The sequence below is a fragment of the Candidatus Planktophila sp. genome (assembly GCF_040402275.1).
Classification (GTDB): domain Bacteria; phylum Actinomycetota; class Actinomycetes; order Nanopelagicales; family Nanopelagicaceae; genus Planktophila.
The window spans coordinates 1-104554 of sequence record NZ_JBBAMW010000002.1; the positions used below are offsets into that span (position 1 = coordinate 1).

Genomic DNA, 104554 nt, shown 5'->3' on the forward strand with positions numbered 1-104554 from the left:
GGAATTATCCGTGGTAGAGAATTTGTTATGAAGGACTCTTACTCATTTGATAGTGATGATGCTGGACTTGAAGTCTCATACCAAGAACATCGCGAAGCATATGTAAAAACATTTGATCGCCTTGGGATGAAGTACAACATCGTTAAGGCTGTATCAGGGGCCATGGGTGGATCCAAATCAGAGGAGTTCTTAGCTCCTTGCTCAACAGGTGAAGACACATATGTTTTGTGTCCTAAATGCGGATTTGCAGCAAATGTTGAAGCGATGGTTACAAAGGTTGATGCCGAGGATTCTTCAAAAACTCCTGCTCTAGAAGATTTTGATTCACCAAATACGCCAACTATTGATTCACTTGTTGAGCTACTTAATGCAAAGTTTGGTGGAGGTTTTACCGGTTCAAACACACTGAAAAATGTAATGCTGATGGCAGATAACAAGGCAGTTTCTGTTTTAGTTCCTGGAGATCGCGAAGTTGATTTAAAGCGTTTCCAGGAAAACCTTGGGGGAGTACATGAGCTTCGTGTATTTGAAGATGCAGATTTTGCGAAGTTCCCTGGCCTAGTCAAAGGTTACATCGGACCACAGGCTGCAAAGAAATCTGGAATTACTGTTTATGCAGATCCACGTGTAGCACCCGGAACTTCATGGGTGACTGGTGCGAATAAAAAGGATCGCCATGCTAGAAATGTAGTGAATGGCCGCGACTTCACTCCCGATGCATATGTCGAAGCTGCTGAAGTGCGCGCAGGAGATGCATGCCCAGAGTGCGCAACACCTATTGTTATTGATCGCGCAATTGAAATCGGCCACATCTTCCAACTTGGTCGCAAGTATGCAGAAGCGCTTAATCTCACAGTTCTTGATCAGAATGGAAAGTCGCAAATTGTGACTATGGGTTCATATGGAATCGGAGTAACTCGCGCAGTTGCTGCAATTGCCGAACAAACTTATGATGAGATGGGGCTTAACTGGCCAGCTGAGTTAGCCCCTGCCAAGGTCCATATTGTTGCTGCAGGTAAAGATGATCTGTTATTTGATACAGCGTTAAAACTAGGCACTGATCTAGAAGCACAGGGTATTTCAGTCATGCTAGATGATCGTCGTGATGCAAGCCCTGGCGTGAAGTTTAAAGATGCAGAGTTGATCGGTAATCCAATTATCGTGGTTGTGGGCAAGGCATTGGCCGAGGGCAATGTCGAAGTTCGAGTACGTAAGAGTGGTGACAAAAAAGAGGTTGCACTTGCTAGTGCGGTAACTTCGATCGCAGAGCTTCTTAAGTAATTGTGTTTGCGGATTTAACGGTTGCAACAGCGCTCTTTCTTTTAGCAGCATCCTTTTTTGCAGGATTTATTGATTCCATTGCAGGTGGAGGTGGGTTAATTCAACTCCCTGCATTACTGATTGGTTTACCAAAGTCTGAAACGGCTGAGGTGCTTGGAACTAATAAATTGTCGGCAGTATTTGGAACAACAACGGCGGCTGCGCTCTATAGGAAGCAGATTAAGCCTGATCCAAAAATATTAATTGCGATGGGTGTTCCAGCTTTTCTGGGCTCTGCTGGGGGAGCAGTTCTAGCTTCCCAAATTCCCACTAGCAGTATGCGGCCAATGGTTTTGGTGCTGTTGATTATTGTTGCGGTTTATACATGGTTTAAACCTGATTTAGGAAAGTTCGAAAACCTACGTCATCTACCAAAGCGCAGAGTGCAAATTGCCGCATTTGCCGGGGTAGTAATTGGTTTTTATGATGGAATCTTTGGGCCAGGAACTGGATCCTTCTTGATGCTCATTCTTGTTGCATCACTTGGGTACGCCTTCATAACCGCATCTGCAATTGCGAAGGTGGTCAATGTTGCAACCAATGTTGGAGCAATTATGGTCTTTGGAATAAATGGCGCGGTTCTTTGGCAGATCGGCATCATTCTCGGAGTTGCAAATATTTCTGGCGCAGTAATTGGGGCACGTCTAGCCATCAAAGGTGGCTCTACTTTGGTGCGTAAAGTCTTTTTGCTGGTTACCGTGGCATTGATCGTGAAGGTAGGAATTGCAACCTTCTAATTATTCGAGTTACAATTAGGGCACAACTTAATAGAAAGAAGAGATTTATGGCCCTTAAGGATTTAATCGCCGATGCAATTCGACCTGCTGTAGAAAACGCGGGTTTCTTTCTAGAAGATGTCTTTACAAGCAATCCAGGTAATCACCGCATCGTTACATGCATGATCGATGGACTACAACCACTTAGCCTTGATGAGGTAACAGTTGTTAGTCGTGAAATATCAGCAATTCTTGATGAATCGCCACTGCTAACTGAAGCTTTCACTCTTGAAGTTACATCCCCTGGAATTGAGCGACCTTTCACCTTGCCTCGCCACTGGACCAAGAATCTAACCAGAATAGTTAAGGCAACACTTAACGATGACACTGAAGTATCAGGACGATTAACAGAATTTGATGAAGTTAGAGCAATTTTGATTGAGAATATCAAGGGTCGTATGAAGACTCATGAAGTTGCTTTTGCAGATATTAAGCGCGCGCATGTTGAGATCGAATTCAATCGTAAGGATGAGATCTAATGCATGTGGAGATGTCGGCCTTAGTTGCCCTAACAACAGAAAAGGATATTCATCTTGAAGATCTTATCTATGCAATCGAAGTTGCAGTTCTTGGTGCATACAATCAAACAGACATAGCCAAAAGACATGCTAGAGCGCATTTAGATCGCGAGACTGGTGAAATATCTATCCTTGTTCCAATCTTTGGCGAAGACGGTACTCGTATTAGCGAAGAGGTTGATTCACCTGATGGATTCTCACGTATGGCAACATCGACTGCGCGCCAGATAATTAAATTGAAAATGCGTGAAACAAATGATGCAGAGATAGTTGGAGAGTTCACGGCTTCAGTGGGAGATGTTATTTCTGGCGTTGTGCAACAAGGCCGTGATCCCAAGATGATTAACGTCAACCTTGGCCGCGTTGAAGGACGTATCCCGCCGCAGGAGCAAGTTCCGGGTGAGCTCTATAACCACGGAGATCGTATTAAGTGTTTTGTAGTTGAAGTTAAGCAGGGGTTAAAAGGCCCTGAGATTATGTTATCTCGATCGCATCCAGCACTTGTTAAACAACTATTTGCCTTTGAAGTTCCAGAAATCAATGATCGCATCGTTGAAATCATGGCTGTTGCACGCGAAGCAGGACATCGCACAAAGCTTGCGGTGAAAACACATCGTGCAGGAGTTAGCGCAAAGGGTTCATTGATTGGTCCTATGGGTTCTCGTGCGCGCGCAGTCATGGATGAGCTCCATGGAGAAAAGATTGACATTGTTGATTGGTCTGAAGATCCAGCCGAGTTTGTTGCTGCAGCACTTGCACCTGCAAAGGTCAGTTCAGTTCAAATCACCGATCTTGCAACGCGCAGTGCAAAGGTGATCGTTCCCGATTACCAGCTGTCGTTGGCCATCGGAAAGGATGGACAGAACGCTCGCCTGGCTGCGCGATTGACTGGCTGGCGTATTGATATTCACCCCGACACAGTTGTGCCGGCTGCCACAGACGCAGCATTATGAGAAGAGGGCTCTAGTTGGATACGATGGGCCAGTTGGATTTACACTTTCCGGTACGTAGCTGCATTGGCTGCCGAAAGAGAGCGAACCCAGCAGCATTAATTCGAGTGGTTTTGATTGATGGAAAATTGATTCCAGATGTCAAAGGCGGTGCTCCAGGTCGGGGCGCTTGGCTTCACAAGAAGTGTGCAGAAGGTGCGATAAGTCGAGGCGCTTTTCGTTTTGCTTTTAAGCAAGACGCGGCGATCGATGTATCGGAACTTCTGAAGTTTCTTGAAAGCTAGTTCGGATCAATCACTTACAACGAATGGATATGAAAGATATGAAACTCAAATGAGCTCGTTAGAACTATGAGGTCGTTCAACTAAGGCTTGCATTTGAGAAAATGTGGGCCAAGACAGGAGAAATGTGTCAAAGGTCCGCGTACATGAGTTGGCAAAACAACTCGGTATGGAGAGCAAGGTTGTACTTGCAAAACTCCAAGAAATGGGTGAGTTTGTTCGCTCAGCATCATCAACAGTAGAAGCGCCAGTTGTGCGCAAGTTGATCGAAATGTATCCCGATGCACAACCGGTCGAGGAAAAGAAACCTGTCAAAAAGGCTGCTGCAAAGAAAGCTGCAGCAAAGCCAAAGGGTGAAGTCAGCGCTGAGCAAGCCGCTGAACTTGCCGCCGAACTTGGCGTAGACATTGAAGCGCTCAAGCTTGAGCAAGCAAAGGCAATTGCTAATAAAGAGGAAGCTGCAAAGCATGAAGCAGCAGATCGTGCGGCAGACCGTGCAACTGAAGGTGCCGGACCTGCAGCTCCATCAACTCCTGCGCCTCGTCCAGGTAATAATCCATTTTCAACAGGTAGCGCAGTTCCGCGTCCACCGCGTCCACCACGTCCTGGTAACAATCCATTTTCAACAGGTAGCGCAGTTCCACGTCCACCGCAGCGACCTGCAGGAACTGGAGCTCCACGTCCAGGAATGGCGGGATCACGTCCAGGTTCTGTTCGCCCAGGATTTGCAGCACGACCAGGTGCAGCACGACCTGCATCGGGTGGACCATCAACTGGCGCAGGTTTTCCACCACGCACAGGTGGCGCTCCATCAACATCACCGTATAAATCAAATGCACCGGGCACTGGAGGTGCACCTGCTGGTGGTCCGCAACGTCCAGGTGGCGGTCGTCCACCACAACGCGGTGGCGCAGGTGGAGCATTCGGAAAGAATGCAAGTAAGAAATCAGGTCGTAAACAAAAGTCACGTAAGGCATTACGCGATGAGTTCGACAATATGCAGGCACCACAACTTGGTGGCGCAGTTGTTCCTCACGGTGATGGCAAGACGCCTATTCGTATGCGTCGCGGAGCTTCATTGGCAGATTTCGCAGACAAGATTGGCGCAGATCCAGCAGCGTTAGTTGCAGCACTATTCCACCTTGGTGAAATGGTTACAGCAACACAATCAGTCGATGCAGATACATTTGAAATTCTTGGTGTTCAACTCGGCTATAACATTGAAATTGTTAGCCCTGAAGATGAAGATCGTGAGTTACTACAAGACTTCGACATCGATTTAGCTGGCGAACTTGATGATCTTGATCCAGAGTCATTGGTGGCACGTCCACCAGTTGTGACAGTTATGGGTCACGTTGATCACGGTAAGACATCTCTACTAGATGCGATTCGTAAATCTGAAGTTATGAAGGGTGAAGCAGGCGGTATTACCCAGCACATTGGCGCATACCAAATTCACCATGATCATGATGGCACTAACCGTGCGATTACATTTATCGATACACCAGGTCACGAAGCGTTTACCGCTATGCGTGCTCGTGGTGCCAAGGTAACTGACATCGCTGTATTAGTTGTTGCCGCAGATGATGGAATCATGCCTCAGACAATTGAAGCGTTAAATCACGCACAAGCAGCCGATGTTCCTATTGTGGTTGCTGTTAACAAGGTTGATAAAGAGGGTGCAAACCCAGACAAGGTTCGCCAACAGCTAACCGAGTACAACTTGATTGCAGAGGAGTACGGCGGAGACACAATCTTCGTAGACGTTTCTGCAAAGGCTGGTATCGGTATTGATCAGTTGATCGAATCAATTTTACTTACAGCAGATGCTGCAATTGATTTGCGCGCTGTTGCCGAAGACGATGCTCGTGGTGTTGCTATTGAAGCTCACCTTGATCGTGGTCGTGGTCCAGTTGCAACTGTTCTAGTTCAACGCGGAACATTAAAGGTCGGCGATGCAATCGTTGCCGGTAGTGCATTTGGTCGCGTTCGTGCGATGTTGGATGAAAACGGCGACAATGTTGCAACCGCTGGTCCTTCTCGTCCAGTGCAGGTACTTGGATTCACATCTGTTCCAAGTGCTGGCGATACATTCCTTGTTGCTGATGAAGACCGTACTGCGCGTCAGATTGCTGAAAAGCGTCAAGCAGCAGAACGTAACGCACAGCTTGCTAAGGCTCGTAAGAAGGTTTCACTGGAAGACTTCATGGAGCAGTCCAAGATTTCTACACTTAACCTCATTCTTAAGGGCGACGTTTCTGGTTCTGTTGAAGCGTTAGAAGATGCATTGATGCAGTTGGATGTTGGCGCAGAGGTTGATCTTCGCGTTATTCACCGCGGTGTTGGTGCAATCACCAAGAGCGATATCACCTTGGCGTCTGCCTCAACTGCAGTTGTGATCGGCTTTAACGTTAAGCCAGAGCCACAAACTGCAATTTATGCTGATCAAGAAGGTGTTGAAGTTCGTTTCTACTCAGTTATTTACAATGCAATTGAAGAGATTGAGCTTTCCCTTAAGGGCATGCTCAAGCCTGAGTTTGAAGAATCAATCATCGGTAACGCCGAAGTTCGTGAAATCTTCAAATCTTCAAAGGCTGGAAATATTGCTGGTTCTGTCGTTAAGGATGGAACCATCCGTCGTAATGCAAAGGCACGAATTGTTCGTAATGGAGCGGTCTTGGTTGATAACCTCACAATTGATTCGCTCAAGCGATTCAAGGATGATGCCACTGAAGTCCGTGAAGGATTTGAGTGTGGTATTGGCCTTGGCAATATGAAGGAGATCGCACAAGGCGACATCATTCAGTGCTTTGAGATGGTCGAGAAAAAGCGAGCATAAGAAATGGGTCAATCACATCGCACACTGAAGGTCGCCGACCGCATCAAGGTAGTAGTTGCAAACCTGCTTGAGACAAAGATCAAAGATCCGCGTCTCGGTTTTGTAACTGTTACCGATGCGCGTGTTACTGGCGATCTTCAGCAAGCCTCAGTGTTTTATACCGTCCTTGGTGGTCTTGACGAGCGTGCTGCAACCGCTGCAGCACTAGATAGCGCTAAAGGTGCAATTCGTTCTGCACTTGGCCGCGAACTTGGCCTTCGTATTACACCAAGTATTGAATTCTTTGAAGATGGTTTGCCGGAGAGTGCTCTTGCTCTTGATTCTTTGCTTGCAAAGGTTCACGAGCAGGACGCGCAAGTTGCAGAGCTTCGCAAGAATGCCAGTTATGCCGGGGGAGAAGATCCTTACAAAGCTCCACGTGTAATCGAAGAAGAGTAGCGGCGCACATAGTGCACGAGCACGGATTTCTGGTTGTAGATAAAGAAGCAGGTATGACAAGCCATGATGTTGTTGCAATTGCACGCAAGGCGCTAGACACACGCAAAGTTGGTCATGCAGGCACTCTTGATCCAATGGCTACCGGAATCCTGGTTTTAGGATTTAACAACGGAACTCGCCTCTTGCAATACATAACAGATGGCGACAAGTGCTATCAAGCAACAGTTGTTTTAGGTGCTGCAACAGTTACCGATGATGTTGAAGGCGAAGTAATTAGTACTGCAGATACTTCTGCAATTACAGATACTCAGATTCATGAAGAGTTATCAAAGATACGCGGCACAATCATGCAACGGCCAAGTTCTGTTTCTGCTGTAAAAATTGATGGTGAACGTGCTTATGATCGAGTCAGATCAGGTGAAGAAGTTGTATTGCCTTCCCGCGAGGTCACAATCTCGCAATTAGATGTTCTAGCAATTCGCAGGCTTGATAAGGGTATTGAAATCGATATTGAAGTTACATGCTCCTCTGGCACATTTATTCGCGCCATCGCCCGAGATTGTGGTGATGCATTAGGCGTTGGAGGACACCTCAACTCACTTCGCCGTTCACGTGTTGCAGGCTTTGGTTTAGATAGAGCGGTTTCGTTGGCGCAGTTAAAGAAGGGTGAGTTTTCAACCTTGGATTTAGCAGATGTTGCTCGTGCGACTTTTCCTGTTCGCGAGATTGGCCTGGATGAGAAGATCGAACTCTCATTTGGGCGCACACTGACTGCCAATGCAGACCAACATATTTATGCAGGAATATCTGCAACGAATGAGTTAATCGCCCTGCTTCAGAACGTCGATGACAAGGCTAAGCCAATTGCTGTATTCGCGGCGGCGCAATAACTCTGAGACAATGGATATATGAGCATCGTCGTTATTGGTAACTTTGATGGAGTCCACAAGGGACACCAACAAGTGCTGAACCGTGCCAAAGAGATAGCCGGCGATGAAAAGATTGTTGCGCTGACCTTTGATCCACACCCGGTATCTATTTTTGCACCGGAGCGGGCTCCAACGTTACTGACCATCTTGAGCGACAAGATTGAGCTCTTAAAGATTCATAACGCCGACCAGGTGGCGGTCATCAAGTTCACCAAAGAGTTTGCTGCCATGGCACCTGAAGAGTTTGTTAATAAGGTGTTAGTAGAACAACTAAAAGCGACCACAGTTATTGTTGGTCAGAACTTTACCTATGGTTTTAAGGCTGCAGGCAATGTTCAATCTCTTGCCGAGCACTCTGAGTTTAAAACCATTGTTTTGGATTTACAGTCAGATTCTGAAGAAGCAATCTCTTCAACACGTATTCGCTCTGCAATAGTTAATGGCGATGTTGAAGGTGCTAGAGAAATGTTGACTCGTCCGCACCGCCTAGATGGCATTGTTGTTCATGGCGAAAAACGCGGACGTGAAATTGGATATCCAACAGCAAACCTTGGAAATATAGATGGCCAAACGATTCCAGCAGATGGTGTGTATGCAGGATGGTTAACCGTTGGAATTGATCGTTGGCCAGCTGCAATTTCAATTGGCACAAATCCAACATTTGAAGGTGTTCGTGGTCGCCAGGTCGAGGCATATGCACTTGATCAAGTGGGTCTTGATTTGTATACAAAGCCTGCAACCATCGAATTTGGATGGAGACTTCGAGAGACATTGAAATTTGATGGGCTGGAGCCATTGCTTGAACAAATGGCAAAGGATTGCGCCGAGGCCCGTAGATTGACTGAGCTCTAAGCGGGCAAATCCACTCGATTTCACCTATTCATATGCTCGCTGGTAGCCTAGCCCTTCAGTCGAGATAGCGAATCTTTCGTGAATCAAACCGAAAGAGCCTCGTGCTCAGTAAACAAGGAGAACAAGAAATGGCACTAACACCAGAAGTAACGAAAGAAATCATTGCTCAGTACGGTTCTTCTCCTACTGACACAGGATCACCTGAAGCTCAGGTCGCTCTTCTTTCTAAGCGTATTGAACAAATCACAGATCACTTGAAGACTAACCCACATGATCACCACAACCGTCGTGGTCTTTTGTTGCTAGTTGGACGTCGTCGCCGCATTCTTCAGTACCTAGCTAAGACAGACATCAATCGTTACCGCGCAATTATCGAGAAGCTCGGTATTCGCCGCTAATTAAGAAATAATCTGCCGCAGAGCAATGGTCCTCGGTAGTGGTTTCCGCGCTATTTATCTTTAAAAGATTGAGTGCGCGTGAACTTCGATCGAAGATTCATTCTCTGAGCAGACAACAAGGTTCGATAATTTTGTCGCGCCTTTCAATCTACAAAGAGGAGGACCCATGGAGGGTCAAGAGGTTCAGTCAGCCGTTGCAATTATTGATAACGGAAAATTCGGAAAACGAGAAATTCGTTTTGAAACAGGACGCCTAGCGCGCCAAGCAGCAGGAGCTGCAGCAGTTTATCTAGATGATCAAACAATGATCTTCTCAGCAACAACTGCATCAAAAACGCCAAAGGATCAATTTGATTTCTTTCCTTTAACAGTTGATGTTGAAGAGAAGATGTATGCAGTTGGTCGTATTCCAGGATCATTCTTCCGTCGTGAAGGTCGTCCATCAGAGGATGCGATTCTTACTTGCCGTTTGATCGACCGTCCATTACGTCCATCATTTGTTAAGGGACTTCGTAACGAAGTTCAGATCGTTGTGACAGTAATGGCACTAGATCCAGATCATATGTATGACGTCATTGCGATTAATGCTGCATCAATTTCTACACAACTTGCAGGTCTTCCATTCTCTGGTCCAATCGGTGGCGTTCGCGTTGCTTTGATTGATGGTCAGTGGGTTGCATTCCCTAACCACTCACAGGTTGCTAACGCAGTCTTTGACATGGTTGTTGCTGGTCGCATTAGCGATGATGGCGATGTTGCAATCATGATGGTTGAAGCAGAAGCGACTTCTCGCACAATTGAATTAATCAAGGGTGGCGCACCAACTCCTAATGAAGAAGTTGTTGCACAAGGCCTAGATGCTGCAAAGCCATTCATCAAGATTCTCTGTGAGGCACAAGCAAAGCTTGCAAAGGTTGCCGCAAAGCCGACTGCAGATTTCCCAGTCTTCTTGGATTACCAGGATGATGTATTTGCAGCTGTTGAAAAGGCAGCTAGTGCAGATCTTGCCAAGGCGCTAACTATTGTTGGCAAGCAAGAGCGCGAAACAAAGCTCGATGAGATCAGTGCAGCAACAAAGGAATCCGTAAGCGCCAAGTTCGAAGGTCGCGAGAAGGAAGTTCCTGCAGCATTCCGTTCATTGACAAAGAAGCTAGTACGTCAGCGCGTGTTGCGCGACAAGATTCGTATTGATGGTCGCGGACTCCGCGATATCCGTGCGCTATCTGCTGAGGTAGAAGTTATTCCTCGCGTGCACGGTTCAGCAATCTTCGAGCGTGGAGAGACACAGATTCTTGGAATCACAACTCTTAACATGCTAAAGATGGAACAACAGCTAGATACGTTGAACCCTGAAAATCACAAGCGTTATATGCACAACTACAACTTCCCACCATATTCAACTGGTGAAACAGGTCGTGTTGGTACACCAAAGCGTCGCGAAATCGGCCACGGTGCATTAGCTGAGCGTGCATTGATTCCAGTACTTCCATCACGTGAAGAGTTCCCTTACGCAATCCGTCAGGTTTCTGAAGCACTTGGTTCAAATGGTTCAACATCTATGGGTTCAGTATGTGCATCAACACTTGCACTATTTAACGCAGGTGTTCCACTACGCGCACCAGTTGCAGGTATTGCAATGGGTCTAATCTCAGATTCTGTTGATGGCAAGGTTGAATACGTTGCTTTGACTGACATCTTGGGTGCAGAAGATGCATTCGGAGATATGGACTTTAAGGTTGCAGGAACAAAGGACTTTGTTACAGCGTTGCAGCTAGATACAAAGCTCGATGGAATTCCAGCATCTGTTCTAGCTGGTGCGCTATTGCAGGCTAAGGAAGCGCGTCTTGCGATTCTAGATGTCATGAATGAAGCAATTGACGCACCTGATGAGATGAGCCCATTTGCTCCTCGCATCATTTCTGTGAAGATTCCAGTTGATCAGATCGGTGCAGTAATCGGGCCTAAGGGCAAGATTATTAACCAGATTCAAGATGAAACTGGCGCAGATATTTCAATTGAAGATGATGGAACTATCTACATCGGTGCAACCGATGGACCTTCAGCTGAAGCTGCTCGCGCACAGATCAATGCAATTGCAAACCCACAGATGCCAGAGGTTGGCGAGCGTTACTTAGGTACCGTTGTGAAGCTTGCTGCATTCGGTGCATTCATTTCATTGATGCCAGGTAAAGATGGCTTGCTCCACGTATCTCAGATCCGCAAGATGCATGGTGGAAAGCGCATTGAAAACCTTGAAGAGGTTATGAAGGTTGGCGACAAGATCCAGGTTGAAATCGGCGAGATCGATCCAAAGGGCAAGTTGTCTTTGGTTCCAGTCCTTGAAGATGGAACTACTGGTTCAGCTGAATAAATGAGCGTTCGTCGTTCAGTTTTACCTAGCGGTCTGCGTATCGTTACTGAAGAAGTTCCTTCGGTACGCAGCGCCGCAATTGGTATTTGGGTAAATGTTGGTTCTCGTGATGAAACCCCGGCTGTTGCTGGGGCTTCTCACTTTCTAGAGCATTTACTATTCAAAGGAACAAAACGACGCAATGCTCTAGAAATTTCATCATCAATTGAATCTGTTGGTGGCGAGATGAACGCTTTCACCAGCAAGGAGTACACCTGCTTTTATGCACGTGTCATTGACACCGATTTGCCGATGGCAATTGATGTGATCTCAGATTTAATTACTTCATCGATTGTTACAGCCCTTGATGTAGATGCTGAACGCAAGGTAGTTCTTGAAGAAATCGCAATGCGAGATGATGACCCAAGCGATTTGGTGCATGACTTATATGCCGAGACCTATTACGGGGATACCCCGCTAGGTCGTCCAATCTTGGGAACAATAGATTCAATCAAATCTATGTCTAGAAATGCTGTCTTTAATTACTACAAGAAGCGCTACTTGCCACAGGACCTAGTTGTTGCTGTTGCTGGAAACATTAAGCATAAAAAGGTTGTGGCGATGGTTGAAGCTGCACTTTCTAAGGATGGCTTCTTAGATGTGACTGGCGCGCCAGTTATTCGCACAAGTACTCCTGTTAAGAAAAGTGCGCAGCAATCAGTTGGCTTGATTACCCGTCCAACTGAGCAGGCTCATATGTTCTATGGCATGGAAGGCGTTGCACGTCACGATGATCGACGCTTTGCAATGGGAATCCTTGCATCTGCCCTTGGTGGTGGAATGTCATCACGTTTATTCCAGGAAATTCGCGAAAAGCGGGGACTTGCATACTCTGTTTATGCATACGCCCAGCAGTTTGCAGGTACTGGTCAAATAGGATTTTATGCAGGATGTAATCCAGCAAAGGCGATTGAAGTTGTTGAAATCATTCGTGAAGTGTTGGCAGATGTTGCTACCAATGGAATGTCTCACGAAGAAATCGAGCGAGCTAAGGGCGCTGTCCGAGGATCGCTCGTATTGAGCCAAGAGGATTCAGGCTCACGCATGAGCCGCATCGGTAAAAATGAGATTACCTATGGCCACATCATGGACTTTGATGAAATTTTGAAGGCGATTTCAGCGGTCAATTCGACAGACATCAAGGAAATTGCCAGCGACTTCTTAACAAAAACGCCTACGCTTGCACTCGTAGGCCCGTTCAAGTCTGAGTCCAAATTTGAGAAGGTGTTAAGCGCATGATCAATGTTGCAGTGTTAGGTGCTCGCGGACGTATGGGCTCTGAGGTCGTTAAGGCTGTTGAAGCAGCTGATGGTTTAGCGTTGGTTGCAGCACTTGATTTAGGAGATTCACTGGATCAACTCAAGGATTCTGGTGCACAAGTAGTTGTTGATTTCACAACTCCAGATAGCGTGATGAAGAACCTAGAATTTTTGATCAATAATGGAATTAATGTAGTTGTTGGCACTACTGGTTTTGATGATGCAAAGCTTGCAACCGTTAAAGGATGGCTAGCTGCAAATCCAACAGTTGGTGTGTTAATCGCCCCTAACTTTGCAATCGGCGCAGTATTGATGATGGAGTTTGCTGCAAAGGCAGCTAAATACTTTGAATCTGCTGAAATTATTGAACTTCATCACCCTGCAAAGGTTGATGCACCATCTGGAACTGCTGCTCGCACCGCAGAATTAATGACCGCAGCACGCAAAGAAGCAGGGCTTGGGCCCATGCCAGATGCCACCACAACATCTCTAGAGGGTGCTCGTGGCTCATTAGTAGGAGATATTCCAGTGCACTCAGTTCGTGCTCGTGGGTTAGTTGCACATCAAGAGGTTCTGTTTGGCGGATTAGGGGAGACCTTAACTATCCGTCACGATTCAATTGACCGTGCAGGATTTATGCCAGGAGTTATTCTTGGAGTACGAAAGATTATTAATCATCCAGGCCTAATTCATGGCCTAGACAAGTTCATGTAAGGGGCAACTCATGTCAAAAGATCAAATCACAATGTATGGCGCTGATTGGTGCGGCGATTGCCGACGTTCAAAGCGCTTATTTGAAGAGCTCAATGTTCAATACACATTGATTGATACAGATTCAGATTTAACTGCTGCAGATAAGGTCATCGAAATTAATGGTGGAGCTAAATCAATTCCAGTAATTGTTTTCTCTGATGGAACACACCTAACTGAGCCATCAGATAATGACCTGAAGGCAAAGCTTGTATCGCTAGGAATTATCTAAAGCCAGCGGTATACAGCGGCAGATGAAACTGCAGCTGAGAGTACAACAACTGGAAATGGCGCTTTGAGAAATAGCGCGATCATTGCAACGGAGACGCCGACTAGACGCTGGTCAATCATCAACTGTGATTTTTCAGAAAAAGATTGAACAGCAACCAAAGCGCTCAGCAATGCAATTGGAATAAGTGCGTTGATACGTTGAATCTTTGGGTGTGAAAGCCAGCGCTCTGGAACAGAATGGCCTGAGTACTTGAGGCCAAATGCAATGACGCTAGTTCCAATCGTTGCGATCCAGAATGCATTCATCGCTTAAGTCCGATCACGATTGCGATAAAAGCAGTTGCAATGATGGGAAGACCTGCAGGCAATATGGGCGTCATGGCGATTGCAAAGAGTGCGCAACTAACGGCCAGAATGCGCTCGAACTTTCCTGTTAATCGCGGCCACACTAATCCCAAGAAAGCCGCAGGAACGGCGGAATCAAGTCCAAATGCGCGGATATCGCCCATTGCCTGAGCACCTAGCGCACCTGCAAGTGTAAAGAGGTTCCAAAATACAAAGACCCCAATACCTGTGTACCAAAAACCTTTTCGCATAGCGTCGATGCCGCGAGATTCTTGGCCAAGTGCAACGGCTGTTGATTCATCAATAGTTATTTGCGCCGCAACTACTCGGGTCAATCCAGAAACTTTAAGTCTGGGAGCCATGATGACTCCATACAGTGCGTTTCGAACACCGAGTAAAGATGCAGTTGCAATTCCACTTATTGCTGATCCACCGGCCCCTAGTACGCCAATAACGGCAAATTGAGATGCACCAGAAAAAGTCAACAATGAAAGCAAGCAGCTTTGTAAAACGGTAAAGCCATTGGCCACTGCTGCCGCGCCAAATGCCACCCCATATGCACCGACTGTGAGTGAAACACTGAGCGAATCGCGCAATGTGGTGGAAGCAACCTTGGACACGCGGACATTGTGCCGTATAAATCCAAGGGCCGATAGGGGCAAGTAGATAGGGTGCCTCCATGATTGAAGAGATTATTTACCGTGATGATGTGACCGTTGAATTGGTCAAGGCCAGTGCTAGCGATGCAGATGTTATTTGGGCTGCTCGTGTATCAACAGCTGGCGAGCAATCAATGGAAGAAATTGGCGAGGATCCATCACGTTCTGCAGGTTTAATCAACTACCTAGCACGTGAACGTCATGGTTCTCCATTCGAGCACACATCTATGACTTTTTTTGTCTCGGCTCCAATCTTTGTTTTCCGTGAATTTATGCGCCACCGCATCGCTTCATACAATGAAGAAAGCGGTCGCTACCGCGAACTAAGACCTGTCTTTTATATTCCATCTGTCGAGCGCAAACTTATTCAAGTTGGCAAAACTGGTGCATACACATTTGTTGATGGCACTAAAGAACAATTTGATGTGACGGTTGCGGCGATGAAGGATGCCTACGTCATTGCATACGATAGTTACCAGAAGATGTTGGAAGCTGGCGTTGCACGTGAAGTTGCACGTGTAGTTTTGCCGGTTGCAACATATTCATCGATGTATGTATCAATGAATGCCCGCGCATTAATGAACTTCTTGTCCTTGCGTACCGCCCGCGAAGGTTCACATTTTCCTAGCTATCCTCAACGTGAAATAGAGATGGTTGCCGAGAAAATGGAAGCAGAATTTGCGAAATTGATGCCACTTACATACGCAGCCTTCGAAAAGTCTGGACGAGTCGCCCCTTAATTCGGGTAGAGTTCACCGCATGACAATCGCACCTCCATTTGGACGGCTTCTGACCGCAATGGTCACGCCATTTAAAAAAGATGGCGCAATCGATTGGGCTGGCGTTGAAACCCTTGCAGCTCACCTTGTTGCAAACGGCCATGATGGAATTGTGTTGAACGGAACTACAGGTGAAGCCCCAACGACTAAGTCCTCTGAAAAAGAGGAGATCATCCGTGTTGTGAGAAATGCAGTTGGATCAACAATTAAAGTTTTATCTGGTGCTGGAGATAATGAAACTGAGTACTCCATCAATCAAGCAAAGCGCACTGAAAAAGCAGGAGCAGATGGCTTGCTGGTAGTTACTCCTTATTACAACAAACCACCACAGGCTGGAATTGAAGCCCACTTCCGCGCAGTTGCAGATGCAACTGACCTTCCAATGATGATGTATGACATTCCTGGCCGCACAGGTGTTCCAATCGAGCCAGACACAATTGTTCGACTCGCAGAGCATCCTCGGATCGTTGCCCTTAAGGATGCAAAGGGAGATGTCGCATCGACTTCATGGGTGATTAAGCGTTGTGGAATCCCTGTTTATTCAGGTGATGACATTTTAAACTTGCCACTTCTTTCAGTTGGCGCAGTTGGATTTGTATCTGTATGCGGACACACGGTCGGAAAAGATCTTCGTGAATTATTAGATTCTTGGTTTGCCGGAAATACAGCGCGTGCTTTAGAGATTCATCAGAAGCTATTGCCGGTGTACACAGGAACCTTCCGAACACAAGGTGCGATCCTGACAAAGGCCGCGCTCACATTAATGGGCCTACCTGGTGGCCACACTCGTCTTCCTCTAGTCGATGCTACTGATGCACAGATCGCACAACTGCGTGAAGATCTACGTGCCGGTGGTGTTGCAATTAACTAATGAATCATCCACATCCAAATCTAAGTACTCCACCAAAGTTAGCCGATGGTGGTTTGCGCATAGTTGCACTCGGTGGCCTAACTGAAATTGGCCGCAATATGACTGTCTTTGAATACAAATCAAAGCTATTGATTGTGGACTGTGGTGTCTTATTTCCTGAAGATAATCAGCCAGGTATTGATTTAATCCTTCCGGATTTTTCATACATTAGAGATCGTTTAGATGATGTTATAGGTATCTTTTTAACGCACGGTCATGAAGACCATATTGGCGCAGTTCCATATCTATTGCGCGAACGTGGCGATATTGCCATTTATGGTTCAGCATTAACCCTTGCACTTATTACCGCGAAGTTAAAAGAACATCGGATTACTCCACTCACACGCGAGGTGAAAGAGGGTGGCACCGAAGACATAGGCCCATTTACCTTGGAGTTTGTTGCAGTGAACCACTCGATCCCAGATGCACTTGCCGTTGTTATCAATACAGGTGCTGGTCGAGTTTTGGCCACTGGTGATTTCAAGATGGATCAACTTCCATTAGATGGTCGCATTACGGATTTGCGAACATTTGCACGGTTAGGTGAACAGGGCGTGGATCTATTCATGGTTGATTCAACTAATGCCGATGTTCCAGGATTCACTCCTTCAGAGCGCGAAATCATGCCAGCGCTTAATCGAGTGATTTCTTCAACTAAACGACGTGTCATCGTTGCATCATTTTCTTCACATGTTCACCGTGTCCAGCAAATTATTGACGTTGCTGCGCAGCACGGTCGCAAAGTCGTATTCATTGGTCGTTCCATGGTTCGCAATATGAAGATTGCAGAGGACATGGGATATCTCAACGTTCCTGCTGATTTAGTGATCGATTCGAAAGATCTAGATCAATATGATGACAATGTCGTTTTGATTTGCACTGGTTCGCAGGGTGAGCCAATGGCTGCTCTATCTCGTATGGCTAACGGAGATCACCAGATTCGAGTCGGCGAAGGCGACACAGTTATTTTGGCTTCTTCACTCATTCCTGGAAATGAAAACTCTGTATTTCGCATCATCAACGAATTAACCCGCTTTGGTGCAAAGGTAGTCCATAAAGCAAATGCCATGGTTCACGTCTCTGGGCATGCGGCAGCAGGTGAGTTACTTTACTGCTACAACATTGTGAAGCCGAAGTATGTGTTGCCAATTCATGGAGAATGGCGTCACCTGAAAGCAAACGCAGAACTTGCGATTCAATCAGGCGTTTCAAGGGAAAATACATTCATTATTGATAACGGAGTCGTGATCGACTTAATCAATCATGAAGCTGAAGTTGTCGGTGCAATCCCTGTGGGCTTTGTTTTTGTAGATGGACAGAGCATCGGCGATATCACTGAAAGCTCATTGAAGGATCGACGGATTTTGGGTGAAGAAGGTTTTATTTCCTGTGTTGTCGTAATCGATTCTCAAAGTGGCAAAATTGTTGCTGGACCAGATATTCATGCAAGAGGATTTAATGAAGATGCAGCAATGTTTGATGAGGTTAAGCTGCGTATTGAAAAAGCCCTAGCAGCAGCAGTTGTTGATGGAATCAATGGAACCCATCAACTATCTCAAATTGTGCGAAAGACAATAGGTGGATGGGTTGGGGGAGAGCATCGCCGAAAGCCGATGATTGTCCCTGTCGTTATTGAAGTGTAGAGCGCGGCGCGCCTAGTAGGTTCCAATTTGTTCACCCTTTACGATCGGTCGTGTGGCAAAAAGAAAAAAAGCACAATCTAAGACAGGTGCTGTAGGCGGAGCACTTGGTCGTGGAGTTGGTGCCACATGGCGGTTTATCGCCAAGTCACTTGGTAAGAGTGTTCGTTTTATTGCTCGAGGTGCCAGAGATTTAGATCCAGCACATCAGCGAGATGGAATTGCATTTCTCATTTTAATTTTCGCTCTGATTGCAACGGCTGGAACTTGGTTTCACTCCGACAACCTTGTAGGTCGAGCGGTTTACTCATTTATATATGGTGGCTTTGGTCGCGTTGGTTTCATCGCCCCACTAGTGCTTATTTACTTTGCATTTAGATTATTTCGCGTTCCTGAAGATTCAAAAGCAACGGGGCGAATCATTATTGGCACACTGGCACTTGCTGTGTCATCAACTGGGCTAGCACATTTATTTAATGGCTCAGTTGGGACAGGTGCAACTGCAATGCGTACTGGTGGTGGATGGTTGGGATACGGAGTCACTGAACCTTTAGTCGGATTAATGACATCGGTACTTGCATATCCTGTTCTATTTATTATTTTCCTATTTGGGTTATTAGTAATTACCGCAACTCCCGTCGCTGAAATTCTGATTCGCATCACAACTTCGAGTAAATGGCTCTGGTCTAAACGCCCTGAACGAGCAGAGCGAGTTGAGAAAGATTTTGAAATTACAGATACTCCAGCCTTTGATACACCGGTCGTGTCGGCTTGGAATGAGCCAGAAGAGGATGAAGAAGAACTAGACGAGGAAAGCTTTGATGAAGAGTTCACCGTCCCAGTCCCTGTTTCTCCAGTTGTACATGCCAATGAAAACACCGTTGCCGCAAAGCGTCCAGAACAATTATTACTGTCAGCAGATGCTATTTACGAACTTCCAGCTGCAGATATTTTGCGAGCAGGTCCAGCCGCCAAGGCCAAGAGCAAGGCTAATGAGGTAGTCGTTGCTGCTTTAACTGAAGTCTTCTTACAGTTTGAAATTGACGCCCAAGTTACTGGCTTCATGCGCGGTCCAACGGTTACCAGATATGAAGTTGAGCTCGGAAACGCTGTAAAGGTGGAGCGAATCACAGCTCTAGCTAAGAATATTTCATATGCCGTTGCTAGTAGCGATGTTCGTATCCTTTCGCCGATACCTGGAAAGTCTGCAGTTGGAATTGAAATCCCAAATGCAGATCGGGAAATAGTGGCATTAGGTGATGTTTTGCGCTCATCTGTTGCAGGTCAAGATTTACATCCCATGCTTGTTGCTTTGGGTAAGGATGTTGAAGGTAACTATGTGTGTGCAAATCTTGCCAAGATGCCTCACCTTTTGGTGGCTGGTGCAACTGGTGCTGGTAAATCATCAATGATTAACGCCATGATTACCTCGATTTTAATGCGTGCAACTCCAGATGATGTTCGCCTAGTTCTTATTGATCCAAAGCGCGTAGAGCTAAATGCCTATGAAGGTATTCCTCACCTCATCACACCAATTATTACTAATCCTAAAAAAGCAGCAGATGCCCTTACATGGGTTGTGCGCGAAATGGATCTTCGTTATGAAGATTTATCAACCTTTGGTTTCAGACACATTGATGATTTCAATAAGGCGGTACGTGCCGGAAAGGTTGTTCCACCGCCTGGTAGTGATCGCATAATTGAGCCGTATCCATACCTACTTGTCATAATCGATGAGCTTGCAGATTTGATGATGATTGCAGCAAGAGAGGTTGAAGAATCAGTTGTGCGTATTACACAGTTGGCTAGATCTGCGGGCATCCACCTAGTCCTTGCTACACAACGCCCATCTGTTGATGTTGTGACTGGTTTAATCAAAGCTAACGTTCCATCACGCCTTTCTTTTGCCACAAGCTCACTTGCAGATAGTCGAGTTATTTTGGATACACCTGGTGCCGAAAAGCTAGTAGGACAGGGTGATGCGCTGTTTATTCCCATGGGTTCAAGCCGAGCAATAAGAATTCAAGGGGCATACGTATCAGAGCGTGAAATCGAAGCGGTAACAACACACGTTAAGAAGCAGTTAAAACCGAGATATCGTGAGGATGTGACAGCACCTGTTAACCAGATGAAAATGGTTGATAAGGAAATTGGTGATGATCTAGATATTTTGTGTCAGGCTGTTGAACTTGTTGTTGGCACACAATTTGGTTCCACATCTATGTTGCAAAGAAAGCTGCGAATTGGTTTTGCAAAAGCTGGACGTTTAATGGATTTGATGGAGTCTCGCGGAATCGTTGGGCCATCAGAAGGTTCAAAGGCACGAACCGTTATGGTTAAGCCGGATGAACTTGATTCTGTGCTTGCAACCCTTCGAAATTATTAACAGAGGGTAAACAAAAAGTGTCGTGACCGGTCTTTCACCCCTAATCCTCACTCTTGCCCCCTTCTCACCCTGACAAGTTCTGCTTTAGACTTACACAACACCCCACAGCCAGTTTGAGGATTTGTTCATGTCTCTTGGATCAATGATTACTCAGGCACGAAAAAGTGCTGGGCTGAGCATTGACGATCTCTCATCTTCCACAAATATTCGTGCTTCACTATTGCGCGAGATGGAATCGGATTCCTTTCATAATTGCGGTGGTGAAACTTATGCGCGTGGACATATTCGTAACATTGCAACAAATCTAGGTGTTGACCCACTGATTTTTACTGCAGCATTTGAAGAAGAACAAATGCACACAGATCGTTCGATGAGAGATTTACTTGTTGAAAATCGTGTAATGCGATTACCAGAAAGCGCCCGCAAGGTGTCCTGGAAAGTATTAGCAACAATTTCAGTTGGATCGTTATTTGTGGTGGGACTAGCGCAGATCATTATTTCAAATACAGCTTCTGTGGATATTCCTGCGCCGATCGCTTCAACAGCAGAGAGTGCGACTCCTTCACCCGAAGCAACTGAGGCAACTCCGACGGAGGAGGCCACTATTTCAACAGGTACAGGTGTCCAACTTATTGTTTCGGCAACACGTGCTAAGAGCTGGCTCTTTGTCTCTGATTCGACGGGACGAACTCTATTTAGTGGGCAGATTGCACGTGGCACTGCTAAGACCTTTACTACCGATGTTTCTCTCAATATAAAAGTCGGCAATGCAGGGGGAGTTGATTTAACTGTTAATGGTAAGAAAGTCGATTCAATCGGCGGGGATGGTGAAGTAGTTAGCGTGTCGTACGGAGTAGATTCTTAACAGCCCTAAACAGGGTAAGATTGCGCAAATGAAGCGCACCGTTGCAGTGGTCACACTTGGATGCGCACGCAACGAAGTAGATTCTGAAGAATTAGCTGGGCGATTAGCAGCCGATGGCTGGACCCTTGTCGATGATGTGGAATCAGCCGAGGTCGCACTTGTAAACACATGTGGTTTTATCGAGTCGGCAAAGAAGGATTCTGTAGATGCCCTGCTTGAGGCTAATTCGCTCAAAGGTCATGGGGTTACTCGCGCAGTAGTTGCAGTGGGTTGCATGGCAGAGCGCTACGGAAAGGAATTAGCAGAGGCGCTACCCGAGGCTGATGCAATTCTAGGATTTGATGATTACAAGGATATTTCTGCGCGTCTGCAATCAATTATTGCGGGCGAATCCCATAAGTCACACGTTCCACGTGATCGTCGCGCACTTTTACCTATTGCTCCAGTTGATCGCGCAGATGCGCGTGAGAGCGAGGAGTTTTCAAGAAAGCGCCTAGGCACAGCGCCTTGGGCGCCGCTAAAAATTGCATCAGGCTGTGATCGTCGCTGTTCTTTCTGTGCGATTCCTTATTTCCGCGGTTCATTCATTTCCAGGCGCCCAACTGACATCATTAAAGAGGCACGCTGGCTTGCTGAAAATGGTATTACTGAATTGTTTTTGGTCAGCGAAAACACAACCTCATACGGAAAAGATCTAGGCGATCTCCAGTTGATGGAAAAAATCTTGCCAGATATTGCAGCCCTGCCAGGTGTTGAGCGAGTTCGTCTGTCGTACTTACAACCAGCTGAGATGCGTCCTACATTGATTCAGGCGATGATTGCTACAGATAAAACTGCTCCGTACTTTGATTTATCCTTCCAGCACACAAGCCCAACTGTCCTTCGCAGGATGCGCCGCTTTGGCGATAGCGAGAAGTTTTTACATCTAATTAGCCAAGTTCGCGCGGTCTCACCAGAGGCTGGAATTCGTTCAAACTTTATTGTCGGCTTCCCAGGTGAAACTCAAGCGGATTTTGATGATCTTGCTGACTTCATTACCAAGGCAAAGCTAGATGCAGTAGGAGTCTTTGGATATTCAGATGAGGACAACACTGAAGCATTAAATCTTTCAGACAAGGTTGATGCAGATGTCATTGCCCAGAGAGTTGAGACATTATCTTCTTTGGCCGATGAGATGGTTTCATTGCGAGCACAAGCGCGAATTGGGGAAAATGTGCGGGTTCTGATTGAAGATGAGGAGCTGCAAGAAGGTCGCGCCGCCCACCAGGGACCTGAAGTAGATGGAACAACCTCCTTTATCGGAACAAATTACACAGTCGGGCAGTATGTTGACGCCGTCGTTATAGATTCAATGGGTGCGGATTTGGTAGCTAAGCCCCTATGAAGCTACCAGCTTTTATAACTCCTAACTTCATTACTGTTATGCGTTTGTTGTTTGTTCCAGTCGGTGCCTATACGCTTTTTAAAAATGGTGGCGATGACCCAACTTGGCAATATATTTCTTGGTGTGTTTTCTTTATTCTTGGATTATCAGACATTCTGGATGGAAAGTTAGCTAGAAGTCGAGGGGCAATTACTAAGTTTGGTGAGTTTTTAGATCCAGTTGCCGACAAGATCATGATTGGTACGGCGATGGTCTCATTGTCGATCTTAGGACGTATGCCATGGTGGATCACAAGCGTGATTTTGTTCCGTGAAATTGGAATCACACTATTTAGACTCTCTGTTATTAAGCGGGGAGTTATTCCAGCTAACAAGGGTGGCAAGATCAAGGCAACGATGCAGAACTTTGGTGTTGGCTTCTATGTTCTGCCTCTTGGCGCCAATCTTTACTGGTTCCGCGATGGGTTTATGTTTGTTGCTGTGGTACTCACTATCGTTACTGGTGTGTATTATGTGAAATCAACCTTCACGCACAAAGCGCGAATTAAGAAAGGTTAGGCAGATGACGTTAGCGACCGAGATCCATGGCTTTTCTGCCGAGATCGTTGAACATCTGCGTCAACGCGGAGAAACAATTAGCACAGCTGAGTCTTTAACTGCAGGCTCTGTGAGTGCCGCAATTGTCACTGTTGCAGGAGCATCTGATGTGTTTGTCGGTGGGTTAACTGCCTACCGTGATGAAATTAAAGTTTCCCATTTAAGTGTTGACCCAGCGCTCATTAAAAAACACACCGTGATTAGTGAAGAGGTCGCAGTTGCGATGGCCAAGGGTGCCATTAAATCCTTTGGAACAACCTGGGCAATTGGAACAACAGGTGTTGCTGGCCCGAACACGTTGGATGGAAATCCAGTGGGCGTGGTGTGGGTAGCCATTGAAGGCCCAATCAGCCACACCATCGAATTAGCGCTATCGGGGGATCGTGATTCTGTGCGAAACGCAGCTACATCAAGCGCGATCGCCACCTTTGCGCGTATCCTTAGACATCGCGTTTAAATCTCGACAATTGAAGGGAGTATGACAATGGTTCTAGTTCGTGACGCTATTGGCCAAACCCTTCGTGCTGCGCGCACCGCCCAAGGTCGCACATTGCGCGATGTTGCTCGCGATGCACGAGTCTCACTTGGATATCTCTCCGAGGTTGAGCGCGGACAAAAAGAAGCCTCCTCTGAATTACTTAATGCAATCTGCGTTGCATTGGGACTTTCTCTTTCCGGTGTTTTCAGTGATGTATCTGCAGAGCTCAAGAGCCGTGAGGGCGTAACTCTCACTGTTGTCGATGCCGCTTAATAAGTACGCGCCACAAGTAGCAACTCACCGCCGTACGCAAAACGCAATCCTTGAAGCAACAAAGCAATTAATCGCAACTACTGGCTTGCGAAAGATGTCCATGATTGAAATTGCCGATGTTTCAGAAGTGTCTCGTGCAACTTTGTATAACCATTACCGAGACAAAGAGAGTGTTATTCGAAGTCTGTGTGAATCAGAGATGCAACGGTTAGTTGTCATCGCACAAGCAGCGCCAACTGCAACCTCAGCTTTAGAACAGATTTCAATTGAAATTTCTGCCGATAAAGCATTAGCGGTGATGCGCACACAGGATCCTGACTCATTGGCCATTGCTCTATCGGCTCAAACAGATATGTTGTGGAAAGCATTCTCCATCGCAATGGGACACTTATTGGGGAGAGAAAAAAGTGAGCTCGCAGTACGATGGTTAATTGGACAAGCCTTACATCCAATTACACCTGCACAATCTCGTGCACAAGCAGAAGCAATAACTGCAATTGCGAATCTCTGATCTGCGCGAACGCATCATCTTGTCATTTGGTGATTCATGGGCGCCTTCGTTTTCTTCCGATATCGCACTGTCTGAATTAGGAAGCAAGAGCGTCAACGAAGCTTTGGCTGCCGGGCTTGAGCCGGATGTCATTTGGAAAGCGGTGTGCAAGGCACATCCTGCTGAGACAGAAAAGCATAAGTATTAAAATGACTGTCAGCGCCCATCGCTTTACAAATAACATGAACAACCCTGCACTTGTCCTTGTGCATGGATTGGGTTCGGCTGGCAACATCTGGAAAACCCTGGTCCCGCAGTTAATTGAGGATTTTACGGTGTATGCCATTGACCTACCTGGGCATGGCGAAGCACCACTTACAGAAGGTGAAGAAATGGATCCACGTTCTCTTGCCCAGGCGATAGTTGATTACATGGTTTCAGAGATGGGCGTTCAGACAATGCATGTTGCCGGAAACTCTCTTGGCGGATGGATCGCATTAGAAATGGCAGCAGTAGCCCCAGATAATGTCTTAAGTGTTACCGCCTTAGCCCCAGCTGGTTTATGGCATGAACAACCACCGCGAAAGTTCCCACCAAGTCTTGATGCAAGAATCCTTGCGAAAATTTCGCAGCACTTCATGAAGACGGCGTATCGAATTCCAGTACTAAAAGCAATTGGATATAAGAAGATCACGCACTTGTGGCGTGAATTGAGCTTCGAGTCATGCCGTGATTCTGTTATTGCGATGGCTAGGTCAAAGGGCTATATGCCGATGTGGCATGGTGCAAATGGACGCAGGTTTGAATCTGTCGTACCCGTAAGAGTAAAACTGTCGGTAGTTTTTGGAGATGAAGATCTAACGTTGCCAGAAGAGATTGCCCAAGAGAAAAGCGTTGCACCTGCTCATTCACGGTGGATCGTTGTCGATAACTGCGCACATGTGATCATGTGGAACTATCCTGATTTGACGGTTGACTTGATTAAGAAGACAGCCCTGGTGGCGTCATAGAGACGCCTTAGCAATACACCTCTAGTACCCAAGGGCCTTTCTTATTTCCTGCAATTAATTCGCATTCAAATTTCTGTGAAATGATTGCTTCTAATTCATTTGGATTAACTGGAACTTTCGTGCTCTTTAGGATGTGATGGGTAACTTCACCACGAGTTTTTTTGGACATGTGGGTAATCACCTTTTTCACACCATCTACTTTGGTAAAAACCTTGATCTCAACGGTTATCGCAACAGGGGATTGCCACACAGTTTGGTAGGTTGATGAGCGACAATCGATAATTAACTCTGATTCGGCGCCATCTAATGCTTGCGCAACCTGGGTAGCCATCTTTTTATTCTTGATTTTTTCTTTGTAAGGCTCGATTGGATCTAGGGGGCGCACCACCCCGTATTTGGCCGAGATGATGGCTATTGAGGATGCGCCTAGCTTTCGTTGAGCTTCGGTCAATCGATCCCAGCCCAGGGAAGCGTAGAGAACGCCTGTATAGACCTGGATGGCCGGCCCAGGGGTGGCTGATTTCTTCTCAGAGGGCGGCAGCAGGATTAACACCGGCTCAGTATGGCGGGGCGACACGCCTAAATCTGTCAGTGCCACCTGTTACTGTTCGAACAGATGTTCGGATAAACTATCCGAGTACAACCAGAGCGGTTCCAACCTCCGCCTGCAGGCACTTCTCCACACCAGCTGTGGAGCTTCTGCAGACCGTCGTTGGGTCTCCGTACCTTCTGGGCCAGACCAAACGAACTGCACAACGCAGGACGTTCTATCGAAAGGAATGTACGTGGCTACTGAAAAAAGTAATAAAGCAAACGATGCAGCACAAGACAAAGCCAACATTGAACGCCACAAGGCGTTAGATACAGCCCTAGCCCAGATCGAACGTCAATTTGGTAAAGGCGCAGTGATGAAGATGTCAGAGCGACAGAACACAGTCATTGAAGTTATTCCAACTGGTTCAATCGCACTAGATATCGCACTTGGCATTGGTGGACTTCCACGAGGTCGCGTTGTTGAAATTTACGGACCAGAATCTTCAGGTAAGACAACTCTTACATTGCATGCAATCGCTAATGCTCAAAAGGCTGGCGGCATCTGTGCATTCATCGATGCTGAGCACGCATTTGATTCTGAGTATGCAAAGAAGCTTGGCGTTGACATTGATGCACTGTTGGTTTCACAACCAGATACCGGTGAGCAAGCTCTAGAAATCATGGACATGCTTATTCGCTCAGGTGCACTTGATCTAGTTGTAGTTGACTCAGTTGCAGCACTTGTTCCTCGCGCAGAAATCGAAGGTGAGATGGGTGATTCACATATGGGTCTACAAGCTCGTTTGATGTCACAAGCACTTCGTAAGATCACAGGAGCGCTGCATCAATCAAAGACAACTGCAATCTTTATTAACCAGTTGCGTGACAAGATCGGTGTCTTCTTTGGTTCACCAGAGACAACAACAGGTGGAAAGGCACTTAAGTTCTACGCCTCAGTCCGTCTAGATATCCGTCGTATTGAAACGCTTAAGGATGGCCAAGAATCAGTTGGTAACCGTACCCGCGTAAAGGTAGTCAAGAACAAGATGGCTCCACCTTTCAAGCAGGCAGAGTTCGACATTATTTACGGCACAGGAATTTCACGCGAAGGCTCACTCATTGATATGGGTGTTGACATCGGTGTGGTTAAGAAGTCTGGTGCTTGGTACACATACGAGGCAGATCAGCTGGGTCAGGGTAAGGAAAATGCACGTGCATTCCTCATTGATAACCCAGATCTAGCTAATGAGATTGAAAACAAGATCCGCGAACACTTCGTTCCAGTTGAGGTCGATCCAGCACTAGTTGCTGCAATTGATGAGGCTGCCGCAGAGGTGGATTTCTAAGCTCCAATGCTTGAATATGTAAAGGTTGACCAGGAGGCTGACCCTTACTCAATCGCAAACACCATTGCACTCAATGCTTTGGTTGCGCGCGCTAAGAGTAAGGGTGAGCTTCTGGCTCACTTAAAAAAGCGTGGCGTAGAAGATGACGTTGCTCAGGCAACGATTTTTCGCCTTCAAGAAAATGGCTTGATTAACGACTCAGAGTTTGCAAAAGCGTGGACTCAATCTCGTCACACCTCTAAGAAGTTATCGAAGCGAATCATTGCTGGAGAACTTCGCACTAGGGGAGTAGATCAATCTAGTATCGATGAAGCATTAGATGAGATTGATGATGAGTCTGAGTATCGAACCGCTTTTTCTTTGGGAATGAAAAAATACAACACTATGAGTCGACTTGAGCCAGAGGTTCAGATTCGCAGAATTCAATCCCTGCTCCAACGAAAAGGTTTTTCTTTTCCTACAATTGCCCGCGTTATTCGCGAGCTAGATGTTCAGTCAGACGAGCTGCAGTAGCAACTACAGCAGCGGCATGAATGCGGCCAGGTTGACGTCCTAGACGTTCGATCGGGCCGCTTATGCTTACAGCGGCAATTACTTTGCCGTTAGGTGCGCGCACAGGTGCTGAGACAGATGCAACTCCAGCTTCGCGTTCTCCCACAGATTGTGCCCAACCGCGACGACGATCAGCAGATAGTTGCGCTGCGGTAAACCTGGCATTTGTTAATCCGCGGTGAATCTTTTCTGACTCTTCCCAAGCAAGAAGTATTTGCGCAGCAGATCCGGCATGCATGGTTAGGGCTGCGCCAACAGGAACTGAGTCACGCAATCCTGATAACCGTTCTGCCACGGCAACACAGATGCGCAAATCTCCTTGGCGGCGATATAACTGCGCACTTTCTCCCGTTGCATCGCGCAGAGCGGCCAGAGCGGGGGCTGCAGCGGCTAATAAACGATCTTCACCAGCGGCAGCACCTAACTCACCTGAACGTGGTCCTAAAACAAAGCGGCCTGTTAAATCACGCGCAACTAAACGGTGGAACTCAAGTGCTACAGCTAAGCGGTGAGCGGTGGGGCGGGCGATGCCTGTGGCTGCGACAAGTTCGGCAAGTGAATGCGGGCCAGCTTCTAGCGTGCTTAAAATTGCCACGGCTTTATCTAATACGCCAACTCCGCTATTCTTTCTGTTCATAGAGTGATATTAACATCTCAAGATGTGATACGCAAACTAGTAGAGCAAGGAGCACATGATCGTGGGTAAAACGCTAGCCGAGAAAATTTGGGCAGAACATGTTGTTCGCGCGGCACAAGGCGAACCAGATCTGATTTACATCGATCTGCATTTAATCCATGAAGTTACAAGCCCACAAGCATTTGATGGTCTGCGTCTTGCAGGACGTCCAGTTCGCCGTCCTGATCTCACGATTGCTACAGAAGATCACAACGTGCCGACCCTCAATATTGATAAGCCAATTGCAGATCCAGTGTCGAAGTTGCAGGTCGATACATTGCGCGCAAACTGCAAAGAGTTTGGGCTTCGCATTCACCCACTAGGAGATAAGGAGCAGGGGATTGTCCACGTTGTTGGACCTCAACTGGGTGTTACTCAACCTGGAATGACGATTGTGTGCGGAGATTCGCACACTTCTACCCATGGCGCCTTTGGCGCACTTGCTTTTGGTATTGGCACCTCTGAAGTCGAGCATGTTCTAGCAACACAGACATTGCCCCTGCAGCGTCCAAAGACAATGGCGATCAATGTTGAAGGATCACTGCGGCCAGGTGTGACATCAAAAGACATCATCCTTGCGATCATTGCAAAGATTGGTACCGGCGGCGGTCAGGGCTATGTCATCGAATACCGAGGCGGCGCAATCCGTGCCCTATCAATGGAATCGCGCATGACCGTTTGTAACATGTCTATTGAAGCTGGGGCTAGAGCGGGATTAATTGCTCCCGATCAAACAACTTTTGATTACATCAAGGGCAAGCCACATGCACCAGAGGATTTTGATGCTGCAGTTTCTTATTGGAAAACTCTATTTACAGATGCAGATGCCACGTTTGATGTTGAGGTAAATCTGAATGCAGATGAGCTAGAGCCATTTGTTACATGGGGAACTAATCCAGGCCAAGGTTTGCCTCTTAATTCAGTTGTTCCAAACCCAGCAGATATTGCAGATTCAGAAGCCCGCGAAGCAGTAGAGCGCGCACTTGTTTACATGGGTCTTGAGGCTGGCACACCCCTTAAAAAGATAGCCATTGACACTGTTTTCTTGGGCTCATGTACTAATGGGCGAATTGAAGATTTACGTGCAGCTGCAGATATATTAAAGGGCAAGAAAATTGCCTCATCTTTGCGCATGCTTGTTGTTCCAGGCTCTGCTCGAGTTCGCTTAGAAGCAGAGGCTGAAGGTCTAGATAAGGTGTTTCTTGATGCAGGGGCAGAATGGCGTAATGCAGGATGCTCGATGTGTCTTGGAATGAACCCAGATCAGTTAGCAGTAGGAGAGCGCGCGGCATCTACCTCTAACCGTAACTTTGAAGGTCGCCAAGGTAAGGGTGGTCGCACACACCTTGTAAGTCCACTTGTTGCAGCTGCTACAGCGCTGCGTGGAACACTGTCGTCACCTGCGGATCTGTAAGGAGCCAGGTCAATGGAAAAATTCATCAAGCACATAGGCACCGGAGTTCCTCTACGTCGCAGCAATGTTGATACAGATCAGATAATCCCTGCCGTTTATTTAAAGCGAGTAACCCGCAGTGGTTTTGAAGATGGTTTATTTGCTGCCTGGCGCAATGATCCCGAGTTTGTGTTAAACAAGGATGCCTTCAAGAAGGGAACAGTTCTAATCGCTGGGGCAGATTTTGGAACTGGTTCTTCACGAGAGCACGCAGTGTGGGCGTTGCAGAACTATGGCTTCAAAGTAGTTATTTCTAGCCGCTTTGCAGATATCTTCCGTGGAAATTCACTCAAGGGTGGACTACTAACAATCATTCTGGATCAAGCAGAGGTTGAAGCGGTGTGGGCTGCGGTTGAGGCAGATCCATCAACGTCGATCACAGTTGATTTAGAAACCCGCACTGTTGGCTATGGTTCAAAGAGTTTGCCCTTTGACATCGATGATTACACCCGCTGGCGCTTGATGGAGGGATTGGATGACATTGGTTTGACCCTAAAACAGACTGATTCCATTGACTCTTTCGAGAAAAATCGCCCACCATATAAGCCAACAACACTTCCAATTCGTTCGTAAGGGTTTAAAACAAGCGTAAAACGCAGGTTTTACGAACGGGTGAGTGGTCGAGTGCCCAACCCTCAATCTCGTATCTAGAGTTTTCTACGCATAAAAACCGCGCTTTTTGAGTGTTTGCACGAAAAATAAAAATGCGACACGCGCATTCCAATAACCTCATCACCCCTTACATGCGCGTAAGTTTATGAACACGTTAAGCGGTTGCTTAACATTTACGCGTAAATAAGGGGAATTCAATGAATAAGGCCCAATTCATTGCTGCGTTAGCACCACACTTCAACGACAGCAAGAAAGAAGCAGCTCACGCTGTAGATATCGTTTTTGACACAATCATCCGTAACCTTTCAAAGGGCGAAGATGTAATGATCAACGATTTCGGTAAGTTCAAGAAGGTTGATCGCAAAGCACGTATGGGACGTAACCCATTTACTGGCGAGACAATCAAGATCAAGGCTTCAAAGAAGGCACGCTTCCTACCTGCAAAGGCACTGAAGGAAGTTATTGCTGGAGATCGCAAGCTTGCACCAGCACCAAAGCCAGAGCCAAAGGTAGTTGCTAAGAAGGCAGCACCAAAGAAGGCGGCTAAGAAGGTTGTCAAGAAGACAGCTAAGAAGGTTGCCAAGAAGTCTCCTGCGAAGAAGAAGCCAGCAGCGAAGAGAGTTGTAAAGAAGGCCAAGAAGAAGTAATTCTTGTGCTTAAAAAACGGGGTTGGCTAACGCTAGCCCCGTTTTTGCATATACCGCACTATTATTAATGCCATGACGGAGTACAAGATTTCATATGCTCCGCCTCAAGGAACCCCCCTCGGGACCAATCTCGCTTTTAAAGTTGGAACTAAGGTAGTTATTCCCCTGCTTAATCTGGTCGGAAAAAAAGTCTGGCGTGGGGGCGAGAATCTCCCCAAGAGCGGCAAGGCAATTGTTGCCAGTAACCATGTTTCATACTTAGATGTTTTGTTTCTTACACACTTTCTCTATCGCAATGGGCGAGCTCCTCGTTACATCGGTAAAGAGGGGGTTTTTAAAGTCCCTGTGATTGGAAAAGTTGTTCTAGCAGCTGGGATGGTTCCAGTAGCCCGTGAAAGTAAGGATGCTTCTAAAGCCTTAGATCATGCACTACGGCTTTTAGAGATGGGTCATTGCGTTGGTGTTTATCCAGAAGGAACATTAACTAGGGATGCAAACGGGTGGCCGATGGTTGCAAAAACTGGTCTTGCTCGACTAGCTATAGCTACACGCACGCCGATCGTTCCTATTGCTCAATGGGGTTCCCAGATTGTTATGCCAACGTATGGGAAGAAGATAAAACTCTTCCCTCGCACTCCTATCAATGTGCTGGCTGGCAAGCCTCTGGATTTATCTCCCTGGTATGGAAAAGAGAATGATCCAGAAGCATTACGCGAGGCCACAGCATTTGTAATGCGGGAGCTAACTAATCTTTTGGAAGAACTTCGCGGTGAAAAACGCCCCATAGAAATATTTGATCCACACACTTCCAATCTTCCGCGTACTGGCAATTTTAAGAAAGAAAAGAAGAAGTGAGCAAGGTAGTAGTCCTGGGCGCTGGGCAATGGGGAAGTACCATGGCTCAAGTTTTATGCGATGCGGGCAATCATGTGTTGCTGTGGGGCCGTAATCAAGATGTAGTAGATGAGATCAACAACAAACATACCAATACACACTACTTGGATGAGAACACACTTCCAGTTGGACTAAAAGCAACTAGTAATCTTCAAGAAGCTTTTGATTATTCAAATATTTATGTATTGGCCGTACCAGCACAGACTTTGCGGGAGAATTTGAGGAGCTGGAAGCCACTAGTGCAACCAGGTGCTATCTATGTCAGTACCTTAAAGGGCATTGAAGTCAGCACGATGTCTCGAATGACAGAGATTATCCATGAGGTGATGGAGACTGAAAACATCGCCATTATTACCGGTCCGAACCTTGCTAATGAGCTTATTCTGCGTCAACCAGCAGGGGCGGTTGCTGCAGCACCCACTATGGCATTAGCTGAAAAGGTTCAGCAACTCTTTGCAACTCCTTACTACCGTGTTTATACATCTGTCGATATTTTGGGATGTGAGTTAGCTGGTGCTATTAAAAGCGTGATCGCACTTGCTGTTGGAATTTCTATTGGCCTTGGTTTTGGTGAAAATACACAGGCAATGCTTATTACACGTGGGCTCAATGAAGTGGCACGGTTGTGCGCTGCTAATAATGCAGATCCACTCAGCGCGGCTGGTTTGGCCGGCATGGGAGATCTTGTTGCTAGTTGTGGCTCTCCATTGTCTAGAAATCGAACCTTCGGCGAGGTTCTAGGCCGAAGTGGATCAATGGATGTTGCACGAACAGAAGTAGCAAAGACTGTTGAAGGCGTTGCTTCATCTAGTGCGATTCTTGAGATTGCTCACCGAGTTGGCGTGGAAGTGCCGGTTATTGAGGCTGTTGCAGATGTGGTGTCAGGGTTGATCACACCCAATGAGGCGCTAGATCGTTTGATGGAGATAACCACAAAAGCTGAAAACTTCATTCGATGAGCAAACAAATAATTGCCATTATTTGTGGTGGCCCCAGCAGTGAACACGAGGTTTCTTGCGTATCGGCAGGCGGGGTTCTCAAGGGTTTAGATAGACAACTATTTGAGCCATTGTTAATTGGAATTACCAAGTCAGGCACGTGGGTCGAGCTCCCAATTGATTACCAGCTAGAGATCGTTAACAAGCACATGCCAGTGATTGAAGATAACGGGCGACATATTGAATTGACTCAGTCAGGGTTTTCAATTGACGGGGAGCTACTAGATATTGATTGTGTATTCCCTGTATTGCACGGTGAATTTGGTGAGGATGGAAAAATCCAGCACCTATTAGATGAAGCAGAGATGGCTTACGTGGGTAGTGGTGTTAGTGCATCGGCACAGGCGATGGATAAGGCGGTAGCAAAGCTTCTTTTTGCCGCTAGTGGCATGAAGGTTGCAGAGGGGGTTGCCGTAAATGCGCAGGATTGGCAAAGCAAGATCAGTTCATTGAGCTATCCAGTATTTGTAAAGCCTTCAAGTGGTGGCTCAAGTCGTGGTACTCATAAAGTTAAGTGTTCTGCCGATTTAAAGGTAGCTATTGAGGATGCACTGTCTTATGACACTAAAGTTTTAATTGAAACTGCAATTAAGGGTCGTGAGATTGAATGCGCTGTCCTTGAACGAGATGGCAAGGTTGAAGCTTCGATAGTTGGTGAAATAATTGTTGATCCCAAATTTGAGTTCTATGATTTTGAGGCTAAGTACTTAGATGATGCCACTACGGTAAGAATTCCTGCAGATATTCCAGAGGCGGATGCGGACGAGATTCGACGATTGGCTGTTGCAGCATTTCATGTGTTGGGATGTTCTGGACTAGCCCGATGTGACTTTTTCTATACAAGTGATGGCGAAATAATTATTAATGAAGTTAACACAATGCCCGGTTTTACAGGCACTTCGGTCTACCCAAAATTGTGGCAGGCCTCAGGGGTTACCTATACAGAATTGATTTCAGCGCTTATAGATACTGCGCTGTCTTCTTAGCTCAGGTGTGTTACAGGACAGGTCAATGTGCGAGTAATGCCTGGCACGCCCTGAACCTTTGAGAGTACAAGTCGACCAAAATCCTCCATGCTTGATGCTTCTGCGCGCATGATTACATCGTAAGGACCAGTGACACCTTCTGACAGTGTGACTCCAGGGATCTTTGCAACTGCATCTGCAACTCCTGATGCCTTGCCAACTTCAGTTTGAATCAGAATGAAAGCTTGTACTGACATGTGAGGTCCTTTCTGGTCGAGGCTCAAACGCTACCGCAGAACCTGCCTTACTCTCTAGTCGATTAGGCTAAGCAGTATGAACTTCGACGAGGCGGGCGTGATTGCCGCATTAACGCGCATATTTGGCGCTACTCATCGCGGGGTCGAGATTGGAATCGGTGATGACGCGGCAGTTGTTACAACAACTGATCGCACCGTCATCACCACTGATATGGCAGTTGAAGGCACACACTTTTCAACTAAGTGGAGCAGCGCCTTTGATATTGGTCGCAAGATAACAGCTGCAAATTTGGCAGATGTCTATGCGATGGGTGGCACCCCGAGATACCTGGTGGCGGCTGTAACTCTTACCGGTCAAGAGAGTATGGAGTGGATTGAAGAACTGGCAGAAGGCATTGCACACGAAGCAAGAAGTTGTGGAGCATATGTTGTGGGTGGGGATTTGGCTAAAGGCCCGTGCATAGTAATTTCTATTACAGCAATTGGAGAAGTTGATAATCCTATTACTCGCTCTGGTGCCCAGGTTGGAGATTCAATCTATATCTCCTCTTTGCCAGGATGGTCTGCTGCCGGTCTTTCAATAATTGAAAAAGATCTAGACGATGACTTAGCTGTTCATGCAGTTTCTGAACACAACGCACCCACTGTGGATTATGTCTCGGCAATTCAGTTTTTAAATAACCGAGCACATTCGATGTGTGATGTCAGTGACGCACTGATTACTCAAGCTAATCAGTTAGCTCAAGCCTCTGGGGTTGCTTTAAAATTTGACCAAGTGTTATTTGCCCAGCACCCAGAGTTTCTTACATTAAAAGAGCTGGCTGATAGCCAGGATGTAGATGTGTGGCAATGGATATTTGCAGGCGGCGAAGACCATGTATTTCTTGCAACAGGAATTGACTTAGATGGTTTTTGCGTGGGGACAGTTATTGAAGGCAGCGGAGTTCTCGGGGTAGAAATGAAAAAAGCGCCAGATACCTGGCGCCATTTCAATTAACTGTTAGGTAAAATTAACGAGTTACTTTTCCAGCCTTGAGGCATGAGGTACATACGTTTTGACGCTTTGGTGTTCCACCAACAAGGGTGCGAACGCGCTGAATGTTTGGATTCCAACGACGACGGGTCTTCACCTGTGAGTGAGAGACATTGTTTCCGAAGCTGGGCCCTTTGGCACAGATATCGCATGTTGCTGCCACAGCGGTACTCCTTTTAACTTTTCTATTGATCTCGTTCCAATGGGAACAGAGTGTAAGGGTACCCCGTAGGCGGGGTTCAATGCCAATTCACGCTTGTTGAGGGAAATTCAGAGGATTTAGCGAGAGAATGCCCGTGTGGCACAACTAGAGAACAAGGTTTCAGCGGTCGTTGGCGACCGCACCGCCAAAGTTCTTGACACCACATTTGGGATTAAAAGCATCGGCGATCTCATGCGCCATTACCCACGCCGCTACATGGTCCGCGGGGAGCTTTCAGATATCTCCGCCCTGCATGAAGGCGATGAGACAACAATTCTGGCGCAGGTGTATTCAGCCTCAACTAGGCCCATGCGTGGGCGCAAAGGCAGCATGCTCGAAGTTGTTGTCACAGATGGCACAGACAAATTGTCCTTAACTTTTTTTAATCAAGCCTGGCGTGAAAAAGATTTGAAGGTAGGACGACAAGGCTTGTTTGCAGGAAAGGTTGGAGTCTTTAATAATAAGAAACAGCTGGCCCATCCAGATTACGAAATGATCCCCGATGGTTCAGATGTTGATAGCGCTGTTGAAGGCTTTGCCGGAAAGTATCTTCCTGTCTATCCCGCTTCGGCGAAAATGCCATCGTGGAAGATTTCACAATGTGCTCAACTTGCCATTGGAGCACTTGAAGAAATTGAAGATTTCTTACCCACTTCAATTCGTGAAAAACACAAGTACCCATCTCTGCATCAGGCATTGGTGCAACTACATCAGCCAGCAGATTTAGATCATGCCGAACTTTCTCGGGAACGTTTGACCTTTGATGAAGCATTCCTTCTTCAATCTCTGTTAGTTATGCGCAGAATTGAGTTAAAGAAGTTGAACTCAACATCTAGAAAACGAATCAGTGGCGGTTTACTTGATGCATTCGATGCGAACTTGCCTTTTGAGTTGACTGCTGGCCAAGTTGCCGTGTGCAAAGAGATTGAATCAGATCTATCTCAGCCACATCCAATGCACCGCTTATTACAAGGTGAAGTTGGTTCTGGTAAAACAATTGTTGCTGTGCGAGCGATGTTGGCAGTTGTTGATAGCGGGGGACAGGCTGCTCTGCTTGCACCTACTGAAGTTTTAGCTGCCCAGCATCTTCGAACAATCCAAAAGCTTTTAGGCGAACTAGGTCAGGGCGGCATGCTTGGTGGTTCTGAAAAGGCCACACAAGTCACTTTGATTACAGGTACACAAAGCGCAGCAGCACGTAAAGAGGCGCTGGCTATGGCTGCGCAGGGCAGCGCAGGCATCGTGATTGGTACGCATGCTCTCTTAGGTGAAAAAGTTGAATTTAAGGATTTGGGATTAATTGTTGTAGACGAGCAGCATCGTTTCGGTGTTGAACAACGTGATGCTTTGAAAGAGAAAGCAATTCTGCCTCCACATCTACTTGTTATGACAGCAACACCAATTCCACGAACAGTTGCCATGACCGTCTTTGGTGATTTAGATGTGTCAACGTTGCGAGAGCTGCCGTTAGGGCGACAACCGATTACAACCCATGTTGTGCCGGTGAAAGAAAAGCCAAGTTTTTTGGAGAGAGCATGGCAAAGAATTAACGAAGAGGTGGCCCAAGGTCATCAGGCATACATCGTTGCCCCGCGTATTAGCGCCGATTCTGATGCAAATGCTGACATTGACTTCCTATTTGGAGAGGAGTCATCTGAGATCACATCAGTTGAGGAGCTAGCGCCAACCTTGCATGCGGGGCCATTGAAAGGGTCAAAAATCGCCATTTTGCATGGTCGCCTATCTGCTGATGAAAAAGATTCAACGATGCTAGCTTTTACTAAGGGCGAAATCGATGTCTTGGTTTCAACAACTGTTATTGAAGTGGGTGTGGATGTGCCCAATGCAACGATTATGGTGATTATGGATGCGGATCGTTTTGGCGTTTCACAGCTACATCAACTTCGCGGTCGTGTTGGTCGCGGAACATCACCTGGGCTCTGCCTTTTAGTGACTGGATGCGAAGAAGAGAGCCCGGCTCGTGAAAGATTAAATGCGGTTGCTGGCACAGTAGATGGCTTTGAGTTATCCCGCATAGATCTTGAGCAACGCCGAGAAGGAGATGTACTTGGTGCAAGTCAATCTGGCACACAGTCGCATTTGCGGCTGCTCCGTGTTTTGCGCGATGAAGCGTTGATCGAACAGGCCCGTGATGATGCAGAATCACTGATTGCGACAGATAATGATTTGTCAGACTATCCTGCGCTGAGGGCTGAGCTTGCCCAGTTACAGCGCGATCAAGCCGTTGACTATTTAGATAAGGGTTAATCAATTGAGAATTATTGCCGGTGTTGCAAAGGGCCGAATTCTTGGCGCCGTTGCAGGCGCAACTCGACCAACCTCTGATCGAGCTCGTGAAGGCTTGTTCTCTTCATTGGCCTCTGAATTTGGAAGCTTCGAAGGATTACATGTTTTAGATCTATTTGGTGGATCTGGTGCAATTGGATTGGAATCATTGTCTCGAGGCGCGACATCAGTCCACATAGTTGAAAAAGATGATGAAGCACAAAAAACGATTGAAACTAACTTTGAAATAGTAAAGAAGTCCAATCCAACGGGAAGTTTTCATTTGTATGGAATGAGCGCTGAGCGGTTCTTGAAAGATGCACCAAAAGATAAATATCATCTTGTTTATATTGATCCACCATATGATTTTTCTAATCAAGCAGTGGAAGATGTTTTGAGCGCATTACATGATTACGAATTTCTCAGCAGCGACGCATTTATTGCAGTAGAGCGCACTACGCGTGGGGCGCAATTTATATGGCCAGATGCTTATGTGCCTGCACGTGAGCGAAAATATGGGCAGGCGACCATTTATTACGCTAATTACCAGCCTTAAGAATGGATAACTGGGCTCAGTATTGCTAGCGTTTGGCACATGAAGCGCGCGGTATGCCCTGGATCCTTTGATCCCATCACATATGGGCACCTAGACATCATTGAGCGTGCAGCCCAGCAGTTTGATCACGTAGTCGTAGCTGTCCTGGAAAATCGCACCAAATCAAGTCTCTTTACCGTTACAGAGCGTATTGCGATGATTACTGAAGTAACAACTAAGTTTTCTAACGTTTCCGTTGATTCATGGAGCGGACTTTTAGTTGATTATTGCAAGAGCAATTCAATTCAAGCGATCGTTAAGGGATTAAGAGCGGTTACTGACTTTGATTACGAATTGCAGATGGCTCAGGTTAATCTGCAGGGATCTGGTGTTGAAACAATGTTCATGGCAACATCGCCTGCTCATTCATTTTTATCATCATCTCTTGTGAAAGAGCTTGCTCATTACAACGGTGATGTCTCAACCATGGTTCCACCATCAATTAATGAAGCACTTAAAGCACGAGTAGCGGGGAAGTAGATCATGGATTCAGTAGAGAAGTTAACTTCAGCGATCACATTAATTGAAGAAGCTCGTGGCGTCCCATTATCTGCAAGTTGTGTTGTGCACCGAGCTGAAATGCTTGAAATCCTTGATGATGCCCGCGAAGCACTTCCAACGGATTTTGAATCTGCGCGAAAGATTATTGAAACCCGAGATGCCATCATTGAAGAGGCACGAGTGAGCGCAGAACAATTAATCACTATCGCCCGTGAAGATGTCTCACAAATGGTTGAGCAGACTTCTATTGTGCAGATCGCCCGTGATGAAGCCCGAAAGATTTTAGATGATGCCCGCGAGACTGCTGATCTTGAAAAGCAAGAGGTTGAGGAGTACATCGATGGACGCCTTGCAACTCTTGAAGTAATCCTTAACAAGACAATGGATGCAGTCTCTCGCGGCCGTGATCGACTAGGCGGCGCAAATGACAAGGATGTCTTGTCGCAACTTGCTGATGAGTAAAGCTCCGGATTCTTTCAAGCTCAATACCTACGAGCTACCTCGTCGCGCGGGCGAGATGAAGGAATACGAATTAGATATTGTTGTTAAGGAAAAGTTCGGTGTTGATTTAATCTCAGTCCCATCCGGTGAAGTGATTGAAGTGGATGCCCGCCTGGAATCTGTCACTGAGGGTGTTTTGCTCAGCGCAGATGTCTACGCCGTGGCGCAGGGAGAATGCATTCGTTGCCTAGATCCCGTTGAAATTGTGATTGAGCGCAAGATTCAAGAGCTCTATAACTACGAGCCAACAAATGAACGTGGAAAGAAAAAGAGAAAGAGTTCGACAGAGGATTTAACGAGTGAAGATTTAGATGTGGCAGATGAGTTCATGATGGATGGGGACATCCTTGATCTTGAGACCCCCATTCGAGATGCGATTGTCCTGTCATTGCCCAGTAACCCGTTGTGCAGCCAGGATTGTCTGGGCCTGTGCCCAGAATGCGGTGGTAAGTGGGCTGAACTGCCTGAAGATCACGCCCATGAAGTAATTGATGCACGCTGGGCCCGCCTCGGGGGATTAACCCTCGAGGATCCCGATTTCAAGATTTAGCCCTTTTAAGGGATACTTACGCTCTGCAGTCCAGTGGCTGCTCAAGGATTGAGAAGAGGTTCGAACAGTGCCAGTACCAAAGCGAAAAATGTCGCGTTCAAAGACGCGCTCACGTCGTAGCCAGTGGAAAACTACTGCAGCCTCTCTATCAACATGCGGTCAGTGCCAGCAGCCTAAGTTGCAGCACACAGCATGCCCAACGTGCGGTACATACAACCGTCGCCAGGTATTAGAGGTCTGATCTGAGTTCAATGCTCAGTGAGCAGCTGGGAGTAACACTCGATCCAGCTTTGCTCGAGTTAGCTTTTACCCATCGTTCATATGCCTATGAATCTGGAAGTAAAGAAACTAATGAGCGCCTTGAATTTCTTGGTGATTCAGTTCTTGGTTTAATTGTTACCGAAGAACTCTACAAACGTTATCCAGATTTTGATGAAAGTCGTCTTTCACCGTTGCGTTCTGGTGTTGTCAATATGCGTGCGCTCGCAGATATTGCGCGCGGATTACAACTTGGCCAATACATCCGTCTTGGAAAAGGCGAAGAGGTAACTAACGGACGCGATAAAAACTCATTGCTTGCAGATGCTCTCGAAGCATTGATTGGCGCTATTTATATGCAATTTGGTTTTGCCCAATGCACTGAGATAGTTCGAAAGTTGATTACACCCACTATGGACTCAGCTGTTGCACGAGGTGCTGGCCTTGATGGAAAAACAGCGCTACAAGAATTAGCGGCATCTCTCGGTAAGGGTGCACCGGAATACATTGTTAGCGAAGAAGGCCCAGATCACGATAAGAACTTCACCGCAGTTGCAATGTTGAGCGGTGAAGTAATGAGCGAAGGAACTGGGAAGAGTAAGCGAGAGGCTGAACAGGTAGCCGCACGCATAGCCTATGAAGCGTTAAAAACCGCCTTTCCGCAAGCCTAAATTCACTAAAAACACGCTCCTGAAGCGATAGGTTTACCGCGTGTATTTGAAGAGTATGACGCTCAAGGGCTTTAAGTCCTTTGCTTCCGCGACCACTCTTCGCCTGGAACCCGGAATCACCTGCGTGGTTGGCCCTAATGGCTCAGGCAAATCAAATGTTGTAGACGCCCTTACGTGGGTAATGGGTGAGCAAGGGGCAAAATCACTGCGCGGCGGAAAGATGGAAGATGTCATCTTTGCTGGAACAAGTGGACGAGCACCTCTTGGTCGTGCTGAAGTTTCACTGACAATTGATAACTCTGATGGCGCACTACCGATTGATTACACCGAAGTAACTATTTCAAGAATTCTTTTCCGTAATGGACAAAGTGAATATCAAATTAATGGTGAAGCATCTCGCTTATTAGATATTCAAGAATTATTAAGCGATTCAGGAATTGGTCGCGAAATGCACGTGATCGTTGGACAAGGTCAACTTGATGCAATCTTGATGGCAACTCCAGAGGAGCGCCGCGGATTTATTGAAGAAGCAGCTGGAGTACTCAAGCACCGTAAGCGCAAAGAGAAAGCGCTTCGTAAATTGGATTCGATGCAAGCAAACCTTGCCCGTATTCAAGATCTAACTGTTGAGCTTCGACGTCAATTGCGTCCACTTGGCAAGCAAGCAGAAGTCGCCAAGAAAGCAGCAACAATTCAAGCGGATCTGCGCGATGCAAAGCTTCGATTGTTAGCTGATGATTTTATTTCTATGTCCAAAACTCTCGAACTTGAAGTTGCCGATGAGACTGCGTTGCGCGAGAAACGTTCAGGAGTTGAGGCCGAGGTTGATTCTGTTCGACGTCGCGAAGTAGCACTCGATGCACAAGCTGCATACGAAGGTCCACTTTTGGTTGCTGCGCAAGAGACTTATTACAATCTCAACTCTCTGCGTGAAAAATTCCGCGGAACCCAAAGCCTTGCTCAAGAGCGCTCACGTTTCCTCAATGAAGAAGCGGAAGAAGCTCGCACATCAGGTCGGGATCCAGAGAGTTTGGACAAAGAGGCTGCATCATTACGCCTTGAAGAGAGCGAACTTCGTGCAAATGTAATTTCAGCCCAGCAAGCATTACTCCAAGCCTCATCACAACTAGGTGCCGCAGAGGCTGCGCTCAAAAGTGATGAGGACACAATCGCTGCAGCTATGCGAGCAATTGCAGATGCACGCGAAGGAACAGCTCGCCAAGAAGGCCATATCAGGTCATTGCAGGCACGACTTGAAGCAATTGCAGAGGAAATTGCTCGTCTCACGAGATCTCGCGATGATGCTCAGTCACGCGTAGATAAAGCAGAGCGCGAGTATTCATCATATGAGTTAGAAATTGCTAGTGCAGATTCAGGCGAACTAGGCCTTGATTCACAGTTCGAAGGCGCAAAGTCCCAGTTGGAAAGTGCGAAATCAAAGGTTAATGAACTAGTAGACGCTGAGCGCGCGGCAGACCGTGAACGAAATGCAATCGAGGCAAAGCTTGAAGCGATGAAGTTAACCTCGCAGAATCGTGATGGAGCTTCGGCTCTGCTTCGTGATTCACGCGGAGTTTCAATTCTGGGCAGTATTGCAGGCTTGATTGAAATTGATAATGGGTGGGAATCTGCTGCCGCAGCTGCACTTGGAACCTTGGCTGATGCAGTTGTCGTGCAGGATCTTTCATCTGCAGTAACTGCACTGACAACTTTGCGTAGCGAAAACCTAGGACAAGCAGATGTCTTGGTCTATGAGCCAGGACAAACTGGCAATGGAAATATTCCAGCAGGCTTAACTCCACTTTCAGCGCACATTCGATCAAGTGCTATTGGTGACCTACTCTCTTCATTGCTTGCCTCTACTGTTGTTGCAGAAAATGCCAATGCCGCAGAGGCGATCTTGCGATCTCATCCGAGCGTAACAGTTGTTACACGAGACGGAGATGTTATTTCTCGTGGTCGTGCGCGTGGTGGATCAAAATCTTCGTCATCATTAATTGAAATTAATGCGCTGATTGAAGGGCTTGAAAGCAAGTTGCAGGAAATTACGCATATTTGTGATCGTCTAAAGTTTGAAATCGCTACTGCAACGACTGAACTTACTTCGCGTCAAAGTGATTTTGAAGTTGCTCTGTCAAAGCTCAATGAATCAGATGCACGTATTGCAGCCCTGACTGAGCAGTTGGCAGTTTCTGGTCAAAACATGAAGTCTGCAATGGCAGAAGTTGAGCGCCTAAACATCTCGATAGGTGAAGCAAGTGCTGCTAGGTCTCGTGATGAAGGAGAAATCCTCATCGCTCAAAATCAATTACAACAGCGTGGTGAAGTAGCAGAGCCTGATCACTCGCATGCAGAAGATTTACGTAACCAGGTATCAGTTGCTCGAACCTCTGAGGTTGAAGCGCGGTTAGCTGTTCGTACAATTGAAGAGCGTGTCAACTCAGTTGGTGCTAGAGCTTTGGCATTGGAGCAATCAGCACAGGCAGAACGTGATGCATCAGAGCGCGCAATTATTCGTAGAAGTGCTCGTGCACGTGCTGCAGTTATTTCCCAAGCGGTTGCAGAGGCTGCCTATGAAGCGTTGATTCACATCGAACGTTCGATTGCAAAAGCTGCAGTTGAACGCGGACGTCTTGAAGAATCTCGCTCAGCCCGTGAAGGCGAAACATTGACCGTTCGTACACGAGGACGCGAATTAACATCAGAGCTTGAACAGTTGACAACCAGTGTTCATAAAGATGAAATTGCTCGTGCAGAACAACGCCTTCGTATTGAAGCTCTTGAAACTAAAACTGTTGAAGAGTTTGGAATCGATACATCAACTTTGGTCAACGAATACGGTCCAGATAATGATGTGCCAACATTCCATGAGACCGATGAAGGTGAAATAATTGCAACTGAGCTCGTTCCATATCGCCGTGATCAACAAGAAAAGCGTTTGGCATCTGCCGAACGATCACTGAATTTGTTAGGCAAGATCAATCCACTTGCACTTGAAGAGTTCACATCACTAGAAGAGCGCTTGAAGTTCTTAGCTGAGCAGCTTGAGGATCTTAAGAACACCAAAAAGGATTTGCTGGACATTATTAGAGAGGTTGATGATCGCGTTCAATCAATCTTTATGGAGGCATTCACAGAAACGGCAAAGCACTTCGAGGATATTTTTGCTCGCTTGTTCCCAGGCGGGGATGGGCGTTTGATCCTTACAGATCCAGATAACCCATTAACAACTGGTGTTGATGTTGAAGCGCGCCCACCAGGAAAGCGCATTAAGCGCCTTTCACTGTTATCAGGTGGAGAAAAGGCTCTTACAGCTGTTGCCATGTTAATTGCAATCTTTAAGGCGCGACCAAGCCCCTTCTATGTTCTAGATGAGGTCGAAGCAGCCCTGGATGATGTCAACCTCGGACGCTTACTTGTTATTTTAGAGGAGCTTCGAGAAAGTTCACAGTTGATCGTCATTACTCACCAAAAGCGCACAATGGAAATTGCAGATGCTCTCTATGGCGTGACCATGCGCGGTGATGGTGTTACCGAAGTTATCTCACAGCGCCTGCGCGAATCTGACGCTAGCTAAGGTTTAGTTCGATGGGTCTTTTTAGTAAGTTCATCGCCACAATAAAGGGCACAAATGATTTTTCACCTGCTGATTGGGCTGAATTGGAGCAAGAACTTATAGCCTCTGACCTTGGACCAACTCTGACTAAGAAATTCCTAGAGGCGGCCAGGAAGGTTAAGAGCGATAACGCTGAACTAGCGTTAATTGAAATTTTGACATCAAATCTTTCAAAGAGTTCTCATGAACCAGTACTGGTGAGTGGAACGACAACGATTATGGTCGTTGGCGTAAATGGCACAGGGAAAACCACATCTGTCGCAAAGCTGGCTTTTTATTACAAAAAGAGTGGCAAGAGTGTCGTACTAGCAGCAGGTGACACCTTTCGTGCCGCAGCAGTTGATCAATTAAAGACCTGGGGTAGCCGTATTGGAGTACTTGTTATTTCCGGGAAAGATAATAGTGATCCCGCTTCCGTTGCTTTTGATGGCGCAAAAAGTGCGCATGATTCTGCTAGTGATATTTTTATCATTGACACCGCAGGGCGCTTACACAACAAAAGCGATTTAATGGCAGAGCTGAGCAAAGTAAAGCGCGTGGTTGAAAAAGTCTCACCCATTAACGAGGTACTGCTAGTAATTGATGCAACAACTGGTCAAAACGGTTTACAACAGGCGAAGATATTTACTGAATGTGTTGAAGTTACGGGAATTGTTCTTACAAAGTTAGATGGCAGTGCAAAAGGTGGGGTAGCCCTTGCCATCGAGGCAGAATTGGGAATCCCGGTTAAATGGGTGGGCACTGGAGAATCTGAGTCTGATCTTGCCCTCTTTGACGCTCAGAGCTACATCAAGGGGCTGCTCTCGTAACCCAGATGTAACAAAAAAGGGGTTTTTGTCACGCTCCTGAAACCCTATGAGCGATATTTCGTAACTGCGCTGATAGAAGGTTTGGCCATCTCAAAGGCGAGAACACTTTTACCTTTATGAAAGCAGAAATAACTATGGAAGAGATTGTTGTGAATTCTGGCGATACAGCCTGGATGTTAATGAGTACCGGCTTGGTTGTTCTAATGATCCCAGGGATTGCACTGTTCTATGGTGGAATGGTTCGCGTTAAGAGTGCCCTCAACATGATGATGATGTCATTTGGTGCACTCGCAGTAGTGTTTGTTTTGTGGATCGCATTTGGATTCTCAATGGTGTTTGGTGACTCTGTTGATGGAAAAGGCTTAATTGGTGATATTGGTCAGTTCGCATTCCTAAGTGGTTTAGATAATTCAACCGCACTTATTGGAACAATCCCAGCAGCAGTCTTTATTGCATTCCAAGGAATTTTTGCCGCGATTACTGTTGCACTAATTTCTGGATCAATTGCAGATCGTGCAAAGTTTGGTGCATGGATGGTCTTTGCAGGTATCTGGGCAACGATTGTTTACTTCCCAGTTGCACACTGGGTTTTCGCTTTCGACGATTTCGTTGCTAAGACAGGTGGATGGATTGCGAATGATCTTGGTGCACTCGACTTTGCAGGGGGAACAGCGGTTCACATTAATGCTGGCGCAGCAGGTCTGGCGCTCTCGCTCATTCTTGGTAAGCGCGTCGGCTTTGGAAGAACTCCAATGCGTCCTCACAGTTTGCCCTTGGTGATGCTAGGTGCGGCCTTATTGTGGTTTGGATGGTTTGGATTTAATGCTGGTTCTGCCGTTGCATCAAATGGAACTGCTGGTCTTGCATTGCTCAACACAATTGGCGCAACAACAGCTGCCGTTCTCTCATGGCTTCTTGTTGAAAAGATTCGCGATGGTCATGCGACAAGCCTTGGCGCAGCATCAGGTGTTGTTGCAGGGCTCGTGGCAATTACACCTGCCTGTGCTGCTGTAAACGCTAGCGGTGCCTTGATTATTGGTTTCGTGGCAGGCGCCATATGCGCATTGTCCGTTGGACTCAAGTTCAAGTTTGGATTCGATGATTCACTCGATGTTGTTGCGGTTCACCTTGTTGGTGGAATCGTTGGGACAGTCATGATTGGCTTTGTCGGAGTAGATGTTGGCCTCTTCAATGGTGGCGGTACTGAGCAACTAGTCAAGCAAGTAATTGGCGTAGGAGCAGTGTTTGCATATTCATTCATCGCAACCATGATCATCGGAAAAATTGTTGATCTAACAATTGGGTTCAGAATTTCTCAGGATCAAGAAGTTGCTGGAATTGACCTAGCTATACACGCAGAGCGTGCATATGAGATATCAGATAACGGCCAGGGCAGCGTCCTTGGTAATTCGAAGGGGGTATAAGAATGAAACTAATTACAGCAATCTTGAAGCCATTTAAGTTAGAAGATGTGAAGAATGCACTTCAAGCCGCGGGTGTTGCAGGTATGACCGTTTCTGAGGCTAGTGGATTTGGCCGACAACGTGGTCACACTGAGGTTTATCGCGGTGCTGAATACACGGTTGATCTCGTTCCAAAGGTTCGACTAGAAGTTCTAGTCGATGACAAAGACTCAGATGCTGTTGTCGATGCCATCGTCAAAGCTGCTTCAACGGGGTCAATTGGTGACGGAAAGGTTTGGACGACACCAGTTGATCAGGTGATTCGCGTACGTACGGGCGAACGCGGGAGCGAAGCAATCTAGACTCACTCCTATGAGTACCCGTGAGAGGAGAGAGCGATCGAACGAGAGCGATCGATTTCTCTCACAACTGTTTCATGATGCAGTGCACACCCATTGTGATTCAGATTCGGGCAAAGAGATAGCACTCGCCGCGGTCGGAGGTTATGGCCGCGGTGAGTTATCTCCCGGATCAGACTTAGATATCTTAATTTTGCACAATGGCAAAATCGGACAAGAAAAGTTGAAAGCGATAGTCAATGATTTGTTATATCCAGTATGGGATAAAAACAGTGTTGATCACTCGGTGAGAACAAGAAGTGAAACCAGAGAAACAGCGTCAACTGATTTACGTGTTGCGACGGGATTGCTAGATATTCGCTGGATCGCAGGTAATGCAGACTTAGTTGCTGCTGTGCAAGGAGACTCCATTGAGTACTGGCGTAAAGATGCCAAGCGCAACCTTCCAGAATTAGAAAAAACACTGTCCGAGCGACATGAACGTGCCGGTGAATTGGCATATTTACTTGAACCAGATTTAAAAGAGGCGCGTGGAGGTCTTCGCGATATCCAAGCATTACGCGCTATTTCATTATCAGGTGCAGTTCAAGTTCCGCTTGAAAAGATCAGTTGGGCTGAATCAACTCTTAATAATGTTCGTGAAGCTCTACATACCGCAAGTGGTAGAGGTAAAGATCGTCTGCTTTTTCAGGAACAAGATAAAGTTGCAAAAATACTTGATTACAAAGATGCAGACGCGATGATGGGCGATGTTGCAAGGGCAGCACGCTCTGTAGATTACTTGCTGGATTACACCTGGCATGCTTTAGAGCACAAAGGCAAAGACGGTTTAGGTCGAATCATTCGCAGACCACGTGTTGTTACGGTTGCAAAGAATGTCAGCGCTGCAAATCGCGAAATAGTAATTGACCCATTTACTTCCTTTGACGAGGATCCAGTTGTGGGCCTAAGAGCTGCTGCAACTGCAGCCCAACTTGGTTTGCCGTTGTCCTTAGATTCTTGTACCGAAATGTCTCTTGCACTAAATAATGGACACGGTGTTTTGCCCAATCCTTGGCCCCGTGAGGCACGCGAATTGTTGATAAGCCTGATTGGCGCGGGCGAAACGATGGTCGGAATATTTGAGACTTTGGATCAAGAAGAGATTATTTTTCATTGGATTCCTGAATGGAGAAGCGTGAGATCGCTCCCTCAACGAAATGCCCTGCATAGACATACTGTTGATCGCCACATGGTCCAAACCGCTGTCCATGCCGGAGATTTAACTCGAAAAGTACACAGACCAGACTTACTTCTTTTCGCAGCGTTATTTCATGACATTGGTAAAGGCACAGAGGAGGATCACTCTGAGCGTGGCGTACGTTTGATCGAACCCATTGCTCGTCGTGTGGGTTTTGAAGAGAAAGACATCGAAACTTTAAAAGTTCTAGTCCAACACCACTTGCTGTTGTCATCGACTGCAACTCGTCGAGATTTAGATGATCCTGCAACAATCCAGTCTGTGGTGTCATTAATCCCTGATGCCAACACATTAGAGCTATTGCATGCTTTGAGTATCGCTGATGGGGAAGCAACGGGAAGTGCTGGCTGGAGTGATTGGAAAGCAACATTGGTTGCAGAGTTAGTAAGCAGAGTTAGAAGAGCAATGGCTGGCTTTGAATTTGCGCAACAACCAATGCTAAGTGACGAGCAAATTGCACTAGCTGCACAAGGCGAGCTAAGAATTAGCCTTGAAGAGCATTCAAGTGGATATGCAGTTGAAGTTATTTCACCTGATAAACCAGGTTTACTTTCTATCGTAGCTGGGGTGTTTAATATCTCTCGTCTAGATGTTAAATCTGCCCGCACAAAGACGCTTGGAAGTTCAGCGGTTATGTATTGGATAGTTACCCCCGAACCACATGCACCAGAAATTACAGCAGATGCCCTGCACCAACTGATTTCTGAAGGATTAAAGGACTCAACAGATGTTGAAGAAAAGCTGACAGCCAGAGCCAAGGCATATGCATCTATTCCTACAATCCCGGTACCAGACCCTGAGGTTGAAATCTTCACTGATGCAGCAACTGATGCAACTATTATTGAAGTGCGAAGCCATGACAGGCCTGGACTACTTTTCAGAATCGGTGCTGCAATTACCCAATCAAAAATCGATATTCGATCAGCAATCGTTACTACCCTCGGGGCAGAAGCGATTGATACCTTGTATGTAACTGAGTTAACAGGTGGACCACTTACACCTGAGCGGGCTAGTGAGGTCGCTTCGCATCTGAAGCAGGCGTTGAAGTAGTCTTACCGTCTTATGTTTGAATCCCTAACATCCCGCTTTAGCGGAGCGTTCTCTTCGCTTCGCTCACGAGGAAAGATTTCATCCTCGGATATCGAAACTACCTGTGAGGAAATCCGCCAAGCGCTGCTGGAATCTGATGTTGCATTATCTGTTGTTGATGATTTTATTGCAGATATCCGCCAGAAGTCATTAGATGCCCTGCCAACATTGCAATCAGGCAGTAATCAAGCAAATGCCATCTTTGAAATTGTTAACTCAAGTCTGATTGAAATACTTGGGGGACAGGCTCGAAGAGTTCGCTTTGCTAAAAATCCACCAACAGTGATCATGCTTGCTGGTTTGCAAGGTGCTGGTAAAACTACTGTGGCTGGAAAGCTTGCAAAATTTTATGCAGATCAGGGAAACACACCCCTATTAGTCGCATCAGATTTACAACGCCCCAACGCTGTTACGCAGTTGCAGGTAGTCGGTGAATCAGTCAATGTTCCCGTATTTGCTCCAGAGGCAGGTAACGGCCAAGGCGATCCCGTAAAGGTTGCAAAGGCTGGTATCGAGTTTGCAAAATCTAAGCAATACAACATGGTCATCGTCGACACCGCAGGTCGCTTAGGTGTTGATGAAGATTTAATGAAACAGGCATCTGATATTCGTGATGCTGTTAATCCAGATGAAATCTTGTTTGTTGTCGATGCGATGATGGGTCAAGACGCTGTCAGAACTTCCCAAGCGTTCTTAGATGGTGTTGGTTTTGATGGCGTAGTGCTAACAAAGCTCGATGGTGATGCCAGAGGCGGTGCGGCCCTTTCTATCGCTTCAATGACCAAGCGTCCGATCATGTTTGCATCAACAGGTGAGAAACTGCACGAGTTCGATATTTTCTATCCAGAGCGCATGGCCTCTCGAATATTGGGTCTAGGCGATGTTGCAACATTGGCAGAGCAGGCCAAGAAAGCTTTCGATACCGACACATCAGCAAAGTTAGAAGCAAAGTTTGTAAGTGGCGAAGATTTCACGTTAGAGGATTTTCTAGAGCAATTACAGGCGATGTCTAAGATGGGGAATATGTCCAAGATCCTTGGAATGTTGCCGGGTGCTGGTGCGATGAAAAAGCAGATTGAAAACTTTGATGAGGGCGAGATAGTTCGCACAAAGGCAATTGTTCAATCAATGACACCTGCAGAGCGCCGAGAACCAAAACTTCTCAATGGCTCGCGCCGTGCACGTATCGCACTTGGTTCTGGCCGAAAGGTTTCAGATGTCAACAATCTGGTGGACCGATTCTCTGCGGCGCAAAAGATGATGAAGCAGGTTCGAAATGGTGGGATGCCAGCTGGAATGCCCCCTGGCATGGGTATGCCTGCAATGCCGAAGATGAACCAGCCAATTAACAAGAAGAAGTCCAAATCAGGAAATCCAGCTAAGCGAGCGCTAGAACAGGGTCAATAACCCCCGATTTCGCATCTGGCGCCTTGAATGGCAGAATTGGGAACCTGTTGAAGGGGCCCTCTACCCCCAGCAACATCCACAATTCGATAGTCATATGAATTGATCGCGCACCCCGCTGCGATTGATACGCATGGCACACAAATACAGGAGTACAAATTTCTTGGCTACAAAAATTCGTTTAATGCGCATGGGCAAAATCCGTACACCGTTTTTCCGTGTTGTTGTTACAGACGCACGTAAGGCACGTAACGGTCTTTCAATTGAAGAAATTGGTCGCTACGTTCCAGGACAAGAGCCATCACTTATCGAGATCAACTCAGAGCGTGCTCTGTACTGGCTCGGCGTTGGTGCACAACCATCTGAAGCTGTAGAGGCTTTGCTGAAGGTGACTGGCGATTGGCAGAAGTTCAAGGGTCTTCCAGGAACTGAAGGAACTCTTCGAGTTGCAGCTCCTAAGCCATCAAAGGTTGTTGCTTATGAAGCAGCGATGAAGGCTGCTGCTAACGAGCCTGCAGAAGGTGCAACAACATTGAAGAAGAAGGCACAGGAGAAGCTTGCAGCTAAGTCAAACCCTGTTGTTGAAGAAGCTGTTGTTGAAACTCCAGTAGTTGAAGAAGTTCCAGCGGCTGAGGCTGTTGTTGCAGAGAGTGTTGAAGCAGTTGTTGAAACTCCAGCTGAAGCTGTTGTTGAAACTCCTACTGAAGAAGCGGCTGCAGAGTAACAATGATGGATGAAGCCCTAGAGCATTTGGTCAAGGGAATCGTTGATAATCCCGATGATGTTGTTGTCTCTGAAAAGAGCGGACGTCGCGGAACAACTTTAGAGGTTCGTGTTAACCCTGAAGATATCGGCAAGGTCATTGGTCGTAATGGTCGTACAGCAAAAGCACTTCGTACCGTTGTAAGTGCGCTCGCAGGACGCACAGTGCGCGTCGATCTCATCGAGACCGACGAAGCTCGATAACAATGCGCTTACTCGTGGGGCGAATTGGTCGCGCTCACGGAATTCTTGGAGAAGCGACGATAGAGGTTCGTACAGATGAACCTGATCGTCGCTTTGCCATTGGTGCCACAGTTCAGACAGATTCCAATGGTGAATTAAAGGTCATCTCTGGTCGAGTCCATAACGGCATTTTATTGTTGGGCTTTGAAGGAATTACTGATCGCAATAGCATCGAGAAGTTTCGCAATACATTGCTCTATGCAGATGTTGATATCAATGAATCAAATGGTGACGATGAGTATCACGTAATGCAGCTAATTGGCTGTGCGGCAGTACTTGAATCTGGTGAAGCATTTGGTGAAATCACCGATGTGATTAATCTGCCAGGCCAGGATTTACTAGCGATTAAGACAGCACAAGGCGAACAATTAATTCCCTTTGTGCATCAACTCGTTCCTACGGTAGATATTGCAAACAAGAAAGTGGTGGTTATTCCGCCAACAATTACGGGGGAGATGGCATGAAAATTGATGCGGTAACAATTTTCCCTGACTACTTTGCACCACTGCAGCTTTCTTTACTGGGCAAGGCGCAGGAGCAAGGATTAGTTGAAGTCGGAATTCATGACCTGCGTTCTTTTTCAACGGACAATCACAACACCGTAGATGACACCCCTTATGGCGGCGGCGCAGGAATGGTTATGTTGCCAGAAATCTGGGGTAGTGCGTTAGATCAATTAATGACCCCAGAAACAGATTTAATTATTTTGACACCAGCGGGTAAGCGTTTTGATCAACCAATGGCAGCAAAATTTTCACATTCACAGCATTTGGTCTTTGCATGTGGTCGATATGAAGGTATTGATGATCGAGTTCGCCAACACTATGAATCAAAGAACTATCGCGTACATGAAGTATCTATCGGTGATTATGTCTTAGGTGGCGGTGAAGTCGCATCGCTAGTGATGATCGAAGCAATCACCCGATTGATTCCTGGCGTGCTTGGAAATCCAGAATCATTGGCTGAAGAATCACACAATGAAGAGGGGTACTTGGAGTATCCAAACTTCACTAAGCCTTCAACGTGGCGAGATATTGAAGTCCCAGCAATTCTGCTCAGCGGAAATCATGGGGAAATTGCTAAATGGCGCGCAGCTCAAGCGCAAGAGCGTGCCAAGAAGAATCTCTAGGCTTGAAGTAGAGTTACGTCTATGTGCAGATTGTTAGCCTTTTCATCCCTTGAACGTAAGAGTTTTTACGATGTCGTAGGCAATGAGTTCGACAAATTTGTCGCTATGTCATCAGAGCATAAAGATGGCTGGGGTTATGCTCATGATGGTCAGATTTTGAAAGATGTTAATCCTGCCCACGAATCTGATTCGCTAACCCAGGCAAAAACAGAGGTTCAAACCGATGGCGCACTTCTTCACTTGCGTCTTGCCTCTAAAGGAATCACAGTCAATATTGATAACAACCACCCATTTACCCATGGGACAACAACTTTTATGCACAACGGCACTATCCGACCTGGAAATACTGCGGAGCAGTTCATTGCTGATAAGTACAAGGGATTTCTTCAGGGGACGACCGACAGTGAGCGTTTCTTTTATGCCTTGCTTTCACATGTAGATGAGCATGGCTTGGTCAAAGGCGTGCGATCAATCGTTAATTTAATCCGTTCTAACGCTGACTACACCGCGCTCAACATCATGGTGCAAACACCAGACACCTTGATTGCTGTTTGCGAGTTTAATGATGCAAACAAATCTGAGTGGAGCGCTGAAGATCATTACGAGCTTCGCTTCACCAAGCGCGGTAGCGACATGATTGTTGCTTCAACAGGGTGGGGAAACACCGATTGGGATCATCTGGATAACCATCAGATGCTTGTGGTTGATCGCTCGACTTTAGAGTATTCAATTTCTTCTCTATGACCCGTACCTACACAGTCGAAACCTACGGCTGTCAGATGAATGTCCACGACTCCGAGAGAATCGCGGGGCTATTGGATGAGGCTGGTTACATTCCTGTTGTAGTTGGGGAACAAGCAGACATAGTTGTTTTCAATACCTGTGCTGTGCGTGAAAATGCGGATAACAAGTTGTACGGCAACCTCAGCTTCTTAGCTCCAATTAAGAAACTAAATCCAAATATGCAGATCGCGGTGGGTGGATGTCTTGCCCAAAAAGATCAGGCAACAATCATCAAAAAAGCACCTTACGTCGATGTTGTCTTTGGAACACACAATGTTGGCTCATTGCCGGTATTGCTAGAACGTGCGCGCATTGAGGAAGAATCACAGATCGAAATCCTTGAATCTTTAGAACACTTCCCATCAACATTGCCTGCACGACGCCTTTCTGCTTTTTCATCATGGGTATCAGTATCTGTAGGATGTAATAACACCTGCACTTTTTGCATCGTTCCTACACTTCGTGGAATCGAAAAGGACCGCACAGCAGCAGACATTCTGACTGAAGTAAAAACCTTGGTTGATCAGGGAGTTATCGAGATAACTTTGCTGGGCCAAAACGTGAATGCCTACGGTGTTGATTTTGGTGATCGCCAAGCATTTGCAAATTTATTGCGTGAATGCGGGAAAATTGAGGGATTAGAGCGCGTTCGCTTTATGTCCCCACATCCCCGAGACTTTACAGATGATGTGATTGAAGCAATGGCCCAGACTCCCAATGTGATGCCTCATCTGCATATGCCTTTGCAATCTGGATCAGATCGAGTTTTGCAGCAGATGCGTCGCTCCTACAGATCAGATCGTTATCTAGGAATTTTAGATCGTGTGCGCACCGCTATTCCACACGCTGCCATAACAACTGACATCATCGTCGGCTTTCCGGGCGAGACTGAAGAGGATTTCCAGGCAACCCTTGATGTTTGCTCAACTGCGCGATTTACCGCGGCATATACATATCAATACTCAAAGCGTCCCGGCACACCGGCAGCAACAATGCCTGATCAGATTACTGATGAGGTCGTTGCAGATCGCTACACCCGTCTTCACAATCATCAGCAGGCTATTTCATTGTCAGTTAATCAAGAAGCAATCGGAACACAGCATAAAATTTTGGTAGGGGATTACGAAGGACGTCGTGATGAAGCCCAATCTCGCTTAACGGGTCGCAGTGAAGATTTCCGATTGGTCCACTTTGACAATAAATTTGTTGCTCGCCCTGGTGATGAAGTGACAGTATCAATCACAGATGCATCAGCGCATTACTTGATTGGCGATCCAATCGCTGTTAGACAGACACGAGGCGCTGAAGCCCATGCTGCTCGCATCGCACAACCTGCGCCTGCATCAACAATGCTTGGAATACCAACGGTTAAACGATGAAATTGATAGTCATCTGTGGCGCAACTGCCACGGGTAAGAGTGATTTGGCTGTAACTCTTGCTCAAGAAATTGATGCTGAGATTATTAACGCAGACTCAATGCAGTTGTACAAAGGCATGGACATCGGTACCGCCAAAATCACTATTGACGAGCGAAAAGGTATTGCTCATCACTTGATGGATCTACTGGATGTTACTCAAGATGCAAATGTTGCTTGGTATCAAGAAACTGCGCGTGCGGCTATCACAGAAATTCATGGCCGTGGGAAAAATGTAATTGTTGTTGGTGGGACAGGTTTGTATATCAAAGCGATCTTAGATGAGCTTAACTTTCCGGACACAGATCCAGTTGTCCGCGCTGAATTAGAGTTGGAGTTTGTGACTAAAGGCATCGGCTCTCTGTTTGAACGATTGGAAAAATTAGATCCCGCTGCAGCACTTGCTATTGATAAGGCAAACTCTCGGCGAGTAATTCGTGCATTAGAGGTCATCAAAATTACTGGTCAGCCATTTACAGCGAATTTGCCTCGAGAAGAGAGTTCTCGTTACCCACACGCACAGCAGTTTGGTTTAGTAATGGATCGAGACGCATTGTCTGAGCGAATTTCCAATCGTGTAGAACGAATGTGGGAAGAAGGATTAGTGGCAGAGGCTGAGAAGTTAATAGCCGCAGGAATTACCCAGGGAGTAACAGCTCAACGCGCGCTGGGATATGCCCAAGTAATTGCACAGATTGAGAGCAAGGTCACCGAAGAAGAAGCAAAGGAAGAGACTAAGCGGGCAACCAGACAATATGCCCGTCGACAAGAAACATGGTTCTCAAGAGATGCGCGTATTACTTGGATCTCTCCCACACAAAATGCACTCCAGCGCATACTTGAATCGATAAACTAACGACAATGATTGCAACATATGGGCACGGTACTGAAAATGACTTCGTCCTCATTTTTGATCCAAAGGATGAAAATTCGATAACAACTGCCCAAACAGCGGCGATTTGCAACCGCGAAACTGGAGTAGGTGCTGACGGGTTGATCCGCATTATTAAGCGTGATGAAAAATGGTTTATGGACTATCGCAACGCAGACGGCTCATTGGCTGAAATGTGCGGTAATGGCATTCGTGTAATGGCTAGGTATCTAGTTGAAAGAGGACATCAACCCGAAGGTATTTTTGCTATTAATACTCGGGATGGAATTAAGCATCTTCGTGTGCCGCTAACAGATGACATCTCAGTCAATATGGGTCAAGTAACTGATGAAGATGAAGCAATTACAGCAGCAACTAACGGGCACATATGGAATGGTTACAACATCAGCGTTGGCAATCCTCATGCCGTTGTATTCGTTGATGATATGGCGGACATTGGAGCGCTAGATGTTGCTCCTATTGTGCGCCCACGCGATTCATACCCTGAAGGTGTGAACGTGGAATTTGTGAAGATTCTTGAAGGCAACACAATTGCAATGCGAGTATTTGAACGTGGATCTGGTGAAACTCGTTCATGTGGTACTGGTACATGCGCTGTGGCTCTTGCAGCAACTGTGCATACAAAAGCGAAGCTTCCGGCAACATGGATTATTACGCCACCAGGTGGACGGCTAGAAGTTTCAATCGATGGACATTCCAATGCGACGCTCACTGGGCCTGCGCTTTTGATTCGTGATGTGGATATCTCGGGGTTTTTGGTTGAGTAAGGATTTCGATGACGAGTTCGAGTCATTGCTGCGTGAAAGCGCCCGAGTTGCTGCTGAATATGATGCTAGCGACGAAGATGAACATAGCGACCAATCTCAAGAATTAGCGGAGCGTCATGCGCTGCGCCGTGTCAAAGGCTTTTCAACTGAGCTTCAAGATATTTCTGAAGCTGAATATCGCCAACTACAACTTGAACGAGTTGTGTTAGTTGGTGTGTGGACCGAAGGAACAATTAAAGATGCTGAAAACTCACTAGCAGAGCTCAAAGCTTTAGCAGAGACGGCTGGTTCAGAAGTATTAGAGGGTTTAATTCAAAGACGAGATAAACCGGATCCTGCAACCTATATCGGTTCAGGAAAGGTTATAGAGCTAAAACAAGTTGTTATGTCTACGGGTGCTGACACAGTTGTTTGTGATGGAGAACTTTCTCCTTCACAACTTCGACAATTAGAAGATAAGTTGAAGGTTAAGGTTGTAGATCGCACCGCTTTGATTTTGGATATTTTTGCGCAGCACGCAAAGAGTAAAGAGGGTAAGGCTCAGGTTGAACTTGCCCAGATTGCATATCTATTGCCCCGTCTTCGAGGTTGGGGAGATTCGCTGTCTCGACAGGTAGGTGGTCGAGCAGCAGGTGGTGCTGGTATTGGTGGTCGTGGACCAGGTGAAACAAAGATCGAAACTGATAGACGTCGTATCAGAGACAAGATGGCAAAACTTCGTCGTGAAATTGCCGAGATGAAGGTGTCACGAGATACCAAGCGGCAAGAGCGTCGTCGATTTAATATCCCATCAGTTGCGATCGCGGGCTATACCAATGCGGGTAAATCATCATTACTCAATAAGTTAACTAATGCAGGAGTTCTAGTAGAGGACGCACTTTTTGCGACTCTAGATCCGACTGTCCGTAAATCTGAAACAGCCGATGGTCGCGTTTACACATTGAGTGACACAGTTGGCTTTGTTCGCCATCTTCCACATCAATTGATTGATGCCTTCAAGTCAACACTTGAAGAAGTGTCTGAAGCAGATCTCATCGTGCATGTCGTCGATGGATCACACCCTGATCCATTTGAGCAAATTCGAGCAGTCAGATTAGTCATCGATGAAATCGGTGGCAAAGAAATTCCCGAAATTATTGCAATCAATAAGGTAGATGTAGCTGATCCGGCAGTGATTATTGAAATTTTGCGCAAAGAACCCAACAGTTATGCATTTTCAGTGCGAACAGGGTTTGGAGTCGAAGGTTTATTACATGCAATTGAGGCCTCGCTGCCCAGACCTTCAATCGAGATTAATGTTGTAATTCCTTACGATCGAGGAGACTTGGTCCACGCAATTCATGAAAGTGGAGAAATCTTTTCAGAGCAGTACTTGCCTGAAGGAACTTCGATTCACGCTCGCGTTAACGGGGGATTGGCTCAAAGAATCGAGAATTCCCACACAAGTGGGCAATAACACCGACACACCGCCCCATATATCCTCCATAACCCAGTCAAATGCGCCATGATGCGCCCGTTAGCAGTTATTACGATTTATTGAAAGGCGGTGAGAGCAATGGCAACAGATTACGACACACCCAGAAAAACTGATGAGGAACTTCATGAGGAGTCTCTAGAAGAACTCAAGGCCAAGCGTGTTGATGCTCAATCCGGTCAGATCGATGTCGATGAAGCAGAAGCTGCAGAAAGTCTTGAATTACCTGGTGCAGATTTATCAGGAGAAGAGTTAGCGGTTCGAGTTGTCCCAAAGCAAGTTGATGAGTTCACATGCTCACGATGCTTCTTGGTTCACCATGTTACTCAACTTGCTAAGGGTGAAGGCGCTAAAGCTGTTTGTAAAGAGTGCAATTAGTTCTCTAGATTTACTTCTTTAAAGCTTTTATTAATTCAGCTCCTCGATTACTACTAATCAACCAATATGGCGTTGGATCGTTTATGTCTTTGATTTCTACCTGAATTCCTTGTTGTGCCCAAAACCTGATTGCTAGAAATGCTCGGGGATCTGCGTCCCGAGTTCTAACGCGTTTGATGGCTTCATTATCTAAATAGACAGAATCACCGATAAATCCAAGCGCTATATGTGCCTTGCCAACTCTTAGTTCCATTTCATCAACTTCGATTACCAAGGCAGTCGCAGAATAATTCCAGACCAGAGCAGCGGTAAGAACTACAAGTGAGATTAACGCAGCACCGTTTCCAAGGGCAGCCCATAACGAGATTACCAAAGTGAGCATGAAGAAGTAAACAATGGCAAGAAGCCATAGTGGTGCACGTATCACTTCGTGGTAACGCATGGGAGTTACCGTATCGGATATGAAGGCGGTAACCTTGCCATATGGCTCGGATTCCAAGCACAACAGCTCCTGAAGGATCACCTATTCCGGAGCGTCATGAATTAGCTCCCGTAGTAGGTTCAAAAATTCCATCACACTTTGGGCATTGTTTCGGGTGCGGAGAATTACATCCCACTGGCTTGCATCTTGTTGCATATGCTGGTGAAGGCTTAGAAATCACCGCCAAATTTACAGTCAATGAAAATCATCAGGGGGCGCCTGGTCTAGCTCATGGTGGACTCTTGTCTTTGGCTTTTGATGAAGCGCTCGGAAAATTGATGTGGTTGCTGCGCTCACCAGCGGTGACAGGCCGTTTAGAAACTGATTTCATTAAGCCAGTTCCTGTGGGGAGTACATTGCATATCACTGCAGAAATTACAGGACAGGTAAATCGTAAGGTTTATACATCAGCTATTGGTCGTTTAAATTCTGCAGATGGCGAAATCGCTGTGCGAGCAGCAGCGCTTTATATAACTGTCCCTATGGATCACTTCATGAATAACGCGCCTAAAGAGTATTTAGAGCAAATGGCAAAGACACCTGAATTAATGGCATTTGTTGATCCAACTTTCGAGATTAACCCATAACTATGGCGAATGTGCAGGTTTTAATAACACGTTTAGATCCTTCGGTACCGCTTCCGGTATATGCCAAGGGTGGAGATGCTGGGGCAGATATTGTTACTCGAGTTGATGTGACCTTGCAGCCAGGGGAGCGTGCATTGGTTCCTACGGGTATCGCAATTGCATTACCTGATGGTTATGTGGCATTAGTTCACCCGCGATCAGGGTTAGCAATTAAACATGGCGTAACAATGGTCAATGCTCCAGGAACTGTAGATGCTGGATATCGCGGTGAATTGCAATGCATCATGATTAACCACGACCCTAAAGAAGCAATTACATTCCACAAAGGTGATCGAATTGCGCAGTTGGTAATTCAAAGAGTAGAACGTGCAGAGTTTATTGAGGTTAAAGATTTGCCTGGTTCTGGCCGTGGCACAGGTGGCTTTGGATCTACGGACAAATTATGAGTCAACACAATGATGATCGCGACAAGGTTATTGGGGCGCTAGGTGGCACCAAAGGTTTAATTGATTCAGGTCTACCTGCGATCGTATTTTTGGTTGCTTTCAATGTAACCGATGATTTAAGGACAGCAATCTGGGGAGCTCTAGGACTCTCACTTGTACTTTCCATTTATCGACTAGCTCGTAAAGACACCATCCAACATTCAATTTCTGGTGTGATCGGTGTCTTGATTTGTGCATATTTTGCTAATCGCAGTGGTAATGCAACTGATTTTTATATTCCAAAGCTTCTGACAAACCTTGGGTATGGAAGCGTGTATTTGATCGCCAATCTTGTTGGATGGCCGATTTTAGGCGTTGTTCTTGGCCCTCTACTTGGCGAGAACCTGACCTGGCGGAAAAATCCTGCTCGCAAAAAAATGTATTTAAAAGCTAGTTGGATTTGGGTTGCAATGTTCTTCTCTCGCATCGTGGTCCAATATCCTCTATACAAGAGTGGAAATGTAAACTTGTTAGGAACAGTTAACTTAGCAATGGGATATCCGTTATTCTTTGCAGCTGGCTACGGAACTTGGTTAGTCATTAAATCTGAACCGCCGGTCGAACGCCCTAGCGTTTAGGAAATAAAGCACGCTTTAATCTGAGCCTCAGCATCGGCTGAAGCAATAAAGAGCAATTCATCTCCTGCTGCAAACACATCGTGAGCCTGTGCAGTAATCACTCTGCCATCTCGAACGATGGCTGCAATTGCAGCATTTTCTGGAAGTTCAATCTCTTCCACAGTTTTTCCAATACATGCTGATCCATCTGGAAGGGTCAGCTCCACAAGGTTTGCTTGGCCTTTTCTAAATGAGAATAGGCGGACAACATCGCCAACACTGACAGCCTCTTCAACGAGGGCAGAAATAATGCGCGGTGTGGAAACAGCAACATCTACACCCCATGAAGAATCAAAGAGCCATTCATTTTTTGGGTGATTAATTCTGGCTATAACTCGGGGTACTCCATATTCAGTCTTGCCAAGTAGTGATGTAACAAGGTTTGCTTTGTCATCACCGGTTGCTGCCACTAATACTTGGCAGTTATTTAGATGCGCGTTATCTAAGGATGTAATTTCACATGCATCTGCCATAAGCCATTCAGCATCTGGGACGCTTTCTAATTTCAAAGCTTTTGGATCTTTGTCGATCAAGAGAACTTGATGACCATTATCTAAAAGCTCGCGAGCAATAGCTCGTCCAACATTTCCGGCGCCTGCTATTGCAATTCTCATTGACGTTCACCTTCTGGGCTACTTGCAAGGATTTCCTCGGTTCGGGCTACATCTGTTTCTGAGACCATCACGTGGATCAGATCACCTTGCTGTAAGACAGTGTGTTCATCGGGAATTAAGCCTTTACCTAGGCGTGTAATGAATGCAACGCGCGCAGGTGTCAGAGCGTCAATCAAAAGGATGGGGCGGCCGTTCCATGAGCTATGTGGATGCACTTCGCACAGTTGGATTACGCCTGTTGCATCGCGCCACTCAGATCTAGAACCTTCTGGCGCAAGACGTCTAAGAATTTGATCAGTCGTCCACAAAACGGTTGCAACAGTTGGAATACCTAAGCGCTGATAAATTTCTGCGCGTCCTGGATCATAAATACGTGCAACAACATTTTGAATACCGTACATTTCGCGGGCCACCCGTGCTGCGAGAATATTTGAGTTGTCACCATTACTCACAGCGGCGAAAGCGTTTGCATCTTGAATACCTGCCTCAAGAAGAACTTCGCGATCAAAGCCAACACCTGTGACTGTGCGTCCCTTGAAATTTGGACCTAGTCGGCGAAATGCTTCACGAGCCTGGTCGATGACTGCGACTGTATGACCGGCTGCTTCGAGTTCGGTAGCGAGTGAGGAACCAACTCGACCGCAACCCATGATGACTACGTGCACAGGAGGTAACTTACACCCATAGGCTTACATCCATGGCATCAAACAAGAGTTCGGCCCTAAAAACTGGAGATCTCATACAGGTCACCATCGAAAAAGTGGCGCATGGAGGACACTTTATTGCGCGTCATGACGGGGCGGTGATCTTTGTTCGACATGCGATTCCGGGTGAAAAGTGCACTATTCAAATCACAAGTACTGGATCATCCTTTAATCGCGCAGATGTGGTTTCAGTTGAAGCGCCATCTGAGTTCCGTGTTCAAGCTCCTTGCTCATTTGCCCATAGGAATGGTTGCGGAGGGTGCGATTTCCAGCACATTTCAGCAGAACATCAGCGGACATTAAAATCAGATGTAATTGCTGAGCAATTTTCACGTATTGCAAAAATGGAGATGCGAATAGATGTTGAAGAAGTTGGTGAAAGTACCCATTGGCGAACACGCGCAATCGCCACTACTGACCAAAATGGAAAATTGGGATTTTATAAGTCCAGATCACACTCAATAGCACCGGTGACTGATTGCATCATTTGTGTTGAGGGTATGAACTTTTCCGAAATTGCCAGTCGAGACTTGAAAGGTGATGTCCGAGTTGAAATTAGTACATCAAACACGAGGGAACGCTCTATCGCTTTAGCGCCCACACGAGGTGAGGAAAAAGCACGATTAACTGAAGGCCCTTCGGTGCTTCATGAGAATGTATTGGGTAGATCATTAGAAGTGAGTCAAGAGTCATTTTGGCAGAGTCACAAAAAAGCACCAGAGGTGTTGACCCAAGTGGTACTTGATTTTGCACAATTAAAGACTGGTGAACACGTTTTAGATCTCTATGGGGGCGTTGGATTATTTGCTGCTGCGATCTTAGATGCTGTTGGTCCAACAGGACATGTTGATTTAATTGAAGGCAGCAAGGTTGCTACAGCAGATGCTGCCCGTAATTTTGCTTCATCTTCGAATATAACTATTGCAACTGGTGATGTCGCACAGTTATTGCCAAGAATCACGGCAGCAGATGTAGTTGTTTTAGATCCGCCTCGAGATGGAGCAGGCAAGGAAACTGTTGCTCACATAGCGAGATTGGCACCTCGTGCAATTGTGTATGTGGCATGCGACCCGGCCGCGTTGGCCAGAGATACCGCCTATCTTGCAGATCACAGTTATTCACTGGTAAAAGTGCGTGCTTTTGATCTCTTTCCAATGACACATCACATCGAATGTGTTGCCCTGTATACGCGCGCTGAGGTATCTTCAGCACTCTAAAGGCTTCTACGAAGGGCAAATAATGAGTAAAAACTCTTTCAACGCACAAAAGAATCTAGATGTTGCGGGCAAGAGTTTCGAGATTTTTGATATCTCTACAATTGAAGGTGCTTCAAACCTTCCCTACAGCCTTAAAGTCCTGCTAGAAAACTTACTTCGGACCGAAGATGGTGCCAACATCACCGCTGACCACATCAAGGTACTCGCCTCGTGGGATCCAGCTGTAGAGCCAGATACTGAAATTCAATTTACTCCTGCACGTGTTCTTATGCAGGACTTCACCGGAGTTCCTTGTGTTGTTGATCTTGCGACAATGCGCGAAGCAATTGTCGAACTAGGGGGAGATGCTTCAAAGGTAAACCCTCTGGCACCAGCCGAGCTCGTCATCGATCACTCTGTTATTGCAGATCGGTTCGGAAGCAAGGATTCACTTGAGCAGAATATGAACATTGAATATGAGCGGAACCAAGAGCGTTATCGCTTTTTGCGTTGGGGGCAGACCGCCTTTGATGAGTTCAAGGTAGTTCCACCCGGAACAGGAATTGTTCATCAGGTAAATATTGAATACTTGGCACGTATTGTTATGACTCGCACCGTTAACGGGACTTTTCGCGCATACCCTGACACTGTTGTGGGTACAGATTCACACACAACCATGGTTAACGGATTAGGTGTCCTTGGCTGGGGTGTTGGAGGAATCGAGGCAGAAGCAGCGTTGCTAGGTCAGCCAGTTTCAATGTTGATTCCGCGCGTGGTTGGTTTCAAGCTGACTGGTGCTTTGCCACTGGGCACAACAGCAACTGATATGGCTTTAACTATCACTGAAATTTTGCGAAAAGTTGGCGTTGTTGGAAAGTTTGTGGAGTTCTTTGGCCCAGGAGTTACAACAGTTCCTATGGCTAACCGAACCACAATTGGAAACATGAGTCCTGAATATGGTTCAACATGTGCAATATTCCCAATTGATGAAGAAACACTTCGTTACCTGCGCCTTACAGGCCGCAGTGATGATCAGGTCGCATTAGTTGAGCAGTATGCAAAGAAGCAGGGAATGTGGCATGACCCTTCAGTTGAACCACGTTTTTCTCAGGTTGTAGAGCTCGATCTTGCAACTATTGTTCCTTCAATTTCAGGACCAAAGCGTCCGCAGGATCGCATTTCTCTGAGTGATTCTAAGAGCGCGTTTGAAAAGGTCGTTCCAACATATTTCAGTGACAAGACCGCAAAGGGTGAAGTAACCGCCGGATCAACTCGCGTTAAAAATGGCGATGTTGTCATTGCATCTATTACTTCATGTACTAACACATCAAATCCATCTGTAATGATCGGTGCTGCACTGCTTGCTAAGAAAGCTGTTGAAAAGGGACTTAAATCTAAGCCTTGGGTCAAGACAACTCTTGCTCCAGGATCAAAGGTAGTGACTGATTATTACGATCGTGCAGATTTAACTCGATACATGGACGAACTTGGATTCCATCTGGTCGGTTATGGATGTGTCACATGTATCGGTAACTCTGGCCCACTTCCGATTGATATTAGCAAGGCGATCAATGAATCTGATTTAGCAGTGACGGCAGTTTTGTCAGGTAACAGAAACTTTGAAGGGCGAATCAGCCCAGATGTGAAAATGAACTACCTCGCGTCCCCTCCGCTAGTAGTTGCTTATGCAATTGCCGGCACAATGGATCATGATTTTGAAACTGATTCATTGGGTAAGGACACAGCAGGAAACGATGTTTTCCTAAAGGATATCTGGCCAACCCCACAAGAAATCCAAACCGTTATTGACTCTTCAATCACATCAGAGATGTTTAAAAAGGATTACGCAACTGTCTTTGAAGGCGATCACCGCTGGAAGTCACTAGCAACCCCAACAGGAAAAGTTTTTGAGTGGGATGCCAAATCAACATATGTTCGTAAGCCTCCTTACTTTGAAGGAATGCCTAAAGAGCCAACGCCTGTAAAAGATATATCTGGTGCTCGTGTGTTGGCAGTTCTGGGTGATTCAGTAACAACAGATCACATTTCTCCTGCTGGAAATATCAAGGCTGATTCACCTGCAGGAAAGTACCTCGCAGAGCATGGAATTGATCGCGCAGACTTCAATTCATATGGCTCACGTCGAGGTAACCACGAGATCATGATTCGTGGAACATTTGCCAACATTCGCTTAAAGAACTTACTTCTAGATGGTGTTGAGGGTGGATTTACTCGCAACTTCTTATCTGGCGGAGAACAAACAACAATTTATGATGCATCTGTTGCATACCAAGCTGCTGGCACACCTCTCGTAATCCTTGCTGGAAAAGAGTATGGATCAGGATCTTCACGCGACTGGGCTGCAAAGGGCACAGCGTTATTAGGTGTTCGCGCAGTTATCGCCGAGAGCTTTGAACGTATTCACCGCTCCAACTTGATCGGTATGGGTGTCTTGCCATTGCAGTTTAAGGATGGCGAAACTGCTGCATCATTAGGACTCAATGGAACTGAAACTTTTGCAATCACTGGAATCACTGCACTCAACAGTGGGGGAGTTCCAAAGGAGCTAACTGTGACTGCAGGGTCAATTACATTTACTGCAAAGGTTCGCATTGACACACCAGGTGAAGCTGATTACTACCGCCACGGTGGGATCATGCAGTATGTATTGCGCTCACTTCTCTAATAACTACATTAGTTATTAAGCAGGAAGTGAAGCAACACCCTTTTCATGGAAGCGCTTGCCTGTTACTGATTCGCTAATTCCTTCGCGATCCAGGTACGGCAAAATTCCTCCAAGATGCATCGGCCATCCAGCACCCATCAACATGCACAGATCAATCTCTGCTGGTGTTGAAACAACGCCCTCATCAAGCATTGCGCGGGCTTCTTCAGCTAACGCCTTCAAAGCACGCGTACAAACCTGCTCTGCTGTCGATGGGGTTGTTCCCTTTTCAACAAGAGCCATTGCTGCAGGATTAGCACCGACTGATCCATCATCATTTTTGATGTAGAAGTGTCGAACTCCTTCTTTAACCATACGTTGCATAGTCGGAGAGATTCGGTAGCGAGGACCAAGGTTATTGTGCAGAGTCTCTGACACGTGCAAAGCCACACCTGGACCAACAAGATCAAGTAATTGGAATGGAGACATCGGGAAACCGATTTCCATCATCGCTGAATCTGCAACAACAGTCGATGTTCCTTCATCGACCGCATCTGTTACCTCACCCATAAAGCGCGTGAGCAAACGGTTAACAACAAAACCTGGAGCGTCTTTACAGATAATCATTGTCTTTTTGAGCTCTTTGCCAACTGCAATTGCAGTCGCTGTAGTTGCATCATCTGTCGTTGATGTACGTGCAACTTCAAGTAGTGGCATAACTGCAACTGGATTGAAGAAGTGGAAGCCAACGACGCGCTCAGGATTCTTCAAACCTTCAGTCATACGTTCTACCGATAGGGAAGAGGTATTAGTAGCCAAGACACATTCAGGAGAAACGATTGTCTCTAACTTCTTAAACAGATCCTGCTTTAGTGAAAGTTCTTCGAAAATTGCCTCAATAATGAAGTCGCAGCCTGCAAAAACTGATTGATCAGCCGATCCTGAAACTAGTGATGAGAGACGACCAGCAGCTTCAGCGCTCATGCGCTTTTTTTCAACTAGCTTCGCTAATTCATTTTTAACCCAAGCAACACCTTTATCTGCGCGCTCTTGATCAATATCTGTCATAACTACTGGACACTTCAGGTTACGAACCATAAGTAGTGCCAATTGAGATGCCATGAGTCCTGCACCAACAACACCGACCTTTGTCACCTTGCGCGCCAATGCTGGCTTTGGAGCACCTTCAACCTTTTTGCGTTTCTTTTGAATCAAGTTAAATGCATATAAGGAAGAACGAAGCGGATCAGACATAGTCAGATCCCCAAGTGCCTGATCTTCTGCATCAAAACCTTGACCTAATGTATTGCTCTTAGCTGCAGCGATAAGTTCAAGTGCTCGCATGGGTGCGGCAATAGTTGCTCCACCATACTTTTTTAAGGCTGCTGCTTTTCCAGCAGCCAACGCTGTATCCCACGCAGCATCATTGCTGTAGTCAACACGATCAATTTTTGTAGTGCCGTTAAGCACGCCAACTGCAAAACCAATAGAACGCTCCAGGAAATCTGCTGGATCAAAGACCACATCAACCACACCAAGTTTCAAAGCATCTTTGGCTTTCAACATTGTGTTGTTGTTAAGTGCATTAAGCAAAATGACTTGTACTGCACGTTCTGGACCAATTAACTTAGGCAAAATAGTGGCTCCGCCCCAACCCGGAATCAACCCTAGAAATACTTCAGGCAGTCCGGTGAGTGCTGTTGATGAAAGGGTGCGGTAGTGGCTATGCAAGCCAACTTCTAATCCGCCGCCAAGTGCCAATCCGTTAATAAATGAAAAGACCGGAATCTTTGATTCACCTAAACGGCGAAAAACATCATGTCCAAGCTTTCCGAAGGCCAAAGATTGGCTTCGCTCTGTTAGAAATGAAATTCCTGAAAGATCAGCACCGGCAGCAAAAATAAATGGTTTTCCAGTGATCGCAATTGCGGAAGGTTTACGACCAATCGCATCTGTAATCGCATCATTTAACGCATTCAGAGAAAGTGCCCCAAAAGTATTTGGACGATTGTGGTCGTGTCCGTTATCTAAAGTAATAAGGGCCATTGTTCCTTTGCCACCAAAAGCAGACAGATCAATATCTCGAACAAGTGCGTTGGTAACAACCTCTTCAGGTGCTCCAGCTGGAAGTGTCATTTCTGCACTCATAATTACTTAGCTCCCTTAAAGTTAGGGTTTTCCCAAATGACAGTGCCACCCATTCCGAGTCCGATGCACATAGTTGTGATGCCATATCGAACTTCTGGTTGTGCTTCAAAGGTGCGAGCTAGGTTAAGAATTAAGCGAACACCAGATGATGCCAATGGATGGCCAACTGCAATGGCCCCACCGTATGGGTTTACGCGAGGATCATCATCTGCAATTCCAAAGTGATCTAAGAACGCAATAACCTGGACTGCAAAAGCCTCATTAACTTCAAATGCGCCAATGTCCTCGATCTTTAACCCTGCTTGCTTAAGCGCTTTAAGAGTTGAAGGAACTGGCCCGTAACCCATGATCTCTGGTTCAACACCGGCAAATGCATAGGTAACCATTTTCGCCTTGATTGTTAATCCAAGTTCTAAAGCTTTTTCTTCACTCGCAAGTATTGCTGCGGTTGCGCCATCATTTAGACCAGATGAGTTTCCTGGTGTTACTCGACCTGCTGGACGAAATGGTGTCTTTAATCCTGCAAGACCTTCCATGGTTGTTTGTGGGCGTGGTGCTTCATCAACGGTTGCAACGGTCCAACCAAGTTCTGCGCTGCGCGCAGCGGTTGGAATTAAATCTCTTTGGATCTTTCCATCTGCATAAGCCTTGGCAGTTTTTAGCTGCGAGTTCATTGCATAGCGATCGGCACGCTCTTTTGTTAATTGAGGGAAGCGATCATGCAATCTTTCTGCAGTTGAGCCCATCGCGAGTGCATCTTGTTCAACAATTCGCTCCGCTAAGTACCGTGGATTTGGATCCATGAGTTCTCCCATTGGATGGTTACCCATGTGCTCCACACCGCCAGCAATTGCAATTTCATTTGTTCCCATAGCAATCGCACCGGCAATAGTTGTTACAGCAGTTAATGCACCTGCGCACCAACGATCAATTGAATATCCGGGAACTGTGTTTGGTAATCCTGATAGAAGTGCGGCGCTGCGGCCAATGTTCATTCCCTGATCACCAGTTTGAGTTGCAGCTGCGATAGCAACATCTTCAATTGATGCTGGATTAACCTTTGGATTGCGCTCTAATAATCCACGTATTGCGCGAACCATCAGATCATCTGCACGAGTACCGGCATACATGCCTCCGGCCTTTCCAAAAGGAGTACGGACGGCATCAACAAGGACAACTGTGCGGGACATGGAACTTCCTTTACCTAGGGCGTGGCCCAAATGTTACTCGTCAGTAAGGGTTTAGGACAGTAGCGAATTAAGCGCTAACCGATGTCTTCACACGTGGCTTAGACAGGTACGGAACCAGTACTGAGCCCAAATACAGGACATAGACAGCCAATTGGAGCCATGAGGTAGTTGTATCAAAGCCGATGGTGCCAGACAGAGATGCTCCCATAATCGAATCCTTAGCGATAAATGAGGTCACATCCCATGCAAAGGCATCTGGACCTGGAAGGAATCCGAGCTCTTGGAATTCATGCACTCCATAGGACAAGACGCCAGCTGCAACGATAATCAAAGCCACACCTGAGTAGGTGAAGAACTTTGAAAGGTTCAATCTGATCGCACTCTTGTAGATCAAATATCCAAGAGTGATTGAGACAGCAAATCCTAAAATCAAACCGACTGTAGAGCTAGTTACATCTTCAACTGTTTGGAAGTTTGAGTAAACAAATAATGATGTTTCAAGACCTTCTCGAATAACAGCGAAAAACGCTGCCCCAGCAAGGGCTAGAGGCCCTGCACTTACTGCGCTATCTACTTTGCCTTGTAGATCATTGCGAAGATTGCGAGCAGTGCGCTTCATCCAGAAAACCATCCACGTTACTAACGCAACGGCAATAAAAGATGTGACACCAGCAAAAAGCTCTTCTCCACGATCGCTCAGTGACACAGATGTGTACGTTAGAAAGGCGCCCAGTCCGAAACTCGCGACGACCGCGGTAACTACACCAGTCCACAAGGGCTTTAAGTAACCCTTGCGATTGGTCTTAACGATGTAGGCGACAAGAATTCCAACGATGAGACAGGCTTCGAGGCCTTCTCGTAGAGCAATAATGAATGTACTGAGCATGGTTCAAAATCTAAGGTAAAAAGGGTAATTACGCAACTCTTATGTTGCGTAATTCAGGCCTCCTCAGGCGTGGTTTCCGTCACTTCAGCCGCTGGCACCTCTGGAACGGGAACTGGTTCCTTTTCCAGCAGGGCGGCAGCAAGTGCTGGAGCCACGAGGGCTATCTGCCATTGACGGGCACCTAACTCAGTTAATGCGTGTTCGACAGCGGTGATGGAGAGAGTTTCTGTTGCACCATTTGGAGGTTTCCAACACACTCTTCGAACATGCTCGGGGGTAATTAAATTTTCTACCGGAATTTCATTCTCTTGGGCAATGAGTTCAATTGCAGCACGCGCATGAGAAAGGGGTGCGAACTTTTCTGGAAATTTATCCCGCCACAATTTTATCGGAGGCAAGGTATCTGCATTTGTTCGCATTGCTGGCCATTGCTCATCTGGCAGCGCAACAGCCGTTGAGACACTTGAAAGCCACAGCGGCAAATTTTCTAACCATCTGGCCCTTAGCCCAAGAGGACGCAGAGCCTTTTCAAATTCTTTCTTGGTAACAGATGCCGCCATGGCAAGTTCAACAATTGCAGTGTCATTGAGCAGCTTTCCAGGAGCGATATCTTGTTCAGAGGCAACACGATCGCGGGCGACCCATAACTCTTTAATGATTGCGAGCTGATCACGACGCTTGATCTTATGCATGCCTGAAGTGCGCCTCCACGGATCAACGCGCGGGGGAGCAGGTGGTGCTGTAAGAATAGATGCAAACTCTTCTAGTGCCCATGACAATTTATTCGACTTCTCTAAAATCTCATACATAATGTCTCTGAGCTCTACAAGCAGCTCTACATCCAATGCAGCATAAGTCAGCCACTCTTGTGGCAAAGGACGAGCAGACCAATCTGCGGCGCTATGTTCTTTTGCTAAAGAAACTCCCATAAGAGTTTCAAGTAGTAGACCTAAACCAACACGTGGCAAACCAGCGATTCTGCCTGCTAATTCAGTGTCAAAGAGTCGATTTGGATTAATGCCTAATTCGCGTAGGCAGGGTAAGTCTTGGGTGCTTGCATGCAAGATGACTTCATGAGTGTTTAACAAAGTATTGAGTTCTGCAAAAAGGTCATGACCAGGGCCAAAAGGAATTGGATCAATAAGGTGTAAACCACCATTGTTTCTCTTAATCTGGATTAGGTATGCACGTGCGCTATATCTAAACCCTGAAGCACGTTCAGCATCAACTGCAAATGGTCCGTGACCTTGTGCCAATTGCCCGAGCGCATCTTTGAATCTGGATTCGGTATCGATTACCGGTGGCGTTCCCTCGGCAGGGCGCAGTAAAGGTACTACAACGATTTCTTCGCTCATAATTATTGTCGACGCGCAGATGAAATAGCAGAGACTCCTTCAGGTACGGGTGGCAATCCTGCAACCTCTGATATTAAGTTGCACCAACTTTCAATGTGCTTTATTAATTCCTGTGGTTCAGTGATGATTGGCGTCCAGGAAGCTCGGATTTCAATTTCGGCATCATCGTTACGAGGAGAAAGTTTGCCGAAGGAAGCACTAGACACACGTGTAACAGTTCCACTAGGTGCATTGAAAGCGCATTGATTTCTCTCCAATGATTCCAGAAACCAGCTCCAGCCAATTTCAGGCAACAAGGGATCTTCTTGCATTACTGGATCTACATCAGCGCTCACAAAAGTAACACAGCGGAATTCGCCATCCCATGTGGCCTGTCCACCTGGTTCGTGCAGCAGGACAAAGCGACCATTTGCAACTTCATCCTCTTCATCGGCTAACAGTCCATTAGAGACATCAGCGGAGAATGCAAAGGCAAATGTTGCTAATTTTTGAGGGGCGGGCACTTCTATAAGTGCGACCTCAGCCCGCGGGGTAAATGTGCGAAGTTGATCCACTAACCGCTCAAAAGCATTCGCATCCATTACCTCAGGATAAAGAATTAACACAGCATTTTATGGGAGGCGGGGCGGTAACCTTGCGCAATGGCTTCGCTATTGGCGCTACTTTCAAGTGCAATGTGGGGGACGGCAGATTTTTTCGCCGGGCGCCTTAGCAAGAAACATCATCCATTTGCAGTCCTTGGTTTTTCTCAAGTCTTTGGTTTGCTTGTCGGAGTATTGATAGTTGTTATCTCCGGAAGTTGGCAAGGCAAAGTATTAGGTTTCGATGGTTTTTTGATTCCAGGTGCACTTGCCGGACTGTTTGGCTATATCGGACTTGCATGTTTGTATGAAGGATTATCAACTGGTCGCATGGGTGTTGTTTCACCAATAAGCTCATTAAGCACCGTTATTCCATTGGCATATGCACTGATTACAGGTGATGTCCTTTCAACAATAACTTTATTTGGCGTAGTAATTGCTTTAGTTGGAGTCTTTTGCGCAAGCGGCCCAGAACTATCTCAAGGACTTCCGTTAAAGCCGATTCTTCTAGCTTTAGGAGCTGCAGCTGGTTTTGGTTTAGCGCTTACATTTATCGCTATTGGGTCTCAAAGCAGTGCATTGCTGACAATGGTCTCGATGCGTGGTGCAACATTTTTCGTCACGATCTCTTTGGCAATTAAATTTAAGACGTCAGGTAATTTCGATAAGAAAGCAATCCCTCTACTTTTCTTTATTGGTGCAGCAGATTTTATTGCGAATTTACTCCTTGGAATTGCCTGCACTAAGGGGCTTGTTTCAGTTGCAATGGTTTTTGGTTCCTTATATCCGATTGCCACTGCAGTTCTGGCCTATAAGTTCTTGCAGGAAAGGCTGCACAGAGTTCAATACATTGGTATTGCTCTAGCTGTTGCAGGAGTTTCGATTATTTCAGCCTTCTAATTGCGAGCTGAGTAAAAAATAGTTCCTTCGACCTCGTGAGATGTGCTGTGTGTAAATTTTGCTAGCAGCCCTTTCCAGTCGATGCGCTCATCGCCTCCTGACGCAGGGGTAACACTGAGTTCAAGTTGGTCGATGACTGCGTGATCGATCAGTTCATTGATCATTGTTATGCCGCCCTCAATCAAAATCTTTTCACCAAATTGCTTGCGGGCTTTTTCAACTGCTTGCACTGGAGAACAATTCCACAGTAGGGCCAGGTGATTGCCTTGAACTGGATTTACAAGAGATCGCGAAATCACGACTAGAGGAACTGGGGTCCGGTTATATGGTTCATGGCGGGCGGTATTGCCGCCAATAATGATGCAATCCACCTCACGACGACGCTGAAGAAATACTTGGCGATCGGCTGCGGAGCTAACGCCGGCTGATCGGCTCTCTTTAGAGGTTGAGCCATCAGATCCAACGACAAGGGTTGCAACGATGCTCACGCGGGCAAGTATTGCTTACGCCAGCTTTTTTCTCTCAAGAAATCTGTCAGTGGCAGCCTTTACATTTATGTCCATGATCATCGATTGCAATAAATGCACCATGGCTACGATCGCCTGTAACACATGCGTCGTCGCCTTTTTCCTCGAACCCTCAGCTGATATCAGCGATGCAACACTCTCGGCGCTCACCGTTCTTGCCGACAGTGGACTGACCCCACCACTGCAGTTTGACGCTCGTGGGGCTTAGGGTGGTTGGAATTTAAAGCGCTTTTAAGGCCATGAGGTTGAGATTGGGGCGCAGGCGAGGTTAGCCTTGTGCACATGTCTTTTTCCCTGCGTGTAAGAGTTACCACCAGTAGTTCTCCTGGTAGAAAATCATTGCTTGGAGACGGCCGTTTCTAATCCCGTTCTGTTTGTCACCAATGACTTTGGTCCACGAGCCGGTGGCATAGAAACTTTCATCATTGGATTGATTCAACGTCGCCCATATGGTCAAACCATTGTCTACACATCCGCCCAAGCAAACTGCGAACAATATGATGCTGAGTGGCTGGCTAATTACGGAGTCCGGGTCATTCGGGATCGATCAAAAATTCTTTTGCCAACTCCGAGAGTTTTGTTTCATTTAAAAAAGATTATCCGCAAGGAAGGTATTACAACAGCAGCTTTCGGAGCCGCAGCTCCACTTGGACTTCTATCTGCTGGTATGAAGCGCTCCGGGGTCAAACGAACAGTTGCTCTTACGCACGGACATGAAGTGTGGTGGGCAAAAGTTTTTCCATTCAATCTATTGCTGTGTCGAATTGGTTCAACAGTTGATGTGCTCACATATTTGGGAGAGTTTACTCGTAACGCGATCTCAAAGGCGCTAACTGCCCATGCGATATCAGAAATGGTAAAAATTGCCCCCGGAATCGACATTGATCACTTTTTTCCAACCGATGCAACAGCTCTTCGACAATCATTGGGATTGTCAGAGAAGAAAGTAATTGTCTCTGTTGGGCGCTTAGTTCATCGTAAAGGTCAAGATCGCTTAATTGAGGCTATGCCCGAGATTCTAAAAAGTGTGCCATCAGCACATCTATTGCTAATTGGAGAAGGTCCTTACAGAGAGCACCTAGAAAAGCTAGTCAAGGAACACGAACTCAATACGTCAATTACTTTTATAGGCAGAATTCAATACAAAGATTTGCCCATGTATCTGTGCGCTGGAGATATTTTTGCAATGCCCAGCCGTTCACGATTGATGGGTCTTGAAGTTGAAGGACTCGGAATCGTCTATCTTGAAGCCAGTTCTTGTGGATTGCCAGTACTTGCTGGAAATTCAGGGGGAGCACCTGATGCTGTTATACAGAACAAAACAGGCTTGGTTGTTAATGGAACAGACAATAGACAGGTTGCAACAGCTGCAATCGAGCTACTAACAAATGTTGAGTCGTCACAAAAGATGGGCATCGCTGGACGTCAGTGGATTATTGACAACTGGCGTTGGGAAATTTGGTCTAAAGATTTTGAGGATTTGTTAAACAAGTAATCCACGTTCTCGAGCAATGCTTAACGCCTGTACTCGGTTATCAGCATCTAGTTTTCGTAAAATAGATGAGACATGAGTCTTCACGGTGGAAACTGAGACATAGAGTTGTGTGGCAATGGCGGCGTTGGTTAAACCATGGTTGATGGATTGAAGCACATCTATTTCTCGAGCACTAAGACCAGAATCAACCCCTGATGCAGTTGTGTATTTGCTGCTAAATGAGGTTGGGCTAGATATTGCAAAATCTAGGGCTGCAATCAGATCTGTGAGGGGTGCGCTCTTAACAATGAAAGCATTAGCCCCCGCGTACTTTGCAGCCCGGAGATAATCTTCACCATCATTGAGTGTTAGTACGACTATGGCTGTTGAAGGTGAGATTTTTCGAGACCACGCAATTAAATCAAATCCGGAGCCATCGGGCAGATTGATATCAACAATGATTGCATTGGGGTTTGTTTGCGCCATAAATGCTTGCGCTTCATTGATTGATCCTGCTTCTGCAACTACTTCATAACCATGTGATTCGATTGCTGATTTGAGCCCATGGCGCACAACGGCATGGTCATCAACAATCAACACCTTCATTATTACCTTTCCAAAGGCAGCTCAATACTTATTTTTGTCCCTAGTTGGCTGGAGTCAATAGCGATATCCCCACCTATACCAGCTATTCGCTCTTGTACTCCAACAAGACCGAAGCTGCCCTCTTTGCTGCGTGCGCCTCCAATGCCGTTATCTGTAATCTGGATTGACAGGTGTGAGGCTTGTGCATGTTCTGAAACATTACGAAGAATTTCAGATAGAACTCTTATTAGTTCGTAGGTGAAATCCTTCTCCTCAACCTCAGGGATTAAGTCAGAGGCTGTGCGGAGCTGGTGAATTTCTAATCTAACTTTGTTAATCAATTCACTTATCGCAAATCTCACCTGGCGTAGAGACTCTTTTGCTTGCAGATCTTGAGAGTAAGAAATCATTGAATCAATGGAAAAGCCCAGGCCTACAAGGTCCTGGGCGATTCCATCATGAAGTTCTTGAGCGAGTATTACCCGCCTATCGTTCATTTAGAAAATAGTGCATCGATCTCTTGCGCAAACTCCTTTGCAACTACATGGCGCTTAATAGAAAGCTTGGCAGTCAGATGACCGCCTGCGATTGTGAAGTCCACAGGAAGAATTGTAAATTTGCGGATTGATTCAGCTTTGCTCACAGCCTTATTTGCTTCATCGACAGCGGTTTGAACGACAGCGATCAAATCAGGATCATTGATCAAATCGTTGATGGAAGCCCCATCTTTTTTATTGTTAGCAACCCATACCTTCAGTGCATCGGGATCGATAGTCACAAGTGCTGCTATAAATGGCTGGTTATCGCCAACGACTATGCACTGGCTTACCAATGGATGGGAACGTAGGCGATCTTCTAGAACTGCTGGTGCCACATTTTTTCCACCAGCTGTCACAATTATTTCCTTCTTGCGACCAACGATGTATAAGAATCCATCATCATCTAATTTTCCAAGGTCCCCAGTCATAAACCAACGCTCTCCATCAAAAACTTCGGCGTTAGCGGCATTGTTTTGCCAATATCCATCCATCACAATTGGGCCACGTAGGAGAACTTCTCCATCCTCTGCAATCTTTACTGAAGTACCTGGTACTGGCTTGCCAACAGAACCAACACGATGTGCACCAAACAAGTTCAGGGTTGCACCAGCAGTTGTTTCTGTTAAGCCGTAGCCTTCAAGAATTGTTACGCCAGCACCACGATAGAAGTGTCCGAGGCGCACACCGAGAGGTGCTCCACCTGAAATCGCTGCCTCGACATTTCCGCCCATTCCAGCGCGAATCTTGCTGTAGACAAGCTTGTCAAAAACCGCATGCTTGAACTTGAGAACTGGTGACATGCCCTTCTTATCAAGTCCTTCTGAGTATGCGATTGCAACATCAGCAGCCTTCTTAAAAATCTTTCCTTTACCAGCAGCTTCTGCGCGAGCTTCTGCGCCGTTGTAGATCTTTTCAAAGATGCGAGGAACTGCCAAAACAAATGTTGGCTTAAATGAGGCCAAATCCATTGGCAAGCGTGTTATGGGATCGCTGCAATGTGCAAGGTGAAGACCTGATGCAATTGCTCCAATTTGAACCATACGGCCAAATACGTGAGCAACTGGTAGGAATAGAAGAGTTGATCCACCAGGCTTTAGAAAGAGTTCACTTGCACCTTGAGCAACGTTTCCGGTCTCTGAAAGGAAATTAGCATGTGTTAATTGCACGCCCTTTGGCTTTCCAGTTGTGCCTGATGTGTAGATCAAGGTTGCTAGTGATGATGGAAGGACTGCGTTTCTGCGGCGTTCAATTTCATCATCACCAATACTCTTACCGGCCTCACGCAAGATTGATAACACATCATCTGTCATCGTCCACACCTGACGAGTGTGGGATGGAATCACAGTTTGTACTAAATCACGTAATGCGGGTGTTTCAACAATAATTGCAACTGAGTGAGAGTCATTGAGAATCCAATCAATCTGTTCAGCAGATGATGTGTCATAGATTGGCACGACAACTGCCCCTGCATACCATGTAGCAAAATCTAAGATCGTCCATTCATACCGTGTACGCGCCATGATTGCGACGCGATCTCCGATTTGAATTCCGGCGGCTATCAAACCTTTGGCAGTCGCTCGGACTTCTTCATCAACTTCGCGAGCGGTTACGGGTTGCCATCCTTCGCCCAGTGGACGAGACATGGTGATGCGCTCTGGTTCAAACCAGGCACGTTCAGCGATCAAATTAGTGAGATTTCCAGCTGTTGCAGCAGGAACTAGCGGAGGGATTGATATTTCATTCATGGGCCAACGCTAGCGTGGGGGAAGTGGAAAGGTAAAGAGGGTAACCTTCTGCCATGAGCGAATTCAGCAAATCCACGATAAGTATTGACGCCCCTATTTCCGCGGTTCAAGAGGCGCTGTTTGCCCTGGACAAGTACCCCGAGTGGTCGACCCAGATTAAATCAGCCGAAGCGATTGCCCGCGATGATCAGGGGCGAATCACGAAGGTAAAGATGAGTATCGATGCGGGCATGATGAAAGATCGTCCGACATTGGATTATGACTGGAGCGCTGCACCTAGCAAGTTGAGCTTCTCGCTAGATGATGCAGATCTTTTGACCGGCATGGATGGAATTTACTCAATCAAGAGCATCGATGAGGACACAACTGAGGTTACATACGAACTCGAAGTTTCATTGTCAATGCCACTACCTGCGTCGATGCGACAGAAAGCAGAGAAGGCAACGATTGATGCAGCGTTGTCACAACTCAAAACTCATCTAGAGGGATAGTTCTTATGTCGTATGCAATTGGTATCGATGTAGGTGGCACAAAGGTTCTCGGTGGTGTTGTTGATGAAGGTGGAAAGATTCTTGCAACTGCACGCAAAGACACTCCTCGCCAAGGTGGTCAATCTCTAACTCAGACAATTGCTGACACCGCGTTAGAACTCATGGCTCAATTTGAAGTCACGTCAATTGGCGTATCTGCAGCTGGATTTGTGTCATCTGATCGCAAGACAATGTTGGCAACTCCCAATATTGCCGACTGGAATGGCGTTAATTTAGATAGTGAACTCAACGCACTCATTGGTTTACCTGTAGTCATCGAAAATGATGCAAATGCTGCAGCATGGGGTGAAGCAAAATTCGGTGCCGGTCGCAACCACAATCACATGATGATGTTGACTGTCGGGACTGGTATTGGCGGGGGAATTGTTGTTAATGGTGATTTATATCGAGGAGCATTTGGAATAGCAGCTGAATTTGGCCACTTACGTGTGGTGCCAGATGGCCACCTGTGTGGTTGCGGTGCACGTGGATGTTTTGAGCAATATGCATCTGGAAATGCACTGCTTCGCCATGCACGTGAAGCTATTAGCGCAACTCCTGAAATCGCACGCAACCTCTTATCTCGTGGCGATGGAACTGTTGCTGGATTAACTGGGAAGGTAATAACAGAGGCTGCGCGGGAGGGTGACCCTGTTGCACTAGCTGCCTTTAATACAACGGGCCAATGGCTTGGAGCAGGTATTGCCTCCTTGTCGGTTTTGTTAGATCCAGAATGTGTTGTCATTGGTGGGGGAGTAATTGATGCTGGCGAAATCTTATTGAAGCCAACTCGTGAATCTCTCGAACGCACGATGCCATTTGCAGGAAAGCATCCTTATCCAACTTTGATTGCAGCTGCGCTAGGTAATGAAGCTGGCCTTGTTGGTGTTGCAGATTTAGCTAGAGTCTAAATTTCAAAAGGGTAACGCAAACCAATTTGGGCACGCACAGTATCTAAAGTTTGCATGATGTCGACAGTGTCTTTCCAACTCAAAATCTCTGATTGAGTCTTACCTGACACAACTAGCTTTTTAAAAGCTTCAGCCTGTTCGCGCAGCCCATGACCGGTGTATGTATGTGGGTACTGAGTCACAGAGCCATCAAACAGGGTCACCCGCATACTGGTTGGGCTATAGAAGACTCGATCTATTTCTAACCATCCATTTACACCTGCAACCACAGCCCGACATGGGGTTTGCTCGATCATCGTCGTATTCAAAATTGCTTGCGCTCCACCCGCGTAGTCAAAAATCATTGATGTCTGCGCATCAACACCTCTTTCAGTGAGGACGCCACTTGCCGTAATTTTTGTTGGGTTGCCCAAAACCATATGGGCAAATGAAACAGGGTAAATTCCAAGATCTAGTAATGCGCCACCAGCAAGTGAAGGGTCAACCAAACGTGGAATATTTTGATCGGCTAAACGTTGTCCGTGATCTGCCTGGACGGTGAGAATCTTTCCCAAAACTCCGCTTGCAATAATTTCCCGTACCTGTGCATAGTGGGGAAGGAATCGTGCCCACATTGCTTCCATCAGTGCAACATTATTCTTCTGTGCAGCTGCAACCATTTCTTGCGCCTCTTTAGCAGTGACGGCAAATGGCTTTTCACACAAAACTGGTTTACCTGCGTTAAGCGCAGCAATGACATTCTCCTTATGTGCAGGATGAGGTGTTGCCACATAGATCGCATCAATGTTTGGATCTGCCACAAGTTCGCCATAACTTCCGTAGGCGTTTCCACCAAAGGCTTTTGCAAACTCTTGAGCGTTGCTCAGAGTTCGGGAACCAACTGCGCCCACCGTATGTCCATCTAGTAGTTTCAAATCTGTTGCAAAAGCTCGCGCAATTCCACCTGGTCCTAAAATTCCCCAATTAAAATTACTCATAGCGCTGCTCCATCATCGTCGTGGTAACCGCGGTTTAACCAACGATTGATTGCTCGCTTTGCTGAAGCGATAAATCCAAGAGGTGTTTGTCGTGGGGGATTGGGTTGCACAAATCTTTCTTCATCAATTCGATCCAGCTCATCCAAGTAGGTAGTCGGAGTGGATTCATCGAGGGAGAGGCCTGCGACCATGGATTCAAACTCAGAGCGAATCAGCTCCTCTTCATCAAACTCTTCAGGCTCTTTTTTCCCGCTATTCACCCTCAGATAGTGTCATAGTCGTCAATAACCACTAAATTATCCCCGTGCTAAACGATTTGCCATATGGAGCTTTGCGAGCATTTTTGACCCCGTTCTTGATGCTTGCTTTTCGCCCTAAGGTGCGTGGCCTTCGGCATGTTCCGGGTAAGGGTCCGGTAATTATTGCCTCGAATCACCTCTCTTTTAGTGATTCGATCTTTATGCCCTTAGTAGTGCCTCGTAAAGTTACCTTCCTGGCCAAAAGCGAGTACTTCACATCTCCTGGTCCAAAGGGATTATTGAAAAAGTTAACTTTCATCGCATTAGGTCAAGTGCCAGTTGATCGCTCAGGTGGTCGCCGTAGTGAAGCCGCACTTATTACAGGGTTAAAGGTCTTAGCCGACGGCGATTGCATCGGCATTTATCCCGAAGGAACTAGATCTCCAGATGGTCGCTTATATAAAGGTCGCACTGGTATCGCTCGATTAGCAATTGAATCTGGTGCACCAGTGATTCCAGTTGCCATGTCCAACACCGACAAGATTCAACCAACAGGTAAAGTTATTCCTAATGTTAAAAGAGTTGGGATGAGCTTTGGCAAGCCAATGTATTTTGAGGGTGACTCAACAGATTTACAACATCTGCGGGATGTAACAGATCAGATTATGAATGCGATTCATGCGATGTCTGGCCAGGAGTACATCGACATCTATGCACCTAAAAAGGTAAAACTTGGCGAAATCCAGGAAGAGGATTAATCCAAAGCGTTTCGGGCAACCAAATAATTACAGGTTTGGCACTCTGGACCAGAGTCAGGAAGTTCACCTTCCAAAACATCAATGAACTGCCCGATAACTTTTAGGAAGTTCGCTTGATCACGTTCGACTGGAACGTATTTTTGAAGTACTCCAAAGCCATAATCATCAGCAGTTGTTCCTATTGCAGTCGTTGGTTTCCATACCAATAAACCAATAGATGCCACCGATTGGGATTTACCAGCAGCAGGATTTTCAAGGCTGTATGCATATGCCTCAAGCTGGGGTGAATAAAACTGCCCGCTATCGCGCTGACTATCAGAGACCTTACAATCAATTAAACCAATAGTTCCATCCTCATTTGTTGCGACAAGGTCATACTTTCCTAAGATACGCCAGCGTGTTTCTTGGCCATTGACAACGAGCGGCTTGCTCTTCACCCACTCGCCCCATTTGGTAACTTTTCCAGCTCGAAGCGAAGGATCAATTGTTGACATGTCAGCACCTTGAAAATGTTCTTCTTGCAACGCAGCCATAGTTCCAACAAGTGGGAACGCTCCTGGCATCGTTACCTTGAACCAGTACTTAATCCATAAACAACGCTTGCAGGTGGACAGTCCAAAAGTTAGATCTGAAGGAGAGATGTTTTCGCGGGCTGGCTTAGCTGGTTTGATCATGGAGTAATTGTGTACTTAGGCACTGACAATTGCAGCGATCAAAACAGATATTCCAAGAATGATCATTATTGTGCCGCCCGTAGCGCGAAGTCTTTCTAATTGCTTGGAGTCGGTAGCAAGCCATTGACGGGCGGTTCCAGCTAACAGCCCCCATGTTCCGTCTGAAAAAAATGCCAAGATCGCAAAGATGCCACCCAGCAGAATCAATTGAGAAGTAATGCTGCCACGTTCACGATCAATGAACTGCGGTAGAACGGCTGCAAAGAAAACAACACCTTTGGGGTTGAGCGCGCCAACCCAGTAGCCATCCCACATCGAACGACGCGCACTCGGTGCAACATCGCCCTGGTTAGTCATGTCAGCTGCATGCACCGTGCGTTTTCTAATTGCATCAATTCCAAGATAGATCAGATACAGGCCGCCACCCCATTGCACCGCGATGTAGGCAAGATCTGAACGCTGCAAGATTGGACCAAGGCCAAGTGCCACAAAGACTGACAAGGAGAAAGCACCGGTGACATTTCCAGCAACTGAAAAGACCGCTGTTGCACGGCCCCAGGCGATGGCCCGAGCGATAACAAAGAGCACGCTGGGCCCAGGGGCCAAAATGATGACCATGGCTGCGACGATGTACTCGGCAAGCCGTGTGGGAATGATCATGTGGTGAGTTTAACGGCGCGTCTGGGTTGCGTAGGGCAGGTATATCCCAATAGATTACGGCTCGATATATCGAATGGATACATTCCACGGAGTACTTGGAAAGGAGGCATCAGATGCGCTCACGGTCAGAGTCGCTCGAATTTGCCCTCCTAGGCCTGCTCTCACAAGCCCCATTGCATGGCTACGAACTTCGAAAGCGCATCGGCACCATCTTCGGTCCATTTCGCGCACTGTCATTTTCAGTTCTCTATCCGCAGCTTCGACGAATGATGGAAGCGGGCATGATCGAAGAAACTGTTGTTGAAGCGATCTCTCGTCGATCTCGCATTGTCTATGCCATCACCGACAAAGGCGCTCGCAGATTTGAATCATTGACCGAATCCGTAACACCTGAAACTTGGGAGGATGAAGGTTTCGAAATTCGTTTCGCATTCTTTAGCCCAACCTCAGCAAATAACAGAGTAAGAATTCTTGAGGGACGCCATCGTCGCCTCAAGGAGAAAGCCGAAATCCTTCGTGGTGAACTTGAGAAGTCACCTGTTGGTATCGACAAATATCTGGAGGAGTGGCGACGTCACTCACTGGAGACAGCTGATCGAGAGATTGCTTGGCTGGAAGACATGATCAAAACCGAGAGGAAATAGAGTGAATATCACAACCGGTAAAGGCGACATCCGTGTTGCAATTGTTGGCGTTGGAAACTGCGCTAACTCATTAGTCCAGGGCGTTGAATACTACAAAGATGCTGCCCTAGATCAAGAGATCCCAGGTCTTATGCACGCTGTTGTTGGGGGATACCACATCTCTAGCATCAAGTTTGTTGCAGCCTTTGATGTTGATGCAAAGAAGGTTGGGCTAGATCTTGCTGATGCAATTTGGGCAAGTGAGAACAACACAATTAAATTTAGTGATGTTGCAAAGACTGGTGTTCCAGTTCTTCGCGGTGTTACAAATGATGGTCTTGGTAAGTACTACAAGGAAACTATCACAGAGTCAGATGCACCTGCTGTAGATGTAGTGAAGGTTCTTAGGGATGAAGCGATCGATGTATTGATCTGCTACCTACCTGTAGGTTCTGAAACAGCTGCTAAGTACTACGCACAGTGCGCAATCGATGCAGGATGTGCTTTCGTAAACGCACTTCCAGTCTTCATCGCATCAGACCCAGTATGGGAAAAGAAGTTTGCAGATGCTGGACTTCCAATCGTTGGAGATGACATTAAAAGCCAAGTTGGTGCGACCATCACTCACCGCATCATGGCTAAGTTGTTCCAGGATCGTGGCGTTCACCTAGACCGTACCTACCAGCTCAACGTTGGTGGAAACATGGACTTCAAGAACATGCTCGAGCGTGATCGTCTTGAATCAAAGAAAATCTCTAAGACAAATTCTGTAACCTCACAGCTCAACCATGATCTTGGTGCAAAGAATGTTCACATCGGACCTTCTGACTACATTCCATGGCTAGATGATCGCAAGTGGGCCTACGTTCGCCTCGAAGGCCGTGCATTTGGCGATGTTCCTCTGAGTCTTGAGTACAAGTTGGAAGTATGGGATTCACCAAACTCAGCTGGCGTCATCATCGATGCGCTACGTTGCGCAAAGATCGGTCTTGATCGCAAGATTGGTGGAGCATTGCTTTCACCATCTAGCTACTTCATGAAGACACCACCAACTCAGTACACAGATGAGGCAGCGCATCAAAAGACTGAAGACTTCATTTCAGGAAAGTCAGATCGCTAGTAGGACATAGATTGCAAATGAAAGCGCCCCCGGGATAATCCCAGGGGCGCTTTTTTAACTCCGTAGCGAAAGTCGTTGGCACGGCTAATCGTTGTGACGGTTACACAGTGCTTTTCCATCTGGGCCAAGATCTAGATGAAAGCAGGGTGTATCCAAATTATCAAAAGCTTTGTCCCCGTAATGGGCGCGATATGCCAGTGCTAGTAGTACCCGTAGATTTGTTTCACTATCTGATTTGATTCCAAAAACTTGAGCACTGCGACTGACCGTGTTCTCTACTACTTTTTCACTATGTGATGTCTGAAGAGCGATGGCACCGTTTGATTTTCCTTCACAGACCATTTCCAGAACCAATTGTTCAAATGGAGTTAACTCTCTTGTTGAAATCGTTATGTCTCTAGCCATGTGACTGGACCCTCTCCGCGTGTCTTTATTGTGCTCTTTTTAATTGCGCGGGTCACCCCATAGGATGCGCGGATGAGCGAAATCTTGGCCACACAAGAGGGATTAGTGCTAGCCCTCAGTTTTAATCGTCCTGCGAAGATGAATGCCCTAACACGCTCGATGTATTCAGATCTGTCTAAGAGTCTCAATGATGCCGTGGGGGATTTTGGAATCCGAGCAGTTGTCATCACAGCGGAAGGCGATCACTTCACCGCTGGCAACGATATTGCTGACTTTATGGATAATCCGCCAACCTCAGATGATTCAGAGGTTGCAAAGTTTCTTGCAGCCATTCTTAACTTTCCTAAGCCGTTGCTTGCTGCGGTGAAGGGCAACGCTGTTGGTGTTGGTACCACAATGTTGCTTCACTGCGATGTTGTCATTGCCGGGCCGACCGCCAATTTTTCAATGCCCTTTGCATCGTTAGGATTGGTACCTGAAGCAGGATCTAGTTTCTTATTCCCACAGTTAGTTGGATATCAAAGAGCAGCACGAATCTTTATGACAGGTGAAAACTTTGACGCAGATGCAGCTATTGAGATGGGATTAGTAGCAGCCAAGGATTCAGACCCACTGGCACATGTAATGAAGATTGCCCAACACATTGCAGAGCAACCACCTCAAGCGATCATCAACACGAAGGCTCTTTTGAAGGCCAAAAATCATGACGCAATTGCTGCGATCATGAAGGCTGAGTTTGAGATTTTTGCTCTGGCGTTGCAATCAGATGAAGCTATGGAAGCATTCATGAAGTTCATGTCCAAGAAGGGTAAGTAAATGTCATTAGCAGAAAAGCGTATTTTCATAACAGGCGGATCTCGTGGAATCGGACTTGCAATCGCATTGCGTGCTGCACGAGATGGTGCGTCAATTGCGATCGCTGCAAAGACATCTGAGCCCAATCCAAAGTTGCCGGGCACAATTCACACAGCAGCGGCAGAGATCGAAGCAGCTGGCGGAGAGGCTCTTGCTATTCAATGCGATTTACGCGATGAATTGCAGATCGAATCCGCCGTCAATCAAGCCGCTGAAGCATTTGGTGGCATCGACATCCTTATCAATAATGCAAGTGCAATTAACTTGACCCGTACTGATCAAACACCAGCCAAGCGCTTTGATTTGATGTTTGATGTCAATGTTCGTGGCACATTTCTGACCTCACAGGCTGCATTGCCTCATCTGCGCAAGTCAGCTCAAGAGGGAAGAAACCCTCACATTTTGAACTTATCTCCACCGCTTTCCATGAAGCCTGTGTGGTTTAAAAATCACGTCGCTTACACAATGGCCAAGTACGGAATGAGTATGTGTGTTCTTGGCATGGCTGAAGAGTTCAAGCGTGATGGTATTGGCGTAAACGCATTATGGCCGCGCACAGTAATTGATACAGCTGCCCTTCAAATGATTCCTGGAATTGATGCTGCCGCAGGTCGCACACCCGAGATCTTGGCAGATGCGGCATACATCATCTTTAACCGCGATGCCAAGGAGTGCACAGGCAATTTCTTTGTCGATGATCTATTGCTAGCAAGTGAAGGAATCACAGACCTAGAGAAGTACTCAGTGACTCCTGATACCAAGGATTTCCTTCTTGATTTCTTTCTAGACTAAACTAACTTCATGCGCAAAATAATTGTCTCGTTTGTCATTGGATTCATCACGCTGTTATCGATGCCTAGCTCTTCAGCCCATGTCGAAATAGTTTCCACATTTCCTGAGCAGTTTGCCAATGTAAATCCGATCCCTACGCAAGTGTGGATCCAGTTCAGCGGCAATTTGCAGACTCTTGAAGGCGAAGCAGTTAACTTCCTCGAAGTGATTGATTCAACCGGCATTGCAGTTAACTTTGGTGATCCGGTTATTGAAGGCGCAAAGATAATGGCAAAGATTTCGGGACAAAGTGCACCAGGATCCTTTTCGGTAAAGTATCGGGTGGTTGGCGATGATGGACACGTAATTGAAGGCGATTACACCTTTAATGCCTCACCTGACTATGCCGAAGCACAAGCAACAACTACATCAGCAACTGAAAAAAAAGCGTCATTAAATGTTGGAGGAATAGTCCTGGTTTTTTTCCTTATAGTTTTTGTAGTTGGATACATCATCAAAGAGAGAAATGATAAGAAGAAGTAATGCCAACTTTTGATCTTGAAATAAATGGCCCAAATACAATTCAAGAGTCAGAACGCAAAGGAAATGCGAGATCTCTATTCTGGCCGTGGGCTGGGGCAAATGTCTCACTCCTAGCCCTGTCATATGGCTCCTTCTTCCTAGGGTTCGGAATTTCATTTAGACAAGCAACCTTTGCAGCGATCATTGGAACAATTGCATCATTTCTTCTTGTGGGTATTAGTTCACTTGCAGGTAAGCGCTCAAATGCACCGACCATGGTTCTTGCACGCGCATCCTTTGGCGTTAAAGGCAGCATCGTTCCAGGCGTGCTTTCATACTTCATTTTTGTGGGATGGGAAACAGTTTTAGTTTCTCTTGCAACGTTGGCAACAGGAACGGTTTTCTCACGAATTGGGGGAGTAGACCAAAATCTGGCTTTGATCATTGGTTTCGTAATAGCGGTATCACTGACTGTTTTTGGTGGCGTTCTTGGATTTAGTGTGATTATGAAGCTACAGAAGTTGCTCACTGTAGTGACCGTGGCAATGACCGTTGTTTATATTGCACTCACCATCGACACAGTTGATTGGAGTGCGGTTACTGCAATCAAGGATGGTTCTACTCAAGGTTTCATCGGAGCGCTCATATTTGGCGTAACAGGCATAGGTCTTGGATGGGTGAATTGTGCAGCAGATTACTCACGATATTTACCAAGAACTGTTTCAAGCAAGGCTGTGGTCGGATGGACTGTGTTCGGCGCTTCAGTCGTTCCAATTGCTTTAGTTATCTATGGAGCTGCATTGTCAGCTAGTAGTAAAGATTTGAGCGGTGCTATTGCGATGGATCCCATTGGTGCTCTGACATCACTGCTACCAACCTGGTTTCTTATCCCATTTGCACTCATTGCGATATTGGGATTAGTGGGTGGAGCAATTCTTGATCTTTACTCTTCAGGATTAGCCCTTGTTTCAATTGGCGTGCCAATCAAAAGACATCAAGCGGCAATTATTGATGCATTTATCATGCTTGCAGGATGTATCTACATCGTATGGATTGCAGATAACTTCTTTTATCCTTTCCAGGGCTTCTTGATCACGCTGGGTGTTCCTGTTGCGGTGTGGTCTGCGATCTTTGTCGCAGATGTCATTATGCGCAAAAAGGCATACATTGAAAAAGACTTGTATGACGAGCAAGGAATGTATGGATCAATCAATACGGGATCTATCGCACTGATGATTGTTGGAACAATAGTTGGCTGGGGATTTGTAACAAATACCTTTGCTTCATGGTTATCGTGGCAGGGATATTTCTTGGGAGTTATTGGTGGCAAAGAAGGTCCATGGGCTTATGCCAACGTAGGCGTGATTTTTGCGCTGATTATTGGATTTGTAGGGCACATCATCCTGGCCAGAAAAACTATTGCGAAGCAGGAGTCCTTCTAAGCCAAATATATCCAACCAATCCCGAAAGGATTGCTGAGATAAATAATCCAAGGCGAACTTCATTGAGTTCTGCCTCGCTCTTAGCAGCGATTTCAGCGATTACTAGGGAAACTGTCATACCCATTCCTGCTAACGCACCGACTCCTGCGATTTCCTTGATATGTAGATGAGCCTTGGCTCCGAGCTTGATAGCAATCCACGCAAAGAGTGCGATACCAAGAATCTTTCCGATTCCGCGAGCAAGTACTAATGCAATCGTCGTCTGAGAGGTAAAGCTCACTAGATCAATATTCAAGGGAATATTGACGGCAATGATCACAGGAACGATGAAGTAGGTTGAAATGGGAGTGAGAACTTTAATCGCCTGAGTCAATTGCGATTGTGTAAGTGGAAGAAGTGCTCCTAGAGCGGCAGCTCCTAATGTGGCAAGTGCTTTTTCTGGATGTAAGTCATCTCCATAAAAGATAGCAAGAACAATGAGTGAGAATAGATCATCAGCAATGGCTAAAGTGAGCAAGAAAATGCGCACCTGTGGTTGAACTCGCTTTCCAAGTAATGCCAAAACACCTATAGCCAATGCGATATCAGTTGGCATTGCCGTTGCCCACACATGTGATCCAGGATTTATTGCAAGAAAAATAAGTGCAGGAAAGATCATTCCACCAAGAGCGGCGACGATTGGAACTATCGCAGACTTAAAATCTTTCAACCCATGCTTGATTTCTAGGCCGACCAGAAAGAAAAAGATTGCGATCAGCACATCAATGAACATGGACTCAATCTACAGGTTAGGAAACAACAAAGCCCGCCTATTAATGGGCGGGCTTTGTGTTAACGGATTTATTTCATTGTAGAAGTCTTAGATGTCGTAGTAGAGCTCAAACTCTGCTGGGTGTGGACGCAAGCGAACGTAGTCAACTTCGTTCTTACGCTTCCATTCAATCCAAGTCTCGATGAGATCCTTGGTGAACACGCCACCCTTAGTTAGGAATTCATGATCCTTTTCTAGAGTGTTGAGAACTGCGTCCAGTGAACCAGGAACCTGAGGAATTGATGCAGCCTCTTCACCTGATAGTTCGTATAGATCCTTATCAACTGGAGCAGGTGGTTCGATCTTGTTCACGATCCCATCAAGACCAGCCATCAGCATTGCTGCAAAGGCTAGGTATGGGTTTGATGATGGATCTGGGCAACGGAACTCAATGCGCTTAGCCTTTGGATTGGATCCTGTAATTGGGATACGGATACAAGCTGAGCGATTACGCGCTGAGTACACAAGGTTTACAGGTGCTTCATAGCCTGGGACTAAGCGACGATATGAGTTAACGGTTGGGTTAGTAAATGCTAGAAGTGATGGTGCGTGCTTTAACAGACCACCGATATACCAACGTGCCATGTCTGAAAGATCGCCGTATGTGCCTGCTTCGAAGAACAGTGGCTTTCCATCTTTCCATAGTGATTGGTGAACGTGCATACCTGAACCGTTATCTCCGAAGAGTGGCTTTGGCATAAACGTTGCTGTCTTTCCACCTTGCCATGCAGTGTTGCGAATAACGTACTTGAACTTCATTACATCATCGCCCGCACTGAGAATGTCTGTGAAGCGATAGTTGATTTCCATTTGACCGGCAGTACCAACTTCATGGTGTGAGCGCTCAACAAGAAGTCCAACCTTGCCAAGTTGCATAACCATTTCATCGCGAAGATCTGCGAATTGATCTGTTGGAGAAACTGGGAAATATCCACCTTTTACGCGAGTGCGGTATCCGCGGTTAGGAGTTCCATCGGCATCATATTCAACGCCTGTGTTCCACGCGCCTTCGTACGACTGAATCTCGTGCACTGCAGAGTTGATATCGGTCTTGAAGCGAACGCTATCGAAAACATAAAATTCTGCTTCTGGTGCAAAGAATGCTGTATCTGCGAAACCAAGTGAGCGCATATAGTCAACAGCCTTTGCAACAACTCCACGAGGATCACGACTGTAAGGGCTGTCATCAACTGGGTTGTGAACAGAGAAAATGATCACAAGTGTTTTCTCTTTACGGTATGGATCGATGAATGCAGATCCTGGAACTGGTAGCAGCTTCATATCTGATTCATTGATTGTTTGGAACCCACGAATAGATGAACCATCAAACATCAGGCCATCTGTAAATACCGCTTCATCAAATGATTCAATAGGAACGTTGAAGTGATGCTGGATACCAGGTAGATCCGTAAAGCGAACATCAACTAGTTTGACATCCTCTTTCTTAATGTATGCAAAGATTTCTGCTGCGTTCTTAAACATGCTTCTCCCAATTTCACATGTGATGCGCTAAATCTCTCGTCATTGAGCCCTGCGCGCTTTGAGTAGTTGAACCCTAGGTCCATAGAGTGAAAATGGCATAACCCGCTTGTTAAATCCATGTTACGTCTGGGCCGATTGCCAGTTACCCTTGCCACATGAGTTTTCAATTTAAGCGTGTAAGCCTGCGCCGCCGCTTTGCCGCCTTAATGGTGGACTGGCTAGCCTGTTATTTCATCGTGGCGGCCTCTGCTGGAGGCATGGGTGGGATGGCCCCCAATCGCTCACTGGCCGTTCTAGCTCTCTTCTTTGCCGAGATATCAATCCTCTCGGCGCTTCAAGGGGCAACCCTGGGACACCGAATCTTTGGAATTCGCATTGTTCGTTTTGCCGATGGGGGAGCGATTTCTCCGGTTCAAGCTCTGATTCGTTCAGCGTTGCTAGTAACAGTAATTTTTGCGATCACCTTTGATGAAAATGGTAGAGGAATGCACGAGCGATTGAGCGGCTCTGTTTTAACGAGAGGTTAGCGACCCTTAGGTGCTCGAGTTGGCATCGGTCCCTTTGGAATTGGCATAGACATTCCGCCAACAGCCTTTAAGCGCGCACGCACTTCGCGCATTTGATGAGCAGATAACTTCTTTGGAAGACGACGCATATGACGTTGCAGCTTCTGAATTGGGATTCGGCCATCTTCTTTTCCAACAAGAATCTCAATAACAGGAACTCCTGGTGCAAAACGTTCAGCCTTTTTCTTTTCATCAGCCATCATCTGTCGAACAGATTGTGAACCCTCACCTGTCAAAACAATTCCGGCGCGTCCAACACTGCGATGCACCATGTCTTGATTACGAGCCACAGCTACCGCCGGAGTTGTTGTCCAGCCTTTGCGGATAGCCATCAAAACACTTGCACCTGCACCGATTTGCCCATCAATTGCAGCGTAAGCGGCTGTTCCTGCTTGGCGAGTGAAAAACAAAAGAGTAAGTAATGCGGCAAGAGGGAAGGAGATAAATGCGAAGTAGAAAGGATGATCAAGTGCTGCGCCAACACCGATTCCAATTGCCCATGAGGAAAGAAAAATGCCGGCTAGTGCTACTGGGATCCAAGGCTTAACCTGCTTGGTGACCTTATAAGCATCACGAATGGTTTGAAAGCGAGGAACCTTGATCTTCTTTTCTTTAGCTTTTCTCTTAAACATATTCTTAGTTTAGTGGGGCAGGGGCAGTTCCACCAAGACGCACAGGTGCCCAGCGCTGGCCCACGTGGCTATCAGGGTATTTTTCTTGAACATCACGCAGCAATTGGATCATTACTTCGCGCAGATGCGCCTCTGCGACCTCAACATCAGTATCGCGAGAATAGGCAATTGGCTCACCGAAAGAAACTGTGACAGGAATTTTGCCTCGCTTAAAACTTGGCTTAACACCCTTTGTATAGACGCGCTGACCACCCCACACAATTGTTGGTATCACGGGTACCCCAGCACCTATCGCTAAACGAACCGCTCCAGACTTCAACCCCTTGATTTCAAAGCTAGTTGAAATTGTTCCTTCGGGAAAGATACCAATAATTTCACCAGACTTAAGGGCGCGTAATGCGGCGACAAAGGATGCAGAACCATTACTGCGGTCAACATTGATGTGGTGCATTCCGCGCAGCAATGGTCCAGCTACCTTGTTATCAAAAAGTTCTTTCTTAGCCATGAAGCGCACGTAGCGATTCGCGGGTAATGCTGCAGTGCCAGCCAAAGCGAAATCTAAATAGCTGGTGTGATTGATGGCAAGTATGGCGCCACCTTTACGAGGAACGTTGTCTTGACCTTGAAAATCAAAATTAAATCCAAGGTATTTCCAAAAGGTTTTAACAAGAACAATGACTGGGGGATAGACCAGATCAGCCACGAGCCGCCTTCTTTTCCATGGCTTGCTTATACAGACGCCCAGCACGGTAAGAAGAGCGAACAAGTGGTCCACTCATTACCCCCAAGAACCCAATCTCTTCTGCTTCTTGAGCGAGTTCAACGAATTCCTGTGGCTTAACCCAACGCTCCACTGGGTGGTGCTTATTTGTAGGACGTAAATATTGTGTAATTGTGATCAGGTCACAGCCTGCACTGTGCAGATCAACGAGTGCTTGTGATACTTCTTCTCGTGTTTCGCCAAGTCCAAGGATCAAGTTAGATTTTGTAATCAAACCAAAATCCTGAGACATTCTCAATACTCGTAAAGACTTTTCATATGTAAAGGCGGGGCGAATTTGCTTGAAAATACGTGGAACGGTCTCAAGATTATGGGCAAAAACTTCAGGCCTAGTTTCAAAGATCGGGTTCAGTAAATCCGGATTTGCGTTGAAATCTGGAGCCAACATCTCAACACCAGTTCCAGGATTTAGCTCGTGGACTTTACGAATTGTCTCTGCATACAGCCATGATCCCTCATCTTCAAGATCATCGCGTGTAACACCGGTTATGGTCGCATAACGCAACCCCATAGTTTTAACAGACATCGCAACTTTAAATGGTTCAGCACGATCAATTGCTAGTGGCTTTCCTGTATCAATGTTGCAAAAATCGCAACGACGAGTACAGCGATCTCCGCCGATTAGGAAAGTTGCTTCCTTATCTTCCCAGCATTCAAAGATGTTAGGGCAAGCTGCTTCTTGGCAAACGGTGTGTAGACCCTCGGACTTAACCAGACTGTGTAGTCGCGTGTATTCAGGACCCATATTTGCTCGAGTCTTAATCCACTCTGGCTTTCGCTCAATGGGTGTTTCCGCATTACGAGCTTCAATGCGAAGAAGTTTGCGACCTTCAGGTGCCATTGTCATACGCTCACCTTTTTCAATGATTCAGATACATGTCTTTCGACTAGTTGTGCCACTTCATCAATAGTAATTGTTCGGCCAAGTTCCATTTCCAGTGATGTTACATCGGCATCAGCAATTCCACATGGCACAATCTGTCCAAACGCTGCAAGATTCGGATTCACATTGAGTGCAAAACCATGCATGGTCGTGCCTTTTGCTACGCGAATTCCGATTGCTGCAATTTTTCTGTCACCTCGAGCATCTTGAATCCACACTCCAGAGCGTCCCTCAATCCGAATCGCGGTGATACCTAGATCTGCGCACACCAGAATGAGTGCGGCTTCAATCTCGCGGACAAAGCCCACAAGTTCAGTTGGTTTCAATAGTTTCACAATTGGATATCCCACGAGTTGGCCTGGACCATGCCATGTGATTCGGCCTCCGCGGTCGACATCGATTACAGGAGTGCCATCGGTAGGACGTTCAGCATCGTCGGTTCGGCGGCCCGCGGTATACACGGAGGGGTGTTCCAACAAAAGCAATGTATTAGCGCGTGAACCAGAGGCAACATCTGTGTGAATTTCTCGTTGTAGATCCCAAGCCTTTTGATAATCCACTAATCCCTGGCGCAAAAGCGCGATAGTCGCTGTGGATTGAGTTTCAAGAACTGGCACGTGCATAGCCTAAAGGTAGGCTTGGTTTCTTACCAATTCAAGGTCGAAAGGTCCCATTAAGTGTCCTTCACATCCATTCAGAAGAGCCGCCGCCCACTTGCCTATGCATTACTGATTATTTTCTTGTGGTTTGGCGCAAGCGGTGTTTTTGGTCCCCTTTTTGGCAAGCTCTCGACGGTTCAAGAAAATGACAACTCGGCATTCTTGCCAGATAGCGCTGAATCGACTCAGGCTGCAAAAATAATTGAAAAGTTTAATCAAGATCAAAATCAGAACCTTCCGACCTTGGTTCTCTATGTTGGAGAAGTAGATCAAACAAAAATCGTGGCTTTGAACGCCCACCTTTCACAACTTGGTTCTGAAAAAATCATTGGCACAGATGTGCCGATTTCTAAGTACCTAACAGAAGGTGAACAGATTTTTGCTTTTCCTTCACAAGATGGCAAAGCACTTCTAGTAAATCTGCCATTTAAATCTGAAATCGCAACAGACTTATTGCCCAATAACAAACCTGCGTTGCCGGGAGTCATAGAGACGCTTCGGGAAGATTCAGCAGAATTTGCAAAGAGTGTGGGGCTTACATCTAATGTGACTGGAATTGGCGCACTCCTGGGCGATCTCTTTGGTGCCTTTGAGGGAATTGACTCCTCATTACTTCTAACAACATTAGGTGTAGTTGGACTTATCTTGATTGTTGTATACCGATCCCCATTCCTTTGGATTTTGCCATTATTTTCTGCCGTTATCGCACTATCGACCGCTGGTGGACTTGTTTATCTTCTGACGAAAAACAACATTATTGATCTCAACGGACAGTCTCAAGGAATTCTTTCTGTATTAGTACTTGGCGCAGCCACAGATTACGCACTTCTCTTGATTTCTCGTTACCGAGAAGAGTTACATCACCACGATCATCCCGCGCAGGCGATGAAGGCTGCCTTGAAAGGCGTCTTTGAACCAATCGTGGCATCTGGTGCCACAGTGATCTCTGCCTTACTTGTGTTGTTGCTGAGTGATCTTTCTGGAAACAGAGGGCTAGGACCCGTAGGAGCAATTGGCATTGCAGCTGCGATGGTTGTAATCCTTACGCTGTTGCCTGCACTTTTAGTGGCCTTTGGTCGTTGGGTTTTCTGGCCACGCATTCCTAGAAATGATGATGTTAATTCTCAACTTACCGGCACGTGGGCCAAGATTGGTTCTGCAGTTGAGAAGCGTCCTCGCAAGCTATGGATTCTTACAGCGATAGTGCTTTCGATTTTGGCTGGTTTCTCAACCACACTGAATGCAAGGGGATTGTCTACAGCTGATGCATTCACGCAGCGCCCCGATTCAGTTGTTGGTCTTGAACGATTAGCTGAGCACTTCCCAGGAGGATCAGGGCAACCAACGGAGTTGATAATTCCGGTATCACTTATTGACTCCGTTTCATCGGCAGTTAAAAACGTTGAAGGTGTTTCATCAGTTGAGCCAATGCGCATGACCCCTGTGATCCCTGGCCAACCACTTTCTGAAGTGAAGGTAATTCACGGATTAGTTGTTTTAAACGCAACCCTGGCTCTAAATCCGGACTCAGTAGAAGCGCGTGAAATTATCCCTGTCATTCGTGAAGCGGTTCATTCAATCGATCCGAAAATTCTTGTGGGTGGAAGCACTGCCGTTGCATTTGACACAGATGTTTCGGCAAATCGTGACAACCGCACAATTATCCCAATTGTTCTAGTACTTATTACCATTATTCTCGGGCTGCTTCTACGCAGTATTTTATCGGCGGCACTACTTTTGGGAACTGTAGTCTTGTCATTCTTTGCAACACTTGGAGCATGTCAACTCGTCTTTGAGAATATCTTTGGATTCAAGGGAGCTGACACATCGTTCCCACTTTTCGCCTTTATTTTCTTGGTGGCGTTAGGTATTGATTACAACATCTTCTTGATGACTCGCGTACGAGAAGAAAGTGCCAAGATCGGAACACGGGCAGGTGTAATCAAGGGCTTGACTGTTACAGGTGGTGTTATTACTTCTGCAGGCATTGTTCTAGCGGCAACATTTGCAGTGTTAGGCGTACTACCGCTGGTGTTCTTAGCTGAACTCGGTTTTGCAGTCGCATTCGGTGTTCTACTTGATACTTTGATTGTCCGCACGATATTAGTACCGGCTCTCGTCCACGATATTGGTGGAAAAGTTTGGTGGCCCTCAAAGTTACAGAATAGTTAGCATGAGTTTACGTGTAGGTATTGCTGGCTATGGATTAGCTGGGCGATACTTTCATGCACCATTGCTTAAGGGATGTGGCTTTGAAGTTGTAGCTATCCAGACTGGAAATCCAGAGCGGTCAGCACATGCACTTTCAGATTTTGCCAACACCACGGTTGTTGCAAGTATCGAGGAGTTGGTTGCACAACAACTTGATCTAGTAGTTGTGGCATCAGCAAATTTAGTTCATGCCCAGCACGCCTTAGCCGCGATAAAGGCAGGTATCCCAGTTGTCGTTGATAAGCCAATGGGACGCACCCTTTCTGAAACTAAAGAGATTGTTGATGCGGCTGAGTCGGCCGGAGTTGCGGTCTCAACTTTCTTTAATCGCCGCTGGGATAGTGATGCACTCACGATTAAAAAGGTATTAGCAAGTGGGGTATTGGGTGAAGTTCATAGAATTGATTCGCGGTTTGAAAGATTTAGACCAGAACTTAACGCAACGTCATGGCGAGAGAATATGTCCGCCGCCGATGGTGGCGGGCAACTTTTAGATTTGCAGCCACATTTGATCTCAACTGCTATCGATTGGTTTGGCTCGGCAGAACTTGTCACCGCCAGCGTTCGATCATTGCGCGGGGGAGCAGATGATGATTGCCTCTTGGTTTTAGAGCACGAGAGCGGAGTGATGTCATACCTTTCGGCGAGCGTTGTCGTTGGTGCGCCGGGTCCTCGAATTCGCATCCTGGGCACAAAGGGAGCGCTAGTTATAAACGATTTAGATCCGCAGGAAGCTCTTTTGCGCGCCGGTAAGTTTCCAGAAAATGGAACCTGGACCTATCCGACCACTTCACGCGCCTTTCTACATCGCGGCGATGTTGTTGAGGAGGTTGATTCTGTTCCAGGCAATTACGGACACTTCTATAAGGCAGTTGAATTAGCGATCACGACAGGTGCACCATGGCCGATCCCTAATTCAGATGCACTGTTAGTTGCGGCATTAATTGATCAAGCCCGTGAAATTGGTACACGTGCACACTGAAGTTCTCATTGTTGGTGCAGGTTTGGCGGGGTTAAATGCAGCAATTCATCTGGAAGCTGCCGGGGTTGATGTAAGAGTCATTGAGTCATCTGATCGCGCGGGTGGTCGAGTGGCAAGTGATGTTATTGATGGATTCATTTGCGACCGAGGGTTTCAGTTAATAAATGCGCGGTATCCAGCGCTGCAAGAGCTCAACGTACTTGATGACTTGGACTTCATAGAAGCTCCACGAGTGATCGAAGTGTGCCTGGGGGATCGGCGCCATGTGATTGGTGATCCTCGCCAGGTGCCTTGGACTGCATTAAATAGAGCAACTGGCACGATCCCAGAAAAGATTGCATTATTGAGATTCATTGCGGGTCGGGCAAAACCAGGTGAGTCGATCGGACAAGCCCTGCGCAGTACCGGAACATGTTATGAAAGAGTGCTGCGTCCATTCTTACAAGGTGTTTTCTTAACAGACCCAGACAACGTTGATGCTATGTACGGACATTCGATTATCAAAAGTTTTGTGAATGGAAGGCCCGGTGTTCCGCGCAAGGGAGTTGGCGAACTTTCTAAGGCACTGGCATACCGTATTAGCAATATTGTCTATAACACTCGGGTGGATGGAATCGATAAAACATCTGTGCATACCAACAATGGCACTTATACGGCCAACAAGATTCTCATTGCAACAGATGCGACAACTGCCACACAGTTACTGGGCTTAACAGAGGTGCCTCGCATGGCCGGCTGCATCACTTGGTATCACGCCGTTTCCGAAAATCCATCAGGTAATGGACGGTTGGTTGTAGATGGCCAAAGACGGGGACCGATCATTAATTCAGTTGTTATGTCAGATGTTTCATCAAATTACGCACCTCACGGTCAACACTTAATTTCTACGACAACAGATTTAAATGTCACCGAATCCGATGTGCGACGCCATTTAGCGATCCTGTGGGGAGTAGATACCTATGCTTGGCAGTTTGTTGCTAAGTATGAAATACCTGCTGCATTGCCAATTCACAATGTGGGTCGAGCGTTGTCACAAAGTATAAAAATTAGCGATCATCACTATGTTGCTGGTGATCACCGCACTGTTCCATCACAGCAGGGAGCATTATTTTCTGGACGCCTTGCGGCTCAATTAATCCTCGACTAGTTGTGCGAGTGCTTCAGAGATGTGTGGGTAATCCCAAGTAAAGCCTGCTTCTTGTAGAACGTGTGGCATAACGCGCTTAGATCCAAGAATCTCAGATGAAAAACCACCTAAAGCAATCTTGAGCGCCATAGCTGGTGCTGGAAAGAGTGCAGGACGATGCATGGCGCGAGCAAGTGCTGATGTGAACTCTTGATTTGTAACAGGATTTGGAGCGGTTAAATTCACTGGGCCTGAAATTGGATTTTCTAATGCAAAAACAATTGCTCTGATTTGATCGTGCAAAGTGATCCATGACCACCATTGCTTGCCATTGCCCATCTTGCCGCCCAAACCTAAGCGAAATAGTGGAAGCATCTTTCCAAGTGCACCGCCCGTTGGGTCTAAGACCAAACCTGTGCGAATTTTTACTGTGCGAACATCACCGGCAAGATCTGCTGCACCTTCCCATTCGCGACATACCGCTGCCAAGAAGTCATCTCCAGCACGATCAGTTTCAACAACTGCGCGGTTTCCACTTTCGCCATACCAACCAATAGCAGAGGCCGAAATAAACACCTGGGGCTTCAGCTCTGCAACAGCGTTTGCGATCGCAGTTGTACCGAGCAATCTTGAGTTTAGAATTTCACTCTTGTACTTTTTGTTCCATCGCCTGTCGCCAACACCAACGCCAGCTAAGTGAATGATTGCATCTACGCCGCGAAGTGGTTCAAGGTTTACCAAACCAGTGTGTGGATCCCATTGCACTTCATCTGATGCAACTGGTGCTCGACGCACTAGACGTTGAACAGTATGACCCTCGCTCTTTAAATGGCCAACAAGTGCGGTACCGATTAGTCCTGAGGCACCCGTTATTGCGATGCGTTGCGGAACTGGCATAGCCGACCTACAGTCCTAGATCTGACTCGAAAGCGCCACCTTCGAGGCGTTCTTTAAGAGTGACAAGGAAGCGTGCGGCATCTGCGCCATCTACGACGCGGTGGTCATAGGAGAGTCCTAGATACACCATTGAACGGATGGCAATTGATTCTCCGCCATCTTCTCCGCGAACAACCATCGGACGCTTAACAACTGCACCTAACCCAAGGATTGCAACCTGTGGTTGATTAATAATTGGAGTATCAAATAAAGCGCCGCGGCTTCCTGTGTTTGTAAGGGTAAATGTTCCGCCACCTAATTCATTGGGAGTTACCTTGTTATCGCGCGTACGTGCTGCAAGGTCTGCAATCTTTCGCGCGATACCACCGATGTTTAGATCACCAGCATTTGCGATCACCGGAACAAGCAATCCTCGCTCAGTATCAACGGCAACAGCTAGATGTTCTGCGCCGTGATAAGTGATCTCGTCACCTTCAACGGAAGAGTTAAGTACTGGATGTTGCTTGAGTGCTTCACACACTGCAACAGCAAAGAATGGAAGGAATGAAAGCTTCACACCTTCGCGTTCTTCAAAGCTTGCCTTAGAGCGATCACGAAGACGTGCGATCTTTGTAACATCTACCTCAATAACTGTTGTTAATTGCGCACTGACCTGCAGTGATTCAACCATTCTCACCGCGATTACTTTGCGAAGACGAGACATCTTCACTTTAGTTCCACGAAGTGGTGACACAGAAACTGATGGTGCCTTCGCTGTGGTTGTCGCAGATGCGGCAGGTGCAGATACGGCAGGTGCAGATGCAGTAGGTGTGGCAGGACGAGCTAAAGCTTCAACATCTTCACGACGAATTCTGCCGCCAATGCCTGTGCCAGTAACTTGTGCAAGATTGACGCCGAGTTCTGTTGCTAGTTTGCGAACTAGGGGAGTGACATATGCATCTGCTGGTTGTGACACTGCAGCAGATGGAACTGGTGTCGGTGCTGCAAGAACAGGTGCTGCAACAACTGGTGCAGGTGGTGGGGTAACAGGTGCTGCAACAACTGGTGCTGCAACAACTGGTGCAGGAGCAGCCACGGCGCCGTTAGTAGCACCAATTAAGCCAAGACGCGCGCCAACTGGAACAGTTGTATCAACTGCAACATCAATAGCAAGAAGAGTTCCTGCAACGGGTGAAGGAATTTCTGTATCAACCTTGTCAGTCGAAACTTCTAGGAGCGCTTCATCAACTGCAACTGAGTCACCAATGTTTTTTAACCAACGAGTAACTGTTCCTTCAGAAACGCTTTCACCGAGGGCAGGCATGGTGATAACAGTGCCGGCACCAGTTAGTGCAGCTGCTGCAACTGGTGCAGCAGCTGGTGCTGGAGTTTGAACAACTGGCGCAGCCACTGGAGCCGCTGCGACAGGTGCAGGTGCTGCAGCACCATCAGCGATGATTGCTAGCTCTGCTCCTACAGGAACAGTTTGATCAACTTGAACAACAATCTTTTGTAGCGTTCCAGCAACAGGTGAAGGGATCTCTGTATCAACTTTGTCAGTTGAAACTTCTAGGAGCGGTTCATCGACGTTTACATGATCACCTTCGGCTTTTAACCAACGAGTGACTGTGCCTTCGCTAACACTTTCGCCAAGTGCTGGCATCGTTACTGAAAATGTCATTGTCGTTTCTCCTTGGTTATCCGTGTGCGTGAAGCGGTTTACCTGCAAGAGCCATATGAGCTTCGCCCATTGCCTCTGACAGTGTTGGGTGTGCATGGATCAAAGGAGCCACATCACTTGCACGTGCCTCCCAGTTATAAATTAATTCTGCTTCAGCTAACAATTCGCCAACTCGTGCACCAACCATATGGATTCCTAGAATTGGTCCATCTTTTTGAGCGATGAGCTTGATAGATCCCGCGGTGTTAAGAATCTGTGCCTTACCGTTACCGGCTAAATCATATAAAAGCTCAACAACATCATGTCCGCGCTTTTTTGCCTCAGCAGTTGTTAGACCAACTGATGCAACCTCGGGATCTGAGTATGTAACGCGTGGAATGCCATCGTAATTAATTGCGCGAGGATTTAATCCTGAAATCTCTTCTGCAACTAAAATGCCCTCTGCAAAGCCAACGTGTGCAAGCTGCGGTGTTGGGATTAAGTCGCCAACAGCCCAGATTCCTGGAACATTGGTGCGGCACTTATCATCAACTAAGACATATCCGCGATCCATCGCAACGCCTTGTTCCTCATAACCGATATTAGAAGAAACGGGTCCGCGACCGACAGCGACCAGCAAAATTTCGGCGCTAAATGTTTTGCCATCTTCTAATGTGACCGTGACGCCATCTGCTGTTTTAACAGCAGACTGGAATCTGACACCTAATTCAAAGTTAATTCCACGCTTTCGAAATGCACGCTCTAGTTGCTTACTTGATGATTCATCTTCAAGTGCGATCAAGTGTGGCAAACCTTCGATGATTGTTACTTCAGAACCAAATGACTTCCATACTGAGGCAAATTCACAGCCGATAACTCCGCCACCTAAAACAATGACGCTCTTTGGAACATAGTTTAACTTCGTTCCATGATCTGAAGTAATAATCTTTTCGCCATCAATTTCAAGTCCAGGCAAAGTCTTTGCATATGATCCAGTCGCAAGAATTACATTCTTACCGGTGTATTGGGTTCCGTTTACTTCAACAGTATCTTTTGCCACTAATTTTCCGTGACCTTCAATAAAGGTAACTCCACGGGACTTAACTAGACCTGACAAACCTTTGTACAACTTATTGATAACGCCATCCTTGTATGAATTAACACCGGCCATGTCGATGCCATCGAAAGTGGACTTAACTCCAAAGTGCGCGCCATCGCGTGCGCTATCTGCAATTTCAGCTGAGTGAAGAAGGGCCTTGGTTGGGATGCACCCACGGTGCAAACATGTGCCGCCGACTTTGTCTGCTTCGATCAGGGCTACTGAAAGACCCAATTGCGAGCCGCGTAGTGCTGCGGCATAACCCCCGCTGCCACCACCAAGGATGACAAGATCAAATTGAGACAATGAACAGCTCCTCTCAAAGGCCCAAGCGGGCTAGGTTCCTATCTTGCCGCAAAGAGGGTCAAACCTCCCAATGCATTTGCGCAGATTTAGGCTTGTTCGGCCAATGTCACAAGTGATCGGAGGGCTATCCCGGTTCCACCAACTGGGGTGTAGCCATGGGGCTTTGCCTCGTTATAGGCAGGTCCTGCAATATCAAGGTGAAGCCATGGAAGCTCTGGATTTACGAAGTCTTTTAAGAATAGACCAGCAACCAACATGCCACCCATTCGATCTCCAATGTTTGCAAGATCTGCCACCGGTGAATCCAATGACGCACGTAGTTCGTCAGGCAATGGCATTGGCCAGAATTGCTCGCCACATTGGCCTGCAACTGCCAAGAACTCATCGCTGAACTCTTGGTTGTTTGTCATGACCGCACTTGTGCGAGTTCCAAGTGCCACAACCTGTGCGCCGGTCAATGTGGCAACATCAATAATTCCATCTAATTTATTCTTTGAACTTTGTGCCTTCATTAGTCCATCAGCCAGGACAAGTCGCCCTTCAGCATCAGGATTGAGCACCTCAACTGTTGTGCCACCAAAGATTGTGATGATGTCAGATGGGCGAGTTGCTGTGTCACTTGGCATGTTTTCGGCAAGTGGTGCCCAAGACTCGATTGCAACATTTAACTTTAGCTCTGCAATTGCTATAACGGCAGCGCTGACAGCGGCAGCACCACTCATGTCAGATTTCATGGCTTCCATACCTGCGGCAGGCTTTAGAGCCAAACCACCTGTGTCAAAGGTAATACCCTTGCCAACGAAGGCATAACGCTTTGCAGCCTTACCTTTTGGTGTGTAAGAAATATGGAGCAAACGTGGTGGGTTGGCAGATCCTTGACCGACACCAATAATTCCGCCAAAGCCTTGAGCCTTTAGCTGCTTTTCATCCCAGATCTGAATCTTTAATCCAGATTTTGTTCCACCTGCTGTCTTAACGACTGCAGCTAACTTCTTTGTAAATGAATCTGGAGTTAAGTGGCTTGGGGGAGTGTTGATTAGATCGCGCACTAAGTATGTGTACTTAGCAATAATTGCTGCGCGAACTACCGATGCCTTTGCCTCGGCTGAAGATGCCAACTTTGAATGAACTGTGATGGTTTTTATAGGAGCTTTGTGATCATCTTTGGTCGAGCTGTAAAATTCTGTAAACGAATAGGCACCAAGGGCAGCGCCTTCTGCAACGGCGGCAACCTCGGCCAAACTCTTTGCAGGCAATGAAAATGTCGCAGCAGAGTTTCCGGCTAAGGCACGGGATGCACTACCTGCTGCTCTGCGTAAAGTTTCATGCGTGTAGGTTGCCGATTTCTTTCCGAGACCTGTAAAAACTAGAAGGCGCACATGAGAGCCAGGAAGTTTTATGACTTCATCAGCTTTTCCAGTGGCTCCCATATCGACCAAATGCGAAAGAATCGTCTTGGTATCGATAGCCATATCTCCGGCTTCGATAGCGATACCGCCCTTTGAATTTGTCGAGGTAAGTCCTAAAACCAAAACCTCATCTTTTACGACGCCATCGGAAATCTTTAATGTGCTCATAAGGTGAAGCGTATTAGATGTATTGGTAGGTTTGCGCAATGAAGACTTCGCCCCTCAATCAAAAGCATCTAGACCT

Annotated in this window: 111 protein-coding genes; 78 read left to right on the top strand and 33 right to left on the bottom strand. The window is 46.6% G+C overall.

Translation table 11 applies throughout. The annotated features are described in order from the left end of the window. The 14 genes from proS to AC9UEY_RS00650 all read left to right on the top strand — a co-directional run. On the top strand, positions 1-1281 hold a 1281-nt coding region (gene proS / locus AC9UEY_RS00585), incomplete at its 5' end, for a proline--tRNA ligase (protein ID WP_509536353.1). A 2-nt stretch (positions 1282-1283) separates the two neighbouring features. Continuing rightward, a complete protein-coding gene (locus AC9UEY_RS00590; protein WP_509536355.1) occupies positions 1284-2057 on the top strand; it encodes a TSUP family transporter in 774 nt (257 codons plus the stop codon). A 47-nt stretch (positions 2058-2104) separates the two neighbouring features. Next, positions 2105-2575 (top strand): ribosome maturation factor RimP, encoded by a 471-nt coding sequence (gene rimP, locus AC9UEY_RS00595; protein WP_509536357.1) that lies wholly within the window; start codon positions 2105-2107, stop codon positions 2573-2575. Continuing rightward, a complete protein-coding gene (gene nusA, locus AC9UEY_RS00600) occupies positions 2575-3567 on the top strand; it encodes a transcription termination factor NusA (RefSeq protein WP_509536359.1) in 993 nt (330 codons plus the stop codon). Before rimP ends, nusA begins: the two co-directional genes overlap by 1 nt. A 23-nt stretch (positions 3568-3590) precedes the next feature. Then, a complete protein-coding gene (locus tag AC9UEY_RS00605) occupies positions 3591-3848 on the top strand; it encodes a YlxR family protein (protein WP_509536361.1) in 258 nt (85 codons plus the stop codon). Positions 3849-3972: 124 nt separating this feature from the next. Next, the gene (gene infB / locus AC9UEY_RS00610; protein ID WP_509536363.1) at positions 3973-6684 is read left to right on the top strand and encodes a translation initiation factor IF-2; all 2712 of its coding nucleotides are present in this window, start codon (positions 3973-3975) and stop codon (positions 6682-6684) included. Positions 6685-6687: 3 nt separating this feature from the next. Beyond that, positions 6688-7122, top strand: a complete 435-nt coding sequence (gene rbfA, locus AC9UEY_RS00615; protein WP_509536365.1) for a 30S ribosome-binding factor RbfA — start codon at positions 6688-6690, stop codon at positions 7120-7122. Positions 7123-7133: 11 nt separating this feature from the next. Further along, the gene (gene truB / locus AC9UEY_RS00620; RefSeq protein WP_509536367.1) at positions 7134-8012 is read left to right on the top strand and encodes a tRNA pseudouridine(55) synthase TruB; all 879 of its coding nucleotides are present in this window, start codon (positions 7134-7136) and stop codon (positions 8010-8012) included. A gap of 18 nt (positions 8013-8030) precedes the next feature. Continuing rightward, the gene (locus AC9UEY_RS00625; protein ID WP_509536369.1) at positions 8031-8903 is read left to right on the top strand and encodes a bifunctional riboflavin kinase/FAD synthetase; all 873 of its coding nucleotides are present in this window, start codon (positions 8031-8033) and stop codon (positions 8901-8903) included. A 128-nt stretch (positions 8904-9031) separates the two neighbouring features. Continuing rightward, positions 9032-9301, top strand: coding sequence for a 30S ribosomal protein S15 (gene rpsO / locus AC9UEY_RS00630; RefSeq protein WP_509536371.1), 270 nt, complete (start codon positions 9032-9034; stop codon positions 9299-9301). Between the two features lie 166 nt (positions 9302-9467). Continuing rightward, positions 9468-11672 carry a polyribonucleotide nucleotidyltransferase gene (locus tag AC9UEY_RS00635; RefSeq protein WP_509536373.1) on the top strand — a complete coding sequence of 735 codons (2205 nt, stop codon included), beginning with the start codon at positions 9468-9470 and terminating at the stop codon, positions 11670-11672. Then, entirely contained in the window at positions 11673-12950 is a 1278-nt protein-coding gene (locus AC9UEY_RS00640) for a M16 family metallopeptidase (RefSeq protein WP_509536375.1), read from the top strand. After that, a complete protein-coding gene (dapB, locus tag AC9UEY_RS00645; RefSeq protein WP_509536377.1) occupies positions 12947-13684 on the top strand; it encodes a 4-hydroxy-tetrahydrodipicolinate reductase in 738 nt (245 codons plus the stop codon). The genes AC9UEY_RS00640 and dapB overlap by 4 nt, the downstream gene beginning before the upstream one ends. A gap of 10 nt (positions 13685-13694) precedes the next feature. Further along, positions 13695-13952, top strand: coding sequence for a glutaredoxin domain-containing protein (locus AC9UEY_RS00650; RefSeq protein ID WP_509536379.1), 258 nt, complete (start codon positions 13695-13697; stop codon positions 13950-13952). Here the strand turns inward: AC9UEY_RS00650 and AC9UEY_RS00655 are convergent. Then, a complete protein-coding gene (locus AC9UEY_RS00655; RefSeq protein WP_509536381.1) occupies positions 13949-14257 on the bottom strand; it encodes an AzlD domain-containing protein in 309 nt (102 codons plus the stop codon). The genes AC9UEY_RS00650 and AC9UEY_RS00655 overlap by 4 nt on opposite strands. Beyond that, the gene (locus AC9UEY_RS00660; RefSeq protein ID WP_509536383.1) at positions 14254-14916 is read right to left on the bottom strand and encodes an AzlC family ABC transporter permease; all 663 of its coding nucleotides are present in this window, start codon (positions 14914-14916) and stop codon (positions 14254-14256) included. The genes AC9UEY_RS00655 and AC9UEY_RS00660 overlap by 4 nt, the downstream gene beginning before the upstream one ends. A 59-nt stretch (positions 14917-14975) precedes the next feature. On the opposite strand from AC9UEY_RS00660, the gene thyX reads away from it, so the two are divergent. The 12 genes from thyX to AC9UEY_RS00720 all read left to right on the top strand — a co-directional run bounded on the left by thyX (position 14976) and on the right by AC9UEY_RS00720 (position 25766). After that, a complete protein-coding gene (thyX, locus tag AC9UEY_RS00665) occupies positions 14976-15695 on the top strand; it encodes an FAD-dependent thymidylate synthase (RefSeq protein ID WP_509536385.1) in 720 nt (239 codons plus the stop codon). 19 nt (positions 15696-15714) lie between these two features. Further along, the gene (gene dapA, locus AC9UEY_RS00670) at positions 15715-16605 is read left to right on the top strand and encodes a 4-hydroxy-tetrahydrodipicolinate synthase (protein ID WP_509536387.1); all 891 of its coding nucleotides are present in this window, start codon (positions 15715-15717) and stop codon (positions 16603-16605) included. Further along, complete coding sequence (locus AC9UEY_RS00675) at positions 16605-18287, top strand: ribonuclease J (RefSeq protein WP_509536389.1); 1683 nt, start codon at positions 16605-16607, stop codon at positions 18285-18287. Before dapA ends, AC9UEY_RS00675 begins: the two co-directional genes overlap by 1 nt. A 52-nt stretch (positions 18288-18339) precedes the next feature. After that, a complete protein-coding gene (locus tag AC9UEY_RS00680; RefSeq protein WP_509536391.1) occupies positions 18340-20670 on the top strand; it encodes an FtsK/SpoIIIE family DNA translocase in 2331 nt (776 codons plus the stop codon). Between the two features lie 127 nt (positions 20671-20797). Continuing rightward, complete coding sequence (locus AC9UEY_RS00685) at positions 20798-21535, top strand: helix-turn-helix domain-containing protein (RefSeq protein ID WP_509536393.1); 738 nt, start codon at positions 20798-20800, stop codon at positions 21533-21535. Positions 21536-21563: 28 nt separating this feature from the next. Next, positions 21564-22919 carry a 30S ribosomal protein S12 methylthiotransferase RimO gene (gene rimO, locus AC9UEY_RS00690; RefSeq protein WP_509536395.1) on the top strand — a complete coding sequence of 452 codons (1356 nt, stop codon included), beginning with the start codon at positions 21564-21566 and terminating at the stop codon, positions 22917-22919. Next, on the top strand, positions 22916-23476 hold the full coding sequence (gene pgsA, locus AC9UEY_RS00695) for a CDP-diacylglycerol--glycerol-3-phosphate 3-phosphatidyltransferase (protein WP_509536397.1): 561 nt from the start codon (positions 22916-22918) through the stop codon (positions 23474-23476). Before rimO ends, pgsA begins: the two co-directional genes overlap by 4 nt. A gap of 4 nt (positions 23477-23480) precedes the next feature. Then, the gene (locus tag AC9UEY_RS00700) at positions 23481-23972 is read left to right on the top strand and encodes a CinA family protein (protein ID WP_509536399.1); all 492 of its coding nucleotides are present in this window, start codon (positions 23481-23483) and stop codon (positions 23970-23972) included. Between the two features lie 27 nt (positions 23973-23999). Further along, positions 24000-24266, top strand: a complete 267-nt coding sequence (locus AC9UEY_RS00705; protein ID WP_509536571.1) for a helix-turn-helix domain-containing protein — start codon at positions 24000-24002, stop codon at positions 24264-24266. Next, a complete protein-coding gene (locus AC9UEY_RS00710; RefSeq protein WP_509536401.1) occupies positions 24256-24777 on the top strand; it encodes a TetR/AcrR family transcriptional regulator in 522 nt (173 codons plus the stop codon). Before AC9UEY_RS00705 ends, AC9UEY_RS00710 begins: the two co-directional genes overlap by 11 nt. Next, a complete protein-coding gene (locus AC9UEY_RS00715; protein WP_509536403.1) occupies positions 24764-24964 on the top strand; it encodes a DUF3046 domain-containing protein in 201 nt (66 codons plus the stop codon). Before AC9UEY_RS00710 ends, AC9UEY_RS00715 begins: the two co-directional genes overlap by 14 nt. A gap of 1 nt (position 24965) precedes the next feature. After that, a complete protein-coding gene (locus tag AC9UEY_RS00720; protein WP_509536405.1) occupies positions 24966-25766 on the top strand; it encodes an alpha/beta fold hydrolase in 801 nt (266 codons plus the stop codon). A gap of 7 nt (positions 25767-25773) precedes the next feature. Here AC9UEY_RS00720 and yaaA read toward each other — a convergent pair whose 3' ends face one another. Beyond that, positions 25774-26343 carry a peroxide stress protein YaaA gene (gene yaaA, locus AC9UEY_RS00725; RefSeq protein ID WP_509536407.1) on the bottom strand — a complete coding sequence of 190 codons (570 nt, stop codon included), beginning with the start codon at positions 26341-26343 and terminating at the stop codon, positions 25774-25776. A gap of 202 nt (positions 26344-26545) precedes the next feature. On the opposite strand from yaaA, the gene recA reads away from it, so the two are divergent. Continuing rightward, entirely contained in the window at positions 26546-27646 is a 1101-nt protein-coding gene (gene recA, locus AC9UEY_RS00730; RefSeq protein ID WP_509536409.1) for a recombinase RecA, read from the top strand. Positions 27647-27652: 6 nt separating this feature from the next. Continuing rightward, complete coding sequence (locus AC9UEY_RS00735) at positions 27653-28159, top strand: regulatory protein RecX (RefSeq protein WP_509536411.1); 507 nt, start codon at positions 27653-27655, stop codon at positions 28157-28159. Here the strand turns inward: AC9UEY_RS00735 and AC9UEY_RS00740 are convergent. Next, positions 28119-28835 carry an IclR family transcriptional regulator gene (locus AC9UEY_RS00740; RefSeq protein ID WP_509536413.1) on the bottom strand — a complete coding sequence of 239 codons (717 nt, stop codon included), beginning with the start codon at positions 28833-28835 and terminating at the stop codon, positions 28119-28121. The two genes, AC9UEY_RS00735 and AC9UEY_RS00740, sit on opposite strands and share 41 nt — an antisense overlap. Before the next feature lie 61 nt (positions 28836-28896). Between AC9UEY_RS00740 and leuC the strand changes: the two genes are divergently transcribed. The 6 genes from leuC (at position 28897) to AC9UEY_RS00770 (ending at position 34464) form a co-directional block, all read left to right on the top strand. Continuing rightward, complete coding sequence (leuC, locus tag AC9UEY_RS00745; protein ID WP_509536415.1) at positions 28897-30288, top strand: 3-isopropylmalate dehydratase large subunit; 1392 nt, start codon at positions 28897-28899, stop codon at positions 30286-30288. A 12-nt stretch (positions 30289-30300) separates the two neighbouring features. Next, positions 30301-30900 carry a 3-isopropylmalate dehydratase small subunit gene (leuD, locus tag AC9UEY_RS00750; protein WP_509536417.1) on the top strand — a complete coding sequence of 200 codons (600 nt, stop codon included), beginning with the start codon at positions 30301-30303 and terminating at the stop codon, positions 30898-30900. Between the two features lie 236 nt (positions 30901-31136). Then, positions 31137-31586: an HU family DNA-binding protein gene (locus AC9UEY_RS00755; RefSeq protein ID WP_509536419.1), complete on the top strand. Its 450-nt coding sequence runs from the start codon at positions 31137-31139 to the stop codon at positions 31584-31586. Between the two features lie 72 nt (positions 31587-31658). Further along, complete coding sequence (locus tag AC9UEY_RS00760) at positions 31659-32441, top strand: lysophospholipid acyltransferase family protein (protein ID WP_509536421.1); 783 nt, start codon at positions 31659-31661, stop codon at positions 32439-32441. Then, entirely contained in the window at positions 32438-33439 is a 1002-nt protein-coding gene (locus tag AC9UEY_RS00765) for an NAD(P)H-dependent glycerol-3-phosphate dehydrogenase (RefSeq protein ID WP_509536423.1), read from the top strand. The genes AC9UEY_RS00760 and AC9UEY_RS00765 overlap by 4 nt, the downstream gene beginning before the upstream one ends. Then, positions 33436-34464 (top strand): D-alanine--D-alanine ligase family protein, encoded by a 1029-nt coding sequence (locus AC9UEY_RS00770; RefSeq protein ID WP_509536425.1) that lies wholly within the window; start codon positions 33436-33438, stop codon positions 34462-34464. The genes AC9UEY_RS00765 and AC9UEY_RS00770 overlap by 4 nt, the downstream gene beginning before the upstream one ends. On the opposite strand, the gene AC9UEY_RS00775 is transcribed toward AC9UEY_RS00770, so the two are convergent. Next, the gene (locus tag AC9UEY_RS00775; protein WP_509536427.1) at positions 34461-34700 is read right to left on the bottom strand and encodes an Lrp/AsnC family transcriptional regulator; all 240 of its coding nucleotides are present in this window, start codon (positions 34698-34700) and stop codon (positions 34461-34463) included. The genes AC9UEY_RS00770 and AC9UEY_RS00775 overlap by 4 nt on opposite strands. A gap of 76 nt (positions 34701-34776) precedes the next feature. Here AC9UEY_RS00775 and thiL point away from each other — a divergent pair, with 76 nt between their 5' ends. Beyond that, the gene (gene thiL / locus AC9UEY_RS00780) at positions 34777-35697 is read left to right on the top strand and encodes a thiamine-phosphate kinase (RefSeq protein ID WP_509536429.1); all 921 of its coding nucleotides are present in this window, start codon (positions 34777-34779) and stop codon (positions 35695-35697) included. 13 nt (positions 35698-35710) lie between these two features. Here the strand turns inward: thiL and rpmB are convergent, their stop codons facing one another. Then, positions 35711-35896 (bottom strand): 50S ribosomal protein L28, encoded by a 186-nt coding sequence (gene rpmB / locus AC9UEY_RS00785; protein ID WP_509536431.1) that lies wholly within the window; start codon positions 35894-35896, stop codon positions 35711-35713. A gap of 135 nt (positions 35897-36031) precedes the next feature. On the opposite strand from rpmB, the gene recG reads away from it, so the two are divergent. The 23 genes from recG (at position 36032) to AC9UEY_RS00900 (ending at position 59061) form a co-directional block, all read left to right on the top strand. Next, a complete protein-coding gene (recG, locus tag AC9UEY_RS00790; protein ID WP_509536433.1) occupies positions 36032-38203 on the top strand; it encodes an ATP-dependent DNA helicase RecG in 2172 nt (723 codons plus the stop codon). 4 nt (positions 38204-38207) lie between these two features. Further along, positions 38208-38777 carry a 16S rRNA (guanine(966)-N(2))-methyltransferase RsmD gene (gene rsmD, locus AC9UEY_RS00795; RefSeq protein WP_509536435.1) on the top strand — a complete coding sequence of 190 codons (570 nt, stop codon included), beginning with the start codon at positions 38208-38210 and terminating at the stop codon, positions 38775-38777. A 39-nt stretch (positions 38778-38816) separates the two neighbouring features. Continuing rightward, on the top strand, positions 38817-39296 hold the full coding sequence (gene coaD, locus AC9UEY_RS00800; RefSeq protein WP_509536437.1) for a pantetheine-phosphate adenylyltransferase: 480 nt from the start codon (positions 38817-38819) through the stop codon (positions 39294-39296). A 3-nt stretch (positions 39297-39299) separates the two neighbouring features. Beyond that, positions 39300-39779, top strand: a complete 480-nt coding sequence (locus AC9UEY_RS00805; RefSeq protein ID WP_509536439.1) for an ATP synthase subunit B family protein — start codon at positions 39300-39302, stop codon at positions 39777-39779. Then, positions 39742-40368 (top strand): YceD family protein, encoded by a 627-nt coding sequence (locus AC9UEY_RS00810; protein ID WP_509536441.1) that lies wholly within the window; start codon positions 39742-39744, stop codon positions 40366-40368. Before AC9UEY_RS00805 ends, AC9UEY_RS00810 begins: the two co-directional genes overlap by 38 nt. 67 nt (positions 40369-40435) lie before the next feature. Further along, positions 40436-40609: a 50S ribosomal protein L32 gene (gene rpmF, locus AC9UEY_RS00815; protein WP_509536443.1), complete on the top strand. Its 174-nt coding sequence runs from the start codon at positions 40436-40438 to the stop codon at positions 40607-40609. A gap of 10 nt (positions 40610-40619) precedes the next feature. Continuing rightward, entirely contained in the window at positions 40620-41297 is a 678-nt protein-coding gene (gene rnc / locus AC9UEY_RS00820) for a ribonuclease III (RefSeq protein WP_509536445.1), read from the top strand. A 55-nt stretch (positions 41298-41352) separates the two neighbouring features. Further along, entirely contained in the window at positions 41353-44874 is a 3522-nt protein-coding gene (gene smc, locus AC9UEY_RS00825; RefSeq protein WP_509536447.1) for a chromosome segregation protein SMC, read from the top strand. 11 nt (positions 44875-44885) lie between these two features. Continuing rightward, positions 44886-45722 carry a signal recognition particle-docking protein FtsY gene (ftsY, locus tag AC9UEY_RS00830; RefSeq protein ID WP_509536449.1) on the top strand — a complete coding sequence of 279 codons (837 nt, stop codon included), beginning with the start codon at positions 44886-44888 and terminating at the stop codon, positions 45720-45722. Positions 45723-45838: 116 nt separating this feature from the next. Beyond that, complete coding sequence (locus AC9UEY_RS00835; RefSeq protein ID WP_509536450.1) at positions 45839-47146, top strand: ammonium transporter; 1308 nt, start codon at positions 45839-45841, stop codon at positions 47144-47146. 2 nt (positions 47147-47148) lie between these two features. Next, complete coding sequence (locus AC9UEY_RS00840) at positions 47149-47487, top strand: P-II family nitrogen regulator (RefSeq protein WP_509536452.1); 339 nt, start codon at positions 47149-47151, stop codon at positions 47485-47487. 10 nt (positions 47488-47497) lie between these two features. Next, positions 47498-49774 carry a [protein-PII] uridylyltransferase gene (locus tag AC9UEY_RS00845; protein WP_509536454.1) on the top strand — a complete coding sequence of 759 codons (2277 nt, stop codon included), beginning with the start codon at positions 47498-47500 and terminating at the stop codon, positions 49772-49774. Positions 49775-49786: 12 nt separating this feature from the next. Continuing rightward, positions 49787-51220, top strand: a complete 1434-nt coding sequence (gene ffh, locus AC9UEY_RS00850; RefSeq protein ID WP_509536456.1) for a signal recognition particle protein — start codon at positions 49787-49789, stop codon at positions 51218-51220. A gap of 160 nt (positions 51221-51380) precedes the next feature. Next, on the top strand, positions 51381-51941 hold the full coding sequence (gene rpsP / locus AC9UEY_RS00855; protein ID WP_509536458.1) for a 30S ribosomal protein S16: 561 nt from the start codon (positions 51381-51383) through the stop codon (positions 51939-51941). Positions 51942-51943: 2 nt separating this feature from the next. Next, on the top strand, positions 51944-52183 hold the full coding sequence (locus AC9UEY_RS00860; protein ID WP_029018952.1) for an RNA-binding protein: 240 nt from the start codon (positions 51944-51946) through the stop codon (positions 52181-52183). Between the two features lie 2 nt (positions 52184-52185). Continuing rightward, the gene (gene rimM / locus AC9UEY_RS00865; protein ID WP_509536460.1) at positions 52186-52686 is read left to right on the top strand and encodes a ribosome maturation factor RimM; all 501 of its coding nucleotides are present in this window, start codon (positions 52186-52188) and stop codon (positions 52684-52686) included. After that, a complete protein-coding gene (gene trmD, locus AC9UEY_RS00870) occupies positions 52683-53351 on the top strand; it encodes a tRNA (guanosine(37)-N1)-methyltransferase TrmD (RefSeq protein ID WP_509536462.1) in 669 nt (222 codons plus the stop codon). Before rimM ends, trmD begins: the two co-directional genes overlap by 4 nt. Before the next feature lie 21 nt (positions 53352-53372). After that, entirely contained in the window at positions 53373-54095 is a 723-nt protein-coding gene (locus AC9UEY_RS00875) for a class II glutamine amidotransferase (protein ID WP_509536464.1), read from the top strand. Then, a complete protein-coding gene (gene miaB, locus AC9UEY_RS00880; RefSeq protein ID WP_509536466.1) occupies positions 54092-55513 on the top strand; it encodes a tRNA (N6-isopentenyl adenosine(37)-C2)-methylthiotransferase MiaB in 1422 nt (473 codons plus the stop codon). Before AC9UEY_RS00875 ends, miaB begins: the two co-directional genes overlap by 4 nt. Continuing rightward, positions 55510-56406, top strand: coding sequence for a tRNA (adenosine(37)-N6)-dimethylallyltransferase MiaA (miaA, locus tag AC9UEY_RS00885; RefSeq protein ID WP_509536468.1), 897 nt, complete (start codon positions 55510-55512; stop codon positions 56404-56406). Before miaB ends, miaA begins: the two co-directional genes overlap by 4 nt. Before the next feature lie 5 nt (positions 56407-56411). Beyond that, positions 56412-57209 carry a diaminopimelate epimerase gene (gene dapF / locus AC9UEY_RS00890; RefSeq protein ID WP_509536470.1) on the top strand — a complete coding sequence of 266 codons (798 nt, stop codon included), beginning with the start codon at positions 56412-56414 and terminating at the stop codon, positions 57207-57209. Then, entirely contained in the window at positions 57202-58665 is a 1464-nt protein-coding gene (gene hflX, locus AC9UEY_RS00895) for a GTPase HflX (RefSeq protein WP_509536472.1), read from the top strand. The genes dapF and hflX overlap by 8 nt, the downstream gene beginning before the upstream one ends. A 99-nt stretch (positions 58666-58764) precedes the next feature. Then, the gene (locus AC9UEY_RS00900; RefSeq protein WP_509536474.1) at positions 58765-59061 is read left to right on the top strand and encodes a DUF4193 domain-containing protein; all 297 of its coding nucleotides are present in this window, start codon (positions 58765-58767) and stop codon (positions 59059-59061) included. Positions 59062-59071: 10 nt separating this feature from the next. On the opposite strand, the gene AC9UEY_RS00905 is transcribed toward AC9UEY_RS00900, so the two are convergent. After that, positions 59072-59503: a DUF3093 domain-containing protein gene (locus AC9UEY_RS00905; RefSeq protein WP_509536476.1), complete on the bottom strand. Its 432-nt coding sequence runs from the start codon at positions 59501-59503 to the stop codon at positions 59072-59074. 41 nt (positions 59504-59544) lie between these two features. Here AC9UEY_RS00905 and AC9UEY_RS00910 point away from each other — a divergent pair, with 41 nt between their 5' ends. The 3 genes from AC9UEY_RS00910 to AC9UEY_RS00920 are packed head-to-tail and all read left to right on the top strand — an operon-like array spanning position 59545 to position 61192. Further along, positions 59545-60129 carry a PaaI family thioesterase gene (locus tag AC9UEY_RS00910; protein ID WP_509536478.1) on the top strand — a complete coding sequence of 195 codons (585 nt, stop codon included), beginning with the start codon at positions 59545-59547 and terminating at the stop codon, positions 60127-60129. 2 nt (positions 60130-60131) lie between these two features. Beyond that, positions 60132-60575, top strand: a complete 444-nt coding sequence (gene dut, locus AC9UEY_RS00915) for a dUTP diphosphatase (RefSeq protein WP_509536480.1) — start codon at positions 60132-60134, stop codon at positions 60573-60575. Continuing rightward, complete coding sequence (locus AC9UEY_RS00920) at positions 60572-61192, top strand: DUF3159 domain-containing protein (protein WP_509536482.1); 621 nt, start codon at positions 60572-60574, stop codon at positions 61190-61192. The genes dut and AC9UEY_RS00920 overlap by 4 nt, the downstream gene beginning before the upstream one ends. Here the strand turns inward: AC9UEY_RS00920 and AC9UEY_RS00925 are convergent. Together AC9UEY_RS00925 and AC9UEY_RS00930 are read right to left on the bottom strand one after the other, a co-directional pair. Continuing rightward, on the bottom strand, positions 61189-61845 hold the full coding sequence (locus tag AC9UEY_RS00925; RefSeq protein WP_509536484.1) for a potassium channel family protein: 657 nt from the start codon (positions 61843-61845) through the stop codon (positions 61189-61191). The genes AC9UEY_RS00920 and AC9UEY_RS00925 overlap by 4 nt on opposite strands. After that, complete coding sequence (locus AC9UEY_RS00930; RefSeq protein WP_509536486.1) at positions 61842-62510, bottom strand: potassium channel family protein; 669 nt, start codon at positions 62508-62510, stop codon at positions 61842-61844. Before AC9UEY_RS00930 ends, AC9UEY_RS00925 begins: the two co-directional genes overlap by 4 nt. A 32-nt stretch (positions 62511-62542) precedes the next feature. Here AC9UEY_RS00930 and AC9UEY_RS00935 point away from each other — a divergent pair, with 32 nt between their 5' ends. Both AC9UEY_RS00935 and acnA read left to right on the top strand, forming a co-directional pair. After that, the gene (locus tag AC9UEY_RS00935) at positions 62543-63766 is read left to right on the top strand and encodes a class I SAM-dependent RNA methyltransferase (protein ID WP_509536488.1); all 1224 of its coding nucleotides are present in this window, start codon (positions 62543-62545) and stop codon (positions 63764-63766) included. A 22-nt stretch (positions 63767-63788) separates the two neighbouring features. Next, a complete protein-coding gene (gene acnA, locus AC9UEY_RS00940) occupies positions 63789-66431 on the top strand; it encodes an aconitate hydratase AcnA (RefSeq protein ID WP_509536490.1) in 2643 nt (880 codons plus the stop codon). Between the two features lie 15 nt (positions 66432-66446). On the opposite strand, the gene AC9UEY_RS00945 is transcribed toward acnA, so the two are convergent. The 5 genes from AC9UEY_RS00945 to AC9UEY_RS00965 form a co-directional block, all read right to left on the bottom strand. Then, the gene (locus tag AC9UEY_RS00945; protein ID WP_509536492.1) at positions 66447-68558 is read right to left on the bottom strand and encodes a 3-hydroxyacyl-CoA dehydrogenase NAD-binding domain-containing protein; all 2112 of its coding nucleotides are present in this window, start codon (positions 68556-68558) and stop codon (positions 66447-66449) included. A 2-nt stretch (positions 68559-68560) separates the two neighbouring features. Next, positions 68561-69748: a thiolase family protein gene (locus AC9UEY_RS00950; RefSeq protein ID WP_509536494.1), complete on the bottom strand. Its 1188-nt coding sequence runs from the start codon at positions 69746-69748 to the stop codon at positions 68561-68563. A 67-nt stretch (positions 69749-69815) separates the two neighbouring features. Next, positions 69816-70634, bottom strand: coding sequence for an iron uptake transporter permease EfeU (efeU, locus tag AC9UEY_RS00955; RefSeq protein WP_509536495.1), 819 nt, complete (start codon positions 70632-70634; stop codon positions 69816-69818). A 53-nt stretch (positions 70635-70687) separates the two neighbouring features. After that, a complete protein-coding gene (locus AC9UEY_RS00960; protein WP_509536497.1) occupies positions 70688-71989 on the bottom strand; it encodes an HRDC domain-containing protein in 1302 nt (433 codons plus the stop codon). 2 nt (positions 71990-71991) lie between these two features. Next, positions 71992-72570 carry a DUF3000 domain-containing protein gene (locus AC9UEY_RS00965; RefSeq protein WP_509536499.1) on the bottom strand — a complete coding sequence of 193 codons (579 nt, stop codon included), beginning with the start codon at positions 72568-72570 and terminating at the stop codon, positions 71992-71994. A 60-nt stretch (positions 72571-72630) separates the two neighbouring features. On the opposite strand from AC9UEY_RS00965, the gene AC9UEY_RS00970 reads away from it, so the two are divergent. Next, entirely contained in the window at positions 72631-73470 is an 840-nt protein-coding gene (locus AC9UEY_RS00970; protein ID WP_509536501.1) for an EamA family transporter, read from the top strand. On the opposite strand, the gene AC9UEY_RS00975 is transcribed toward AC9UEY_RS00970, so the two are convergent. Further along, positions 73467-73958, bottom strand: coding sequence for a dihydrofolate reductase family protein (locus tag AC9UEY_RS00975; protein ID WP_509536503.1), 492 nt, complete (start codon positions 73956-73958; stop codon positions 73467-73469). The two genes, AC9UEY_RS00970 and AC9UEY_RS00975, sit on opposite strands and share 4 nt — an antisense overlap. Positions 73959-74340: 382 nt before the next feature. Here AC9UEY_RS00975 and AC9UEY_RS00980 point away from each other — a divergent pair, with 382 nt between their 5' ends. Next, the gene (locus tag AC9UEY_RS00980; protein WP_509536505.1) at positions 74341-75492 is read left to right on the top strand and encodes a glycosyltransferase family 4 protein; all 1152 of its coding nucleotides are present in this window, start codon (positions 74341-74343) and stop codon (positions 75490-75492) included. On the opposite strand, the gene AC9UEY_RS00985 is transcribed toward AC9UEY_RS00980, so the two are convergent. From AC9UEY_RS00985 to AC9UEY_RS00995, 3 genes are read right to left on the bottom strand one after another with little or no spacing between them, the layout of a single operon-like run. Then, a complete protein-coding gene (locus AC9UEY_RS00985) occupies positions 75481-76077 on the bottom strand; it encodes a response regulator transcription factor (protein ID WP_509536507.1) in 597 nt (198 codons plus the stop codon). The genes AC9UEY_RS00980 and AC9UEY_RS00985 overlap by 12 nt on opposite strands. 2 nt (positions 76078-76079) lie before the next feature. Continuing rightward, positions 76080-76553: a sensor histidine kinase gene (locus tag AC9UEY_RS00990; protein ID WP_509536509.1), complete on the bottom strand. Its 474-nt coding sequence runs from the start codon at positions 76551-76553 to the stop codon at positions 76080-76082. Next, positions 76550-78340, bottom strand: coding sequence for an AMP-dependent synthetase/ligase (locus tag AC9UEY_RS00995; RefSeq protein WP_509536511.1), 1791 nt, complete (start codon positions 78338-78340; stop codon positions 76550-76552). The genes AC9UEY_RS00990 and AC9UEY_RS00995 overlap by 4 nt, the downstream gene beginning before the upstream one ends. A gap of 53 nt (positions 78341-78393) precedes the next feature. On the opposite strand from AC9UEY_RS00995, the gene AC9UEY_RS01000 reads away from it, so the two are divergent. Together AC9UEY_RS01000 and AC9UEY_RS01005 are read left to right on the top strand one after the other, a co-directional pair. Then, on the top strand, positions 78394-78831 hold the full coding sequence (locus tag AC9UEY_RS01000; RefSeq protein ID WP_509536513.1) for an SRPBCC family protein: 438 nt from the start codon (positions 78394-78396) through the stop codon (positions 78829-78831). A gap of 5 nt (positions 78832-78836) precedes the next feature. Then, positions 78837-79781: an ROK family glucokinase gene (locus AC9UEY_RS01005; protein ID WP_509536515.1), complete on the top strand. Its 945-nt coding sequence runs from the start codon at positions 78837-78839 to the stop codon at positions 79779-79781. Here AC9UEY_RS01005 and AC9UEY_RS01010 read toward each other — a convergent pair. Next, the gene (locus AC9UEY_RS01010) at positions 79778-80758 is read right to left on the bottom strand and encodes a Gfo/Idh/MocA family protein (RefSeq protein WP_509536517.1); all 981 of its coding nucleotides are present in this window, start codon (positions 80756-80758) and stop codon (positions 79778-79780) included. The two genes, AC9UEY_RS01005 and AC9UEY_RS01010, sit on opposite strands and share 4 nt — an antisense overlap. Continuing rightward, on the bottom strand, positions 80755-81018 hold the full coding sequence (locus tag AC9UEY_RS01015) for a hypothetical protein (protein ID WP_509536519.1): 264 nt from the start codon (positions 81016-81018) through the stop codon (positions 80755-80757). Before AC9UEY_RS01015 ends, AC9UEY_RS01010 begins: the two co-directional genes overlap by 4 nt. 98 nt (positions 81019-81116) lie before the next feature. On the opposite strand from AC9UEY_RS01015, the gene AC9UEY_RS01020 reads away from it, so the two are divergent. Beyond that, positions 81117-81755 carry a lysophospholipid acyltransferase family protein gene (locus AC9UEY_RS01020; RefSeq protein WP_509536574.1) on the top strand — a complete coding sequence of 213 codons (639 nt, stop codon included), beginning with the start codon at positions 81117-81119 and terminating at the stop codon, positions 81753-81755. Here the strand turns inward: AC9UEY_RS01020 and AC9UEY_RS01025 are convergent. Both AC9UEY_RS01025 and AC9UEY_RS01030 read right to left on the bottom strand, forming a co-directional pair. Next, positions 81752-82429 carry a PD-(D/E)XK nuclease family protein gene (locus AC9UEY_RS01025; protein ID WP_509536521.1) on the bottom strand — a complete coding sequence of 226 codons (678 nt, stop codon included), beginning with the start codon at positions 82427-82429 and terminating at the stop codon, positions 81752-81754. The two genes, AC9UEY_RS01020 and AC9UEY_RS01025, sit on opposite strands and share 4 nt — an antisense overlap. Before the next feature lie 15 nt (positions 82430-82444). Next, positions 82445-83089 (bottom strand): LysE family translocator, encoded by a 645-nt coding sequence (locus AC9UEY_RS01030; protein ID WP_509536523.1) that lies wholly within the window; start codon positions 83087-83089, stop codon positions 82445-82447. Positions 83090-83202: 113 nt separating this feature from the next. Here AC9UEY_RS01030 and AC9UEY_RS01035 point away from each other — a divergent pair, with 113 nt between their 5' ends. Together AC9UEY_RS01035 and AC9UEY_RS01040 are read left to right on the top strand one after the other, a co-directional pair. Beyond that, the gene (locus tag AC9UEY_RS01035) at positions 83203-83733 is read left to right on the top strand and encodes a PadR family transcriptional regulator (RefSeq protein ID WP_509536525.1); all 531 of its coding nucleotides are present in this window, start codon (positions 83203-83205) and stop codon (positions 83731-83733) included. A 1-nt stretch (position 83734) separates the two neighbouring features. Then, the gene (locus tag AC9UEY_RS01040; RefSeq protein ID WP_509536527.1) at positions 83735-84832 is read left to right on the top strand and encodes an inositol-3-phosphate synthase; all 1098 of its coding nucleotides are present in this window, start codon (positions 83735-83737) and stop codon (positions 84830-84832) included. A gap of 84 nt (positions 84833-84916) precedes the next feature. Here the strand turns inward: AC9UEY_RS01040 and AC9UEY_RS01045 are convergent, their stop codons facing one another. Beyond that, a complete protein-coding gene (locus AC9UEY_RS01045; RefSeq protein ID WP_509536529.1) occupies positions 84917-85237 on the bottom strand; it encodes a LuxR C-terminal-related transcriptional regulator in 321 nt (106 codons plus the stop codon). A gap of 72 nt (positions 85238-85309) precedes the next feature. On the opposite strand from AC9UEY_RS01045, the gene AC9UEY_RS01050 reads away from it, so the two are divergent. The 4 genes from AC9UEY_RS01050 to AC9UEY_RS01065 are packed head-to-tail and all read left to right on the top strand — an operon-like array spanning position 85310 to position 88827. Continuing rightward, on the top strand, positions 85310-86053 hold the full coding sequence (locus tag AC9UEY_RS01050; protein ID WP_509536531.1) for an enoyl-CoA hydratase-related protein: 744 nt from the start codon (positions 85310-85312) through the stop codon (positions 86051-86053). Then, positions 86054-86884: an SDR family oxidoreductase gene (locus tag AC9UEY_RS01055; protein ID WP_509536533.1), complete on the top strand. Its 831-nt coding sequence runs from the start codon at positions 86054-86056 to the stop codon at positions 86882-86884. Between the two features lie 9 nt (positions 86885-86893). Continuing rightward, positions 86894-87406 carry a copper resistance CopC family protein gene (locus AC9UEY_RS01060; protein WP_509536535.1) on the top strand — a complete coding sequence of 171 codons (513 nt, stop codon included), beginning with the start codon at positions 86894-86896 and terminating at the stop codon, positions 87404-87406. After that, the gene (locus AC9UEY_RS01065; RefSeq protein ID WP_509536537.1) at positions 87406-88827 is read left to right on the top strand and encodes a purine-cytosine permease family protein; all 1422 of its coding nucleotides are present in this window, start codon (positions 87406-87408) and stop codon (positions 88825-88827) included. Before AC9UEY_RS01060 ends, AC9UEY_RS01065 begins: the two co-directional genes overlap by 1 nt. Here AC9UEY_RS01065 and AC9UEY_RS01070 read toward each other — a convergent pair. After that, positions 88802-89599 (bottom strand): Na+/H+ antiporter NhaA, encoded by a 798-nt coding sequence (locus tag AC9UEY_RS01070; protein WP_509536539.1) that lies wholly within the window; start codon positions 89597-89599, stop codon positions 88802-88804. The two genes, AC9UEY_RS01065 and AC9UEY_RS01070, sit on opposite strands and share 26 nt — an antisense overlap. An 87-nt stretch (positions 89600-89686) precedes the next feature. Continuing rightward, the gene (gene glnA / locus AC9UEY_RS01075) at positions 89687-91120 is read right to left on the bottom strand and encodes a type I glutamate--ammonia ligase (RefSeq protein WP_509536541.1); all 1434 of its coding nucleotides are present in this window, start codon (positions 91118-91120) and stop codon (positions 89687-89689) included. 155 nt (positions 91121-91275) lie between these two features. Here glnA and AC9UEY_RS01080 point away from each other — a divergent pair, with 155 nt between their 5' ends. Next, positions 91276-91647 carry an RDD family protein gene (locus AC9UEY_RS01080; RefSeq protein WP_509536543.1) on the top strand — a complete coding sequence of 124 codons (372 nt, stop codon included), beginning with the start codon at positions 91276-91278 and terminating at the stop codon, positions 91645-91647. Here AC9UEY_RS01080 and AC9UEY_RS01085 read toward each other — a convergent pair. From AC9UEY_RS01085 to lipB, 4 genes are read right to left on the bottom strand one after another with little or no spacing between them, the layout of a single operon-like run. After that, positions 91644-92318, bottom strand: a complete 675-nt coding sequence (locus tag AC9UEY_RS01085) for a DUF4191 domain-containing protein (protein WP_509536545.1) — start codon at positions 92316-92318, stop codon at positions 91644-91646. The two genes, AC9UEY_RS01080 and AC9UEY_RS01085, sit on opposite strands and share 4 nt — an antisense overlap. A 4-nt stretch (positions 92319-92322) precedes the next feature. Further along, positions 92323-93021: a lysophospholipid acyltransferase family protein gene (locus tag AC9UEY_RS01090; RefSeq protein ID WP_509536547.1), complete on the bottom strand. Its 699-nt coding sequence runs from the start codon at positions 93019-93021 to the stop codon at positions 92323-92325. Next, positions 93014-93946, bottom strand: coding sequence for a lipoyl synthase (lipA, locus tag AC9UEY_RS01095; RefSeq protein WP_509536549.1), 933 nt, complete (start codon positions 93944-93946; stop codon positions 93014-93016). The genes AC9UEY_RS01090 and lipA overlap by 8 nt, the downstream gene beginning before the upstream one ends. Next, complete coding sequence (gene lipB / locus AC9UEY_RS01100; RefSeq protein ID WP_509536551.1) at positions 93943-94605, bottom strand: lipoyl(octanoyl) transferase LipB; 663 nt, start codon at positions 94603-94605, stop codon at positions 93943-93945. Before lipB ends, lipA begins: the two co-directional genes overlap by 4 nt. A gap of 54 nt (positions 94606-94659) precedes the next feature. Here lipB and AC9UEY_RS01105 point away from each other — a divergent pair, with 54 nt between their 5' ends. Genes AC9UEY_RS01105 through AC9UEY_RS01115 form a run of 3 tightly spaced genes read left to right on the top strand, consistent with a single transcriptional unit; the run spans position 94660 to position 98981 of the window. After that, positions 94660-96813, top strand: a complete 2154-nt coding sequence (locus tag AC9UEY_RS01105; protein ID WP_509536554.1) for an MMPL family transporter — start codon at positions 94660-94662, stop codon at positions 96811-96813. A gap of 1 nt (position 96814) precedes the next feature. Beyond that, positions 96815-97834, top strand: coding sequence for a Gfo/Idh/MocA family protein (locus AC9UEY_RS01110; RefSeq protein ID WP_509536556.1), 1020 nt, complete (start codon positions 96815-96817; stop codon positions 97832-97834). Then, a complete protein-coding gene (locus AC9UEY_RS01115; protein WP_509536558.1) occupies positions 97824-98981 on the top strand; it encodes a protoporphyrinogen/coproporphyrinogen oxidase in 1158 nt (385 codons plus the stop codon). Before AC9UEY_RS01110 ends, AC9UEY_RS01115 begins: the two co-directional genes overlap by 11 nt. On the opposite strand, the gene AC9UEY_RS01120 is transcribed toward AC9UEY_RS01115, so the two are convergent. From AC9UEY_RS01120 to AC9UEY_RS01135, 4 genes are all read right to left on the bottom strand, one after another. Then, positions 98967-99857, bottom strand: a complete 891-nt coding sequence (locus AC9UEY_RS01120; protein ID WP_509536561.1) for a TIGR01777 family oxidoreductase — start codon at positions 99855-99857, stop codon at positions 98967-98969. The genes AC9UEY_RS01115 and AC9UEY_RS01120 overlap by 15 nt on opposite strands. Positions 99858-99864: 7 nt before the next feature. After that, a complete protein-coding gene (sucB, locus tag AC9UEY_RS01125) occupies positions 99865-101517 on the bottom strand; it encodes a 2-oxoglutarate dehydrogenase, E2 component, dihydrolipoamide succinyltransferase (RefSeq protein WP_509536563.1) in 1653 nt (550 codons plus the stop codon). 16 nt (positions 101518-101533) lie between these two features. Further along, complete coding sequence (lpdA, locus tag AC9UEY_RS01130) at positions 101534-102901, bottom strand: dihydrolipoyl dehydrogenase (protein WP_509536565.1); 1368 nt, start codon at positions 102899-102901, stop codon at positions 101534-101536. A gap of 86 nt (positions 102902-102987) precedes the next feature. Beyond that, positions 102988-104478: a leucyl aminopeptidase gene (locus tag AC9UEY_RS01135; RefSeq protein WP_509536568.1), complete on the bottom strand. Its 1491-nt coding sequence runs from the start codon at positions 104476-104478 to the stop codon at positions 102988-102990. Positions 104479-104554 lie beyond the last annotated feature (76 nt).

Coding starts and splice junctions, on each gene's coding strand:
- coaD (WP_509536437.1), top strand. CDS start 38,817: ATGAAGCGCGCGGTATGCCCTGGATCCTTTGATCCCATCACATATGGG.
- ffh (WP_509536456.1), top strand. CDS start 49,787: ATGTTTGAATCCCTAACATCCCGCTTTAGCGGAGCGTTCTCTTCGCTT.
- AC9UEY_RS00700 (WP_509536399.1), top strand. CDS start 23,481: ATGACGTTAGCGACCGAGATCCATGGCTTTTCTGCCGAGATCGTTGAA.
- AC9UEY_RS01025 (WP_509536521.1), bottom strand. CDS start 82,429: ATGATCAAACCAGCTAAGCCAGCCCGCGAAAACATCTCTCCTTCAGAT.
- lipA (WP_509536549.1), bottom strand. CDS start 93,946: ATGACAATGGCACCTGAAGGTCGCAAACTTCTTCGCATTGAAGCTCGT.
- AC9UEY_RS00960 (WP_509536497.1), bottom strand. CDS start 71,989: ATGAGCGAAGAAATCGTTGTAGTACCTTTACTGCGCCCTGCCGAGGGA.
- thyX (WP_509536385.1), top strand. CDS start 14,976: ATGATTGAAGAGATTATTTACCGTGATGATGTGACCGTTGAATTGGTC.
- rimM (WP_509536460.1), top strand. CDS start 52,186: ATGCGCTTACTCGTGGGGCGAATTGGTCGCGCTCACGGAATTCTTGGA.
- AC9UEY_RS00625 (WP_509536369.1), top strand. CDS start 8,031: ATGAGCATCGTCGTTATTGGTAACTTTGATGGAGTCCACAAGGGACAC.
- AC9UEY_RS00640 (WP_509536375.1), top strand. CDS start 11,673: ATGAGCGTTCGTCGTTCAGTTTTACCTAGCGGTCTGCGTATCGTTACT.
- AC9UEY_RS01085 (WP_509536545.1), bottom strand. CDS start 92,318: ATGTTTAAGAGAAAAGCTAAAGAAAAGAAGATCAAGGTTCCTCGCTTT.
- AC9UEY_RS00970 (WP_509536501.1), top strand. CDS start 72,631: ATGGCTTCGCTATTGGCGCTACTTTCAAGTGCAATGTGGGGGACGGCA.
- nusA (WP_509536359.1), top strand. CDS start 2,575: ATGCATGTGGAGATGTCGGCCTTAGTTGCCCTAACAACAGAAAAGGAT.
- AC9UEY_RS01055 (WP_509536533.1), top strand. CDS start 86,054: ATGTCATTAGCAGAAAAGCGTATTTTCATAACAGGCGGATCTCGTGGA.
- miaA (WP_509536468.1), top strand. CDS start 55,510: ATGAAATTGATAGTCATCTGTGGCGCAACTGCCACGGGTAAGAGTGAT.
- AC9UEY_RS01035 (WP_509536525.1), top strand. CDS start 83,203: ATGCGCTCACGGTCAGAGTCGCTCGAATTTGCCCTCCTAGGCCTGCTC.
- dapA (WP_509536387.1), top strand. CDS start 15,715: ATGACAATCGCACCTCCATTTGGACGGCTTCTGACCGCAATGGTCACG.
- AC9UEY_RS00925 (WP_509536484.1), bottom strand. CDS start 61,845: ATGAGAATTGCAATAGCAGGCGCCGGAAATGTTGGACGAGCTATTGCT.
- AC9UEY_RS01050 (WP_509536531.1), top strand. CDS start 85,310: ATGAGCGAAATCTTGGCCACACAAGAGGGATTAGTGCTAGCCCTCAGT.
- rnc (WP_509536445.1), top strand. CDS start 40,620: ATGCTCAGTGAGCAGCTGGGAGTAACACTCGATCCAGCTTTGCTCGAG.
- rbfA (WP_509536365.1), top strand. CDS start 6,688: ATGGGTCAATCACATCGCACACTGAAGGTCGCCGACCGCATCAAGGTA.
- dapF (WP_509536470.1), top strand. CDS start 56,412: ATGATTGCAACATATGGGCACGGTACTGAAAATGACTTCGTCCTCATT.
- AC9UEY_RS01065 (WP_509536537.1), top strand. CDS start 87,406: ATGCCAACTTTTGATCTTGAAATAAATGGCCCAAATACAATTCAAGAG.
- AC9UEY_RS00835 (WP_509536450.1), top strand. CDS start 45,839: ATGAAAGCAGAAATAACTATGGAAGAGATTGTTGTGAATTCTGGCGAT.
- AC9UEY_RS00775 (WP_509536427.1), bottom strand. CDS start 34,700: ATGTCAGTACAAGCTTTCATTCTGATTCAAACTGAAGTTGGCAAGGCA.
- AC9UEY_RS00860 (WP_029018952.1), top strand. CDS start 51,944: ATGATGGATGAAGCCCTAGAGCATTTGGTCAAGGGAATCGTTGATAAT.
- AC9UEY_RS01005 (WP_509536515.1), top strand. CDS start 78,837: ATGTCGTATGCAATTGGTATCGATGTAGGTGGCACAAAGGTTCTCGGT.
- AC9UEY_RS00900 (WP_509536474.1), top strand. CDS start 58,765: ATGGCAACAGATTACGACACACCCAGAAAAACTGATGAGGAACTTCAT.
- AC9UEY_RS00770 (WP_509536425.1), top strand. CDS start 33,436: ATGAGCAAACAAATAATTGCCATTATTTGTGGTGGCCCCAGCAGTGAA.
- AC9UEY_RS00735 (WP_509536411.1), top strand. CDS start 27,653: ATGCTTGAATATGTAAAGGTTGACCAGGAGGCTGACCCTTACTCAATC.
- AC9UEY_RS00740 (WP_509536413.1), bottom strand. CDS start 28,835: ATGAACAGAAAGAATAGCGGAGTTGGCGTATTAGATAAAGCCGTGGCA.
- trmD (WP_509536462.1), top strand. CDS start 52,683: ATGAAAATTGATGCGGTAACAATTTTCCCTGACTACTTTGCACCACTG.
- AC9UEY_RS00950 (WP_509536494.1), bottom strand. CDS start 69,748: ATGTCCCGCACAGTTGTCCTTGTTGATGCCGTCCGTACTCCTTTTGGA.
- dut (WP_509536480.1), top strand. CDS start 60,132: ATGGCGAATGTGCAGGTTTTAATAACACGTTTAGATCCTTCGGTACCG.
- ftsY (WP_509536449.1), top strand. CDS start 44,886: ATGGGTCTTTTTAGTAAGTTCATCGCCACAATAAAGGGCACAAATGAT.
- AC9UEY_RS00755 (WP_509536419.1), top strand. CDS start 31,137: ATGAATAAGGCCCAATTCATTGCTGCGTTAGCACCACACTTCAACGAC.
- AC9UEY_RS00920 (WP_509536482.1), top strand. CDS start 60,572: ATGAGTCAACACAATGATGATCGCGACAAGGTTATTGGGGCGCTAGGT.
- rimO (WP_509536395.1), top strand. CDS start 21,564: ATGAAGCGCACCGTTGCAGTGGTCACACTTGGATGCGCACGCAACGAA.
- AC9UEY_RS00710 (WP_509536401.1), top strand. CDS start 24,256: ATGCCGCTTAATAAGTACGCGCCACAAGTAGCAACTCACCGCCGTACG.
- AC9UEY_RS01060 (WP_509536535.1), top strand. CDS start 86,894: ATGCGCAAAATAATTGTCTCGTTTGTCATTGGATTCATCACGCTGTTA.
- AC9UEY_RS00705 (WP_509536571.1), top strand. CDS start 24,000: ATGGTTCTAGTTCGTGACGCTATTGGCCAAACCCTTCGTGCTGCGCGC.
- AC9UEY_RS01120 (WP_509536561.1), bottom strand. CDS start 99,857: ATGCCAGTTCCGCAACGCATCGCAATAACGGGTGCCTCAGGACTAATC.
- glnA (WP_509536541.1), bottom strand. CDS start 91,120: ATGTTTAAGAACGCAGCAGAAATCTTTGCATACATTAAGAAAGAGGAT.
- AC9UEY_RS00875 (WP_509536464.1), top strand. CDS start 53,373: ATGTGCAGATTGTTAGCCTTTTCATCCCTTGAACGTAAGAGTTTTTAC.
- AC9UEY_RS01000 (WP_509536513.1), top strand. CDS start 78,394: ATGAGCGAATTCAGCAAATCCACGATAAGTATTGACGCCCCTATTTCC.
- AC9UEY_RS01045 (WP_509536529.1), bottom strand. CDS start 85,237: ATGGCTAGAGACATAACGATTTCAACAAGAGAGTTAACTCCATTTGAA.
- rpsO (WP_509536371.1), top strand. CDS start 9,032: ATGGCACTAACACCAGAAGTAACGAAAGAAATCATTGCTCAGTACGGT.
- AC9UEY_RS00845 (WP_509536454.1), top strand. CDS start 47,498: ATGAGTACCCGTGAGAGGAGAGAGCGATCGAACGAGAGCGATCGATTT.
- AC9UEY_RS01020 (WP_509536574.1), top strand. CDS start 81,117: ATGCTTGCTTTTCGCCCTAAGGTGCGTGGCCTTCGGCATGTTCCGGGT.
- miaB (WP_509536466.1), top strand. CDS start 54,092: ATGACCCGTACCTACACAGTCGAAACCTACGGCTGTCAGATGAATGTC.
- rimP (WP_509536357.1), top strand. CDS start 2,105: ATGGCCCTTAAGGATTTAATCGCCGATGCAATTCGACCTGCTGTAGAA.
- AC9UEY_RS00910 (WP_509536478.1), top strand. CDS start 59,545: ATGGCTCGGATTCCAAGCACAACAGCTCCTGAAGGATCACCTATTCCG.
- AC9UEY_RS00675 (WP_509536389.1), top strand. CDS start 16,605: ATGAATCATCCACATCCAAATCTAAGTACTCCACCAAAGTTAGCCGAT.
- AC9UEY_RS00965 (WP_509536499.1), bottom strand. CDS start 72,570: ATGGATGCGAATGCTTTTGAGCGGTTAGTGGATCAACTTCGCACATTT.
- AC9UEY_RS00635 (WP_509536373.1), top strand. CDS start 9,468: ATGGAGGGTCAAGAGGTTCAGTCAGCCGTTGCAATTATTGATAACGGA.
- AC9UEY_RS00945 (WP_509536492.1), bottom strand. CDS start 68,558: ATGAGTGCAGAAATGACACTTCCAGCTGGAGCACCTGAAGAGGTTGTT.
- leuD (WP_509536417.1), top strand. CDS start 30,301: ATGGAAAAATTCATCAAGCACATAGGCACCGGAGTTCCTCTACGTCGC.
- smc (WP_509536447.1), top strand. CDS start 41,353: ATGACGCTCAAGGGCTTTAAGTCCTTTGCTTCCGCGACCACTCTTCGC.
- efeU (WP_509536495.1), bottom strand. CDS start 70,634: ATGCTCAGTACATTCATTATTGCTCTACGAGAAGGCCTCGAAGCCTGT.
- thiL (WP_509536429.1), top strand. CDS start 34,777: ATGAACTTCGACGAGGCGGGCGTGATTGCCGCATTAACGCGCATATTT.
- lipB (WP_509536551.1), bottom strand. CDS start 94,605: ATGCACGTGCCAGTTCTTGAAACTCAATCCACAGCGACTATCGCGCTT.
- AC9UEY_RS00905 (WP_509536476.1), bottom strand. CDS start 59,503: ATGCGTTACCACGAAGTGATACGTGCACCACTATGGCTTCTTGCCATT.
- AC9UEY_RS00990 (WP_509536509.1), bottom strand. CDS start 76,553: ATGAACGATAGGCGGGTAATACTCGCTCAAGAACTTCATGATGGAATC.
- AC9UEY_RS01110 (WP_509536556.1), top strand. CDS start 96,815: ATGAGTTTACGTGTAGGTATTGCTGGCTATGGATTAGCTGGGCGATAC.
- AC9UEY_RS00685 (WP_509536393.1), top strand. CDS start 20,798: ATGTCTCTTGGATCAATGATTACTCAGGCACGAAAAAGTGCTGGGCTG.
- AC9UEY_RS00760 (WP_509536421.1), top strand. CDS start 31,659: ATGACGGAGTACAAGATTTCATATGCTCCGCCTCAAGGAACCCCCCTC.
- AC9UEY_RS00605 (WP_509536361.1), top strand. CDS start 3,591: ATGGGCCAGTTGGATTTACACTTTCCGGTACGTAGCTGCATTGGCTGC.
- AC9UEY_RS01010 (WP_509536517.1), bottom strand. CDS start 80,758: ATGAGTAATTTTAATTGGGGAATTTTAGGACCAGGTGGAATTGCGCGA.
- AC9UEY_RS00985 (WP_509536507.1), bottom strand. CDS start 76,077: ATGAAGGTGTTGATTGTTGATGACCATGCCGTTGTGCGCCATGGGCTC.
- AC9UEY_RS01080 (WP_509536543.1), top strand. CDS start 91,276: ATGAGTTTTCAATTTAAGCGTGTAAGCCTGCGCCGCCGCTTTGCCGCC.
- sucB (WP_509536563.1), bottom strand. CDS start 101,517: ATGACATTTTCAGTAACGATGCCAGCACTTGGCGAAAGTGTTAGCGAA.
- AC9UEY_RS00840 (WP_509536452.1), top strand. CDS start 47,149: ATGAAACTAATTACAGCAATCTTGAAGCCATTTAAGTTAGAAGATGTG.
- AC9UEY_RS00720 (WP_509536405.1), top strand. CDS start 24,966: ATGACTGTCAGCGCCCATCGCTTTACAAATAACATGAACAACCCTGCA.
- recA (WP_509536409.1), top strand. CDS start 26,546: ATGTACGTGGCTACTGAAAAAAGTAATAAAGCAAACGATGCAGCACAA.
- acnA (WP_509536490.1), top strand. CDS start 63,789: ATGAGTAAAAACTCTTTCAACGCACAAAAGAATCTAGATGTTGCGGGC.
- AC9UEY_RS01135 (WP_509536568.1), bottom strand. CDS start 104,478: ATGAGCACATTAAAGATTTCCGATGGCGTCGTAAAAGATGAGGTTTTG.
- AC9UEY_RS00810 (WP_509536441.1), top strand. CDS start 39,742: ATGACAAGGATGTCTTGTCGCAACTTGCTGATGAGTAAAGCTCCGGAT.
- AC9UEY_RS00995 (WP_509536511.1), bottom strand. CDS start 78,340: ATGAATGAAATATCAATCCCTCCGCTAGTTCCTGCTGCAACAGCTGGA.
- AC9UEY_RS00805 (WP_509536439.1), top strand. CDS start 39,300: ATGGATTCAGTAGAGAAGTTAACTTCAGCGATCACATTAATTGAAGAA.
- AC9UEY_RS00935 (WP_509536488.1), top strand. CDS start 62,543: ATGGCATCAAACAAGAGTTCGGCCCTAAAAACTGGAGATCTCATACAG.
- AC9UEY_RS00655 (WP_509536381.1), bottom strand. CDS start 14,257: ATGAATGCATTCTGGATCGCAACGATTGGAACTAGCGTCATTGCATTT.
- dapB (WP_509536377.1), top strand. CDS start 12,947: ATGATCAATGTTGCAGTGTTAGGTGCTCGCGGACGTATGGGCTCTGAG.
- pgsA (WP_509536397.1), top strand. CDS start 22,916: ATGAAGCTACCAGCTTTTATAACTCCTAACTTCATTACTGTTATGCGT.
- AC9UEY_RS00650 (WP_509536379.1), top strand. CDS start 13,695: ATGTCAAAAGATCAAATCACAATGTATGGCGCTGATTGGTGCGGCGAT.
- AC9UEY_RS01070 (WP_509536539.1), bottom strand. CDS start 89,599: ATGTTCATTGATGTGCTGATCGCAATCTTTTTCTTTCTGGTCGGCCTA.
- AC9UEY_RS01030 (WP_509536523.1), bottom strand. CDS start 83,089: ATGATCATTCCCACACGGCTTGCCGAGTACATCGTCGCAGCCATGGTC.